Annotated in this window: 67 protein-coding genes; 25 read left to right on the forward strand and 42 right to left on the reverse strand. The window is 53.4% G+C overall.

The window, feature by feature from the left end; genetic code table 11:
- Nucleotides 1-23: 23 nt before the first annotated feature.
- Entirely contained in the window at nucleotides 24-5,507 is a 5,484-nt protein-coding gene (locus BLP45_RS12085; RefSeq protein WP_256327820.1) for a non-ribosomal peptide synthetase, read from the forward strand.
- Nucleotides 5,508-5,568: 61 nt separating this feature from the next.
- Here the strand turns inward: BLP45_RS12085 and BLP45_RS12090 are convergent, their stop codons facing one another.
- The 4 genes from BLP45_RS12090 to BLP45_RS12105 form a co-directional block, all read right to left on the reverse strand.
- Nucleotides 5,569-6,531: an alpha/beta hydrolase gene (locus tag BLP45_RS12090; RefSeq protein ID WP_090372745.1), complete on the reverse strand. Its 963-nt coding sequence runs from the start codon at nucleotides 6,529-6,531 to the stop codon at nucleotides 5,569-5,571.
- A 47-nt stretch (nucleotides 6,532-6,578) separates the two neighbouring features.
- On the reverse strand, nucleotides 6,579-8,645 hold the full coding sequence (locus BLP45_RS12095; protein WP_256327821.1) for a TonB-dependent siderophore receptor: 2,067 nt from the start codon (nucleotides 8,643-8,645) through the stop codon (nucleotides 6,579-6,581).
- 397 nt (nucleotides 8,646-9,042) lie between these two features.
- Nucleotides 9,043-10,347, reverse strand: a complete 1,305-nt coding sequence (locus BLP45_RS12100) for a lysine N(6)-hydroxylase/L-ornithine N(5)-oxygenase family protein (protein WP_090372747.1) — start codon at nucleotides 10,345-10,347, stop codon at nucleotides 9,043-9,045.
- A 10-nt stretch (nucleotides 10,348-10,357) separates the two neighbouring features.
- Complete coding sequence (locus BLP45_RS12105; RefSeq protein ID WP_090372748.1) at nucleotides 10,358-11,452, reverse strand: GNAT family N-acetyltransferase; 1,095 nt, start codon at nucleotides 11,450-11,452, stop codon at nucleotides 10,358-10,360.
- Between the two features lie 196 nt (nucleotides 11,453-11,648).
- Here BLP45_RS12105 and BLP45_RS12110 point away from each other — a divergent pair, with 196 nt between their 5' ends.
- The 13 genes from BLP45_RS12110 to BLP45_RS12170 all read left to right on the forward strand — a co-directional run bounded on the left by BLP45_RS12110 (nucleotide 11,649) and on the right by BLP45_RS12170 (nucleotide 25,384).
- Nucleotides 11,649-13,307: a cyclic peptide export ABC transporter gene (locus tag BLP45_RS12110; protein ID WP_090372749.1), complete on the forward strand. Its 1,659-nt coding sequence runs from the start codon at nucleotides 11,649-11,651 to the stop codon at nucleotides 13,305-13,307.
- 212 nt (nucleotides 13,308-13,519) lie between these two features.
- The gene (locus BLP45_RS12115) at nucleotides 13,520-14,851 is read left to right on the forward strand and encodes a PepSY-associated TM helix domain-containing protein (RefSeq protein ID WP_090372750.1); all 1,332 of its coding nucleotides are present in this window, start codon (nucleotides 13,520-13,522) and stop codon (nucleotides 14,849-14,851) included.
- Between the two features lie 471 nt (nucleotides 14,852-15,322).
- Nucleotides 15,323-16,510 carry an ADP-forming succinate--CoA ligase subunit beta gene (sucC, locus tag BLP45_RS12120; RefSeq protein WP_090372751.1) on the forward strand — a complete coding sequence of 396 codons (1,188 nt, stop codon included), beginning with the start codon at nucleotides 15,323-15,325 and terminating at the stop codon, nucleotides 16,508-16,510.
- A gap of 2 nt (nucleotides 16,511-16,512) precedes the next feature.
- A complete protein-coding gene (gene sucD, locus BLP45_RS12125) occupies nucleotides 16,513-17,391 on the forward strand; it encodes a succinate--CoA ligase subunit alpha (protein ID WP_090372752.1) in 879 nt (292 codons plus the stop codon).
- A 53-nt stretch (nucleotides 17,392-17,444) separates the two neighbouring features.
- Nucleotides 17,445-18,368 (forward strand): CobD/CbiB family protein, encoded by a 924-nt coding sequence (locus BLP45_RS12130; RefSeq protein WP_090372753.1) that lies wholly within the window; start codon nucleotides 17,445-17,447, stop codon nucleotides 18,366-18,368.
- Nucleotides 18,369-18,449: 81 nt separating this feature from the next.
- The gene (locus tag BLP45_RS12135; protein WP_090372754.1) at nucleotides 18,450-19,976 is read left to right on the forward strand and encodes a helicase HerA-like C-terminal domain-containing protein; all 1,527 of its coding nucleotides are present in this window, start codon (nucleotides 18,450-18,452) and stop codon (nucleotides 19,974-19,976) included.
- A gap of 42 nt (nucleotides 19,977-20,018) precedes the next feature.
- Entirely contained in the window at nucleotides 20,019-20,363 is a 345-nt protein-coding gene (locus BLP45_RS12140) for a hypothetical protein (protein ID WP_256327813.1), read from the forward strand.
- A 161-nt stretch (nucleotides 20,364-20,524) separates the two neighbouring features.
- Complete coding sequence (locus BLP45_RS12145; RefSeq protein WP_090372755.1) at nucleotides 20,525-21,664, forward strand: D-alanyl-D-alanine carboxypeptidase family protein; 1,140 nt, start codon at nucleotides 20,525-20,527, stop codon at nucleotides 21,662-21,664.
- 50 nt (nucleotides 21,665-21,714) lie between these two features.
- A complete protein-coding gene (locus tag BLP45_RS12150; RefSeq protein WP_090372756.1) occupies nucleotides 21,715-22,575 on the forward strand; it encodes a D-amino acid aminotransferase in 861 nt (286 codons plus the stop codon).
- A gap of 79 nt (nucleotides 22,576-22,654) precedes the next feature.
- Entirely contained in the window at nucleotides 22,655-22,963 is a 309-nt protein-coding gene (locus BLP45_RS12155) for a YbeD family protein (RefSeq protein WP_371128754.1), read from the forward strand.
- A gap of 37 nt (nucleotides 22,964-23,000) precedes the next feature.
- On the forward strand, nucleotides 23,001-23,711 hold the full coding sequence (gene lipB / locus BLP45_RS12160) for a lipoyl(octanoyl) transferase LipB (RefSeq protein ID WP_090372758.1): 711 nt from the start codon (nucleotides 23,001-23,003) through the stop codon (nucleotides 23,709-23,711).
- Nucleotides 23,701-24,645 carry a lipoyl synthase gene (gene lipA, locus BLP45_RS12165; RefSeq protein WP_090372759.1) on the forward strand — a complete coding sequence of 315 codons (945 nt, stop codon included), beginning with the start codon at nucleotides 23,701-23,703 and terminating at the stop codon, nucleotides 24,643-24,645. Before lipB ends, lipA begins: the two co-directional genes overlap by 11 nt.
- A 64-nt stretch (nucleotides 24,646-24,709) precedes the next feature.
- Nucleotides 24,710-25,384: a DUF4197 domain-containing protein gene (locus tag BLP45_RS12170; protein ID WP_090372760.1), complete on the forward strand. Its 675-nt coding sequence runs from the start codon at nucleotides 24,710-24,712 to the stop codon at nucleotides 25,382-25,384.
- Nucleotides 25,385-25,434: 50 nt separating this feature from the next.
- On the opposite strand, the gene BLP45_RS12175 is transcribed toward BLP45_RS12170, so the two are convergent.
- The 9 genes from BLP45_RS12175 to rluD form a co-directional block, all read right to left on the reverse strand.
- Entirely contained in the window at nucleotides 25,435-26,082 is a 648-nt protein-coding gene (locus BLP45_RS12175) for an ABC-type transport auxiliary lipoprotein family protein (RefSeq protein ID WP_090372761.1), read from the reverse strand.
- On the reverse strand, nucleotides 26,079-26,999 hold the full coding sequence (locus BLP45_RS12180) for an MlaD family protein (protein WP_090372762.1): 921 nt from the start codon (nucleotides 26,997-26,999) through the stop codon (nucleotides 26,079-26,081). The genes BLP45_RS12175 and BLP45_RS12180 overlap by 4 nt, the downstream gene beginning before the upstream one ends.
- Before the next feature lie 9 nt (nucleotides 27,000-27,008).
- Nucleotides 27,009-27,806, reverse strand: a complete 798-nt coding sequence (locus BLP45_RS12185; RefSeq protein WP_090372763.1) for an ABC transporter ATP-binding protein — start codon at nucleotides 27,804-27,806, stop codon at nucleotides 27,009-27,011.
- Between the two features lie 126 nt (nucleotides 27,807-27,932).
- Nucleotides 27,933-29,072 carry an MlaE family ABC transporter permease gene (locus BLP45_RS12190; RefSeq protein ID WP_090372764.1) on the reverse strand — a complete coding sequence of 380 codons (1,140 nt, stop codon included), beginning with the start codon at nucleotides 29,070-29,072 and terminating at the stop codon, nucleotides 27,933-27,935.
- Nucleotides 29,073-30,037: 965 nt separating this feature from the next.
- Nucleotides 30,038-30,526 (reverse strand): hypothetical protein, encoded by a 489-nt coding sequence (locus BLP45_RS12200; protein ID WP_256327814.1) that lies wholly within the window; start codon nucleotides 30,524-30,526, stop codon nucleotides 30,038-30,040.
- 367 nt (nucleotides 30,527-30,893) lie between these two features.
- Nucleotides 30,894-32,231: a 30S ribosomal protein S12 methylthiotransferase RimO gene (rimO, locus tag BLP45_RS12205; protein WP_090372766.1), complete on the reverse strand. Its 1,338-nt coding sequence runs from the start codon at nucleotides 32,229-32,231 to the stop codon at nucleotides 30,894-30,896.
- A gap of 105 nt (nucleotides 32,232-32,336) precedes the next feature.
- Nucleotides 32,337-33,143 (reverse strand): ZIP family metal transporter, encoded by an 807-nt coding sequence (locus BLP45_RS12210; RefSeq protein ID WP_090372767.1) that lies wholly within the window; start codon nucleotides 33,141-33,143, stop codon nucleotides 32,337-32,339.
- 282 nt (nucleotides 33,144-33,425) lie between these two features.
- Complete coding sequence (pgeF, locus tag BLP45_RS12215; RefSeq protein WP_090372768.1) at nucleotides 33,426-34,193, reverse strand: peptidoglycan editing factor PgeF; 768 nt, start codon at nucleotides 34,191-34,193, stop codon at nucleotides 33,426-33,428.
- The gene (gene rluD, locus BLP45_RS12220; RefSeq protein ID WP_090372769.1) at nucleotides 34,190-35,227 is read right to left on the reverse strand and encodes a 23S rRNA pseudouridine(1911/1915/1917) synthase RluD; all 1,038 of its coding nucleotides are present in this window, start codon (nucleotides 35,225-35,227) and stop codon (nucleotides 34,190-34,192) included. Before rluD ends, pgeF begins: the two co-directional genes overlap by 4 nt.
- A gap of 1 nt (nucleotide 35,228) precedes the next feature.
- On the opposite strand from rluD, the gene BLP45_RS12225 reads away from it, so the two are divergent.
- Nucleotides 35,229-36,032 (forward strand): outer membrane protein assembly factor BamD, encoded by an 804-nt coding sequence (locus tag BLP45_RS12225; protein ID WP_090372770.1) that lies wholly within the window; start codon nucleotides 35,229-35,231, stop codon nucleotides 36,030-36,032.
- 79 nt (nucleotides 36,033-36,111) lie between these two features.
- On the opposite strand, the gene BLP45_RS12230 is transcribed toward BLP45_RS12225, so the two are convergent.
- The gene (locus BLP45_RS12230; protein ID WP_090372804.1) at nucleotides 36,112-36,624 is read right to left on the reverse strand and encodes a universal stress protein; all 513 of its coding nucleotides are present in this window, start codon (nucleotides 36,622-36,624) and stop codon (nucleotides 36,112-36,114) included.
- 175 nt (nucleotides 36,625-36,799) lie between these two features.
- On the reverse strand, nucleotides 36,800-37,471 hold the full coding sequence (locus BLP45_RS12235; RefSeq protein WP_090372771.1) for an arylesterase: 672 nt from the start codon (nucleotides 37,469-37,471) through the stop codon (nucleotides 36,800-36,802).
- Between BLP45_RS12235 and BLP45_RS12240 the strand changes: the two genes are divergently transcribed.
- The 3 genes from BLP45_RS12240 (at nucleotide 37,470) to BLP45_RS12250 (ending at nucleotide 42,570) form a co-directional block, all read left to right on the forward strand.
- Nucleotides 37,470-38,156 (forward strand): ABC transporter ATP-binding protein, encoded by a 687-nt coding sequence (locus tag BLP45_RS12240; protein ID WP_090372772.1) that lies wholly within the window; start codon nucleotides 37,470-37,472, stop codon nucleotides 38,154-38,156. The genes BLP45_RS12235 and BLP45_RS12240 overlap by 2 nt on opposite strands.
- Before the next feature lie 182 nt (nucleotides 38,157-38,338).
- Complete coding sequence (locus tag BLP45_RS12245) at nucleotides 38,339-39,490, forward strand: efflux RND transporter periplasmic adaptor subunit (protein ID WP_256327815.1); 1,152 nt, start codon at nucleotides 38,339-38,341, stop codon at nucleotides 39,488-39,490.
- Complete coding sequence (locus BLP45_RS12250) at nucleotides 39,487-42,570, forward strand: efflux RND transporter permease subunit (RefSeq protein WP_090372774.1); 3,084 nt, start codon at nucleotides 39,487-39,489, stop codon at nucleotides 42,568-42,570. The genes BLP45_RS12245 and BLP45_RS12250 overlap by 4 nt, the downstream gene beginning before the upstream one ends.
- Nucleotides 42,571-42,795: 225 nt before the next feature.
- On the opposite strand, the gene BLP45_RS12255 is transcribed toward BLP45_RS12250, so the two are convergent.
- The 3 genes from BLP45_RS12255 to BLP45_RS12265 form a co-directional block, all read right to left on the reverse strand.
- Nucleotides 42,796-44,058, reverse strand: coding sequence for an amidohydrolase family protein (locus BLP45_RS12255; RefSeq protein ID WP_090372775.1), 1,263 nt, complete (start codon nucleotides 44,056-44,058; stop codon nucleotides 42,796-42,798).
- A 66-nt stretch (nucleotides 44,059-44,124) separates the two neighbouring features.
- Entirely contained in the window at nucleotides 44,125-45,270 is a 1,146-nt protein-coding gene (locus tag BLP45_RS12260) for a glucuronyl hydrolase (RefSeq protein WP_090372776.1), read from the reverse strand.
- Between the two features lie 13 nt (nucleotides 45,271-45,283).
- Complete coding sequence (locus tag BLP45_RS12265; RefSeq protein ID WP_256327816.1) at nucleotides 45,284-46,735, reverse strand: alginate export family protein; 1,452 nt, start codon at nucleotides 46,733-46,735, stop codon at nucleotides 45,284-45,286.
- Nucleotides 46,736-46,882: 147 nt separating this feature from the next.
- Here BLP45_RS12265 and BLP45_RS12270 point away from each other — a divergent pair, with 147 nt between their 5' ends.
- Nucleotides 46,883-47,701, forward strand: coding sequence for an alpha/beta fold hydrolase (locus BLP45_RS12270; RefSeq protein WP_090372806.1), 819 nt, complete (start codon nucleotides 46,883-46,885; stop codon nucleotides 47,699-47,701).
- Here the strand turns inward: BLP45_RS12270 and BLP45_RS12275 are convergent.
- From BLP45_RS12275 to BLP45_RS12315, 9 genes are all read right to left on the reverse strand, one after another.
- Complete coding sequence (locus BLP45_RS12275; protein ID WP_090372777.1) at nucleotides 47,654-48,889, reverse strand: MFS transporter; 1,236 nt, start codon at nucleotides 48,887-48,889, stop codon at nucleotides 47,654-47,656. The genes BLP45_RS12270 and BLP45_RS12275 overlap by 48 nt on opposite strands.
- Nucleotides 48,890-49,024: 135 nt before the next feature.
- Nucleotides 49,025-50,239, reverse strand: coding sequence for an acyl-CoA dehydrogenase family protein (locus BLP45_RS12280; protein ID WP_256327817.1), 1,215 nt, complete (start codon nucleotides 50,237-50,239; stop codon nucleotides 49,025-49,027).
- Entirely contained in the window at nucleotides 50,227-51,891 is a 1,665-nt protein-coding gene (locus tag BLP45_RS12285; protein WP_090372778.1) for a class I adenylate-forming enzyme family protein, read from the reverse strand. The genes BLP45_RS12280 and BLP45_RS12285 overlap by 13 nt, the downstream gene beginning before the upstream one ends.
- The gene (locus tag BLP45_RS12290; protein WP_090372808.1) at nucleotides 51,888-53,786 is read right to left on the reverse strand and encodes a CoA transferase; all 1,899 of its coding nucleotides are present in this window, start codon (nucleotides 53,784-53,786) and stop codon (nucleotides 51,888-51,890) included. The genes BLP45_RS12285 and BLP45_RS12290 overlap by 4 nt, the downstream gene beginning before the upstream one ends.
- Nucleotides 53,787-53,820: 34 nt before the next feature.
- The gene (locus BLP45_RS12295) at nucleotides 53,821-54,093 is read right to left on the reverse strand and encodes a MoaD family protein (protein WP_090372779.1); all 273 of its coding nucleotides are present in this window, start codon (nucleotides 54,091-54,093) and stop codon (nucleotides 53,821-53,823) included.
- Between the two features lie 112 nt (nucleotides 54,094-54,205).
- Nucleotides 54,206-54,697 carry a hypothetical protein gene (locus tag BLP45_RS12300; RefSeq protein ID WP_090372780.1) on the reverse strand — a complete coding sequence of 164 codons (492 nt, stop codon included), beginning with the start codon at nucleotides 54,695-54,697 and terminating at the stop codon, nucleotides 54,206-54,208.
- Nucleotides 54,698-54,755: 58 nt separating this feature from the next.
- Nucleotides 54,756-55,199, reverse strand: a complete 444-nt coding sequence (locus BLP45_RS12305; RefSeq protein ID WP_090372781.1) for a M67 family metallopeptidase — start codon at nucleotides 55,197-55,199, stop codon at nucleotides 54,756-54,758.
- Nucleotides 55,200-55,331: 132 nt separating this feature from the next.
- Nucleotides 55,332-56,504, reverse strand: coding sequence for a molybdopterin-synthase adenylyltransferase MoeB (moeB, locus tag BLP45_RS12310; RefSeq protein ID WP_090372782.1), 1,173 nt, complete (start codon nucleotides 56,502-56,504; stop codon nucleotides 55,332-55,334).
- Between the two features lie 109 nt (nucleotides 56,505-56,613).
- On the reverse strand, nucleotides 56,614-58,488 hold the full coding sequence (locus BLP45_RS12315) for a TonB-dependent receptor (protein WP_256327818.1): 1,875 nt from the start codon (nucleotides 58,486-58,488) through the stop codon (nucleotides 56,614-56,616).
- A 770-nt stretch (nucleotides 58,489-59,258) separates the two neighbouring features.
- Between BLP45_RS12315 and BLP45_RS12320 the strand changes: the two genes are divergently transcribed.
- Together BLP45_RS12320 and dinB are read left to right on the forward strand one after the other, a co-directional pair.
- Nucleotides 59,259-61,763 (forward strand): ABC transporter permease, encoded by a 2,505-nt coding sequence (locus tag BLP45_RS12320; RefSeq protein WP_090372784.1) that lies wholly within the window; start codon nucleotides 59,259-59,261, stop codon nucleotides 61,761-61,763.
- A gap of 45 nt (nucleotides 61,764-61,808) precedes the next feature.
- Entirely contained in the window at nucleotides 61,809-63,005 is a 1,197-nt protein-coding gene (gene dinB, locus BLP45_RS12325) for a DNA polymerase IV (RefSeq protein ID WP_090372785.1), read from the forward strand.
- A gap of 140 nt (nucleotides 63,006-63,145) precedes the next feature.
- Here the strand turns inward: dinB and BLP45_RS12330 are convergent, their stop codons facing one another.
- From BLP45_RS12330 to BLP45_RS12365, 8 genes are all read right to left on the reverse strand, one after another.
- Nucleotides 63,146-63,439: a hypothetical protein gene (locus BLP45_RS12330; protein WP_090372786.1), complete on the reverse strand. Its 294-nt coding sequence runs from the start codon at nucleotides 63,437-63,439 to the stop codon at nucleotides 63,146-63,148.
- A 194-nt stretch (nucleotides 63,440-63,633) separates the two neighbouring features.
- Nucleotides 63,634-65,283, reverse strand: coding sequence for an MFS transporter (locus BLP45_RS12335; protein ID WP_090372787.1), 1,650 nt, complete (start codon nucleotides 65,281-65,283; stop codon nucleotides 63,634-63,636).
- Between the two features lie 136 nt (nucleotides 65,284-65,419).
- Nucleotides 65,420-66,478 (reverse strand): phytoene/squalene synthase family protein, encoded by a 1,059-nt coding sequence (locus BLP45_RS12340; RefSeq protein WP_090372788.1) that lies wholly within the window; start codon nucleotides 66,476-66,478, stop codon nucleotides 65,420-65,422.
- A 302-nt stretch (nucleotides 66,479-66,780) separates the two neighbouring features.
- Nucleotides 66,781-68,052 (reverse strand): PQQ-dependent sugar dehydrogenase, encoded by a 1,272-nt coding sequence (locus tag BLP45_RS12345; protein ID WP_090372809.1) that lies wholly within the window; start codon nucleotides 68,050-68,052, stop codon nucleotides 66,781-66,783.
- Between the two features lie 406 nt (nucleotides 68,053-68,458).
- Entirely contained in the window at nucleotides 68,459-70,864 is a 2,406-nt protein-coding gene (locus tag BLP45_RS12350; RefSeq protein ID WP_090372789.1) for a penicillin acylase family protein, read from the reverse strand.
- An 88-nt stretch (nucleotides 70,865-70,952) separates the two neighbouring features.
- Nucleotides 70,953-71,441 (reverse strand): DUF1499 domain-containing protein, encoded by a 489-nt coding sequence (locus BLP45_RS12355; RefSeq protein ID WP_090372790.1) that lies wholly within the window; start codon nucleotides 71,439-71,441, stop codon nucleotides 70,953-70,955.
- Between the two features lie 143 nt (nucleotides 71,442-71,584).
- Nucleotides 71,585-71,893 carry a c-type cytochrome gene (locus BLP45_RS12360; protein ID WP_090372791.1) on the reverse strand — a complete coding sequence of 103 codons (309 nt, stop codon included), beginning with the start codon at nucleotides 71,891-71,893 and terminating at the stop codon, nucleotides 71,585-71,587.
- A 244-nt stretch (nucleotides 71,894-72,137) separates the two neighbouring features.
- Nucleotides 72,138-72,956 carry a carotenoid biosynthesis protein gene (locus BLP45_RS12365; RefSeq protein ID WP_090372792.1) on the reverse strand — a complete coding sequence of 273 codons (819 nt, stop codon included), beginning with the start codon at nucleotides 72,954-72,956 and terminating at the stop codon, nucleotides 72,138-72,140.
- A 680-nt stretch (nucleotides 72,957-73,636) separates the two neighbouring features.
- On the opposite strand from BLP45_RS12365, the gene BLP45_RS12370 reads away from it, so the two are divergent.
- Nucleotides 73,637-76,717 (forward strand): transglycosylase domain-containing protein, encoded by a 3,081-nt coding sequence (locus BLP45_RS12370; protein WP_090372793.1) that lies wholly within the window; start codon nucleotides 73,637-73,639, stop codon nucleotides 76,715-76,717.
- Between the two features lie 238 nt (nucleotides 76,718-76,955).
- On the opposite strand, the gene BLP45_RS12375 is transcribed toward BLP45_RS12370, so the two are convergent.
- Nucleotides 76,956-77,159: a DUF2905 domain-containing protein gene (locus BLP45_RS12375; protein ID WP_090372794.1), complete on the reverse strand. Its 204-nt coding sequence runs from the start codon at nucleotides 77,157-77,159 to the stop codon at nucleotides 76,956-76,958.
- Nucleotides 77,160-77,356: 197 nt separating this feature from the next.
- Between BLP45_RS12375 and BLP45_RS12380 the strand changes: the two genes are divergently transcribed.
- From BLP45_RS12380 to BLP45_RS12390, 3 genes are all read left to right on the forward strand, one after another.
- Nucleotides 77,357-77,977, forward strand: coding sequence for a pentapeptide repeat-containing protein (locus BLP45_RS12380; protein WP_090372795.1), 621 nt, complete (start codon nucleotides 77,357-77,359; stop codon nucleotides 77,975-77,977).
- A gap of 123 nt (nucleotides 77,978-78,100) precedes the next feature.
- Nucleotides 78,101-79,561, forward strand: coding sequence for a GH39 family glycosyl hydrolase (locus BLP45_RS12385; protein WP_090372796.1), 1,461 nt, complete (start codon nucleotides 78,101-78,103; stop codon nucleotides 79,559-79,561).
- Nucleotides 79,562-79,996: 435 nt separating this feature from the next.
- Nucleotides 79,997-80,491, forward strand: a complete 495-nt coding sequence (locus tag BLP45_RS12390) for a beta/gamma crystallin domain-containing protein (protein WP_090372797.1) — start codon at nucleotides 79,997-79,999, stop codon at nucleotides 80,489-80,491.
- Between the two features lie 136 nt (nucleotides 80,492-80,627).
- Here BLP45_RS12390 and BLP45_RS12395 read toward each other — a convergent pair whose 3' ends face one another.
- From BLP45_RS12395 to BLP45_RS12420, 6 genes are all read right to left on the reverse strand, one after another.
- Nucleotides 80,628-81,305, reverse strand: a complete 678-nt coding sequence (locus BLP45_RS12395; RefSeq protein WP_256327819.1) for an alpha/beta hydrolase — start codon at nucleotides 81,303-81,305, stop codon at nucleotides 80,628-80,630.
- Between the two features lie 30 nt (nucleotides 81,306-81,335).
- On the reverse strand, nucleotides 81,336-81,647 hold the full coding sequence (locus BLP45_RS12400; RefSeq protein ID WP_090372798.1) for a (2Fe-2S) ferredoxin domain-containing protein: 312 nt from the start codon (nucleotides 81,645-81,647) through the stop codon (nucleotides 81,336-81,338).
- A 110-nt stretch (nucleotides 81,648-81,757) separates the two neighbouring features.
- Nucleotides 81,758-82,885 (reverse strand): ABC transporter substrate-binding protein, encoded by a 1,128-nt coding sequence (locus tag BLP45_RS12405; protein ID WP_090372799.1) that lies wholly within the window; start codon nucleotides 82,883-82,885, stop codon nucleotides 81,758-81,760.
- On the reverse strand, nucleotides 82,882-83,688 hold the full coding sequence (locus tag BLP45_RS12410) for an ABC transporter permease (RefSeq protein ID WP_090372800.1): 807 nt from the start codon (nucleotides 83,686-83,688) through the stop codon (nucleotides 82,882-82,884). The genes BLP45_RS12405 and BLP45_RS12410 overlap by 4 nt, the downstream gene beginning before the upstream one ends.
- Entirely contained in the window at nucleotides 83,685-84,614 is a 930-nt protein-coding gene (locus BLP45_RS12415) for an ABC transporter permease (RefSeq protein WP_090372801.1), read from the reverse strand. Before BLP45_RS12415 ends, BLP45_RS12410 begins: the two co-directional genes overlap by 4 nt.
- A complete protein-coding gene (locus tag BLP45_RS12420) occupies nucleotides 84,607-85,692 on the reverse strand; it encodes an ABC transporter ATP-binding protein (protein ID WP_090372811.1) in 1,086 nt (361 codons plus the stop codon). The genes BLP45_RS12415 and BLP45_RS12420 overlap by 8 nt, the downstream gene beginning before the upstream one ends.
- Between the last annotated feature and the right edge of the window lie 381 nt (nucleotides 85,693-86,073).

The raw sequence follows: 86,073 nt of genomic DNA on the forward strand, positions 1-86,073 counted from the left end.
ATGAGCCCGAGCACAACCCTGCGGTGTCCCTGCATGGCGATAACCTTGCCTATGTCATCTATACCTCCGGTTCTACCGGGAAACCAAAGGGGGTAACTGTTCGTCATCAAGCGCTCAGCCACTTTCTGATCAGCATGCGCCAGCTTCCAGGCATAGATGCCGACGACACCCTCGTTTCCGTAACGGCGCTGTCATTCGACATCGCGGCACTCGAACTGTACGTACCTCTGATCGCAGGCGCTCGGGTGGTGCTTACGCCGCAAACGGCGACTCGTGATGGATTAATTTTGGCGCAACTACTTGCGACCCATCAGCCGAACCTCCTGCAGTCCACTCCTGCTGGCTGGCGGATGTTGCTGGCTGCTGGATGGAAGGGTCCGCAAGGAGAAGGGAAAAAGTCGTTCAAAGCACTATGCGGCGGGGAGACCCTGCAGATCGATCTTGCCAATCAGTTGCGTGAACTGGGCGTCGAATTATGGAACATGTATGGTCCTACGGAGACAACCATCTGGTCTGTAGCTGGAAGTGTAGACAAGGATACCGATACACCATCCCTGGGCACGCCCGTTGCCGGCACGAACGCATACATACTCGACGCTTATCTCAACCCCGTGCCCCAAGGTGTGGCTGGAGAGTTGTACCTTGGAGGTATCGGACTGGCGCGCGGTTATCTGAATCGTGGCGGGTTGAGCGCGGAGCGTTTCATAGCCGATCCTTTCGATGATCAGGGAGGGCGGCTGTACCGGACGGGTGATGTGGCAAGGTGGCGAGCGGACGGACAGATTGAATATCTGGGAAGGCTGGACCATCAGGTCAAGGTACGGGGATTCCGGATTGAGCTGGGGGAAATCGAAGCGCAGCTGCTTGCGCAGGCAGGAGTGAGGGAAGCTGTAGCCATTGCCCGGGAGGGGGCAAGCGGAACGAGGCTGATTGCCTACGTATCGCTGCACGCGGGAGCCGAAGTGGAAGCGGGTGCTTTGCGTGAGGGGATTGCGAAGGTTTTGCCGGACTACATGCTGCCATCTGCGATAATAGTGCTGGAGGCTCTGCCGCTCAATCCGAACGGCAAGGTGGACCGCAAGGCATTGCCCGAGCCGGAACTGGCCCACCGTGACAACCATGAGCCGCCCCAGGGGGAGGTGGAAGAGGCGCTGGCGGGCATCTGGGCGGCGGTGCTCGGCATCGGACAGGTGGGGCGGAACGACAACTTCTTTGAAATGGGGGGAGATTCCATACTCAGTCTCCAGATCGTCACCAAAGCGCGCCGCGCGGGCTGGAAGATCACGCCGCGGCAATTGTTCGAACGGCAGAACATCGCGGCGTTGGCGGAGCTGGTTGAAACAATCCAGGAATCGAATGCGGTCGCCTCGGAGCGTGGCTACCTCCACGATTACGTAAGTGCTGAAGTCGTTGCTTCGTTGGTATTTACCGATGATGACATCGACGACGTCTATCCTCTGTCGCCCACACAGGAAGGAATGCTGTTCCATACGCTGGAATCTGCGGAAGAAGGTACGGGACTTTATGTGAACCAGCTCAGCGTTGAAGTGGAGGGCCTTGACCCGGAAAGGTTAGCGAGCGCATGGCAGGCGATGGTCAGGCGTCATCCGGTCCTGCGTACAGGTTTTCTGTGGCAAGCTGGCTTGGCTCGTCCGCTCCAGATTGTATTCAGGCAGGCTAGCGTCCCTATTGTCCCCGTTGTTCACCTGGATTGGAGCGGTCTGGATCAGCTCGAATCAAGGATTGCCGCTTATGCGGATGAAGATCTGAAGCGCGAGTTTGATTTCCTCAACCCGCCCCTGGTCCGACTCAGCCTGATCCGGATAGCGGAGAACCGCCACCGACTGATATGGACGAGACATCATATCCTGCTGGATGGGTGGAGCGATACGAGGCTGATTAGCGAGTGGCTGCGTAGCTACGATAATGAAATTCTCGAGCCACGGGGACCCGACTATGGTAATTATGTGCGTTGGCTCGCACGACAGAACGTCGAGGCTACCAGGGACTTCTGGCAAACTGAACTTCTTGGTCTTGAAGGTCCGACTTTGCTCGCAAAGCCGGCAACCAAAGCAACAGCAAAAGAAGGACGATCAGGCTTCGCTCAGATCTATACCCGACTGACCCCGGAGGAAACCCGCCAATTGCAAGCGTTTGCGCAACGCCAGAGGGTGACGGTCAATACTATCGTGCAGGCGGCATGGGGACTGCTTTTGCAGCGTCATACGGGCAGGGAAACCGTCGTCTTCGGGGCGACAGTAGCAGGTCGGCCTCCCAGCCTCCCAAATTCCGAAGAAATTCTGGGACTGTTTATCAACACGATTCCCGTTCCCATAGGGCGCCGGAGCAATTTGTCGGTGGCAGAACATCTCGGCCTGCTGCAACAGACAAATGCCAGGCTGCGCGAACACGAGCATGCCTCGCTCGCCGATGTACAGCGCTGGGCAGGTTCTCCGGGACAGCCTCTCTTTGATAGTATTGTCGTGTTCGAGAATTATCCCGTCGATGAGGCACTGCGGGGCAACGAATTCTATGGGCTTCGTTTTGGAGAGGTCGAAGGTAAGGGACTCACCGGTTACGCCATGGATTTGCAAGTCGTGATTGGTGACACTCTCGAAATCGAGTATGCCTATGGGCGAAAGGATTTCGCAGACGAGTTTGTGCTTGAATTGCGCGATCATATGGAACTCGTGATACGGGAAATGATGGCTCATCCGCAGCGTGCCATGGGGGAGTTGGGGTGGATGGGATGGGCCGGTCTCGACAGCGTGTTTTCTCTGGGGCGGAACCAGCATGTTGATCGCAGCGTGGGGAACGTACCGCGCCACGCAGTTCACCATGCAATTGAACAAAATGCGCTCTCACGGCCTGGAGCTATCGCGCTGCTCATGGATGAGCAGGAACTTTGTTACTCCGAACTGAACTTACGGGCGAACCGGCTTGCGCACCATCTTATTTCACTGGGCGCTCGAACGGAAATCCGAATCGGCGTCGCAATGGAGCGCTCGCTCGATGTGATTGTGGCACTGCTTGCGGTACTCAAGGCGGGCGCCGCCTACGTGCCCCTGGATCCGGAATATCCGGTTGAGCGGCTTTCATTCATGATGGAAGACAGCGCATTATCGATTCTGATAACGCAAAGCAAGGTCCTGCCAAAGCTTGGGGCCATCAAAGCGGCGCGAACGGTGGTATTGGATACGGTCGATCTTGGGGATGGGCCGGATTCGAATCCCCAGGTTTCGATCAACGAGCACAACCTTGCCTATGTCATCTACACTTCGGGATCGACGGGCATTCCAAAAGGCGTAGCAGTCACGCATGGTCCGTTGGCGATGCATTGCAGGGCGACCGCCGAGATTTATGGCATGAGTCCGCGCTCGTGCGAGCTGCTTTTCATGTCCTTTTCGTTCGATGGCGCCCATGAGCGCTGGCTTACCGCGCTGACGGTCGGCGCCGGATTGGCAGTGCGAGACCAGGAGCTGTGGACCGCTGAACAGACCTACCGTGCCCTGCACGATTATGGCATCACCAATGCCGCATTTCCACCGGCCTATTTGGGACAGGTTGCCGAATGGGCGGCGCCCCGCAGCGATCCACCCCCTGTCGAGCTTTACGTGTTCGGGGGGGAAGCCATGCCCAAGGCGTCGTATGACCTCGTCCGTCGGACGCTAAGGCCGCGCATTCTGATCAATGGGTATGGACCGACGGAGACTGTCGTCACGCCGTTGATCTGGAGGACTGAGGCAAGTTCCAGTTTTGATTGCGCATATGCGCCGATAGGGCGTCCAGTGGGGGAGCGGGCTGCGTATGTGCTTGATGTTGACATGCAGCCCGTGCCCAAGGGCGTAGTGGGCGAGCTATATATCGGCGGCTACGGGTTGGCGCGAGGGTATCTTGGACGAGCCGGCTTGACAGCGGAACGCTTCGTGGCAGACCCGTTCGATGAGAAGGGGGGGGGGCGGCTCTATCGCACGGGGGACCTCGTACGCTGGCTGGATGACGGCAACATCGAATACATCGGCCGAAACGATCACCAGGTGAAAATTCGCGGCTTTCGCATCGAGCTGGGAGAAATCGAGGCGCGCATACGTGAAGTAACCGGAGTGGCAGAAGCAGCGGTTGTCGTTCACGCGGGCGCGGCAGGCCATCAACTGACTGCTTACGTGGTTCCGGCACCCGGTGCACAATCTCCGGTTCTCACAGCCCGCCTTAAGCAGGAGCTTGCAGGACGGCTGCCTGAATACATGATTCCTGCGCATATTATCGCCGTGGCAGCCCTGCCGCGACTGACGAGCGGCAAACTGGACCGGCAAGCATTACCGGAGCCGGGCGTTACGGACGCCGCCGCCTCGGACACGTATTGCGCACCCTCCACACGTGAAGCGAGATTATTGGCCGGCATCTGGCAAGAAGTGCTGGGTGTGGAACGAGTGGGTGAAACCGACAACTTTTTTGCCCTTGGCGGAGATTCGTTATCGAGCCTGAAGGTGATGGCACGCATGCGCAATCTGAGCGAAGCGAAATTTGATCTCAAGCTGCGGGATTTGATGCAGCGGCCCACGATTGCTGGATTGCTCGGGCTGGATCTGCAGGCGCAGCAGAGGACACAGGCACTGCTCGCGTTGAACCTTGCTGCAGGAAAAGGGCATGCCCAACCGTTGTTCTGTATTCATGCCGGGCTGGGGACAGTATTCGATTACCAGCCTCTCGCGCGTCAGCTCCAGGCTAAGCGAACGGTCTATGGACTTCCCTGCCGGATGCTCGCGGATCATACATACAACGACGTGTCCCTCGATCAGATGGCGAAGGACTATAGCGGGATAATCCGGTCCATGCAGCCGGAAGGTACGTACCACCTGCTGGGCTGGTCCCTTGGAGGCACGCTGGCAGCCATGATTGCCGCGCGTCTGGAGGCAGAGGGACAAACGGTGGCATTCCTCGGGCTGATTGATTCTTTTATTCCCGGTGACGAGCAATCGGAGTCCGATGACTGGCGATGCGATTTTTCTGATTTTGTTTCCTTAGTCGTTCCTGGCGCGAAGCCTGGCGATGTAATACAGGATGACTTACCGGATGGTGAATGTGCGACAGAATCAGAACAGCCATCTGAGCAGGCAATCACCGGTTTACTGGAAGATCTCATTTCGGCCGAACAGATCCGGGTGCGCACAGGAGAAGAGGGCAATACGGAGGCCGGAGGCTACGCTGACATGGGAGCCGAAGAGCTGGCACGTATCTTTATCGTGGCGCGCCAGTTGAAAGCACTGTCGCTGCAGGCATCCGCACTGAGTCCCTTGCAAGTACAGGCAACCTGCTGGTGGGCGGCGACACGTCCGCTATCTGACCGGCTGGCGCTTGCCCTGCAAATCGAGCAAGAGACATTACAGTCAATCGAACTTGATGCCGATCATTTCGCAATCGTACGAACGGAATCTTTGCTGCTGGGAGTGGAATCCACGCTCGCGGCTACCTCGGATTGTGTAACGAAGGCCGAGGAGGTTGATTAATGCCGGAGGGTAACTGCTAACAAACGTGGCTTTAAACCGGGATCAAGTTGCTTGTGCGCAACTATGGCTGAAATGCTTCAGCGAGCGTCTGCGCGATATCCTGGCGCACCAGACCGGCGTCTCGTACAATATTCCCGAGACGGGCGAAATCATGGGTCATTCCTCCGTAGACCTTGAGATGGCTATGAACGCCTGACGCTTTAAGCCTGTTTGCATATGCGATACCTTCATCCACCAAGGGGTCGTATTCGGCCAAAGCAAGGAATGCCGGTGCGAGGCCGTCCAGATAGGCCGCTTCAAGGGGCGCAAAACGCCAATCCATCCGATCCTCACTGTTACGCAGGTAATGGTTGAACATCCATTGCAGCGTCGTGGCTTCAAGCAGATGACCGTGAGCAAAACGATTGTGCGACCTGGTGTTTTGCCAGGCGCTCGTGCACGGATAAAGGAGCACCTGCAGCACTGGCTGCGGCCATCCAGTGTCACGTGCCGCGATCGTTAACCCGGTTGCCAGCGTTCCTCCCGCGCTATCGCCGCCCACCGCGATGCGGTGTGTATCGACACCGTAGGCGGGTCCGTTTGATAACAGCCATTGATAGGCATCTTGCGCATCATGAACGGCAGTCGGGAATTTGTGCTCGGGCGCGAGCCGGTATGCAACGCTCAGGACACAACATGGCGTAAGCGCAGCCAGTGCGCGGCAAAGCGAATCGTGAGAATCAAGGCTGCCGACGCAGTATCCACCGCCATGAAAATACAGTAGCGCCGGCAAGGAAACCCCATCGAGTGGTTCGCCCGATGCGGGCGCATAAAGCCGCGTATTGATCTGATCGCCATCACGGCAGGGGATGTTGATTGAATTGATGCTTACGGCCTTCGTACCCGGAGAATCCAGCGTCAGGGTTGAAGCATCGTATGCCGCACGCGCTTTTGGTGGCGTCAATTCATGCAACGGTTGCGCACCATTGGCGATGCCGGCTTCGACAAGCTCAAGAAATGCGGCAAGATCGGGGTCAAGCGCCACTGCGAGTGCTCAGGCTACAGTGTAGTAAGGATTTTTGTACGGACATGTTAAAACCTGAATTTTAATGTCCCGACAACAGTACGTTGCGTGCCCATGAAAAAGCTTCCGCCGGAGCCTGGGACGACAGAACTTGCAGAGAAGTATTTTTCATTAAATATGTTATTGGCATTTATGAGAAATTGCCAGGGGCCGTGATCGTATCGAACAACTGCGTCGAACAGGGTGAACGACGGTGTGATGCTTGTGTTTGCATCATCATTAAATACCTTACCCACATAGCGCACGCCGCCCCCGATGAAGAATCCCCTCAACCAGTCGACATTCAACGTGCCGAGGTTATAATCGAGCCAGCCAGAAGTGCTTGTGTTGGGAACCAGGATGGGCATTTTACCTTCAAAACCTTGCGCACTTTCGGTTACCTTGACGTCGTTATAGGTGAAGGCACCAATCAAATTCAGTCCTCGAAAAACCTCTGTCCTTGCTTCTAATTCCGCGCCCCGGGAGCGGATCTCGCCTGTTTGCGACAAGCCAAGCGGTGTGCGAGGATCAGGAATCAAAACGTTGGTTTTGGTCAACTCGAACAACGCCGCGGTAAACAAACTCCTAGTGCCTGGAGGCTGATACTTGATGCCTACCTCGTATTGAGATGCTCGCGTAGGTTCGAAGGGAGTGTTATTAAAAAAATTGAGCCCATATTGAGGCAGAAACGACTGCGAATAGCTCACATAAGGCGCGACGCCGCTGGAGAAAAGGTAGGTCAGGCCTGCCCTGCCGGTGTATGCTGCATCCTTGCTCGGGGAATGCTGCGGGTCGAAGATATTAACGTTAGTAACGCTCGACACCCTGTCGTGGCGCCCGCTCAGAGTTAAAACCCAGCGCTGGTCAAACTTGATTTGATCCTGTACGTAAAAGCCAACCTGGTCTACCTTTTGGGCGCCATTGATGAACAGCGAATTCGGGGTGGGCATCGGTTGGTTATATCTGGGGTTGAAAATATCAATGGAGGGGGTTGGAGCAGAGGGTGTAAAATATTGAAGGGTGGACTCAACGCGGTTCCAGTCGATTCCAACCAAGACGGTGTGACGCAGAGGGCCTGTGTGAGCACGAGCTTCCACATGTGTATCCAGCACGGTTTGGTCCACTTGCTCTCTGGTACTGAATGCTGAGCGACGCAGGGTTCGCCCATCCCCAGCAAATCGAGTTCCTGTATCAGGATCAAAACCGGGATCGATGTCCCTGTACCTGCCGTCAAGCCGCATGAAACGGAAGTTTTGTCGCGCCGTGAAGGTTTCATTGATATGGTGCTCAAGTTTGTAGCTGAAGGAGGCCTGGTCGGTTGAATACCGCGTAAAATTGGGTTCGGCCAGAATCGTATTGGTAGGGCTACCATCTGGCGCAGCCTGTAAAAAGGCGGACCCTTCACTACGGTTGTTCAGGATGTCACCAAAAAGAGTAATGGATGTCCTGTCGGTTGGACGCCAGGTCAGCGATGGCGAGATGTAAAAGCGCCTGATCTGTGCCCGGTCTCCCCCTGTATTGGCAAAGCGTACCTGGGTATCCGTATCCAGCGCGGAAGTAACGAGGCGGAACATCAGCGTGCCGTCGGCATTCACCAAACCGAAGTCCGTGGCGATCCGCTTGCGATCGAAGTTACCGTACTGGAGTTCAATTTCACGGATGGGGGTGGCGCTGGGAAGTTTGGTGACGCGATTCACAATACCTCCCGCGTCGCCACGGCCAAAAGTGACTGAGCTGGGACCGCGCAATACATCTACCCGCTCAAGAGAATAGGGATCGGTGATGAAGTCGGCGAAAAAAAGCCCTCTCCCCTGCTGGCTTAAATTATCCCGGAAATTAGCAGTGCTCAGGGAGTTGAAGCCGCGCATACTTACATACTCGAAACCCCGCCCCTCAAACCCGAACTGATCGACCACCACGCCCGGTACATAACGCAGTGCTTCGGTGAAATGGAGGTTCACGCCGCGCATATCCATCTCACGGCGGGTAACAACCGAAATTGATTGGGGTATTTCTATAATCGGCGTGCTGGTCTTGGTCGCTGTCATGCTGCTCTTGGTAACATAGCTGTCTTCCCCTTTATCCTTGACGACCATTGTCGGCAAGACAGTTTCTGCCGGCTTCGATGTTTCCGCAGCCTGTTGCGTATCGCCAGCAACCGGGGCGGCTTTCTCTTTCGAGCCGGTTGATTCAGCAGCAGCCGGCCGCTGTGTATCGTCTACGGCTGGCGGGGCTTTCTTCTCCGTTTTCGCGGGTTCCGGCCCAGTCTGCTGCGCGTGGGCGTAACCGGCCATTGATAAGCCGAGAAGCGCGTACCCTACTGCGCTACAGAGTCTGGTAAGTGGTAGAGATTTAAGTGGATTAAGCCCTTTAATAGTTTTTGTGTAGGCCTTCATGGTAGTTGCTCAGTGGTTAAAAAGTCGGTATGTTATAGAGAAGTTGGGTGGCCAGTGGGTGTTTTTGGCAACAAAAGTCGAAAAGATAAAATGATTTTCAACCGCTGGCAACCGCGCGTATCGGGTTACCCGTTTGTTTGGCTACTGGTTGATTTACCGCGCCCAGCAATGCTCGCCCTATCTCGTCGGTGCGAATGGCGGTTATCGAAAGCAAGGTGTCGCTCAGGCCATGGCTCGACTCGCAGGCACCTTGAAGGAAGACTGCCGGCCGAAAATTCGGCGTACTCTGCAAACGGTATTGACGATCGACGGTGAAGTCGCCCATGTAGGGTGAAAGTGGTTCCAGCAGCGATTTATGATAATCGCGGCTGTAGCCTGTCGCAAGCACGATTGCATCGTAAGTGACACGATATTCGCGGCCGGCGTTAAGATCTTTCAGAACTAACTGAATGCCTTCCGGCCCAGCATTGGCGCCGATGGCCTCGTGGCGGCGCAGAAAGCGGTGACACGTATTGCCGGTGACGCGCTGCTGGTAGAACACATTGAAAATCTGCTCGATCAAAACGAGATCGGGTGCCGCATAATTGGTGTGCCAGAACTCATCGAGTAGCGCGGTGCGATCCTGATCGGAGCGGCTGAAAACGAAATCAGTGAAATCGGCATTAAAAATTTCATTGACGAAGGGGCTGTCATCCGAGGGCTTGATTGCGCGAGCCCGCATGATGAGATCGACTTGTGGGCTGCCCGGACGATTGTGTAAATCCATAAAAATTTCAGCCGCGCTCTGACCCGCGCCTAGGACGGCCACCTTTTTGGCGCCCTCGTGCCGTGCGATCTCGCGAAGGTATCCGCTCGAATGAAACACCCGTGCATCGTTTTTCAACGGCAGGAAACATTCGGGAATGCTGGGCATCCCTCCGACGCTGACGATAAGATTGCGCGCAAGCCGTTCATGAATGACATTGTGCGCGTCGCGCGAGCGTATGCGCAGCAGCGTGACTTCGTCATTACGCTTCTCGGGCAGCACTTCGAAAACTTCTTCTCCATAAGCACAGCGGCTATCGAAATGCGCCGCGGCCCAGGCAAGGTAATCGTTGAACTCGTGGCGGCTCGGGAAAAAGGTTTTCAAGTTGATAAAGTCCTGGAGCCTCTGCTTCTGATGCAGGTAATTGATAAATGTAAAATAACTTGACGGGTTCCGCATGGTTGCCAGATCTTTCAGGAAGGAAATCTGCATATGTGTGTTGTCGAGCATCATGTTGGCATGCCAGGCGAAACTTGGCTGTTTCTCGATGAAAAATGCGTCAACGTTGAATCCGTGCTGCTTTTTTTCCTCAAGAGTAATGGCAAGCGCAATATTGGAGGGGCCGAAGCCGATGCCGATCAAGTCGTGAATTTGCATGGCGATATCCTTAGAACGGAGTTGCGGAAAGTGACGTTACGATGGCATCGCGCGGGATCCATAGCCGTTCAGCAAAGAAGCGTTCCCGCAACAACATTCCGAGCATGGCGCGCTTGTGAGGGAAATCGAACTCCTTGAGATTCGCGTAACCACACTTGGCAAGACTGCGGATCATTTTGTGATTATCCGCACGAGGTTCGATGACGATGTGCCGTGTTCTGCAATCGTCGAGAAACAGATAATGCGAGATGGATGGCATCCACGCGGTAACGAAGGGTTTGCCCCGGAAGCGGGGTTCCCCGATCAGTACATGCCAGCCGCGGTCGAAATCGTCCGCGTGATAGAAGGGGGCAATACGGTCTTCTTTCGCCCAGTACACTTCAAAATAACCGAATGCTTCGTCGTTAAAACAGCCGACAAGTCCGATGACATGCGGATCGGCTGCGATGCCTTCGAGGTACGTCTTATGCTTGACAAGGTCGCCGTCTTCCCGCCATGCCTGCGCGACCACCGGATCATTCATCCAGCGGCTGAAGCGCTCCAGATCATGCCCGATGTTTATCGCCCGGAACGAAAGTGTCTGGTCTAGCCACGGGATGTACCGCCGATAGACAGTGCCGATCGGTTTGGGCCGGCGCAATGGGTGGCGCCGGCCATGGCTGAGGACATAGGATGGGGGAAAAGCGTATGGCTGAGGTGAAGCAAGCCAGATTCTGGACTGCTGCCAGAAAAGCTCAGCGTAGACGGTCAGCTGATCGTTCTCGCCCCTGAGCAGAACCCCTGACTGGAGCAGTTCGTCCGCCTGCCCCACCGGGGCCACGAGGTTCAGCTTATGGTGATTTGGGCAACTGGTAAAGGATGCTTCGAGCGCTGCCAGCAGTTCGGACGTGTCCGGCATGCCAGAGCGGGAATCGGTCCATTCCAGCTTTAATTGGCCTGATTGCTGGTACAGCTTCCATCCGGCCGAGCTTTCCTCTCCGTCGGCAGGCTGCAACAGCAGCGTATTGCCATAATACGTCGCCAGATAAACCGCCCCATCGGGGAAGGACATCAACGGCACCGCACGAGCAGGCAGCTCCTGGATTTGCTCGTGTTGCGTACCCATCAACGGACTCCGTAAGAATTCAGTTTGAGGATGAATGTTCCTATAGAAGAGAAAGACGAATGAGAAACGTTATTGTTTAATGATCTTTTCGAGCGTACGCCAGGTGGAATTGCGTTAGTCATATGTATTGGATTTCCACAGTAAATATTTATAATGATCGTTCGTCTCCTTCATATCATCTTAGTTAGAGACAGCCGTGCTTAAGTATCTCGTCAGTCAATCGAAAGCATTATTAGTGGGCGCTTCATTAATCACCGTGATCCATGGTGTCTGCAGTGTGTTTTTGGTGGCGCAGATCAGTTCCGCGCTCACTACAGCCGAACCGGAAATCGGGTCAAGAGCGCTCGCTTTTGCCGTAACCGCGGTCGGCGTAATGTTGACTTATGTGGTTGCAGCCATTCTCTTCGAGCGGTTGGGCCAGCGCGCCCATGCGGAATTACGCAGCTTTATTGCGAGACGTGTGCTGGCTGCCGATTACAGGCAGCTTGAATCAATCGGCGCTGCACGCGTGCAATCCGCACTCGCCGAGCATTCTAGTCACGTTGCAGAATTTTTCGTAAGCTTTCCGGTAATACTGATGAATGCAGTTATCGTCGCGGGATGCCTCGCTTATATGGCGTGGCTCTCCTGGCACGTGTTCCTGCTTGCCATCGTGGTGGTTGGCTTGGGCTCTCTGGGATATCACCTTGCGCATTTACGGGCCATAAAGCATTTGAATATTGCCGCTGACGAGCAGGACCGGCTGTTTGCCTACTTTCGTTCCCTTACCGATGGGGCGAAGGAACTTCGTCTGAATCGCCAAAAAGGGATCGCGTTTTATGAGGAGGTACTCGGAAGGTCGATTGAAACCGTGCGCCGCGAAAGAACCTTGGGAATGTCAGTCTTTGTCGCCTCAGGCGGTTGGGCCCAATTCCTGCTCTACGCGTTTATTGGAATGGTATTATTCGCACTGGTGAATAATGTTCCCGACAAGGCCCTCATCATGACGGGTTATGCGCTTGTGTTTGTTTACATGGTGGGGCCTCTCGAGGCGCTCCTGTTGAACATTCCGCGGGCTAATCTGGCGCGGGCTTCCGCTGAGCGGATTGAGGAAATAACACGCGCAATGTCTACTTCAGAAACGCAGACGGACGGTTCCTCTTCGCCTACATTGCAATCCATTGCCCTCCAGGGCGTATTGCACCGTTATTATCACGAACAGAGCGACGAATTCTTTACCCTGGGCCCTATAGACCTGGAGTTTCGTCCAGGGACGATTACCTTTCTGGTTGGCGGCAACGGCAGCGGCAAGACTACCTTGGCTAAAGTGCTGGTAGGGCTTTACCCGCCGGAAGAGGGCCAAGTAATCCTCAATGGCAGGGTGGTGGATGAGACGAATCGTGATCATTATCGACAGCTGTTTTCCACAATTTTTTCCGATTTTCACCTTTTCGATCGCCTGCTCGAGACGAGTAGCGTCCAACTGGATAGCGAAGGCAACCGCCTCCTGACAAAACTGCATTTGCAGAACAAAGTTAAAGTGCAGGATGGCGCGTTCACTACACTTGCTTTATCTCAAGGGCAGCGCAAGCGTCTTGCTTTGGTGGTAGCCTACCTGGAGAACCGGCCGTTTTTCATGTTTGACGAATGGGCGGCAGACCAGGACCCGGTGTTCAAAGAAGTATTTTATCGGGAGATCCTTCCTGAATTACGGGCCATGGGCAAAGCGGTACTGGTGATATCACACGATGATCGATACTTTCATCTTGCCGACCGCCTAATACGCATGGAGAGCGGCGCGCTGATTTTCAACAGCCGCCCACCAATGAAAGAAAGCACAGCAATACCATCGCTGGCACTTAATAGCGCAGTCTAATCCAGATCCTGCATTAAATCGCTCGCCTTGCAATTCAGTGCTATGATCACAATGGCTTTTCGCACCACTCAGATTTTCACCCTCCCTTTTATTATGAATTCGCTACAGGGGAGCGTGCATGATTTGCGATATAGGGCTGCATTGCGTCTTACCCTGCATTCCAAAAACCGCCCGCTCTGCCCCATGCAACTGCAGGATTCAGGTTTAACGCAATGAAACGAGTTATCACGCCGGCGACATCCCCCACAATCGAAACGCCAGAAAACCAACGTGTTGGCAAACGTTGGATCGAGCGCAATTTTTTTGTGCTGATGCACCGGTGGACTGGTCTTTTCCTGGCGGTGTTTTTGTTCATCTCTGGGCTCACGGGTGCAATAATCTCCTGGGATCATGAACTGGACGAGTGGCTCAACCCGCAATTATTTGAAGCGCAGGGGGGAGAGGGAGTTCCTCAATCTCCGTTGGCGCTAGCCGAACAATTGGAAGCAGCCGATCCCCGATTGCTGATTACGTGGGTTCCGTTAGAGATCGAGCCCGGGCATAACCTTGCCCTGGGCGTGAGTCCACGTCTCGACCCGAGTACCGGAAGGGCTTTTGACCTGGGTTTCAACCAGGTTGCGCTTGATCCTGTGGACGGTGAGGTTCGGGGGAAGCGCATGTGGGGGGAAATTTCACTCAGCCGTGAAAATTTGCTGCCCTTCCTGTACAAGCTACATTTCAGCATGCACATTCCCGATGGGTTCGGTATCGAGCTTGGCATCCTGTTCATGGGTATTCTTGCAATTGTCTGGACGCTTGACTGCTTCATTGCATTATGGATTTCGTTTCCCAACGCCAGCGCGTGGCGTAAGTCGTTCACTTTCCGCTGGAGGCAGGGTAATTCCAAGCTCAACTTTGACTTGCATCGTTCAGGCGGGGTTTGGGTGTGGGGATTTTTGCTGATTCTCGCGGTTACTGCGGTATCGCAGAATCTCAGGGAAGAGGTAATGAGGCCGCTGGTATCGCTATTCTCGACGCTGACGCCGAGTCCCTTCTCGGGCACACCCAATCCACCTGATCAGCCAATCGAACCGGCTATTAACCGGGATGCAGTGCTCCAGCTCGCCACTGTGGAAGCTAAAAAGCTTGGCTGGAGTAAACCGCCGGGCGGAATATTTTATGTGCCTGAGTTCGGTATCTATGGTGTGACTTTTTTCGAGCCAGGGAACGACCATGGCGATATCGGACTGGGCAATCCGTCCTTATATTTCGACAAGAATGGGTCCCCTGCCGGAGCCAACGTACCAGGCACCGGTAGTGCGGGAGATATTTTTATGCAGGCCCAGTTCCCCTTGCATTCCGGCCGTATCCTCGGCCTACCGGGGCGTATTTTTATTTCCGCAATGGGACTACTGGTGGCGATGCTCTCGGTTACGGGGGTGATTCTGTGGCAGAAGAAACGCTGGGCACGAAAGAAAATGCTTGTGGGTTATCAAAGACAGAGGGGGGATGAGCCGGTGACGTCCCGAGCGACAGGTACGATAATGAATGACATGGATGCATGAGTGTAATTGTGCGTTAATGTATTGAAGATTTTGAGCGATATCACCCGATACTTCCGTCCAATAGGAAATGCGCCGGCAGGTTGCGTTTGCAGAACATTTACATCCTCCTATAAGGCATAGGCGCTCCAGCCCGCCATCAGTTGACCTGCTTCATAAACACTAGTCAAGTATTCCTCTCGGACTGGTGGCTGCGGTTCTTGATCGAATTCCAACATCGTATATGTTCGCCCATTGTCGCAGGAGTCTCCACGCCTCTGTCGTGGTTCAGAAAGCCATGCTTAGGCTTCTCAAATAAATGCTGTGTAAAATCGAAGATCAAGTAGCTAAACTCAGCTCAACTCATTCTCAATTAGGTTGCTGCCGTGCTTATCCGATTTAACAGGGCAACTATGCAACGACAACCACATTTCTGCCCATAACGCCAGTAAAGTTATTACGTTATACTTCATTTTCCGAATCGTTGGAGAGGCCATGAAAATCCACGAATACCAGGCTAAAAAGATTTTGCGCGGGTTTGGCATTGCCACGCCGTCGGGAATCCCTTGCTTCAGCGCTGATGAAGCAGTGGAGGCAGCCAGAAAGTTGAATGGCGGCAGCTGGGTGGTTAAAGCACAGATTCACGCCGGCGGGCGCGGCAAAGGAGGTGGCGTAAAAGTAGCGAAGTCGCTCGACGAGGTGAAACAATTTGCCGGGAAAATACTGGGTATGACGCTCGTTACGCATCAGACCGGCCCGCAGGGTCAAGTTGTGCGGCGGCTTCTCATCGAGCGGGCCGCCGATATCGGAACGGAGCTTTACGCAGGGTTGGTAGTGGATCGCGGCAGCCGGAGCGTGTGCCTGATGGCAAGTTCCGAAGGGGGGATGGATATCGAGGAGGTTGCCACGAGGACGCCGGAAAAAATTCACAAGGCATTCATCGACCCCCTGACCGGATTAGCTGAACAAGATGCCGCTGGCATTGCTCGCAAGATCGGCATTCCGGAACCCGCCATTGCGGAAGCAGCCGCCTTGTTGCAGGGTTTATACCAGGCGTTTGACGATACTGATGCCTCCCTGGTCGAAATCAATCCGCTGATACTTACCGCTGATGATCATATCGTCGCACTCGACGCGAAAATGAGTTTTGACGACAACGCACTATTCCGTCATCCCGAGATTGCCGCTTTGCGCGATCTCGACGAGGAAGACCCGGCGGAGATCGAGGCATCCGAACATGATCTTTCCTATGTCTCGCTGGACGGAAACATCGGCTGCCTGGTCAACGGCGCGGGTCTGGCGATGGCGACAATGGACATTATCAAGCTTTATGGCGGGAATCCTGCCAACTTCCTTGATGTGGGAGGCGGCGCTACCGCCGCGAAGGTGGCGGAGGCGTTCAAGCTGATGCTGCGTAATCCAAGGCTGGAAGCCATACTGGTAAATATTTTCGGCGGCATCATGAAATGCGACGTGATCGCCGAAGGCGTGGTTGCAGCGGCGCGGGAAGTGAAGCTAAACGTCCCGCTGGTGGTGCGCCTTGAAGGCACCAATGTGGATCTGGGCAAGAGAATTCTCGCCGAATCCGCGCTGCCGATTATTTCAGCAACCAATATGGCGGACGCCGCGGAAAAGGCTGTGAGGGCGGCCGGTTCGGCATCCACATCCGTGGGAGGAGTATAGTCATGGCTATCCTGGTTAACCGGAATACCCGGGTCATGACGCAGGGTATCACCGGCAAGACGGGGCAATTCCACACCCGGCTGTGCCGCGATTATGCCAATGGAAAGAATTGCTTTGTGGCCGGGGTAAATCCGAAGAAAGCGGGTGAGGTTTTCGAGGGTATTCCGGTTTACGCTACCGTTAGAGAAGCGAAACAGGCAACCGGGGCGACAGTTTCAGTCATCTACGTGCCGCCTCCATTTGCCGCTGCCGCGATTGACGAGGCGGTGGATGCGGAACTGGATCTGGTAGTTTGCATTACAGAGGGTATTCCGGTTCGCGACATGCTGCGCACCTGTCACAAGATGCGGGGACGAAAAACCCGGTTGATCGGCCCCAATTGCCCCGGCATTATCACACCCGATGAAATCAAGATTGGCATCATGCCCGGTTATATTCACGAGAAGGGCCGGATCGGCGTGGTATCGCGCTCCGGCACCCTGACATATGAAGCGGTCGCGCAGTTGATGGAGCGGGGGCTCGGTCAATCCACCTGTATAGGCATTGGCGGTGACCCGGTAAATGGATTGAAGCACCTGGACGTGATGAAACTGTTCAACGACGATGATGACACCGACGCTGTATTGATGGTGGGTGAAATCGGTGGTTCCGACGAGGAGGATTGCGCCCGCTGGGTGAGGGACAATATGAAGAAGCCAGTGGTGGGGTTCATTGCAGGCGTCACTGCGCCGCCAGGCAGACGCATGGGACATGCGGGTGCCGTGATCTCCGGCGGGAAGGGCACGGCGCGGGAAAAGCTTGCCGTGATGGAGGAGTGCGGCATTCAAGTCACCCGCAATCCGGCGGAAATGGGCAAGTTGCTAAAGTCGGCGTTGCGATGATATTGCCGAGCTTATAAAAGCGGGTTGACAACGCGCATCATGGCCTTTTTCCAATGACCTTATTCTCGCTGATTTCCGCTCTCCTGCTGGAGCAATGGCGTCCCGCTGGCGATCGCAATCGTATCATCCTGCTATTTCTGGCCTATGCCGACGCGCTGGAGCGCTATTTCAACACCGGTGTGCGCCGCCATGACATTGCGGCATGGTTCGCCGCAGTCGTTCCGGTACTGATACTCACAGGCTGGATCTATTATTTATTGCATCACCTCAGCCCGTTGCTGGCGTGGGTATGGAATGTGATCGTACTCTATTTCGCCATGGGTTTTCGCCAGTTCAGTTACACGTTCACGGAAATCAAGGATGCTCTTAGAAATGGTGATTTGCTTCTGGCCCGCAAGCTGCTGAGGGAATGGCGCGGCGTCCCGGCAGATGAACTCAGCAGCCAGGAAATTGCGCGGATTACCATTGAACTGGCGTTGATTCATTCGCATCGCTATGTATTTGGCATAATAGTCTGCTTTGTCGTGCTGCCGGGGCCGCTGGGTCCCGTGCTGTACCGGCTTGCGGAATTATTGAGTGAGCGTTGGAGCGACCCCAGGCAGCAGGAATCGGACGCGTTTGGCCATTTCGCCGCGAGAGCATTCCAGGTCATAGATTGGCTTCCCGCAAGAACGACCGCTGTAAGTTTTGCTATCGCCGGCAATTTCGAGGATGCAATTTATTGCTGGCGTGCACAAGCCGCGTCGTGGGTTGACCAAGCGCAGGGCATCATTCTGGCAAGTGGCGCCGGAGCGCTGGGAGTTCGCTTGGGAGACTCATTGCGAGAGGCCGGCCGCAGATACTATCGCCCTGAATTGGGAGTGGGCGAAGAAGCGGACATGGATTTCCTGCAAAGTACCGTTGGCTTGATTTGGCGTACCCTGGTGTTGTGGCTTCTACTGCTTCTGCTGCTCGAGATTGCAAGTTGGGCGGGATGACAATACCTGTTAAATTAGCCATGCTGATGCAATTGCGGAGTTCCTCGCCCTTTCCCTTTATATACACCTGAGAAACTCTCTATGCCAGAGCCGTTACCGATCGCACGCTCCAGCCATGAAATCGCTCTGCTCCCCGGATTCGCCAATCGGCATGGATTGATCACCGGAGCGACTGGAACGGGCAAGACCGTTACGCTGCAGGTATTGGCCGAACAATTCTCGTCGATTGGCGTGCCGGTATTCATGGCCGACATCAAGGGCGACTTGTCAGGCCTTGCTGCGCCAGGCGCGAGTTCACCGAAAATAAAAGAACGGCTTGCACAGCTCAAACTTGGCGCGCCGGAATGGGCGGCATGCCCGGTCACGTTCTGGGACATCTACGGAAAATCCGGGCATCCGGTGCGCGCAACAGTCTCGGATATGGGACCGCTGCTGCTCGGGCGATTATTCAATCTGAACGACACGCAACAGGGTGTGCTGGCGCTGGTATTCAAGATCGCGGACGATAACGGCTTGCTACTGCTCGACATGAAAGACCTGCGCGCGATGTTGCAGTTTGTCGGCGATAACGCGAAGAATTTCACTATTCAATATGGCAACATTTCAGTTGCCTCGATCGGCGCAATCCAGCGCTCGCTGCTCGAGATCGAGCAACAGGGGGGGCGAAACTTCTTTGGCGAACCGATGCTCGACATCAACGATCTGATGCAGACCGACAGCAAGCGCCGGGGCGTAGTCAATATTCTCGTCGCCGAGAAACTGATGAATTCACCCAAGCTGTATTCGACGTTCCTGCTTTGGATATTGTCTGAACTGTTCGAGCATCTGCCGGAAGTCGGCGACCTGGAGAAACCGAAGCTGGTATTCTTCTTTGACGAAGCCCACCTGCTGTTCAACGAAGCGCCCAGGCAGCTGCTTGAGAAAATCGAGCAGGTGGTGCGATTGATACGTTCCAGGGGAGTCGGCGTGTATTTCGTGACACAAAATCCACTCGACGTTCCCGAGCGTGTTTTAGGCCAGCTTGGCAACCGCGTGCAGCACGCGCTACGCGCGTTTACGCCCCGTGACCAGAAAGCGGTCAGGGCCGCCGCCCAAACCATGCGCGCCAACCCGGATTTCGATGCCGAGGAAGCAATCACGGAACTTTCCGTCGGCGAAGCGCTTGTGTCGTTGCTGGATGAGAATGGTCGTCCAGGCATTGTTGAGCGGGCGTTCATCTTGCCGCCTGCATCAAGAATAGGCCCGGTCACCGATGCGGAACGGGCGGCAATCATCAAATCGTCCATTATTTTTGGTCACTACGAACAACTCGTGGATCGCGAATCGGCATATGAAATAATCAAAAGCCGAACCGCGGTCAAGCAGGGACTGGAGGACCAAGCAGCGCCGCAGGCGGGAGGCGTCCCAGCGGGGGCCTCCGGTGGAGGAGGCATGATGGACATGCTGGGCGATATGCTGTTCAGCAAAACTGGCCCGCGCGGGGGGCACCACCCTGGTATTCTCGATACGGCTGCCAGAAGTGCGGCGCGTTCGATTGGCTCTCGGGTCGGCCGCGAGATCTTCCGTGGTATTTTAGGAGGCATCTTCGGTAGCGGACGCGGCCGTTGACAATTCATACACAGCAATTTGTTCGCAAATGCAGCAAAATAAGTGCAGCTGCCTATCAGCGCCGATAGACGGCAGCGCAAGCGGATTCCAATCAGGCAGGGGGAGACAGCGATGCGTTTGAGTGCGGTACTTTTTTTGATTTTTTTCGTTGCCGGCTGTACAACAATCGGGCAGGATCAGCGCCCTTCAGGACCGCTACCGACAAGCACACGGCCTGCCTATAATCTTACCGGCTACTCGCCCGCTTTCAAGGACGGCTATATTGACGGCTGCGAAACTGCCAAGAAAACTTCCTATGGACTAAAGAATGAACGCCGTTTTGCTGCCGACAATCAATATCGGATGGGCTGGAACGACGGATTTAGCCTGTGCCGGGGCAAACCGTAGCAGCAATAGCTTGCAATCATGCTGGATATCGGCTGCAGGCGACCGGCCGTTTTTGTTCTTACCACTCGGCATAATGCTTCTGACCTGCCGCCATGGAAGGAAGACCCGGGGCAACGTGTTCCACGCGTCTGAGATATAATAGCGTTTTTTTGCACCTTCCCATGAAGCGTTTACTCCCGCTATTGCTTTATTTCCTGGCGTTCCCCGCCGTCGCCCAGCAACCCAAGTATGTGGCGCCGCAACCCGCATTGTCCATAGCCGCAAAGTCTTACATTCTCGCCGATGTTCAAAGTGGGCAGACACTGGCCAGCGAAAATATTCACGAGCGTGTTGAACCCGCGTCGCTTACCAAATTGATGACAGCGCATATTGTCTTCTCGGCCCTCCGGCAGAAAAGCATTACCTTGACGCAAGTCGTGCCCGTGTCGGAGCGCGCGTGGCGCACGCAAGGATCGCGCATGTTCATAGAGCCCAACAAACTGGTGACGGTTGACGAGTTAATGCGCGGCATGATCGTGCAGTCCGGCAATGATGCATGCATCGCATTGGCGGAAGTTGTTGCCGGCTCGGAGGCTGTTTTCGTGGCAATGATGAACAAGGAGGCGGGACGCCTGGGCATGAAGAACACTCGTTTCGTCAATTCCACTGGCTTGCCGCATCCTGATCATTACACCACCGCATATGACCTCTCTTTGCTGGCGGCGGCCATGATCCGTGATTTTCCGGAATACTACCCGCTTTATTCGTTGCGGGAGTATACCTACAATAAGATCACGCAACCTAATCGGAATCGCTTGCTGTGGCTCGACCCCAATGTGGACGGCCTCAAGACAGGTCATACCGAAGCAGCTGGCTATTGCCTGATTACTTCGGCCAAACGCGGCGAGCGGAGGTTGATTTCCGTGGTGATGGGAACATCCTCCGAAAACGCGCGCGCCATCGAAAGCCAGCGCCTATTGAATCATGGTTTCCAATTCTACGATACCGTACATCTGTATCGAAAGGAGCATGAGGTGGTCGCTATCCAGCTATGGAAAGGTGCACAGAACAAACTCAAGACAGGGTTCGGTCATGATATTTATTTTTCTCTCCCCAAGGGCCAGTCCGATAAACTGAAAGCCAGGGTGGAGTATAAGCAGCCTTTGATTGCTCCTGTCAATGCGGGACAAAAAGTGGGCAGGGTGAAGTTTACCCTCGACGGCAAGCCGATGGCGGAATATCCGCTGGTAGCGCTGGAAACGGTGGGTGTAGCAAATATCTTTGGCCGTGCCTGGGATAGTATGCAATTGTTATTTAATTAGAGCGAGTTAGTACGTAAATCCGGCGTGGATCTTTTTTTTCAATTTAGCCTATGATTTATCTCAACGGTGATTTCATGCCTATCGAGGAAGCCCGTATTCCAGTACTGGACAGGGGCTTCATTTTTGGCGACGGTGTATACGAAGTCATCCCTGTATACTCCCGCAAGCCTTTTCGCCTGGCGGAACACCTGCTCCGCCTGCAGAATAGCCTCGACGGTATCCGGCTGTTGAATCCACATTCGGACAAGGAATGGAGCAGCTTGGTGGAGCAAATCGTTGCCGGTAACGAAAGTGACGATCAGTATCTTTACCTGCACGTCACCCGCGGTGTGGCTAGGCGCGACCATGCTTTTCCCAAGGATGTGGTTCCCACGGTATTCATTATGAGCAACCCCCTGCTGGCGCCGCCGAGAGAGCTGCTTGCCACAGGCGTTGCCGCTATTACAACCAGTGACAACCGATGGTTACGCTGCGATATCAAGGCAATTTCGTTGTTACCCAATGTATTGTTACGACAAATGGCAATTGATGCGGGCGCGGTGGAAGCAGTATTGCTGCGCGAAGGCTTCATGACCGAGGGTGCAGCGAGCAATATCTTTGTGGTAAAAAACGAGATTTTGCTGGCTCCGCCCAAAAATAATTTGATGTTGCCCGGCATCACCTACGATATTGTGCTGGAACTGGCGGCCACAAATAGAATCCCGCATGAAGTGAGATCGGTTTCCGAGTATGAAGTGCGTACTGCGCAGGAACTCTTGCTGACATCCTCAACGAAAGAGATCATGCCAATCACCCGTCTTGACAGCAAACCGGTTGGCGACGGCAAACCGGGATCGATGTTCGCCCTGCTGTACCAGCTCTACCAGGATTACAAGATGACTGTCATGCGAGGCAGCGCCGCGAAATTTTAAGACTGGGAGTCCCGAGCCCATGAATAATTCTACCCAACCCTCCTTGATCGAGTATCCATGCGATTTTCCCATTAAAATCATGGGGCGCGTGGATGGTTTACCGGTCAGACCGATTACTGGCCGGAAACGGGACACGTTTTCGCCCCCTGCCTGGGGTACTTCCATTACTGCGTCAACAGAGCACTATCGGCAGGTATTTATCCAGGGGGTGCTTATGATCGTGAAACGCCATGCCCCGGATTTTGAGGAGGCCAGCCTGGAAGTCAGGATCAGCAAGAAAAATACTTATCTGAGTCTCACCTGCACTATTCGCGCGATTTCCCGTGAGCAACTGGATGCGCTATATCAGGAGCTGGGCGAGCATCCAATGGTCGTGATGGTGCTATGACTGTTCTGAATTTCGAATAATTCCAGGTACCCTTAACATGGACATCTCGTTCCTGGAATCAAGCCTTGGGCGCGCTGCTGAAAGTTCGAATATCAAGATCAGATATACTGGCTTGGCAGACTATCTTTCCACTTGGCGGATGATGAAAGATTTCACGGCATCACGCACGGAGAATACGCCTGATGAAATCTGGCTGTTGCAGCATCGGCCTGTTTATACCCAAGGCGTTGCAGGCAAACCGGAACACTTGCTTCACAACGACGGCATTATCGTCATCCGGACAGATCGCGGCGGACAAATTACGTATCATGGTCCCGGCCAGATTATTGCCTACCTGCTGCTGGACATGCGGCGCCGCAAACTGGGGGTGCGCGAGCTGGTCAGAAAAATGGAAGGTGCCGTGATAGACTTACTGCGGGAGTACCGCATTCATGCCGAAGGGCGGGTGGATGCGCCGGGCGTCTATGTGGAGGGCGCTAAAATTGCAGCATTGGGCCTGAAAATAAAAAACGGCTATTGCTACCATGGCCTTGCTCTCAACGCGGACATGGACCTCAGTCCATTTGACGCAATTAATCCCTGCGGCTATTCGGGTTTGCGGATAACGCAAACCAGAGATCTCGGGATATCCGACAGGCTGGAAACGCTGAGCAGTAAACTTGTCGATAAATTGCAGGCAAGACTTTTGGGAACCGAAAACCGAGCTGTGACCTTATCAAGGACTGAATCTTTTTGTCATGACAACTGAAACTCGCCAGAAAGGCGCGGCTAAAACCGCGCGTAATCCAATTAAAATTGTGCCGCAACCCCCCAGCGAGGTGCTGCGTAAACCGTCGTGGATCCGTGTACGCTCTTCCAACAGCCAGGAATTCTACGAAGTCAAACGAATTTTGCGGGAACAGAAACTGCATACGGTTTGTGAAGAAGCTTCCTGCCCTAATATCGGCGAGTGTTTCGGCAAGGGTACCGCTACCTTCATGATCCTGGGCGACCTTTGTACTCGCCGATGTCCTTTCTGCGACGTCGCACATGGCAAACCGTTGCCACCGGATGCGAAGGAGCCGCTGCATCTGGCGGAATCCATTGCCGCCATGAAGCTGAAATATGTGGTCATCACCAGCGTTGACCGCGATGATCTGCGTGACGGCGGCGCCCAGCATTTCGTGGATTGCATACGTCAGGTGCGGGCTCATTCCCCACGGACAAAAATAGAAATTCTTGTGCCGGATTTTCGTGGAAGATTGGAAGTCGCGCTGGAAAAATTGTTCGCCTGTCCGCCCGATGTGTTGAACCATAATCTTGAAACTGTGCCACGTCTCTACAAGCAGTGCCGTCCTGGCGCGGATTATGCACATTCACTCAAATTGCTGAAAGAATTCAAGGCGCGTTTCCCGGAGATTCCCACAAAATCTGGATTAATGCTGGGCCTGGGAGAAACCGACGATGAAATTCTTGAAGTGCTGCGCGATCTGCGCAAACATAATGTCGAAATGCTTACAATCGGCCAATATCTGCAACCCAGTGGCGGACATTTACCCGTGTTGCGTTATGTGCCACCGGACGGTTTCAAGGAATTCGAACGTGCCGCGATCGAAATGGGTTTCAGCAACGCTGCCTGCGGTCCGATGGTGCGCTCCAGTTATCATGCCGATCAGCAGGCTCATGAAGCAGGCATAGCATGACCGCTAATTCATAATGAAGGATTTCCGGATAATGAAGTAGACACCCCAATAGGAGTTTTCTCCGATGCGTACCATTGCTGCTTTTTTTGTTCTCCTTTCCATGCCGGCCTTTGCTACGGGAATCAGTGTCCTTTCCGATGAAGATGCGACCGCGGGCCTGAAGCAAGCGCTCGGGCAAAGTATCAATGCAGCAGTAGATAAATTGGCGGTGAAAAACGGATTTCTTGAGAACCCCAAAGTCAGAATTCCGCTGCCCGGAGCGCTACAGAAAGTGGAGAAGCCCATGCGCTCTTTGGGCATGAGCAAGTACGCGGAAGGGTTGATCGTGGTCATGAATCGCGCAGCGGAGACAGCATCAGCGGAAGCCGCGCCGCTGATGATGGATGCATTGAAGAAGATGTCGATAGAGGACGCTAAAAAGATACTTGCGGGTGATGATGATGCGGCCACCGAGTATTTCCGCAACAACACTTCGGAGGAGATGACTCAAAAATTCCTGCCAATCGTAAAGAATGCGACAGATCAGGTGGGTCTGCTCAAGAAATATAACGAGTTTGCCGGCAAGGGTGCGAAATTTGGTCTCGTGCCGGAAAAACACGCCAACATCGAAAGCTACGTTACACAAAAAACGCTGGATGGTCTTTACACCATGATGGCGGAAGAAGAAAGCCTCATTCGTAATAACCCGATGGATCAGGGCAGCAAGCTGCTGCAAGAAGTGTTTGGTTCATTGAAATGACGAATGGGAAATCACAGTGCTTACCGCCAATCGCTGTTCTTTTATATCAATCAGGAATTCCGCCGTTCTTTCGTTTCTTCCGGTAGCTTCTCGGCAAGCCAGTCAATCAGGTTGCCGATCAGTTTGTCGCTCGCTTCGGTCAAGGCGTGTACCGCGCCCGCGGCGTTGGCTGCAGGCGCCGCTTGCTCCATGCTGAAGCTGCGCTGAGCGAGCAACAGACGCGTGCTTCTCTCGATGAGGCTAGCGCGCAACCTGACCACAGCACGACTTTGGTCGACTGTATCAAATACCTGAGTGAATTCTTCCAGCTCGAGGCGTACTGCATAATCTGTCTGTGTGCCGTCGCTGGCGCTTACCACGCCGTCATTGCTGGCGGCGGCAACACGCGCTTTAATCCGCTGCGTGAGCAAGGCTGCGGGTGCTGCAGCCCATCGGTTGCTGGCATAGATATACGATCGTGCGAGATCGTGATAGGCCAGACGGTATTGAATTGCCGTACTGTCCAGCCATGCAGGCGAAGTCACTGCAACCGAAAGGCTTGCCGATAACCGCGGCTGGGGGGGCGTATCCGGCGCGTTCGGTGAAGCGGATAGTCCCTGCAGACCGAAGTCATATATTGCCACTGGTGCCTGGGTCCTGGTTGCCGCGCATCCGGCAAGCAGCATCATTGCAAGAATCGGAAATAGAAATTTTCTCATTGGGGAATTCCCTGCGGTGCGTTGGGCGGTACAAAACCATTTTCTCCCGGTCCCGGGAGCGGCGGCGATCTGCCAAACAGCAAACTTCGGGGCTGCTCTTCAAGTTGCAAAAGAAAGCGATCCACACTGCGAGTGTTGCGCGTGATGCCTTCAGTTGCCTCACGGAGTTTATGCATGGTATCGGCAAGCTCTCCGGCGGTTTGGGAGAGGCTGTCAATAGGCCCTCCCTGCTGGTTAATTTTTGCCGTAACCTGGTTAAGATCGATGACCAGTTGATCGGCGTGTTTCAGCACCGAACTTGCGTCGGCCGCCAGCACGGGTAAGGATTTGAGTCCAGGCTCCAACTGGCTGACCGCACCGCGCAAACGGCCCGTCACGGTCTCCGTATTTTCCAGTATGTGCGAAAACCTTGTCTGGTTTTGTTCATTAAGGAGTGAGTTCAATCGCTCTATCAAAACGTTTGCATTACTGAGCAGGCGCTGTCCGGAGTTGGTTATGCTATCCAGGGCCGAGGGGCGAAAGGGGATCTGTGCAGGGTTGCTCGGGTCGGTCTGTAATCTTTCAGCTTTGCCATCTTCGTCATTCAGCTGTACAAACGCAAGGCCCGTCAAGCCCTGGTAGCCAAGCTGAGCGTATGCATTTTTTGTCAACCGCAGGTCCCGATCGACAGCAATGCGGATGAGAATGGAATGCGGATCTTCCGGATCCAGACGGATATTCTCTACTTTTCCCACGCTCACCCCACGATAGCGTACCACGGCCTGGGGATTCAACCCCGTAATAGGGAATTCCGATACCAGCAGATATTTGTCGCGTGTCGCGGTTCCTCCGGTGAACCACATCGCAACGGCCGCTACGGCCGCACTCAGAAAAATTACGAACAAACCCGCTGCAAGGGCGTGGGCACGGTTTTCCATAATAGCTCCTTATAAAACATCGCCAGCCATGACATACCCCGTCTGTCCCAGTGCTTTCTGGCCACGTTCACCGCGGAAAAATTTTGTGATAAACGGATGATCCACTCCTACCACTTCCCGCAGGCTGCCAAGCGCCACGATACGCTGATCCGCCAGGACAGCAACGCGGTCGGAAAGCGCTACCAGCGTATCCAGATCATGCGTCGCCATGACGATGGTGAGCGTCAATTCGGTGCGCATCGTCTGGATCAGCTCAACGAATCCCTCGCTGAGTTCCGGATCGAGTCCGGCGGTGGGCTCGTCGAGAAACAGCAGTTCGGGATCCAGCGCCATGGCGCGCGCCAAGGCAATGCGTTTGATCATGCCTCCGGAAAGCTCGGCCGGCATCTTGCTTGCATGCCGTGCTTCGATATCCACCATTTTAAGTTTAAGCATGACCAGATCGCGTATCATGCCTTCGTCCAGCGTGCGCAACTCGCGCATAGGCAGCGCGATATTGTCGTATACCGATAGCGCGCTGAATAGTGCGCCTTTTTGAAACAACACTCCACAGCGGTTGCGCATGGATTGCAATTTTTTGCGGTCGTGGCCATGCAAGGGTTCGCCGAAAACCCTAACCGTGCCTTGTGCCGGTACCTCCAGGCCCAGCATCTGCCGCATCAGCGCGGTCTTGCCGCTACCGGAACCACCGACCAGCGCGATTACTTCCCCACGGCGTACGCAAAGATTAATGTCTTCGTGCACGACATGCCGGCCGAAGCGGGTATGCAGTCCTTCAAGCCTGATAACGCACTCTCCGTTGGTCATGGGATTATCTTACTCCGGCAGTTGTAGCAAACTCACCATAAGGGTGAAGATCAAGTAACGCAAGAAGTCTTTCTGGATCATAGCGTAAACCGAAGAATGAGCGGTCGACTGCCGGATTCAGAGTAATCACCTTAGCCCAACGTTGGAAAAAACGATGGCGAAAATCGCGTCGATAATAATCACGACGGTGATTGCAGTCACGACCGAGTTTGTGGTGCCTTCACCCAGGCTCTCGGTATTGGATTTGATTCTCAAGCCAAAATGGCAGGAAATTAGCGCTATTACCATGCCGCACACCGCGCCCTTCCCCAACCCTAGCCACAAATTGGCAACAGGTACAACGTCCGGAAGCTTGTTCAAGAAAAATTGATAACTTAACCCTAACTGAATTTCGGCAACAACCATTCCTCCCAGTAATGCGACGGCGCTGGTCCATAGCACCACCAGCGGCATCGCTATCCCCAGCGCAATAACTTTTGGCAGGATCAACCGTTGACTATGCGGTATTCCCATCACGGTCAGCGCATCCAGTTCCTCGGTTACCCGCATCACTCCCAATTGCGCAGTCATGGAAGAACCCGACCGTCCTGCCACCAGTATTGCGGCGAGCATCGGCCCGAGTTCACGAATGATGCTGACGCCAAGGATATTGATGATAAATATGTCGGCGCCAAACATCTGTAGCTGCCTGGAGGAGAGAAAACTCAGCACCACGCCAATGAGAAATCCCACCAGCGCAGTGATACCCAGCGCTTGCGCGCCCGTACGGTACAGGTTTGCGGAAATCTCCCGCCACGGAATGTACGCCGGATGACCGACCAGATATTTTACATCCAGCAACATCTGGCCAATTAATATCACCAGGCCGGTTAAATGTTCCCACAATAGAAAAACAGCCTTTCCCAGCACGGCTACCGGCCATAGCATGTCACGTGGAATGGGGGCGGGGGGGACGGGCGCCTCCTTCATGCGATCAAACAGTCTCTCCTGCTCCGGCCGCAACAACAAATTCGGAGGGCGACGCGAACCCCAGGCTCGCCATAGCAGCACCGCACCGGCATCATCCATTTGGGCAATGCCAGTCAAATCCCACTGTAGTTCAGGATCCGCGGCATAGGCAACAAGTTCTGCGGACAATGCATGGAGCCGTCGTCCCAAGGCAGTCATCGTGCAATTGCCGCTGAGCATTAAACGAGGCGTGCCGCTATCGCCGGTTACACGACGTAATACCATCGACGAATTGTTGTTTTGATTCTCCGGAATCATGATTGGGTCCGGGTAATATTAACCATATGCTAAATATGATAAATACGGTAAATCGAGCGTTCGTAGCCCTTCACCGTTTTCTGCTCTATAGCTTTGTAAAAGTGTCCCGTTCATTTGGACAAGATCCTTTTGAGCCTTTCGCACGCAGCGATTTCCCGCTAGTAGAACTCATTCAATGTTTTCAGGTCAACTTTTCGGCTTGCAGTGTCCGGTTCAACCAGCAGAGAACCAGTGAGTTCCCATCTTGAGTGGAGACGTTTCAGGTATCGGAACACCATTTTCGCGCCATCTGTTTTAATTTCCGCCGCCATTATCCCTTGTGGATTATGCCTAACACTGAGCATGGTGCTGCCGGTGCCGGAAATACTTACACTATGGAATTTCCTGTTCAAATAATCTCGATAACCGTCTGTTCCTACATTTCTAAAAAATATGGCATGGTACTTGCTTTACTTGGTTGGAAAGCTCTACAGGGACATGGAGAACAAAAATGAAAAAGTTGATTGCGGGAGGACGGAACGGTTAGCGATGGAACTCTGTCAGCGCCGCCCTCAGATTAGGGAACAAAAAATCGAAGGGTAGTGAAAGGACAACAATAATGCAGGGACAATAACAATAATAAAAACAATAATAATAACAATAGTAGAATCAGGGTCAGGGTAATATTCTCAGACATGAAATGTTACTCCGATCCTGATTATTTTTTCCGTAACCTGAATCACGCTGGCTATAGCTTTCTGGCCAATGCATTGCTGACATGCTCTACGATTGCACCCGCATTCCAGCCTCCCGTCCATGAAATTTCCGCACTTCCGCGGCCAAGGCGCCCTGGCGGTTGACCTGGCCTCTTCATGGCAACAACGCAAGTGTTTAGCCCGCTATCCCCGTCATAATTTCTTCGCCTGGACGATACCAATCAAGTTGAATTTGGTCTGGATTGCGCGCCTTCGAAGCGATTTGCGTTATTAATGCTGATGCTGATGCTGATGTTGGTTATGTGAGGGCTGAGCGCCGCCTAGCCTGGCAGGCCGCTCCTTGATGCGAATCTGATAATCGGCGTGACACGCAACGCACTTTTTCATGGATTCGCTCAATTGCCGTAGTGTATGCTTGGGATCTTTCAAAGACTCCGCATCAGCAGCTATTTGATCGAAATCCTTATGTACCGACATGCCAAGATGCATGAATTCCTTCGACAGAACCTCCTTGAGATGATCCTCACCTTTATGCGCCATGCTCATGCCAAGCGGACGTGCGTGCTTGGCTACCGCCGCCATATCTTCCCTTAAGAGCGCGTCCAGGATACCCTGCGTTCCTGCCAGAAAGGCACGCATTTCCGTGAGTACGTGGTTTCGCTGGATCTCGGTGATGGATAGAACCTGACGTTTATCAATCTCATTCGCCGTCGCAGTCATGGTGATAAAGCTGAGAACTATGGCAAGAATCTTTTTCAAATTAATCTCCCGGGCAAGGTTTTAAAGGTTGGAACTCAGTCTCTCTATCAACACGGGCCATTCAGAGATCTCTCAATGCCCACGCCCACGCTCAGCAATAGTCAAGTTTGACCCCACTCACCGTGAATTGATTCAAACGAATAGAATCCAAGCGTCAAACTGATAACGTCACAACCCACAACTGTCCTAAACTACAACTGGTCATCCTCGAGCCATAATATGTGGGCCATTTCTACCCTTGCTGATCGCTTTATCGGTTTTATTTCACGCCCGCCCTGGCTGTTTATATTTCAGAAAAGTGGGAGCTGCTACGATCGTGTGCAGGACGCGGCGAAATCCATGAATGCAGGCACTTGAGTGGTAAAGGTTATGCAACCACTATTTTCGACCATAAATCATGGGCGTCGGCACCGGTAATTTCGACTTCGACAAACTCACCGGACTTCAGATTTTTCGCGTGGCTGATATGCACCACGCCATCAATCTCGGGGGCGTCGGCAGTGCTCCGGGCGATGGCTTTGTTTTTTTCTATTTCATCCACCAGCACCGTCATGCGCTTGCCGATTTTTCGAGTAAGGCGTGCGGTGCTGATTCTTTCCTGCACCGCCATGAAGCGGGCACGGCGTTCCTCTTTCACTTCTTCCGCAACGTGATCGGATAGAGTGTTCGCTGCCGCTCCTGCCACTGGTGAGTAGGCAAAGCAGCCGACGCGGTCCAGTTGCGCTTCCTGGAGAAATTCCAGGAGTTGTTCAAACTCTGCTTCAGTCTCGCCGGGAAAACCGACGATGAAGGTACTGCGCAGCGTGATATCCGGGCAAATTTCACGCCATTGCTTGATGCGCACCAGATTATTCTCCGAACTGGCGGGGCGCTTCATCGCTTTTAAAATGCTCGGGCTTGCGTGCTGAAACGGCACGTCCAGATACGGCAGAATTCTTCCCTCCGCCATTAGCGGTATCACTTCATCAACATGCGGGTACGGATAGACGTAGTGCAGCCGTACCCAAACGCCGAATTCACCCAACGCGCGTACCAGTTCGGTCATACGGGTTTTGAGCGGTCTGCCTTGCCAGAAACCGGTGCGATATTTCACATCGACGCCATAGGCGCTAGTGTCTTGCGAAATGATGAGCAATTCCCTGACACCGGCGTTGACCAGGTTTTCCGCTTCCTGCATGACCTGATTGACCGGGCGGCTGATCAGGTCGCCGCGCATGGAGGGGATAATGCAGAAGGTGCAACGGTGATTGCAGCCCTCCGAGATCTTGATATAAGCATAGTGCCTGGGTGTCAGCCGTATTCCCTGCGGAGGGATCAGGCTGGTAAAGGGGTCATGCGGCTGCGGCAGATGCATGTGTACCGCGGCCATGACTTCCGGCAAAGCATGCGGACCGGTGACCGCGAGCACCTGGGGATGGGCTTGTTTGACTACGTTGCCGCCGTCCTTGGCGCCAAGGCAGCCGGTGACGATGACCTTGCCGTTTTCCGCCAATGCCTCGCCGATGGCATCCAGCGATTCTTCCACGGCGCTGTCAATGAAGCCGCAAGTATTGACGACTACCAGGTCGGCGTCCTCATAAGAGGGGGAAATGTCGTAGCCTTCGGCACGCAACTGAGTAAGAATTTGCTCGGAATCCACGAGTGCCTTGGGGCAACCGAGCGAGACAAAACCGACTTTGGATGATGGGTGTTTGAGAACGGGCATGGGATATGAAAATATGGTTAGGGGATGAAAAAATAAATCGGAAGGGAGATACCTTCCGCATATGAAAACCGGCTTGGGTTTAACGATTTTGTGCCATCTGAAAACTCACGCCGGGTGTGCGAACAGGCTGCCAGCCAGCCAGATGGAGCTGATGCCCAGGGTGATCAGCGCGACTTGCTGAATCGTCGCGCCGATTTCAGGGCGCTTGTGGAGGCCCGGAATCAGGTCGGACATTGCCACATAAATCATGCTGGCGGCAGCCAGTCCCAGCAGTGAGGGGATGAGGTGGTTCATGTCTTGCAACATGAAGTAGGTCAGCAGGCCACCAATCAGCGTTGCAATACTGGACAAGAGATTAAAAAGCAATGCCTGCCGGCGCGTATAGCCGGAGTTGAGCAGAATCAGAAAATCACCGGCTTCCTGCGGAATTTCATGGGCGATTATAGCGATGGAAGTGACGATGCCCAGTTGCACATCCGCCATGAATGCCGCGGCAATGAGTATGCCATCGACAAAGTTGTGAAATGTGTCACCCAGCATGATCATCAAGCCGCTGCGGCCATTATCGTGACTGCTTGGAGCTGCGGCCTCAACCACGGCGACACCATGCAGGGGATCGTGCGCCTCACATTCTTCAACGTGGCAGTGGCGCCACAGAACCAGTTTTTCCAGGATGAAGAATAACAGGATGCCGAACAGCACTGTGCCGGTCATTTGTGCCGGATTTTTCGAAAGCTCGAGCGCTTCCGGCAGCGCGTTGAGAAAAGCGGCTCCCAGAAGCGCGCCGATAGCATATGAAATCAGCATTTGTACCCACGAAACACGCGTGTTGAGGGTCAGCGCGGCCGCAAACAGCACGCTTAATGTGCCGCCAAACAAGGTGGTGACAATGATCCAGCCGAGAATAGACATTAACCCGGATACGGCAATTGGACGCGCTGTAGCGGACTCGCCAAAGAGCTGAAAATCAGGCGGCGAAAAGAATGGTTTCGGATCACGATGTCAAATTGAAAAATGGGCGGTCAACCACCGGTTTAGGTTTAAACGCGTTTAGAAGAAAATGCGGGATTATACGCTCTTGCAGGATGCAAAAAACCAGGTGACAGCGATAAGGCGCTGATAGCGTATATTATAAGATTCTCTCTGGAGGAACTGTGAAACTCAGGATACCTCCTATCGGAAGCGTGCCGGATTCTACGACAGCTCGTCAGTCAGCCAGATCAATCCTGCCATCCGCCCGGTATTGCCGTCACGGCGGTAGGAAAAAAACCGTGCTGGATCACTGAAGGTACACTCGCCCCCACCGTAAATCTCGGCCACGCCGGCTTTCGTCAACCGCTGTCGCGCAAGCAGAAATAGATCGGCGAACCATTTGCCGCGATGCGCCTGGTGCGGCATGAAGGCGATAGCGGACTCCTTGTCGCATTCGACAAAGGCCTGCCGCACCTCCTCTCCGACCTCAAAATGGTGAGGACCGATGGCCGGCCCGAGCCATGCCATGATATGGGTCTTTATATCACCCCGACAGTCTATCTGGCCTATCTCCGATACCGTGCGTTCGATTACTCCCCCCGCCAATCCGCGCCAGCCCGCATGGATTACGCCGACTATGGTGCCCCCATGGTCGCACAATAGTATCGGCAGGCAGTCGGCGACAAGTACCGCGCAGACATTTCCAGCACGTTGGGTGAATGCGGCGTCGGCGTTGCATGGAGCCGTGCAATCATCCCCATCGATTCGGACTGACAGCGTGCCGTGTACCTGTTTCAGCCATCGAGGCTCGCCTGGCAAGATGCGGCGCAACAGCGCCCGGTTTTGTTTGACGGTTGATGGCTCGTCGCCAACATGGTCGCCCAAATTGAGGCTGGCGTAAGGCCCGCTGCTGATTCCGCCCTGACGCGTGGTAAACACGGCTTTAACATTGCTGGGTGCGGGCCAGCCGGGAGTGATCCAGTCGTTCATGCTGGCAAATTGATGGGTAAGTTGCTTTGGTCCCGATGTTGCCGCAGACTTAACAGGAGCCTGTTCATATCCTCGGGCAGCGCCGCTTCCCACATCATTCGCTTCCCATGTTGTGGATGAGATAATTCCAGTCTTTGTGCATGCAGTGCTTGCCTTGAGAAGCCGGCAATCAGCGGTTCGCTTCCTTTCGAGGCCTTTTTCGGCTTGCCTCCATAGACTGGATCGCCTACCAGCGGATGCCCAATGGAGTGCATGTGCACACGAATCTGGTGGGTACGCCCTGTTTCCAGGCTGCATCGGAGCAAGGTGCACCCATCAAATTTTTCCAGTACCTGGTAGTGGGTACGTGCCTCCTTGCCGCCTACGGTTACCGCCATTTTTGTACGCTGTACCGGGTGCCGCCCAACCGGTGCATTCACCCATCCACCAGCCGAAACATCGCCTAGCACCAGCGCCAGATAATCGCGCTTCACACTATGTTTTTGCAGTTGCCGCACCAGGCTGGTTTGTGCTTCCAGGGTTTTCGCTACGACCAGCAGACCGCTGGTATTTTTATCCAGCCGGTGAACAATGCCCGCGCGAGGGACTCCGCTCAATTGCGGGGCGTAATGGAGCAGCGCATTCAGCATGGTGCCCTGCCAGTTGCCGCTACCGGGGTGCACAACCAGTCCGGCGGGCTTATTGATGACTATGATCAAATGATCTTCATAGACGATATTGAGTGAGATGGCTTCGGGGGCATAAGCGGTCTCGACAGGTTGGCTTTGTGGCCGCCTGACCTGTATCCTTTCCCCACCCCGCAATTTCTGTTTTGGAATGGCCTCTCCGTTGTCCAGACTTATCCGTTTTTCCAGAATCCATGCTTGCAAGCGGCTTCGGGACCAATCCGGCAGCAGCCACGCAAGAGCCTGGTCAAGCCGCATGCCAGCGTAGTCCGGGGGAATTGTCAGTTCGATGACGATTTCGGCCGGTTCAGGCAATATAAGCTTTGCGCTATAATGGGAACGTTCGTTCTTATTTTCCTGTGAATTCATTATGTCGCGTAGTTTAGCTTTATTTCTGACGTTGTTGCTATCGGCCTGCGGTCTGCTATCGACCAAGGACGCGGGAGACCAGAAGAGTTGGTCTGCCAGCAAGTTTTATTCCGAAGCAAAAACGGAGATGAACAGTGGAAATTACTCGGCGGCTATTAAATTATTCGAAGCCCTCGAAGCGCGTTATCCTTATGGGCGCTATGCGCAGCAGGCGCAGCTTGAAATTGGCTACGCCCATTACAAAGATGGCGAGCAGGCCACGGCTATAGCCGCTGCCGACCGTTTCATCAAGCTGCATCCGAATCATGCGAACGTGGATTATGCTTATTATCTTAAAGGATTGGCGAATTTTAACGATGACTTGGGGCTGATGGGTATCGTATCGGAAAAAATTCTCAATCAGGATATGAGCGAGCGCGATCCGAAGGCGTCGCGCGAGTCGTTTGAGAATTTCAGAGAACTGGTCACGCGTTTTCCCAATAGCAAATACACACCGGATGCGGTGCAGCGCATGAAGCACCTGGTTAATGTGGTCGCGCTGGGCGAGGTGCAGGTAGCGCGCTATTACATGAGGCGAGGTGGCTATGTCGCGGCCGCCAATCGTGCGCAATATTGCCTGAAGGAATATCCGCAGACCCCGGCTACGGAAGAAGCGCTATTCATCATGATAAAAGCTTACGACGCACTGGGAATGACCGATTTGCGTGACGATGCCGAACGTGTGATGAGAAAGAATTTCCCCAACAGCCGATTTTTTCCCGACTCGACCGCGGCGACAGGCGACTCCTGGTGGAAGTTCTGGTAGCACAGTCCTTCCAACTCTCAAAGTCTGCGCTTAGCCAGTCATGCTTCACTTTCGATTCTTCAAGACCAGCCTGTCCGCATCAGGCAATTTCAGGATTTAGATTCGTGATTGAGCGTTCGCCGTTTTCCCTGATGGATTGCTCGCGCCCCGTTTCTTCCCGCAAGCGGATTGCCATCACATCGCATTTGGCATGATGCAGCACGCTATTTGCTGTGGATCCCAGCAATAAAGCGAGACCGTGACGTCCATGTGAGCCAACAATAATTAAATCGATATGCTCCCGCTCGGCAATCCGGACGATTTCCTCTTCAGGCACTCCCCAGACCATCCATCGGCAAGATGCGTCGACGCCCAACCGATTACCGATTTGCATGAAGCTGGATTTCTCTTTCTCCAGCAATTCATATGATGAAACTTCATGAAGGGGAATGATCGTGCCATAGGCTGTATCCGGCATCGGGATATCGTCCAGCACGTGGATAATGCTCAATTTTGCATGAAAAATGTCTGCCAGATGCTTTGCTTTTCGTATGACCTGATCGTCATGTTCCGAAACATCAACGGCCAGTAAAATATGTTGATAGCTATCCATGATTTCTTTCTTCCCGATGATAAGTATCCTCAGGCGGCAGGGAATCAGGACGGCCGCTGGCATCCTGTCCGGATTGAAAGGAAATAGGAAATAAGAAATCGACGCTAAAGCGCGCAGTCACTTTTTCGCTTTGATTCTTTAGGTTCGAAGACCCGAGTACGATTAATGTAGCGTTTCAGGTGCCCCCATGAGCGACTTCCTGCTGGGATTTGAGCATTGTGCGTAATACTTTCCATACATTTTCCACGATTCTTTGCTGGGCGTCTGCATTCGGATGTATCCCGTCGGATTGGAAAAATTCGCGTTTGTCGCCAAAACCGTCCAGCAGGAATGGCACCAGTTTGAGCCGGTGACGTTTCGCAAGTTGCGGATAAATATCCTGAAACTTTTGCGTGTATGCTATGCCATAATTGGGTGGAAGCTGCATTCCGGCTAACAGCACCGTGGCTTTGTTTCGCTGGCAGGCTTCAATGATGGCTTCGAGGTTGTCACGAATCGATTCGATGGATGCACCGCGCAACCCGTCATTTCCACCAAGTTCGATAATGACAATGTCAGGGCGGTGGATTTTAAGTGCTTCCTCGATGCGATTACGTCCGCCCACCGCGGTTTCGCCACTGATGCTGTTATTGATCAGGTGGACCGGTGATTGCGTTTGCAGCCGTTTTTTCAGCAGGCTGACCCATCCTGCATCCTGCGATAGGCCATAGCCGGCAGACAGGCTATCGCCAAATACCATGATAGTAGTCGTTGCGGGTGTGGCCGCGGACGCGGGCACGGCTGCCGTCCCCGAGTGGACGGCCGAGACACTTGATAATATATACAGAATAATCAGGAAATTTTTCATGACAGATAACCTTGTTGGATGGCCTATTGTGCAGACAACTGCCTTGACCAAGCAAGTCAGCACCGGTGACGAGCAGCTTACCATTTTGGAGGACATTAATCTGGAAGTAAATGCCGGCGACTCCGTTGCGATAGTGGGAGCGTCGGGGTCGGGAAAATCGACATTGCTGGGACTGCTAGCAGGGTTAGATACGCCCTCCAGCGGGAAGGTTCATCTTGGCGGAGAGGATATTTTCTTGCTGGACGAAGACGCACGCGCCGCGTTGCGAGGACGCATGCTGGGTTTCGTATTCCAGTCATTTCAGTTGCTGCCCGCATTGACTGCGATTGAGAATGTAATGTTGCCGCTGGAGCTTGCCGGTTCAAATAAGGCAGGCATCGCTGCATTGGAGCTGCTTGAACGCGTCGGGCTGGGAATGCGTCTGAAGCATTATCCAAGGCAACTTTCCGGCGGCGAGCAACAGCGTGTCGCCATTGCGCGCGCATTTGTCACGCAACCGCAATTGCTGCTGGCCGATGAGCCTACCGGCAACCTGGATTCCATCACAGGCGCGCAAATTATAGAGCTCATGTTTGAGCTGAACCGAGAGCGCGGCACCACCCTGGTTCTGGTGACACATGACGAAGCCATCTCCAGTCGCTGCTCATGGCGGATACGGTTGGCTGGGGGAAAGATTGTAAGTTGATGGATGCAACAATCCTGCTGGAAGCGGATGCGGAGAAATGGAACGGAATGCTTCCCCTTTCGGGGGATAACGCTTCATTTTTTTGCCCACAATTCAAATAGATTTGGGTAAAGCGCCCTTTGATGGAAGTTATCTCTCAAACGAGCCCTCCGGGGCGTTCCAAACGCCGCCTGAGGATCACAATGGTTGGCATTGTGCTCATTGCATTGGTTGCCGTTGCCTGGGCGTGGCGCAGCCAAAGTGGCGCGACAGATACCAGAAGCAAGAGCGCGGAGACAGTACCGGTAGTAACCGCCAAGGTTGCCCGAAACGATGTATCGGTCAGGCTCACGGCCAACGGCCAGGTGTCTGCGCAGCAGATGGTCGCGGTGCGGCCGCAGCTTAGCGCGGTGATCAGGTCAGTGGATATCAAAGAAGGGCAATACGTGCAGAAGGGCGAGAGATTGTTTACGCTCGATGCGCGGACCGAGGACGCCAATCTCAGCAGAACTGAAGGGCAACTCGCCAAGTCCAGAGCTGATCTCAGGAATGCCGAGCGTAACCTCGAACGCCAACGCGAGCTTTTTCGCCAGAATTTTATTTCACAGGCTGCGCTCGAGGTGGCGGAGAATCAGGTGGAGGGATTGCGCGCCCAGCTTCTGATTGATCAGGCAACAGTGCAAGCAAATCGCGTCGCTCGCGGTTTCAGCGAGATCACAGCGCCCATTGCCGGACGCACGGGCGCTATTCCCGTGTATCAAGGCAGTCTGGTGCAGCCGAACGATATCCTGGTTACCATCACGCAGATCGATCCGATCAATGTCAGCTTTACCTTGCCGGAACGCGAGTTTGGGCCTTTGCAGCAAGCGCTTGCCAAAGGCGAGGTGCCTGTCAATGTAGTGCTGGACGCAGCGGGAAAGCAAACGCGGAAGGGGCGACTGATATTTGTCGATAATGTGGTCGATACCGCGAGCGGCACAATTGCCCTCAAAGCGGAATTTCCCAATGCAGATAGGCGTCTTTGGCCGGGCATGTTTGTCAACGTGACCCTTGCGCCACGCACATTGGCGGACGCGCTCACCGTGCCGGTGCAAGCGGTGCAGCACGGCCCGGAAAGAACATTTGTTTACGTAATCGGGGAAGATGGCAAAGCAAGCCCTCTGCCTGTGGACGTACGTTTGATCCAGGAGGGAATTGCAGTAATAGAGGGAGAGGGCGCGGCGCCGGGTATGCGCATTGTTGTGGAAGGCGCGCAGAATCTCAGGCCGGGCAGCAGGGTGACAGAGGCCAAGCCCAGGGGCGGTGAGGTGGGAGAATCAGCGGATCGAAACGCCTCCGATAAGAGTGCGGCATGAATCTCTCCGAGCTGTGTATCCGCCGTCCGGTGATGACGGTACTGCTATCGGCCTCTGCCGTAATCGCCGGCATCATTGCTTATGACGGCTTGCCGATCGCCGCGCTGCCGAGCTACGACTCACCCACCATCACCGTCAGCGCGGCGCTCCCCGGTGCGAGTCCGGAGATCATGGCTTCCTCGGTCGCCACCCCGCTCGAAAGGCAATTTTCCACGATCTCCGGTCTCTCGGTTATCAGTTCAAAAAGCACGCTGGGCAATACCGTAATTACGCTGGAATTCGATCAGGATCGGGACATCGACAGCGCGTCCATTGATGTGCAGGCGGCATTGCTGCGCGCGGAGCGATCGCTTCCGATCGAAATGACTTCGCCGCCGTCATACCGCAAGCTCAATCCGGCTGATGCCCCTATCATTTTTCTTGCGCTGACATCGCCGTCAATGTCGCTGTCGGATTTGAACAGCTTTGCCGAAGACCTCATTGCGCCAACGCTATCGACGCTTCCCGGTGTGGCGCAAGTACAAATCAACGGGCAGAAAAAATATGCAGTACGTATACACGCGAACCCCGAAGCGCTTGCTGTGCGTAACCTGACTCTTGACGATATCGCCACCGCGTTGCGTACTGCCAACGCTAACACTCCGGTCGGCACGCTCGAAGGCCCCCGCCAAACACTGACCATCGAGGCCAATCGCCAGCTCAATAATGCCAAGGCATTCGCCGATCTAATCGTGGCGACGGCTCCCAGTGGCAGCGCGGTGCGGTTATCCGAGGTGGCGCAAGTTGAGGACAGCGTGGAATCTGTCAAAACCGCAAGCTGGATTAATGGCGAACGGGCGATAACCCTTTCAGTGCAGCGCCAGCCCGGCGCGAATACTGTTGCCACGGTCGATGGCATCAAGAGAGCAATGCCGGGTTTGGTCGCCCAGATGCCTTCGTCTGTTCAACTGAAGCTGACCAGCGACCGCTCAATCTCGATCCGCGATGCCATCCACGATGTGCAGATTACGCTGACGATAACCATTGTGCTCGTTGTGCTGGTGATTTTCCTGTTCCTGCGCAAGGCCTCGGCTACGCTGATCCCGGCGCTATCATTGCCGATCTCGCTGTTGGGAACCGTTGCCCTGATGCGCGTCCTTGATTACAGCCTGGACAACATTTCGTTGCTGGCGATTACTCTCGCGGTCGGATTGGTGGTGGATGACGCCATTGTGGTGCTCGAGAACATTGCGCGCCATATAGAGAGAGGCATGCCGCCATTGCAGGCGGCCCTGCAGGGATCGAGGGAAGTGAGTTTTACTATTATTTCAATTTCGGTGTCGCTGGTTGCCGTGTTTATTCCAATATTTTTTATGCCCGGCGTAATCGGACTGTTGTTTCACGAGTTTGCGGCCGTAGTGGGGATTGCCGTTCTGATGTCAGCCGTCGTGTCGCTCACGCTGGTACCGGTGATGGCCAGCCGTTATCTGACACCGCATGAGACCGAAAAGCGCAGCCTGAAATGGACCGCCTGGTTCGAGCACGGATTCTCGGGGCTGTTAACATCATATGAACGTTTACTCGATTGGGCGCTGCGCCATCGCCGCACAGTGCTCGGTATTGCGATTGGCACCTTCATCGCCACGGGCGTGCTGTTCGTGGTTTTGCCCAAAGGCTTTTTTCCCAGCGAGGATATCGGCCAGGCACTGATCACGGTGGAAGCTGTCGAGGACATCTCTTTCCCTGCCATGACGACACTATTGCAGCGTACAGGCGATGTGATTCGCAGTCATCCAGCAGTCGACACGCTTATTATTTATGCGAGCGAAAGCCATAGTGCCCGTTTGTTCATGACTCTTAAACCGCGCGATGAACGTCCACCTATCGACACGGTAGTCGAAGATTTGCGCCGTGACGTGCGCGCCATCCCAGGCATTAATGTTTTTATCAATCCCATTCAGAACCTCAGGCTTGGCGGTCGTACCAGCAAGAGCCGCTATCAGTATGTCATGCGCAGTGTAAGCGCCGGAGACCTGCGCGCGGCAGCCGAAAGCCTTATATCGCGCATGCGCGAAGAGGAGGCCATTTTTCGCGATGTAACCAGCGATGCGCAATTGAAGGGCCTGCAGGTGCGGCTCAATATCAACCGCGACAAGGCTAATCTGCTGGGTATACAAATGGCGGACATTCGCTCGGCGCTTTTCAGCGCTTTCGGCGAGCGCCAGGTGTCAACGATTTATACATCAAGCAACAGCTACCAAGTTATCATGCAAGTAGGAGACGAGCATCGGATCGACGAAAGCGCCTTCGGAAAAATACATCTTCGCTCCAAGAATGGCACACTGGTTCCGCTATCGAGCGTTGCGTCAGTGGAGCGTGAAGTGGGGCCTATCGCCATCAATCATGCCGGGCAGCTTGAGGCAACGACGATCTCGTTCAACCTTGCACCCGGTGCCGCACTGGGCGAAGCCTCCGCCCGTATCGATCAGTTCAAGCACGAGCTGAATCTGCCTGGCAGCATTTTAACCAGCTATGCCGGCGACGCCGCCGCGTTCCAGTCTTCTCAAGCGAGCCAGGTGGTATTGATTGTCGCCGCGTTGCTGGTAATCTACGTGCTGCTTGGCGTGTTATACGAGAGCTATATCCATCCTCTCACAATCCTGTCCGGACTTCCCTCGGCGGCGGTCGGTGCATTGGCGATGCTGTGGTTGTTCAATATGGAGTTATCAATCATCGCCATGATCGGTATCTTGATGCTGATCGGTATCGTCAAGAAGAACGCTATCATGATGATCGATTTTGCGCTCGACGCACAACGCAGCGAGGCGCTGGCACCGTATGAAGCTATCCGCACTGCGTGTCTCCTGCGTTTTCGGCCGATCATGATGACAACACTGGCAGCCCTGATGGGTGCGCTTCCCATCGCTCTCGGATTGGGCGCGGGCGCCGAGTTGCGTCAGCCGCTGGGCCTCGCGGTCGTCGGGGGACTGTTGTTCTCGCAAGTAATCACGCTTTTTATTACGCCAGTGATCTATCTTTACCTGGATCGCTTTTCCGGCAAGGGCCCGCTTAAGCTCGAAATGGATCCAGAATCTGATTGAATCATTATATGGCCTGTGTATGTCATGGTGAAACTGGCAGGTGGTTTAAACCCAGATAATGCATTAGGCGGCTCTCCGAGCCTACGCGACTGCTGGCGGCTAGTTTTGCGCCCATTTTTGCCGCTTGCTCGGCGTCCATAGACCAGGCTATGAACTTCTCCCAATCGACAAAACTGTCTCGCAACCTGCCTCGCCATCATCTCGCGTCCTAATGGATTATCTGGGTTAAAAATTGTTTACGACAATCTTGCCTCCTGAAATAACAAGATCGGGGTATTCTAAAGTTTTCAGGTTATGCGTGGGGTCGCCTTTCACGGCAATAATATCGGCAGGCGCGTCGCGTTGTAAGGTGCCCAGCAGCGGCAAATCCAGATGCTGACCTGCTTTTGACGTCGCTGCACGCAAGACATCGATCAGTTCCATTTTTGCCAATTGCCTCATGTACATGAGCTCCTGAGCATCAATGCCCTGGGGAATATCTGGATGCGCAATCTCAGCCCCATATAAGAATTCACCCCCCTGCGCCGTCCAGGTTCGAGCATTGTGAGCAACACCTGAACATCTGGATAGGGTATCCATGGTAGTGACTATTTTTACATTCTGTGCGACCGCCTTTTTTAATAACGATTCAGGAATAATGTCACAGGGCACATGAGCCCACTCGTCTACGCCTGCATTGATGGCAATCTGTGCACCTTTTGCTTCGGCAATATGCGCTGTTACCTTACGATTATTTCTATGGGCCTCATCCACAATCGCTTTTACAATATTTTCCGGCAGTAATGGCCATGCCTGCTTCGACACATGATGGGCTGGCTTGTGATGGGCATTCGCATGTTCCGCACCCGGTTGATCATCATGCCCATGGCCGGAATCGTGGCCATGTCCGGATGACCAGGGTGCACCTGCTTCGCCACCCGGCTCCAGTGCAACCTTGATCACAACCGCACCTCCCTTAATGAGATTGCGGACAGTTTCCCGTGCTTCTTTTTCTGTGGATACAGCCGTTGCGACACTGGTATCCCCCAGGATTGAGATGGGATAACCATTTGGGGCAGTAATAATCGGTCCGGAGGTAAGTACACGCAAACTTCCGTCTCCACCATATGGTTTGTGTATCGGTCCACCTACATCCCGAACCGTCGTAATACCATGCTTCAGAACGGTATCAGCTGGAATATTTTGAAACGAGAGATGGGCATGCAATTCGATAAAGCCGGGAAGTATGGTTGCGTCACCCAGATCGATGACTTTCGCCTTGCTGGATTGGAATGATTCACGGGAGCCGATTTGCGCTATTTTCCCGTTTCTCACCAGTATCGAAGTATTTGTTCGGATGTTATTGCCGTCGAAAACCCGCGCGGCATGCAGAAGAATAGCTGCGTGCTCTGTTTCCTGGGCGATAGCCAGAGGTGAAGCAAAGACCGTCAGGATCAAACATAAACAGGAAATAACTTGGGCGAATCCGAAGAGCATGCGTTTCATCATTTCATATCCTTAATTGACAAACGTTTCAGAATTTATTCGTCATTCGTCATGACATAATAAATAGCATTAACAGTGGTGTGGTTCGATGGCATCAACGAGAATACAGAGTGCGGCCATGAGAAAAAAACTGCCCCATGCCGACTCGACCAATTCATCCTTCCCCTGACTGGTTTTATAACAGCAGCCCCAAAATATTCCCGAATCGGTTCCATTCTTGTTTTTTTGATGGCTGCTATTTTCCTGAAACCCGGTGAAGTATTGACTGAGGACAATCGTGGTAATCTGCCGATGGGCATAGGCGCGCCATTGATTACCTCCAGACATACGATCAACCAGGGAGAGCATTGCAAGAGATGCGATGACGGAGGAAGAAGGATCACAAAGCCCCGATGGATGGCTCAGTCGATTTGGCGGCAGAGGTTCCGGACGTGAGCGTCTCCAATATTCACAAGCGGAATGAGCATAGGTTAGATAAGGTTCTCCCCATTGTACTGCCGCCCGGCTCAATCCCAACATGGCCCAGGCTTGGCCGCGAGACCATATACCTGCCTGATCCGTGGGTCGAAAACGCCCCTGGCTAAAATGTGCCCCGGTGTGAAACGCGCCATTATCACTACCGCATGCGGCTAACAGGGTATCTGCATGACAACGCGAGATATTGTGATAAACGCTATGCTCACTGCAGTTCAGAAGTTGGATCAGGGAAGCAAGGGTATCTATCGTAATGAATTCGCTCCCGTCTTTTCCACCGCCCATCGCTGTACCAAGGGGAATGCAATTCATTTCAGGATCGTAGGAAGCTGCAATCGCGACAATAGATTCCTTTACAAGCTTCCGTGCATTTGCATCGCCAAACCAGAGATCTCCCAAGGATGCCCCGTACCAAAAAATGAGGCTCCGGTTAATGGAATCACCGCCGGTTTTCCGGGACAAGCGTTGACAGATTTCTGATGCTTTGCGTTGATCCGATGTTGATCCGGTAATTCGTGATCGCAGCCACCACCACCCGCTCCAGAATCCCCCAACCCAGGAGCCACCTGAAGAGACAACCCACTGATCAGAAGATCCTGGCGAATAGAGAGGGAAGGCACTCGCGCAGTTGGAATCGACGACCTCCATGCGATGAATCATTAGCTCCAGTGCGTGCATCATTTCTTCACGGCTTAATAGCTGTTCATTGGTGTTATCAGACTTCCTTTCCAATATATGCATAAACAGTGTCTCCTCAGAAAATCAGGTTGAAATCCACATAGACCATATCGGCATCTTTCTTGCCCTGATAAACGTTTTCGATGACACTGCCGCCGAATGCATGCCCGTAATAGAATCTCCAGGACAATTTCTTGGTGAGAGTATGTGTGAAGCTTATGTCCACCAATTGACCCACATCACCCTTGCCATCCGAAGGTCGTCCCGAATAACCGAATGCTCCCGAGCTCGCCGTCGGTCCCAACCCTCCATAGAACAGATCGCCTGAGTTGGTGAGCGACAAATGATGCAGGTCAATCGTCACCTTGGTCGCCGGAGTGGGTGATACCGTCATCTGTAGAAACGCATCTTGCAAATTCATCAGATTGTAGAACGGCAATTTGGCATAAGCGCGCCCGCTGGGGAGCATTGAAAAGAAAGTGTTATGCATACCGTCTTTTGCGTTGTCATCCCCCGAGCTCAGAAAGTAGATTGCACGCAGCCATGGTTTAACGGGAAGCTGGGTCCATTGATAACCGGCCTCGGCGGCTATGGCCCAGGCTTGATGGTCCTGGTTGGTCCAATTTCCAAACTGATACGCTCCCCACAATAAAGCATCGATGCTGCCCGAATCCCATTGATGAAGGGTCAGCAGATGGGCGCCTATTGTCTGTATATTCAGGTCCTGGCTATTAAGCTGAGGTCGATCGTTGATCGGCCGGTTATCTACCACCTGTGTATTGCGCTTGTCATCGTAATTCAGGTAGAAGAGTCGACCTTCCGTCCCTGGCAACAATGCATCCTTCTTGCTGGTTAGCGCTGCGTAAAACAGGTTGATATCGCCGATTTCATCTTGCCCCTGGACAGTAAATCCACCCTGGGTTGGATGCATGCCGGTCGCCGTTATATTGAAAGCTGGTTGATCATAAACAGCGTTAAAGCCATCGAAGCTTCGCCCTACATGGACAACGTTCGATGCCACGAGGCGTTGCGCGACACGCGTCCTTTTGAGACCATCGAACTTGTCAATGCCAGTTCCGTATTCCATACCATCCATAAATTCGAAACGGCCGATTTTCAGGAATGCACCTGGCGCTCCCACCGAGTTGAATTTGAGGTTAAGGTAAGCCTGTTTCAAAAAAACGTTACTGGCATTCGTGGACTGATTCGCCAAGAAATAAGCTCCCCCCAATCCTAAAGGACCGGCGGGAGATGCAACTGCATCATCGGGAAGGCCGTATAAACCAACATATTGCGCTTGCGCATAGGCATCGACATAAGAAGTGGTGAGCAGAGCACCGAACCTGGCGCGTAGCGCCCACAAATCGTAAGCGTTACTATCGTTTATTGCCGGGCTAGGCCGGAAATAGTTCCATGTCTCATAGCTGCCGTACAGCTCACCAGTGATGCGCATGTATTGGTTGATCTGACCCAACGGCTTGAGTTCTTCAGCTCCCAGGGTGCCGCTGATTTGCAATATGGATCCCATAATCATCCACAGAATTAAATGGTTCAATCGCATGCCGCATGGATTGGCTTGTTTATTTACATGCACGAGCTAAAATTCTTCCGCTCGCCCATTCTCGCTTCTGGTTTGGAATATACAGAAACCAGAGAACTCGGAATCCGAAAAATCATGGAATCAATCTCCTCTAAAGATGGCGCACCCATCGCTTGCTGGAATAGCGGCGTAGGGGAGCCTCTGTTACTCGTGCATGGGACCTCTGGGGATCATTTTGCATGGGCATCGGTATTGCCCGCCCTTGAACGTCAGTTCAGCGTATGGACCATTGATCGACGGGGACGTGGTCACAGCGGCGATACCGACAGCTATACACTCGAACGCGAATGCGAAGATGTCGCTACTGTCATTGATGCTATCGGGAGTACCGTGCATCTTCTCGGACACTCCTTTGGAGGCCTGTGTGCCCTGGAAGCCGCACTCCTGACTCCAAACATCGGCAGTCTCATCCTCTATGAACCGTCCATCTCGCTGGCTGGCAGTGGCTGGTCTGTGGAGCTCGAAGAGAACATGCAATCCCTGTTAGGTGCAAGTAACCGGGAAGAGGCTTTGCTGCTCTTTTTCCGTGATATTGTCAAAACGCCACCCCATGAGATTGCTGCCATGCAAACTGGATCGAGCTGGCCAGGGCGGATAGCTGCAGCTCACACGATTCATCGCGAATTGTGCAGTATCAACCAGTACATTTTCGATTTCCGGCGGTTTCGCGCCTTTCAAGTTCCCACATTGATTCTGCTTGGCGGCGAGAGTCCACCGCGCCGCCACCTTGTTGCCGAGACGCTTCATCGGTCCCTGCCCGACAGTCAGCTTGCGATGCTTCAAGGGCAGCAACACAGCGCGATGAGAACTGCGCCTGACTTGTTCGTCCATGAAGTTGTAAAGTTCTTAAATATCCACGGCAGTGACGCGTTGGGCGGCACGGACCGTCTTTAGCGACTGCGCCAAGCGCCGGCGAGCGGACGCCAGCGCCCATGACATGACACCAGCACATAAAAGCACACCAACCAACGTGCTCCAGCCAAGCAGCAAGCCACCGGAATAATTTGACATGGCACCATAGAGCGGTGGACCCAGCGCGAAGCCGCCGAAGAAAGCTACTGAAACAAAGCCGGATGCCGTAGTCACCTGACCAAAAGCCGGGTCTCTTATCAACATACTCATCGCTATTGCATTAGTGCCCACCGCCGTAAGTCCCATACCCACGGCACCCACCCATAGCCTCCAGTGGCTTTCCGGACTTGCTTGCATCGTTATCGCCATCGCACACGCTGCAATTGCAATCAATACAAGCAGAAGCAGCGATTCGTCTTTAAGTTTTGCTCCCATGGGCGTCAGCATTATTCTGGAAAGCATTCCCATTACACCGAAGACGGCAATCAAGGTACCGGCCATAGATAGTGGCATGCCTTGCTGGTTAGCGAAGGTCGGCAGGAACGTGACGAAAGCGGAGAGTGATATGCCAACGCAGAATTGCACGCCCATCAGCCGCAGCAACAGCGAGTTCGGCGGTGAAAAGGTGAAGGCCTTACCTGTCCTGCTGTGTTTCTTCGGCGTGACGAAAAGTGTCATTATTGCGAATAAGGCTGCCACTGGGACAACCATGCCAAACGCAACACGCCAGTCATGCTGAAATGCGATAGCGGGAAGTATCAGTCCAGCGAATAGCGCTGCGAGCTGAACGCCGGACTGCTTGAGGCCGACAATCCTTGCCTTTTTCTCCGGCGGAACCTGTTGCGCGATGAGTAAATTTGTGACTGGATTTGCGAGTGCCTGGGCGATTCCGCAAATGGCGGCCGCCACGACCAAACCATAAAAATTTTCAACCGTTGCAATCAGCGTGAATGCAAGTGCGATAGCAGAGAAAAGCAGCATCAGCGTATAACGTGAGCCAATGCGGTCTACGAAAGCGCCCGCCCAGAGGGATAAAACAGCCGCCAGGCCAAATGAACTCATTACCAGGTAACCCAGTAATGCGGGCTTGAAGTGCAAGTCACGGGTAAGGAGTGGCCCAAGCGTGCCAATGGCGTATAAAACCAGCATGGGCAAAGCCATCGCAAATACCAGGACAACTCCGAACCATATATTCACACTGGTCGTGTGCCGGTTGGTGATTGTTACCATCTCCGCGTCCCCCGCCGACAATCCGGCAGCGCAAATAGCGCGGCACACGCAACTAAGGGCAGGAGCACGCCAATCAGCGTGCCGCGACCGGACAGTAAGTCACCAAAAAGATGCGGGAGGTTTGCAAACACTGGATCAGCCAAAGTGATATGCGTCCTCTTCCTTAAAGAAGTTGATGAGCCGGCGGCCGACTGAGCTGATAAGCGACTCATCCGAACCATCAAGGATGCGTGATGTGCGCGCTATTCTATAGATGCCGGAAAGCGGGGTAAGATCACTGATGCCTTCGGCGCCATATAGCTGTATTGCCGAGTCCGAGGCAACGCATAAAGCTTGTGATGCGGCTACCTTGGCGACATTGATCTCGACATCGCTTGAACGCTGGGCATCAACCCCTCTCGCCGCTACCCGAATTAATTCACGCGCGCTCGCAATAGCCTGATATGCGTTGACGACGTGTTGCCGCACTAGTTGCTTTTCCGGCAATCGAGCAGACCGGCCACGTTCAGAATTAATTCGGGCGCCCATTAGATCGAAACATCGTTGCGCCAGCCCCACCCAATTCATCGAACGAAGCAGTCGGCCAATGCCAAGCCGCTGGCGCATTAAATCAATGCCGCTGCCGCTCGTGCCCAAGAGATTATGGTTGGGGACCTTTACACCCCTAAAAGATATTTCGCCCTGACCAAGGAAGCGGCCCATCATGGTGATCTGACGTTCAACCTTGAACCCAGGCGAATCGGTGGGGACGATAATCATGGAAAGCGCCTTGCCAAGAGCAGTGTCTTCTCCGGCGGTACGCACCAGGACAGTGACAAAAGTCGCCCGGTCCGTGTTGCCGACGAACCATTTTCTGCCATTGATAGCCCAACTTCCGTTTGACAGGTGGGCGGACGCTGTTATCAAGCCAGGAAATGATCCGCCATGCCCCGGTTCTGTCATACCGTAACTTGGGGTGGCTGTCCCGGCTACCATGGGTTCCAGAAAGTTTTTATGAATTTCATCGGTGCCAAATTTGAGGAACATATGCGCATCAAGCGCGGAGTGGCTGCCAAAAATTGTCTGAGAGAATTCCGTGCGCCCCTCCTGCTCCGCAACAATCAGGTAGTCTTCGAGAGAAGCTACCTTTCCACCATGGGAGAGCGGATAAAATAGGCCCCATAGTCCGGCACGCCGAGCCTCTTCGGCCAGTTTTGATTGAAGCCGAAATGATGAATCTCCGTCTTGAGCCATTTGTGGTTCGCTTGGGATGACCATTTCATCAACAAACTTTCTCACCTCGCGCGCGAGCGATCTGGCTAGCTCTGTATGCGCTGATTCTCCATGTATTCCCAGCATTAATGCGCCCATTGGACCAGCCCTGGTTTAGTTGCCTGCTGGGTAAACTCAATCTCCGCAGTTAACTGCTTTTTATCAACTTTTCCTGCTGGGCTAAGTGGAAGTTGCCGGTAATAGCGTAAGTATTCCGGCAGCTTGTTGGTCTCTAAACCCTGTTCATGCAAATAGCTGGTAAACTGGGATAGCGAGGGACGTTCGACTCCATCTCGCAATACCAGACAGAGGCAAACTCGATGTCCCAGATCCGGATCGGCCACTGGTACACAGGCAGCGCTGACGACAGCCGGATGGGCAACGGCAATGTTTTCGATTTGAGCAGGACTGATATTGACACCACCCCGAATGATGATGTCTTTCTTGCGTCCGGACAGCACCAGATATCCGTCATTATCAATAAGGCCAAGATCTCCGGTATAAACCCAGCCATTATCGTCTCGGTATAGAGCATCGAGGTCGGAGGCATTGACATATTGCATCGGGCTTATTGGACCTCTGGCCGTAATTTCACCGACGCAGCCTTGCGGCACCTCGCGCTTCTGGTCATCGACTATCCGGATGGAACAAACATCTGGATTCGGTCGTCCCGCTTTTAAAAAAACGGTTTCCAAATTATCGTCAAGCATCGTGTGGCAGTTAACGCCATCCGCCGAGCCGTATAAGCTGATAAAACCACATCCAAATGCCTCAGTACACCGGCGGATGGTGGCTTCATCGATTTTCGCTCCACCGCTGATAATGGCGATCAGGCTGGAAGTATCGATCCTGGATAATGCAGGGTCCACGATGATGCGTTGAAACATGGTGGGAACCCCAAAGATATGGGTCGGTTTTAGCTCCGCGATAGTTTGAATGGCAGCCGCGACATCGAATTGCCGCAAGGTGATAATCGCGCCACCAAGCCAGGATAAAACACCAAACGTCGCGGTTGAACCGAATGCGGTGCCAAGCGGCATCAGGTAAAGCCCTTTAAAGGTACTTCCCTCAGGATGTATTCGTTGCAAAAAACGCCCTCGTCCGCCAGCTAGCGCGTTGTGAGAATAAGCCACCCATTTTGGCTCGGACTCTGTTCCGGAAGAGATGAGGAAACGAACGGGTGAATTGGGGCAAACTGTTGGGAGCTTATCAAGCTCAATTGGCTCGGCCTGAAACAGGTCATCCAGGGTGTGCCAGCAATCCAGGGCTTTTCCATCGACAATAAGAATACGGAGTGATAGCAAAGCAGGCCGTAACGATTCAATAAGTTCACACAGGTCAATTCCAGCATATTCCCGCTCGACAATAATCACCCGCGCATCACACCTTGTGAGTAAAGACTGCGTGTCAAGGCGGCCACGTCCCGGTGGGAAAGGCGCCACGATCGCGCCCAGTGCTGCAGTGGCGAGATCGATTGCGCAGCTATGCCAACTGTTGGGAAGCTGGTATGCAACAACATCTCCTGAAACAACCCCCAGCGCCTGAAAGCTGGCAGCCAGGCGGCGAACTTTGTCCAACAGCTCAATGTAAGTGATGGTTCGATCAAGAGATATAACCGCCGGGCTGTCAGGACGTTGCCATACATGCTCACAGAACAGCTCGTATACGGATTTATTTGGATAGGTTCCATTCTGAGCCCACTCGTGGCGAACTTCAGCAGGAACCATATCTATGATTCCGGAATGATTCATCTGAAACTCCAGGGAGAATTGACGCTTGTATAGGAGCCAGGGCTCAGGCTCGCCTTTAGATATGCTATGTTCTGCAGGTCAGCGAGGTTTTCGATAACCACAGCGCAAGGAACGCGTGCTTCTTCAAGAACTTCAGCCCATGCAGTAGCGGTTCTCGACAGGAATAAAACCTCCAGGTTGTCCTCAGAATCAGCCGTTTCAGTGCCAATCGCAATTTCAAGAACCTCGGCTAATCGTATTAATGTCGCTGTATCGCAACATTCAACGGCTATTTTTCCCTGCTTAGTGTCATAAATCTTATCAATAATACTTTTTGAGGTTTTGCGAGTGGTGGCCGGTAGGTTATATACGTCATGAAAATCATCTGCACATAAAAGTGTTGCCGCACCCATCAGAGATGAAGTGACCTTCGCACCGACGTTGTTCAGGCATCGATTGAGCAGCGCAATCGTGATTCCTTGTGCCGCAACAACGCCACCGAGTACGTCAAGCACCGTAAATAAGGAACCGCCGTGAGTACCAGAGGTTTCGGCGACCTTTTTAGCGATACCGGAGTAGGCTTGCGTCATGAAATCCGTGCCTGGCATTGAGCTCAAAGGGCAATGTGCTGCCCTGTCTGTTGCCCAACCAGCAGCATAGGCATAAATCAGGGAGCGATTAATTGAAGTCAGATCCTCGTCGTCGAGATTTAACAGCACCGCTTTACCGGGTGCCCAGTTATGCAGAAAAACGTCGGCATGGCGTACCAGCTCCTTGATTTCCGCTTGTCCGGCTGGAGACTTGATATCTACTTCACGAATCGTTTTAAGGTGGTTAAGCGCATCGAATCGTGCCGAGCAACCCTCGGCCATCGGCGGCATACCTCGCAGCGGGTCTCCGCCTGGCGGCTCTACCCTGATAACCGTTGCACCCAAGAGAGCGAGCAGGTGCCCTGCAAGAGGACCTTGAATCCGCCGGCAGGATTCGATGATGGTAAATCCGCTTAACGGCAAGTCACCGGTAACACGCGTCGACGCTCTGCTCGATGCCCTGCCGCCGGGACTTGTCTCGAAAACGAACTCCCATGGCCCCTGGTGCCACACATGTTGACAGTCGTCATCCTTGGCCCTGTCATCGACAGAACGAAGCGGACAAATGGACATGCCAGTGCGGGAACATATTTGTGAAATACAGTAGTAAGTGAGATTTGATATCGCACGGGACAATTCGCTAGGCAGAGGGGATATGGCTGTGGCGTATCTCAGCAGAAAAGCGGGCCACGCTTTTCCAGCCGCTGTTGAACTCACACCGATCTCGGTCCAGAACTTCTGCCAGGGACCGGCATTGAGTGTTTCGAGTTCAAAGAAGACACCATCCAGCGAAACAAAGGGAGGATGGTGCCCATGTGAGATAGTGCCCGGAAATAGTGCTTCGGGAGACTCTGAGGCTGTTGCTCCCGCTATATACTGTCCTAAGCTTAATAGGGCTGCGGATGCCATCGAAACGCTGCTGTGCCCGACGGAAAGACCCCGCAGTTGACCAATCGAAGCGGCTACTCCACCCAGAAGCGCCAATGCGGCGGTCAAGGTCGAGACGTAGTTCAACCCTAATGGCCGATATTTGCCGCTTGCTCGCCCATGCACCGACATGAGTCCACAAGCCGCCTGCATTATATTTTCAGTCGCAAGGGCTTGCCTGGAAGCATCGCTCCATTTACCCACATCGCATATGATTGGCGTGGTGTGCGGAGTCTTGAATTCAAAAGAAAGCGCTGCATTTTCGGAAGAGCTCTCGCTCGGCTCGATTTTGATGCCCAGTGCGGCAGATTGGTAAAGTAGGGAAGATGCTATAGCAAGCTCAGGAGCATGATGTTCAAATGGCCCTGTTATCACGCAACCGGTTAAGGCACGATTCATACTCATTTTCATATGGGATGCGAGTGAGTTCAGCTTACCCTCCCGCGACAGCGGGCAAAATGGTCAATGAATCGCCATCTCGCAGCTGTGTTGATAGCCCATTGCCAAAGCGAATGTCATCATCGTTTACGTAAATATTAATGAAGCTGTGTGACTCCCCTTCGGTAATCAGTTTCTCCTTAACGCCGGGATACTGGTGCTCCAATTGGTCGATGACTTCAAGAACATTGAAACCAGAAATTTCGATGCGCTTCTGATTATTGGTGAGCGGTCTAAGTATGGTTGGGATATTCACAGTGATAGGCATAGTTATTCCTTTTCGGTTTTATGATCAAAAAAACTAGAAATTGTGGGAGGAGGGGCGAAGCGTGGAGATCGACTTCAATTCAAGCTCCGGGCTCCCTTTACGACTGGCAATATCACCTATGGTGATGGTGATGATCTTCCTTGTTGCCCGCTTGCAGCTCAGAAACGTTCGCTTTCTGGATATTCTTGGACGTGGATTTGAGCGGAGTAAAGCGAGCAGTTGCGGCTTCCTGTCCTGGCAGTTCAACGAACACTGTCACCACCGTCTGGGGGGTAACAGCAAAATCTCCCGCTCCCTTAAACATATTTTCACCTGCCGGTTCCAGCTTGACCGAAGTTTTATCCTTGGCCTTGCCGACTTGAACGGTCGCTTTGCCGCCGCCGCCCAGGGTGCTCAAATTACGGTCGGCATGATCCATTACATAGAGCACAATCTCCTTATCCTTGGCGACAAGCTCGATGTGATAAGGACCGGCCATGCGTGTCTGCCCGCCATGGGCCGATTCTTTGGATTCGAAATATGCTTCGTTGTGCGCCCCGCCAGACATTGATGCTCCCGCCAGCGTAGCACCAATAAGCATGACGGCGATTCTTGATGTATTCACTTTAATCTCTCCCTAGATTGGTATAGTTCGCCTGGGTTTATGGGAAGGGTTATACAACTTAGGCCACCATTGACAATTCCCATTCTGCTTTATATGAATCCAGCATTCTGACTCGTTCTTCGGTCACCATGCCGTCCACAATGCGGAAGCTGCGGATCTCTTCCCTATAAACCGCATCTGTTGGAATGATGACGTAATGAGATCGCGGCTCTGTTGCATATTGGACATCGATACGGCTGGGGTAGGCTTGCGTATTGGTGTGCGAATGGTAGATAACGATGGGCTCCTCGCTTCGCATTTCCATTGTTCTCCAAACCTGAAGATGCTGCTGGGAATCGAATCTAAAAAAAGTTTCCGATTGGGCCACATTGCGCATTGGAATAAAACGTAGCGGAAGATTTGAACCCGCGGGTCCGGCGATGATTCCACAGGTTTCAATAGGATGATCTTTATGTGCTTGAGCAAGCATCGCTTCGACAAGTTTGGCGTGTATCGTCAGCATAATTCTTCAACTCCTGGGATAGTAGGTTGATTGAAATGAAAAACAGAATTCTCTGTTCTGCCAGAAGAAGCAGCTCTTTTAATCGTGGCAAATTAAGCAATTGCTTAATAATTAATAATCTCCCTAGCTCAACTAATAGCCTGGCAATGAGCGATCGACATCCCTTATCCACGCTAAGATTCCTCCGTCCAAGCTCTTTACATTTGTAAAACCATGTTTTTGCATTTCCATGAGAACATCCTTGGAGCGAATGCCCATCTTGCAGTGAAGGATGATGAGGTCTTCTTTGTTTAACCGGGATAAATTTTCTTCCGACATGATCTTGTTTTTAGGTATATGGCTTGCACCTTCAATACGGACAATGTTCCATTCTTCGATTCCTCTGACATCGATGAGCTGCATATCCATGCCGCTTTCCCGCAGTTGTTTCAACTCCAAGGCACTGATCACCGGAACATTTGTTTTGTTGTCGGTTGCCAATTTCCTTGATCCGCAAAATTCCTGATAATCGATCAGTGCCGTTATAGAAGTTCTTACCGGCGCTCGCCGTAACGGTATAAATCTATACGTCATATCCAGGGCATCATAGACAGCGAGGCGGCCGAGTAAGGTTTCGCCCAGGCCAGTGATTAATTTAATAGCCTCTGTCGCCATGATTGCACCGATCGATGCGCAAAGAATGCCTAATACCCCACCTTCCGCGCAGGAAGGTGCCATTTCTGATGGGGGCGGCTCAGGGTAAAGATCACGATAATTCAGACCGCGTCCGCCCGGCGCATCTTCCCAGAAGACGGAAGCTTGTCCTTCGAACCGGAAGATGGATCCCCAGACATAGGGTTTTCCCGCAAGCACGCAGGCATCATTGACAAGATATCGCGTAGCAAAATTATCCGTCCCATCGATAATCAGGTCATAGCCGGGAATTATCCCCATAGCATTATTTGCTTCCAAGCGTTCAGTATGGAGCTGAACATGAACATAAGGGTTCAGTTCGTTGATAGCGTCCTTCGCGCTCTTGGATTTGAATCTTCCGATATCCGATTGCCCATGAATGATTTGCCTTTGCAGGTTTGATTCATCGACGATATCGAAGTCGGTGATTCCCAACGTCCCAACTCCCGCCGCAGCGAGATACAGAAGTACCGGAGATCCTAGGCCCCCGGCGCCTATCACCAGGACTCTACTATTCTTGAGGCGCTTCTGTCCTTCCAAACCAACGTCAGGAATCAACAGATGACGGCTGTACCGTGAAATCTCATCATTGCTCAAGTCTTTCGAAGGGTGTACTAGCGGTAATAGTTGCATTAGAAACCTCCATGTTTAAATCAACCTTTAGTTTCCTTAACACTGGAATCGAAAATGAATCCGGAAGATAAGATTGAATGCGATGCCTTTATTTATGAATACTGAATATTCAGAAGCTCGCGGATAAGCCGATTTGACCCCAGCGCCCCGGCATGGGATACCCTGGCCGATAAGCGTAGTTGGCATCCAGGAGGTTTTCCATGGCTACGAAAATTTCGCCTCTTTTGCCTAGCATCGGCAGCCGGTGAGAGACACGCGCATTCATGATCACAAATGCATCAACTTGCTCGGTGCTGGGGACTCCCGCTGCGCGCGGACGGCTAAGCGCCAATATGCTTGACTGATACTGGGTATCGATTGTCAAGCGGATAGGCCCTATCTGCCCATTTATACCCGCCGTAACAGCCCTCTTTGGTGTATAGGGCAAATTGTCGATGCTGGGATCAAGCAGGGTCAGGCCGCCAAATATCGTCCAATTCGGGGTAATATTTTGTCTGATTGCAATTTCGGCGCCACGCATCACATAGGTACCGAGATTCAAAAACTGAGGAGGCGGTGGAACAAGTGGCGGGAAACCAAAGATGTAGCGGTTTTTTACCTGGTCGACAAACACGCTGATATCGATTTGCGTTGTATCAGTAGGGGTCAGCTTCACACCGACTTCGGCGTGATGGAGTTCCTCCGCGGCAAGTTGTTTCCATGTTTGTCCCAGCGGAGGAATCAAGGAGGAGAGAACCGGAGCTTCCAAACCCGGATAGTTGATGCCGCGTGACACATTGCCGAATATCGTGACTCTCTCGGAAACCAGGGACAGGCCGGCATGTGGCGACGTTCTGGTTTGGAACACGCTATGGTCATATACTCGTATCCCGAGTGCCGGGACGAGCGACCAGCCTTTGCCTAGATCGATCTTCTGGCTCAGCGCGACGTAAGGTGAGGTGACGCGAAAAGTCGGTGAATTAAAGTTGCCCTGGGGTGCTGGGGCTATTCTGTTAAATCGCGTATTACCTGAAACCCAATCGCTATCCAATCCGGCAACAATAGCTCCACCCTTCCATAGAGAGAATTCTTCTTTCCAGCGCACGCCAGTCATCTGGAAATTATTGAACTGATCCCCTTCCAGTCCGGGTTGATGCAACCAATTGCCTTCGCCTCTATTGTGGTAAAAACGCAAATCCCCACGCCAGTCACCATGACGATGCGATAAAAAAAAAGAAACCATTCCCGCCTGAGTGTTGTATTGTGGCGCTACTGCAGGCATCGGCAGACGATTATCCCCCGGGTCACGCGCCTGGTTGTCGACATAAAGGAAGCTCGTGCCAACCGACCAATCGGCATTCAGCCGCACGCCGATGCGGCCCATGACGTTATTCAATTCGCCGCTCGCATTGGGCCGGTGACCATTCGACTGGGCGTGGCCTTGTGCCAGCATAAAATCGACGTTACCCCTGCGTCCCACCAGATCTGCTTGCTCAATAAAGGTGCTAAAGTATCCCCCGGATATTCTTCCATTGGCCTGCACGCCATCTTCGGTTGCACGCTTGGTTTCCAGATTGATCGAGGCAAAGTTGTTTCCGTTGATTTGCGGTTGTGGGCTCTTGTAAACAGTGATGGACTGCATGCCATTGACGGGCAACAAGTCGAGCAACGGGTGATTCCATACGCCCATGTAAAACGGAACGCCATCAATGTAAGTCTTGATTTCGCTGCCTGGACGGCTTACGCCCATTCCGCGAATATAAACGGCGCCGCCTTGATCGCCACCAAAGCCGCCCACCGGGTTGTAGCGTGATATTTGCACCCCGGGGGTACGGCGCAGTGCTGAAGCCAGATCGAACGCATTCTGATCGCGCAACTGGCTCTCGTTGACCACCGCGGATGTGCTTGAAAACGGGTCGATGCGAACGCGATCAATGATCGGATTAGCTGTTACAACAACCGGAGATAGTGGGGTACTCGGAGATGATGCGGTACTCTGTGCCATTGCAAACCCTGAGAAAATCATTGTTACAGCTGCGCATGTTACGGCTACTACGATTTTTCTTATTTTCATTTTTCTTATTTTTGTTTGAATTGCTTATACAGCGAGACAAAACCAGTTCGTGCCTTCATATATCATTTTCTAAATCATGGCCTGCGCGCATAATCAATGTTGCTTCTTATGCTTCTATATTCCCTATAAAGCTTTCTGTGGTTTTGATGGGTTATGCCACACTTACCCATCCTACATAAGTACAAATGCCTGGAGATTGCTTGTTACAAACGCTCTATGCTTGCTCAATGGGGAATGTAAAACAAATTGATGAGATTAGGAATGTGGCATATTGCCGCATGTGTCATATTGTCGCATGCGACATATTGCCGCACCTTTAATGGTCACTATGCGGAGTGAGTAGAGCCGTCAGACGATTTGGTATCAATAGAGAATGAGAGTTTCAATCAGCTCATTCTTATCACCAAAATATGCAAAATGCATTATACGATTTCATTAGATATAGGTTTCTGCTACGGGTGGTTGCTACGAGTCCCGCATGAAATATTGTCGTAAGCGCAATTTTTTGAATTAAAGAGGCGTAATGATCGGATTGTGGCAAATTTCTAATCTTAATCGGTAAAATAGAACCTTACGTGGCTGTGAGAAATTTGTGTTCTAAATGAGGTATGGTTTAAAAATATTAAGGCGTACGGTGGGTATATAACCGATAAGTTTTTGAATTTCCATTTCAACGAAACTCATATTTGTATAAGGTTCTTATGAACGCAATCAAGCTTTCCTTCCGGATGCTTCGCCGCGACTGGCGCGCGGGCGAGTTGCGTGTGCTGGCGTTTGCGCTGGTAATCGCGGTGGGTGGAATGACTACCGTGGGATTTTTCGCCGACCGGGTGCAGTTGGCGCTTTCCCGCCAAGGCAACCAGTTACTCGGTGCGGATTTGATAATTTTCGCTGATCACCCGCTGCCCCCGCATTATGCGGACGAAGCGAAACAGCTGGGGCTGACCGTTTCCACCGCGGTGAAATTTCCCAGCATGGCGGCAAAAGGGGAAAACACTTTATTGACGGAGATCAAGGCGGTTACCGCCGGTTATCCCTTGCGCGGCGAATTGCGTATCAGTGAGGACTTTCGCGATGTGCCATCGTCACGCGTTACCCGTATCGCCAATGCAATTCCGCCTCCCGGCTCTGCATGGGTCGATGAGAAGCTCATGATTCGCCTTGATCTCCAACGAGGCGACACAATTGAACTGGGTGCATCTAATTTCACCGTCAGCGCGCTGATAACACAGGAGCCGGATTATTCCATCGGATTCATTAACTTACGGCCGCGCGTGCTGATAAACGCAGCTGATTTGCCCGCGACCGGCCTAGTGCAGCATGGTAGCCGCATCGGTTATCGCCTGTTGGTTTCGGGGGAATCCGGCGAGGTGGAGAATTTCCGGAAATGGGCCCAATCGCATTTGACGCTTGGAGAAAGAATCGAAGGCATTCGCGATGCCCGACCTGAAATTAAAGCGGCCCTGGAGCGGGCGGAAAAGTTTCTCAGCCTGGCCGCCCTGGCAAGCGTGGTACTGGCGGCGGCTGCGGCGGCACTTGCCGTGCGCCGCTTTACCCAGCGCCATCTCGATGGCTGCGCGGTAATGCGTTGCCTGGGAGCAAGTCAGCCGGCGATGCTGCGCCTCTACCTGTGCCATTTCGCCGCTCTGGGATTGATTGCCAGCGGGGCCGGTTGTTTGCTCGGTTTTGTCGCGCAGGAGGCTCTCGCTTTTTGGCTCTCCGGGCTGGTGGATGCGGAATTGCCGTGGCCCAGCGTGTGGCCTGCCGTGCATGGATTGCTGACTGGCCTGGTGTTATTGCTTGGCTTTGCGTTGCCTCCCCTGCTTAATTTGCGAAGCGTACCTGCGTTGCGAGTATTACGCCGGGACATTGGCATGCAGAATCCTGATAGTCTTATCGGCTATGCACTGGGGCTGGCGGCGCTGTCAGTATTATTTTTGTGGAAAGCCGGCGACGTGCGGCTGGGTGCTTCTGTCATGGGTGGATTCGCGGCAGCGATAGCGGTTTTCGGCTTGCTTGGATTCATGTTGGTAAAAGCTTTAGCGCATATGCGCAGCCAAACTGGCGGTGCGTGGCGTTACGGATTGGCAAGCATCCGGCGGCGCGCAACTTCCAGCGTGGTTCAGGCGGTGGCGCTGGGGCTGGGGTTGATGGCGCTGCTGGCATTGACGTTGATTCGAGACGATTTGCTGCAAAACTGGCGCACCAGCCTGCCGTCTGATGCCCCTGACCATTTCCTGGTCAACATTCAAAAAGGGCAGTTGGAGCCTCTGGCCGCATTTTTTAAACAGCACCACTTCATGCAGCCGCCGATTTTTCCAATGGTTCGCGGGCGTCTGACCGCCATTAACGGCAATGCCATCGCAGCGGGGGATTACGCCGATATCCGCGCAAGGCGGCTGGTAGAGCGTGAGTTCAATCTGTCGTGGGCAGCGGAAATGCAGAGTGACAACCAGATTATCAAAGGCCGCTGGTGGAAAAGCGGAGATACCGGAAAAGCGGTGATGTCAATGGAGGAGGGCATCGCGAAAACGATGGGGTTCGGCCTGGGCGACACGCTGACTTTCGATGTGGCGGGCAGCACATTTTCCGCCACGATTACCAGCCTGAGGAAAGTAGACTGGGACTCCTTCCGCGTCAACTTTTTCATCGTCACCCCACCCGGCTTGCTGGAAAGTTATCCGGCAACCTACATTACCAGTTTTCACCTGCCGCCGGAACGTATGGAGGTGGCAAATCAACTGATCAAAGCGTTTCCCAATCTGCTTGTAATCGATGTGGCGACCATTATCAGTCAAGTCCATAAAATGATCGAACAAGTGACCAAAGCAGTTGAATTCGTTTTCCTGTTTACGTTACTGGCGGGGGTGGCAGTGTTATATGCCGCAATCGCCTCGACGCAGGACGAGCGCATTCACGAGGCTGCCATCTTCCGCACTTTGGGGGCAAAGCGCGGCCAATTGGCGCGCGCCTGGGCAGCCGAATTTGCCATACTTGGCGGGCTAGCCGGACTTTTTGCCGCGGCGGGAGCCAGCGCGCTAGGCTATGTCATTGGCGAATATACATTGAACCTGGCTTACACTTTCAACCCATGGATATGGCTGATCGGCTTACTTGTCGGAATTATCGGTGTAACCGTGGCCGGTCTGATGGGAACTCGCTCTGCGCTCTCAACACCGCCGCTCCTGACTTTACGGAGGATTTGATGAGGCATCGCAGGGACTCGCCGCGTTGATCAAATAGCTCAGTATATGCGCCGCCGCATTGCTCATCTTGATATGGATGCTTTCTACGCATCGGTCGAGTTATTGCGCTATCCGGATTTGCGCGGATTACCCGTTGTCATCGGCGGAGGCAGCGATAGGCAACCCATGCTCTGCAAAAACGGTAGGCGGATTTTCGCTCGGCTGGGTGCTTATGCGGGACGAGGTGTGGTGACGACGGCCACTTACGAAGCACGTGTTTTCGGCATCTTCTCGGGCATGGGCCTCATGAAAGCCGCACAACTGGCTCCTGATGCTATCCTGCTGCCTGCGGACTTCCAGGCCTACCGCCACTATTCGCAGCTGTTTAAAACTGCCGTGGCCGGCATTGCCCCTCGAATCGAAGATCATGGCATTGACGAGATCTACATTGATCTAAGCGAGCTACCCGATGACACAGTGATGCTTGCCACGCGCATTAAACATGCGGTACGTGAAGCCACCGGGCTTTCCTGTTCCATTGCCGTAACGCCCAACAAGCTGCTATCAAAAATCTGCTCTGACCTTGAAAAACCGGATGGTCTCACCATTCTGAGCCTGGCGGAGATACCTGATCGGATCTGGCCTCTATCTGTCGGAAAAATCAGTGGAATCGGCCCCAAAGCGGCCCAAAAGCTCGCCGCCCTAGGTATCATAACGATTGCCGAACTGGCGGCAGCAGATCCTTCTTTTTTGCAGGTGCATTTCGGCGGCAGTTATGGCCGCTGGCTGCATGAGGTTTCTCACGGAATCGACGAGCGGCCGGTAATCACGAATTCCGAGCCTAAGTCGATCAGCCGGGAAACGACTTTCGAACGAGATCTCCACTCCCGCCATGATCGTTCCACCTTGACAGAAATTTTCACGGCGCTATGCACAAACGTCGCACAGGATCTCCAGCGCAAGGGCTACGTTGCCCGCACCATTGGCATCAAGTTGCGGTATGAGGATTTTCGCACCGTTACCCGCGATATTACGCTATCCCTTCCTACGGCAGATCCCGCTACCATCCGGGGCGTGGCACAGGACTGTCTGCGGCGCGTACCGTTGAAGCAAAAGCTGCGTTTGCTGGGCGTGCGAGCCAGCGCCTTATCTTCAAGTAATAGTGTTCCGCACGATAATGGCAAATCGCGCCAAAGGGAATTACCGCTAACCGTATCACCTGTTGAACAGAAGTCTCCCGTGTCCAGCTCGGAATCGGCCTGAACCAGCTGCCATCAAAAATGTTTCGGAAGTGTCCAGGGATCTGGACTGCGACTTATAAAACGCGCCCTAATTGCGAAGGCCAGTTTGCGAAGCCCTGCTGCTTCGCCTCGCCATTTCCCTTTTACCATCGCTCGTTCAATTCAGGGATTCCGGTTCTTGCGTAGCCAGCGAAAAAAGAATACGTAAATAAAGGCCGGAACGAACGGGAGTATCCACGGAAACATCTGTGTCAGCCAAGCGGCATAAAAGCTATTCATATAGCGGGCCTTGGCGAGCGCACAGGCGTCCGCGCCGAGTTGACGACAGGTAAGCTCGATTTCCAGGGACACCTGAGCATGGGCGAGCCAGAGCCAGTACGCCATCGATGCCGCAAAAACAATCAGCAGTAGCGTAAATAGCGTTACGTGGCCCTTTTGCCGCAATACTGGTTGCATTTCTTCGCCGCTCCTGCAAGGAAGGTAGGAGGGTAGGTTGACGAACAGGAAATCCGTCGCTCTGGCAGCGAGGAATCCGGTGGAGCTAATACCCTTTGCTCCCGAAGAATGATGGACCGCGGGTGAAATGGTGTCAAGTAATGAAGTGGGAACCAGGAGTCTTAGACTTGAATCCGTCAGTAGCAATAACCGGCTCATGCATTGCGAAAGCGCGTTCTTTTGACTAACAGGATAGCAAATAGCGGAAACGTAAAGCCGATTACAGTCACTGTGATCAGCAACAGGCCGAGCTCGCTATAATCGGCCGGCGTTGTAATGTGGCTGGTAACGGGGTCTATCACTTCGCGAGTGACTACAAACCACTGGTTCAGATACTTGGTTCCAAGCTGTGAAGCGGACAGGGCAAGGTTGGTGAATGAGGCCATCACAGCGAAGAACGTCGCCTTGAGCTTTTCCGGTGCCGAATTTGCGATCCACGCCAGCATCGGAATCATGGCAATCTGGCCGAGAGGCGATTCCAGCGCGGTATCGATAAGGGCGATAAACCGCGCATCCACAACGCCGCCGGTGAGCGAGGCGGTCCACTCGTGCAGACCGAAGTACATGCCGACGATCGGCAGGGATAGCAGGGTTCCGGCGACGGTTAGAAAACCGATAATGTAGGCAATCGAACGCTCGGCCATGAAACGGCGGAAAATGAACATTCCGGCAAGCGTCAGTATCGCGCCGACCAGCGATAATGTAGCGAGAAATTGTTGATCGAAGCCCAGCTTATCGATCATCCACCATGTCGAACCCGCGCCCGGCCCTGGTACGGCGCGGAACACGAATATCAGAATCGCTGTGCCGACCAGGACGTTGCGCGCATGGGGTTCAAGCTCCCCAGTCAATCTCCACATCAGAAATAGTACGATTGCCATGGAAACGCAGAAGACGATTTCTTCTCCACCCGGAACGCGGCTAAGACCAACGCTCAGGGATACGACGGTAAAGGCGAGCCCGCCACCGAGAATCCACCAGTTCACCGCTGGCGCTTCAACGGAAGTGCCAAGCAGTGCTTCACATTCCTGGCGGCTATGCCCCTGTGCTACAAGCCGCGCCACATCCCGCCGTCTCAGCCAGGTTGCGAACAAAACACCGAAGACCGAAGCCAGGGGGATGATCAAGGCGAGTTGGTAGACGAACAAATAGGTGGCGCCTTTCTCCGCCTCGGGTAACTCACCCACGCCTTGCAACAGGAAGACGTTTGCCACCGAGACCAAGACTCCACCGCTGATGATGGCAACACGCCCGAGTGTCTGCATGGTGACGTGCATGGATTTACGAGCGTCGAGCGCCAGCGGTTCTCCATAGGCGTTCACCCGCGGCACGGCTTCGACCGTCATCGCATCGGCAACGACATCCTGAAGCACATAGCCGATTGGCGCGAGCAGTGCCGCGATGACGTACCAGGCTTCCACCGCGATTACGGCGCGCATCGCGTCGGTATGCCCGAGCAGCCCGATCATGATCAGCAGACTCAGCGTGATGAGACTTGCGCCAAGATACACCAGCAGGCTTTTCCAGCGCCATACCAGATCCACTAGATGGCCGAGCGGCATTTTCAATGCCCACGGCAGCATCATCCAGAACCCGAGCGCCGCCAGAAACTCGGCGGAAAGCCCCAGCCGTTCCTTGACATAAAATGTGCCAACGATTCCTGTCAGTCCCGAAATGCCGGCTGCGGCATAAACCATGAGCGGCGGCAGATAGGACAATCGCATTTCTCGTCCAAGTGCAAAAATATTGGCATCAAGCCAGCGGGCCACAGCCGAGAAAAATCCGGTCGCCGGTGCGGTTGTCATGACATCGGGTTTTTCATGATATGTATTTGTTTGGGCATATTAAAGCCTTTTGCGAATAGCGCTTGGCAGAGCGCCTGCTTTTACCCCCGCCGAATTTGAAGGGGGTTCATCCGCTGAATTGTCGGATAAGGCTACGCTAGCGCGACATGCGAGCTGCGGCAACCTGTTTTCTGAGGTGGTTCCAGTAGCCTGTTCCCACGTATCCACTGGCCCCGGTAAATACCGTCAGCATCATCACGCGGTAAACAACACTGCGGGGCGCCTTGATATTGACGGCCGGATCAAGCAAGTCAGGAGCGGCTGCGATCCGTTTGAGGGTCTCCCCGGCCAATAAAATTGGCCACATGCAGGCCAACCGCTGACGAATCTCGGAGCGAGGTATCGCTGTGGCATAAATCCAGCCTTGGTCCAGGTGTTCCATGGCGAGTCTGACGAGCTGGTCCAGGATTGGCCTGAATTTCGGCAGACTGCCTTCATTCAGCAAATCCGCTGGTTTCAATCCGGCTTCCTTCAGGAGCGATTCCGGGACATAGCAGCGTCCATTGTGCAGATCACGGGCAATATCCTTTACGATGTTCGTAAGTTGCAGCCCTTTCCCGAATCTTACCCCGATAGCGGACATTTCAGCGATATTCCACCGTGCCATTGCCGGACAATGCGCATAGACCATTCTGGTCCAGAATTCTCCGACACAACCAGCGACATAGTAAGTATACGTATCCAATTCGTCCAGCGTGGACAATGCGGTAAGCCGCCCGCTTGACTCGCCGGGAAAACGGACCAGATCCATTTCCATCCCGTCGGGCAGTATCTCCATCAGCCATCGGATTCGCTCCCGATCGCCGGTAGAGAAGGTTTCGTATAATTTCAGGCAATCTTCCAATCGCTGGAGAAGAATGCTTTCCGCAGAGTCTTTCTGGTGAGGAATGAGTGCGGTTTGAATCTCCTGGACAGCCTTCCAGTCAATTTCAGAAGTTCGGAATTGCGCACGGAACTGATTAAGGTATTTCAGCCGCCGCTCACGGTCGATGAGATCTGTATCGGCGATGGTATCGGCCGCGCGCGCAAAAAGATACGACAGCCCCATCTGGTCGCGAACGTCTGCCGGCAGTACGTTAAGCGTGAGATAAAACGAACGGGAGACCTGCTTGAGGATGCCGTGAAGAAGTTCGTGTGTGGCGGGATCAGTACTCAAGGATAGAAATTCCGAAGCCACTCAATCAACAGGAGCGAACATTACATGCTGCCGAACCTGAAGGTCAAGATATTGCTTCGAGCTGCTATTTTCGGGAGGAGAAGCTTCTGATTTTAGCGGACAGTATTAACGAAACTAAAAAACCATGATTTGGAGTTCGAGTAAAATCAGGGCGGCGTTATTATTTATGCTATTTGCGTAGGATGGGTGGGGCGCAGCGCAACCCATCAATCGAATGAATAATACAATACTGCGACGCTGCATTTAAAGCGCCCCGGCAATGCCGCATATTTTGCGACAGGCTAAATGTGCATAGACGCCGCCGCTTTCTCTCTGCGCCTGACACATAGGGCAACCAGAGCCATTCCCGCCAGCATCATCGCGTAGCTCTCCGGCTCTGGTATGGCCGTGATCATTCCCACTTGTCCGTTGAGGCTCACCAAATACAGATTGCCGAAGCCGTCCTCGCCAAATGAAGAAATGCTTCCGGAAATGCCGGTTGGAGACAACAGTTCGGCGGTTCGGTCGGTGACTCCAGCGTCGGTAATGGGGGAACCGGTGAAGCGGAAAGACATCACTTTATCGGTAACGAAGTCGGCGAAAAAGTAGGTGCCTTCCAGTCCATCGATCAGCGATCCACGGTACACATAGCCGCCGGTGATTGAAGCTCCCTCGTCACCATGACTATAATCGTAGATCGGTGGCGTGTGGTTTGCAATCTGTGGATCATCAGGAAAGTTCAACAAGTTTCCCTCAAATTTGCGCCAGCCATAGTTGGTCCCAGCCGCGCCAATATTGATTTCTTCGCGATTGTTCTGGCCGACATCGGCGATATAGAGGGTGCCCGTTTCCCGGTCGAAACTGTCGCGGTATGGATTACGCAGTCCGTAAGCATAGATTTCAGGGTTGATTTGAGGATTCCCATCCGCTAGATTGCCGGCGGGAATGGCGTAGCCATATTGCGTGGTGTCGCCGGGCAACTGGTCGGCCGATACATTGACACGCAGCATTTTACCAAGATTGTCAGTGAGGTTCTGCGCGCGATTCTGCGGGTCGTTGGCGGATCCGCCGTCGCCGGTGGCGATGTAAAGATTGTCAGCCTCGCCAGGACGGAAACCGATCCACCCCGCCTTGTGATTGGCGAACTCGGGTTGATCGATTGTGATTATGGTTTGCTTACTGGCGGTGTCCGCCATGTTCGGCTGTCCGCTGGCTACCTGGTAGGTGGCAACCACCGTATCGAGGGTGGTGCTGTCTATGTAGTTGACATAGAAACGCCCATTGTCCGCGAAATCCGGATCGAACGCCATCCCAAGTAGGCCGCGCTCGCTAACCGTGTTGACCGAATCGGATAGATCGAGAAAAGGAGTGGGTAGCACTGTCCCGTTTTGAAGAATCTTGATCAAGCCACCTTGCTCGACAATGAACAACCGTGAATCCCCCTCGGGTGCGGTGGCGAACAAAGGACGGTCAAGGCCGGTGGCGACGATCTGGGTTTGGAGTGGCGGAACAGGTGATGCCCAAGTGGTAGCGGCAAATACCACAGCGAACAGGGCGGAAAATGACTTGATCATTATAGTTCCTTAAGACCGGGTTTTACGGATGGGCATCAATCTCCGGTTGGTCTTTAACCGGGTTTCTGCCGGTAACACGTGAATCGTACGAAGAACTTTACCTTCTGTATATAGGACAACCTTCCTATATGGTCAATGAAATGAACTCCTCTTCTGTTGACTATTTGATGGAAATTGCCGCCTGGCACCCTTCGATGCCATTGGGAGGAGAAGCCCGTATGGACAATAGGGCGCACGGCAAGGCTGTGGTCTACATCTATACTCGCTACGAGAAAGGAGTTCAGGCCGCGTGGCCGAGGTCGAGATGATCTTCCACAACGGGAAAAGCGGTCGCTATGCTTGTCCTTTCGCCGACTCACATGACGCATGTTTCTATCATATGGGCCGATGGCTCGAGCGGGAGTGCTTATGGTATGTTCGTAACCGGGCGCAAGTGCAGTATCTGCCCGGGTGGTCCGGGCAGGAACGGCGTTGGTTTGCCAGTCACCCAATCGGTATGCCCGCTACCATAATACGGTGAGAGCGGATGCCCGCTCTGCCCGCCGGGCATTTCGAAATAGCCATGCTCTTCATCGCCCGGGGCGACCGCGAAACGTTCCGAAGCGCCAAAGGCCGATGACTGTACGCGCGGCATATTATTGTCGCCAGGCAGTGCGTCCTTTGGCATGTCCAGCCAGCTTGCGATAAATTCCGGCAGAGCATGGCTGAACGGATGCCGGATGCGCGCGGTATTTCGCTCACCCCAGCTGCGTGCCGCGATGCCGCCCGGCCGGTTCTGCATGCGCTCGGCCACACGCCTGGCAGATGTGGCGAGCAAATCCTCCCAATCGGTGTAACTTGGCGATAACAGGTGTTGCGGCCGGCTCTCGATCAATGTCCACACCGCATGTTCGGCCTGATTTAACTTCGGCAGCACAAAGCCAGGGTCGCTGCTTCGGACAACGGCGGCAAAACCGTCGAGTACATTATCAATGACCTCCTGGCGGAAGGCGCGTACCACCCGGTAAGCAACCGATGCTGTTGCGGCATGCCCATTCCAGTCGCCGAGCGCCTGCTTCATCCCGATATGCCACGGGGCTGCTTCCGTCCGATCCAAAGTCAATTCGAGAAGTTGTTGCCAGCGCGTCAGGAACAATGCGCGGTCATCAAGCTGTATGGCGAGCATACTGGCCGGGGAGAAGTGCTCCTGTTCGCGCAAGCTGTCACGGATCTGCTTTGCGCGCGCACCAAGTTCGTAGCCGCCATCGCCGAGCCGGTCGAGCATGAGGCCGTCGACGGGACGGGCATTGGCGCTCCACAGACGCCGCTCCGCCGGATTCACGATCAGCGGGTATTGTTTGGGCATGAGCCACCCGTTCCATCCCGTGCCGGGCGCGCTCCAGTCCGCCGGAAGTATCGGATCATAGTCGCCGACCCGCGCCGGAATGCGCCCTGCAATGGTCCAGCCTATTCTGCCTTCTCGATCGCCGACGATAAAGTTCTGCGCGGGAATGCCGGAATTTTGCGCAATCGCGATTGCTTCGTCCACGGTTTCCGCCTGTTCCAGGAGGGCAAGTTCCATATTTATCGCGCCTGGCCGATGGGCCGTCCAGGCCAGCGCGAGTGGCGTCCCATCGTGGTCGGCGGCCAGGATTGGGCCCCATTCCGTTTCTTGAACATCCAGTGTCTCGTCCGGTGCCCCCAGCGCATGCAGGATTTCCCGGTGAACTGCGATGGATTTCCATCCCGTCGCGCTACGATATAGCAAGGCATCCGCAGGATGCCGTGTAATACGGACCCAATCCAGGAAATCCCCATAACTGTTTGTAAAACTCCAGGCGATTTGCCGGTTGGAACCGACAGCAATGGCCGGAGTGCCGGGCAGGCTGGCACCGATAACGTCATTCATTCGTCCGGCGCGGCGGGAATTCGGATAGATCAGACGTGTGCGGAACCATATGTTCGGCACACGCAGATTAAGATGCATGTCGTTCGCAACCAGCGCGGCGCCGGACGTCAATGCGCCGGAAACGGCGAAGCTGTTGCTGCCGGGCAGATTGTCGTCATGCTCATCCAGGTAACGCTCCTCGGGGCGGTGTATGAGGCTGGGATCAAGCTTGCGTAGATCGAGCTCGTCGGCGGAGGGAAGCGGGGGCCAATGAAATGCAGCGCCGACGAGCGGTGCATCCCACATTCCGCCGCCGGCTGTCAGGAACCGATAAGCGGCCTGCGGTAATGCCGCGTGCATTGCGGAGAAAGCGAGTTCGCGGCGATTAGCGGCATCATTCAGTGTGAAATACATCGCTTTCACGACCAGCAGGCTGTCCTCGCTGCGCCAGGCGCGAGGACGCGTACGTGTCAGAAGATAGGGAAATTGGGGCGTGGTAAGCGCATCGAGCCCATTATTCACGCCGTCCCGATATGCGTCGAGCAACTGCCGCTGGGACGCCGGCAATCGTTCCAATGTTGCCGATGCACGAGCACGCATGCGGTGCAATCTGGCTTTACGGTCAGACGGCAGAGCGGTTGGCCCGAATAATTCGGCGAGTTCGCCGGCTGCGCTGCGCCGCATCAGGTCCATCTCGAAAAAGCGTTCCTGCGCGTGGACGTAGCCGAGTCCTCGGACCAAATCATGATGATCTTTTGCGCGCAGCGTCACGCTGCCGAGTGCGTCGCGCTCAACAGCGACCGGCGCAGTCAGATCGATCATGTCCACCGTTCCTGCATATTGTGGCAGGCTGCCACGCAGTACCCGCCAGATACCGCCCGTCAGCAGCAGCGCGAGTATAAGAAATGCGAGCAAGGACCAGCGGATAAGGCGGAGCGCAGTCATAAGAGGAAGTGGGTGATGGGCAACCGGCATTGATATGCTGCGCCCTTGGCTCAAGCGGAGTTGGTATTATTCGATACGACTGAAAAGCTCAGGAAGAACCGAGCTCCTGGCGAATAAACTCGATGCGCTTGCGATTAACGCCCAAATCGCCGCTTCCCAGGCGTGAGGATGAGCGAACCTGGATTACCTTTGCGGCCGGGTCAAACCAGAATTCAGTGTCGTCCACGTACTTCATAATCCGGGTAGTAAACTGAGCATAAAGATAATCAGGTTCCCTTTTCACTATTTGTGCTCCGTCCATGGCTTTCACAATGCCGGCAATATGATCCAGCGTTTCCGCGGCATCGCCCTTCAATGGTAGTGGCGCGATGTTGGAGTATGCGCGCTGCGGATGATCGGGGTAGAGCAAGGTCTGGCTGGATACGCTATTGGGTGTGTTTGAAGGTGGCTTGAGTCTGCCCTCATGCACGCCCAGATCAGCAGGCTGGGTACCCTTGAGCAGCCCGAGTTGACCGGCAATCACCCCCGCGATAATGATGAAAGCAACGACGAGAAGCAGCCACTTAATAACGACCATGTATGGATCCTGTTCCGAAGTGATCCGGTAAAGAATGCCCCCTGAACGCGCGATGCTGGCGTCATCAGTTCGAGTGTTATCCGTTCCTCGCCGTTATCGTATTTCCTGGCCGATACCATATTAGGTACAGACTGACGGGCGGACTACTTGGTTCTGCTGTTTGCGAGTATAAATTCCGCCAGGCGTTGCGCTTGTTCACCTTTAATATTCGGGAAGGCAGGCATGGACATGCTTCCAGTATGTATTTTCTGGATAATGGCATCCTTGTTCGCCGTGGCGGAACTCAATGTCATCACGCTCCCGGCTGTTTCGGGCTTGTGACATTTGGTACAGTTTGCATAAAATATATCTTCCCCGCTGGCATTTTCGGGCGGTGTGTAATTATCACTCTTCGAGCAACCAACTACACTCGCCAATGCAGAAACCGCCAGCAACAAAGTTATTTTTTTCATTTTTTGCACTCCAATTTTTTCTGAGGGATGGGAATTCAGGGTTTACTTCAAATCGCGTGGACGGCGTTGTTGGCATTATATCTTTCTCCCTGGCGGCTAAGGTATTAGTTGTGGTATTAACCAGGTATTTATGGAGAGGGTAGACGCTTGCACTTCGCAATTAACTATCTGGATTCCATGAAACGGGGCCTTGCGACCTGAAGTAGCGGGAAGTCAAAAGTTTGGCTGTTCATTCCTTTAACCGTTAATCTTCCTTAACCTGCAGGGGCAGGCAACCAAGGACTCGAAGAGCGAGCAACACCGTGAGCGGAAGATAAATGAGTAATCCTGTCATTCCAAGTAGAGATTCGCCGATCCAGAAGGTCACTGTGAGGTTAAAGATCAATACGCCATAATAGAGGCCGCAACCAAGGAGTACACGTCCGGTCACCGACCCGGGGGGGGTATCCGTCTGCTGAAGCTTGCGATCCAACGGCAGATAGGCCCGGAGCGAGAGGAAACCAACGATGGCCCAGCCAATGTAGTTAGCGACCGGTACACCGAAATGTGTACCGGGCTCTGGGTAGTAGTAGATTTGCCCGAGGAACCAGCGCTCCCCGCGGAGCGCGACCGGGTCAATAATGATATCAATAAATGCGAAAAAGAGGATCGTGAGTACCGCCACAGGCCAGCTCGTTCTGGCAGCGAGGGGGAACTGCATCCGAATGATGCCAATACCGAACCTGGTGTTTCCAGCGCCACTGGCGGGCAGGAGAAAAGCCATGGCCATGCAATAACTTGCATACAGAAGGAAAGGAAACGAGAGGGAGTCCATAAACGGGATATCTGAGATATATAGTTCCTGGCCGACTGTTGAACCGGTATAGTGGTACCAGCCGAAAGGGATGCCGGTACGGGTGGAAGAAAATTCGCACAGCAGGGCCACAAGCCAGGTGATCCCCAGGAAGTACCCTGTTCTCCGCCACCCGATAAGGCGGGCTGCGGAAAGCAGAAAGGCAGTGAGAAATACGAATACGTAGGGGCGAAGGGCAATCGTTTTAAGGAGAAGGCTGAAAATTTCCATGCATATTCCATCTGTTCAGTGGGTCAAGCATAATTCCGACTTGTCAGTACATTAGTCCATATGACCCTGGTACGAATTCAGCATTTGACGTTTCGCGGACTCCGGCTTATATCGTTCAAGTCGTATAATCGGTGGGAAATCGGGGAGAGAAAAGGGGTACGCTTACGCTCAGCGCGACATAGCTTCTTTGACGGACTGGCGTAATGAAGTCATATCATCGCCATGGAGGCGATCGCTGCCAGATGCCTCATGCAGCCCTTCCCGGAACAGGAAGCACTCCCTTTTTTGCTATTGTTGGGGTACCTATTATATCTATATCCTGCCGGGCACAGTGGCCAACATTCCGGCTATTCCGGCCAGCAGGGTGGCAGCCGCCAGTAATAACAATACTGCATATGCTATAGCGCAAACGGAAGAATTTACGATGTGTCATTGCGGATACCCGTCTATGTTGTTTATTATGCGATCCACAATTCCTTTGCTGAAAATCAATACCGTCCAGAATATGCATGATCAGCGGGACAGACTCCGGTTTTACGGTAGCTGATGCAGCGAGCATCAACGATTTTAATAAATACCGCACTTTTCCAAACCCGTCATACAATTGGCGTAATGCTGAATCCATATAATGGATTTTCGATAACATATAAACATCAAAATATCATTTTGATCACACCATCGTGAGGCGCGCGCTCAAGTTTGTTGCCCTTGTTGTTCTGATCCTGCTTCTCACCGCGCTGACCATTGCTGCCTTCCTTATCTATCGGGAAACTGAAACTTCCGCATATCAGGCACATCGTCTGGCGAAATTGGCCGATGAATTGGGCTGGGAGGTAAAAAGCGGACCGAATAGCGATTCGCATTTTCCGCAGTCGGGACCGTACGACATGCGCATGGGCTATAGCCAGCTGCCGGAATTAATTCATAATCTGGTGCTGCATGGTTTCCATGTGCATGCACAGGCAAGAGTTTCTCCACGCATGAAAGAACTCATCGCACAGGGTTTGTTCGTTCCCTATCGCGAGAAATCCCAGGCTGGACTGGAAATTACCGGGGATGGGGGGCAGCTATTGTATCGCGCGACGTTCCCGGGCCGCATCTACGAAAACTTCGAAGAGGTCCCGTCACTGGTGAGGGACAGCCTTCTGTTTATCGAAAATCGCGAGTTGCTGGATGCAACCCACCCAAAAAAGAATCCCGCTATCGAATGGGACCGGCTTGGCAGGGCGGTGCTGGATAAGATAATTCAACTCTTCCGTGCTGATCATGATGTAGTAGGGGGCAGTACGCTGGCCACCCAGATCGAAAAATACCGCCATTCTTCCAATGGAATGACGATTACCCCGAAAGACAAGATTCAACAAGTCGCGTCCGCGTCTGTACGTGCTTACCTGGATGGCGAGGAAACATTGCACGCCCGCAAGCGTATCGTTGTGGATTACCTTAATACGGTCCCACTCGCCGCTGCACCGGGTTTCGGAGAGGCGAACGGACTGGGAGATGGCCTGTGGGCTTGGTACGGGCTGGATTTCGATGAGACCAACCATATCCTGAATTCGCGATTTGTCGAAGGTGATGCCCTTGTTGAGACGGCCCGCCTCTATAAACATGTGCTGAGCCTGATGATCGCCCAGCGCAGGCCTTCTTACTACCTTCTTGCCGGACGTGAAGCGCTTGACGAGCTCACGAATCGTCATCTGAGGGTATTAACGCAGGCTGGCGTAATCCCGCCTGGCCTGAGGGACGAGGCGCTGAAAGTAGCACTCAGTTTTCGTGGTATCGCCGCGCCAGAAGAAATCAGGAATTTTCCCGCCCAGAAGGCCGTCAATGCGGTACGCGCGCGTCTCGCATCCCAGCTTGGATTACAGCGCATGTATGATCTGGACCGTATGGATGTATCGGTGCAAAGCACTCTCGACGGAGAATTACAAAAAAAGACCACCGATATGCTTCGCCGGCTCAAAGAGCCGGAATATGCGCTTGCAGCGGGCCTCTATGGTCATCGCCTGCTGAGCACCGAGGATCTGGGCAAGATCATCTACAGCTTCACGCTTTCAGAGTTGACCCCGGAAGGAGCCAAGTTCAGAATCCAGGCGGATAATTTCGAGCAACCGCTGGATATCAACAAGGGTACTAAACTGGATTTGGGTTCTACCGCAAAATTGAGAACGCTGGTGACTTATCTCGAAATTGTCGAAGCGCTGCATAAGAAATATGCAACCTTGCAACCGAAAACGCTACGTCAGCAGCAGATTGACCCCAGCGATATTCTCAGCCGATGGGCAATCGGCTATCTTCTGCAAAGCCCGGACAAAGGGCTCGCGGCCATGCTGGACGCCGCTTTGGAACGCAAGTATTCCGCTAGTCCGGACGAACGGTTCTTTACCGGCGGCGGAGTGCATGTTTTTCAAAATTTCAAGCGTGAAGACGATCGCAAGATTCTGAGTGTACGCGAAGCGACATTAAATTCGGTCAACCTTGTTTACATCCGGCTGATGCGGGATATCGTACGCTACTATATGTTCCAGATCGTAGGTTCGTCCGCCAGGATACTCAAGGATGCCGGAAATTCTGATCGCGAAGAATATCTCAAACGGTTCGCGGACAAGGAAGGGCGAGAATTCATCAACCGGTTTTATCTCAAATACAAGGGTAAATCCGCGGCGCCAGGCCAGATTGGCGAAGTGTTTTTTTCCAGTTTCCGGCACACCCCTCGCCGCCTTGCGGCCGCTTACCGCTATATTTATCCCGAGTCCACGCTCACAGACTTCGAGAAATTCATGGCATCGCATCGGCCCCGTTTTAAAGGCCTGGTTTCACCACCTCCCCGCGATCTGTATGAGAGCTATGCGCCCGGCAAATATTCGCTGGCCGACCAAGGCTACATCGTAACCGTGCACCCCTTGGAACTGTGGCTGGTGCGCTACTTGATTACCCACCCCGATGCGCAATACAGGGACGTAATTGAGGCCAGTGGAGACGAACGCGTGGCTGTCTACCACTGGCTGTTCAAGACCGTACACAAGAATTCGCAGGATATCCGCATCCGCGGTCTTCTGGAACTCGAAGCATTCCTTGAGGTTCACCGTAGCTGGAAACGGCTCGGCTATCCCTTTGATTCTCTGGTCCCGTCGCTCGCCACGGCCATTGGAAGTTCCGCTGATCACCCTGCGGCGCTTTCCGACCTGATGGGTGTCATCCTCAATAATGGAGTGCGCTTGCCAGCAGTACTGATCGAACGCTTGCGTTTCGCAGCCGATACTCCTTTTGAGACTGTTGTCGAACGGAATGCCGTCAAAGGCGAAAGAATCTTCTCCTCCGAACTGGCGGCAGCAGTGCGTGGCGTATTGACCGATGTGGTGGAGTCCGGGACAGCCTCACGACTTGCCCGCGCCATCACGGAAGAGGATGGAGCTGAAATTTTTATCGGGGGAAAGACCGGAACGGGTGACCATCGCCATGTTACTTTTTCCTCGCCTGGCGTCGTCAAGGAATCCCGCGTTGTCAATCGCTCCGCCACTTTTGTCTTCTTCATCGGGGACCGTTTCTTCGGAACGATGACCGCATTCGTGCCTGGCGCGGATGCGGCGAATTATAAATTCACCTCGGCGCTCTCTACGCAAGTGATGAAGCATCTCCTGCCCATATTAAAACCGCTTACCGACAAGGCTCAGCCCCTGCCCGAGCAGGTCTCAATAAAAAGAGCGGTCAAGCGAGATCTTCCAAAGGACGACGCAAAGGAGGCGGCTAATTCCAGCTAACGGGAAGCTGGCACGGTGTGCGCCGGGCAATGCCCCGAGCGTGTCCTTCCGACTTTTTTACTTCGATTCCTCGCACCCGAAAGGCTGCTAGTCTTCACTGTTAATCCACCATAAGAAGACGACAATCCCTAGAATCAATCCAAGGCCGAGAACCGCCTTGACAAATTCCTTGACGAACCAAAACAGCATAGATTCATATAAATCCAATTACTCGTCCTCTTCAAAACAAAAGCCGGGCTCACTTCCGGAACCACCACCACAGCAGTGCCGACAAGAATAATGACAACAGCAGACCGGTGGTTATTGGAAAGTAAAAACTGAAATTTTCCCGTTCGATGGTAATGTCACCCGGCAGTCGTCCGAAGGGTAATCTCGACAACCAGGGCCATGCGAGGCCCGCAAGCAGCAATAGCAGGCCGAGTAGGATGAGCAGGCGTTGCATAAAGGATTTTCTGGATTCCAAGAAGAAACCGGCAGGATTAGTGTAAACGTTTTTCCCGGAGCAGTTCAACTCGTCCGGGCTCGGTTATCTTCAATCACGGCTCGTCCGCTTCCCTTTTTATACGTGCGCTAGCACACGGAAAGCTGATGCAACCTTGTATACAGTTCTGTTTTGTATTTCAGTAAGGCTAAGAAAAAATGATCCATTTCTTAATTCCGCTCGTTGCCTTATTCGCGGTACACGCCACAGCAGCCGAGGAAATAAATGGCTGCCGTATCAGACCAGGAACCCTCTGTGTAGAGGTAGATCTTCGCAGCGCCAACCTACGCGGCGCCGATCTTGCTCGGGCTGGTTTTCGCCTAACGAATTTAAGTGGCGCCGATTTGCAGGATGCAAATTTATTCAATGCCAATATGGATATGGTTAATCTCACTGGCGCCAACCTCAGTGGAGCGGTGCTGGATTCGGCGGATATAAGCCGTGCTACCATGACTGACGCAAATCTCAATCGCGCGCGGCTGAATGGCGCTAATCTTAAAAGCGCCAATATGGCAGGCGCCAACCTTACGGGCGCGCAACTTCAGGGCGCTAACCTGAGCGGCGCGCATCTGATGAAGGCCCAGCTTCGCAATGCCCAACTTCAGCGGGCGGATTTATCGGGTACCGTTTTGACGCAGGCGGATTTCAGTGGTGCTGATTTGACCGGTGCACGACTGGACAATGCAACGGTAGAGGGTGCCGATTTCACAGGCGCGACCCTTGACCGCGTCGATTTTTCACAAGTGATAGGCTCTTGCAAGGGTTGCCCCGGGAAGTGATTTAAATCTCTTCGCGTCCCCGCTGCTTGCGGAGCGTCGTAAATTAATCAAACATTATCCGTAACACTCCGCCCGAAGTAATACTCCCTGCATATAACATGACAATGTTTGGTGAAGAGTGTTATGGCTACTGAATTCAAAAGCAGCCTCAGCCTTACGGCAGCTTCCATTCCTCTCAGGCATTCGTGGGAACATACCGTTGGCAGTGGACGCGCTTTGCTTGCATTGCGCGCCGATTGGCGTGAGCAGTTAATGCGCGCCCACGCGGAACTCGGATTTCGTCATGTACGCTTTCATGGGGTGCTCGATGACGAGATAGGTACATTGGTCCGCCATAACGAGCAGGCCCTTTATTCATTTTTTAATGCGGATCAAATTAACGACTACCTGTTGTCCATCGGAATGAAGCCGTTCGTCGAGCTTTCATTTATGCCGGCGATACTGGCTTCGGGCGATGCCACCGTATTTCAGTACCGGGCTAACATCACTCCACCCAAGGATTACCGGGAATGGGGAAAGCTTATCGACCGGTTGGTGCGGCATTGGGGCGCCCGCTATGGCCTGGACGAAATTCGTGAATGGTGCCTGGAGGTGTGGAACGAACCCAACCTGAAAGCATTCTGGACGGGTGGTAAAAAGGGTTATTACGAGCTTTATCGCACGACGGCGGAGACTATCAAAAACATAGATTCCGCGCTAAAGGTCGGCGGCCCGTCGAGCGCGCAGAACGCCTGGATTCCCGAATTCCTGGATTACTGCGATAAGCACAAACTGCCCGTCGATTTTATCAGCACGCATTATTATCCTACTGACGCCTTTGGCAAGATTGGGACCGACACGCTGACTCAACTCGAACACGCGCCGCGCGACGTAATGAAAAAGCGGGCAAAAATAGCCAATGCGCAAGCTCGTGGTTTGCCGCTCTATTACACCGAATGGAACGTAAGTTCGAATCCGCGTGATCCTTTGCATGACCAGTCCTTTGCCGCCGCATTTGCCGCCAATATCGCACTATCGGTCGACGCATTGGTGGCTGGCTACAGCTTCTGGACCTTTACCGATATTTTTGAGGAGAATTATTTTCCCAGCCAACCTTTTCACGGTGGCTTCGGCCTTTTGAATCTGCATGGTATTCCCAAGCCGATTTATCGGGCGTTCCAGTTGCTGCATGGTTTGGGAGATAAGCTTTGCCATGTGGAAGGCTCGCACGATACAGTCAACGTGTGGGTAAGCCGGGGAGCAGATGTTATTACCGTATTTCTCACCAATTATGCGATGCCACGTCATGAAATCTGCACGGTTGCCGTCCACGTGCAACTCACCGCAGCGCCGAAGCCACTGTCGGCGCATGTCATGCGCATCGATGAGAACAACGTAAATCCAGAGCGGGTTTGGCGGGAAATGGGAAAACCGGAATACCTCAGCCTGCACGATGTAGAAACGCTGCAAGCAGCATCGGTGCTAAATTCCGAGCCGTATCCGTTACGCATCCTGGAAGACCATATCGAGTTCGATATCTCGATGCCGCCACAATCGGTCGCCACGGTGAAGATTGAGTGCGCTCCAAGTTATGCAAGTACGTGAGCCGATCGCATCTCAACAAGATGAGCTGCTAAGGACTCTCCAGCATGACTCATTTCCCCATTTCGCTTATAAGATCAATCCGGTTAACGGGCTCGTCCTCAAAGTCACATCCCGGCTGGGCCAGCAAGTATTGGCGCGGTAAGTCTCACGCTCGCGGGCTACTCGGTCGGGTGGAACGCGGTTTGATGACCCGGAAGAGGATGTGAAACGCCCGCTCACTCCATCCAGTTACCGCATTCAGAATTCGGAAAATAATTATGTATGGCAGCGCACGGAACAGCTCATGGCCTGAATCTAAAATGAACCAACAATGCGATTAAGAATACGTCTTTACCGAATACCGCAACCGATCCCCCATTCCCATGCCGTCCCTGTCCCAACTCAAATGGGGCGGGACAATCTTTCCACCCTTCCCCATTTTTTAAGGAGCATGACATGAATATCCTGATAAAAAACACCCGTAATTTCGTGATTGCCACTGCGGTGTTGTTTGGTGTATGCGCCACCACTGGCGTGCAAGCGCAAGAATCGGGTAACAAGGACAAGCCATCTTCCCAAACGGGAACAAAGGACGGGCAAAAGACCGTTGAAGTGCCGGTAATAATAATGGTTCCAGTACAGGTTTCGAATGATCTGGCGGGGGACAAGGGTTGCTGGGTGAAGCTGTACAATGAGGAAGGTTTCCGAGGCGACAGCCTGATGCTGGTGGGCCCGATCAACCTGGCACAGATGATCGGTCCTTTCGGTTTCAACTGGGAAGATAAGGTTCGCAGCCTCGAAACCGGACCTAAGGCCAATCTCACCATCTACGACAATCGCAATTTCCGGGACCAGGACAACTTTATCACCGCGGGCAAAAAAGTCCCTGACATGTCAAAGAAAATGGGGTTTCTTGATAATTTCCGTTCAATGATGCTTAGCTGTACATAATCTGGCTAAATGACGGAGCGTTCACTGCTATCAGCACGCTCCTGCTTTGGCCCCAAACTCGGTTATAACTCAGTGTCCTGGGCTTGCCATTTAGCGCGAAGCAACGATCTGAATGTTTTCCAGGCGGATCAGGCGGTCAGGATCGGCATGAATCTTGCACGACGCGTTTGAGAATGTGCAATCGGCCATGAAAGAAATGCTCGGCACCCGGAACTACCACTACCGGTAGTTCTTGCGGAGCCGCCCAGTCCAGGACGGTTTTCAGGGGCACCACTTCGTCCTGGTCACCGTGTATGATCAGCACGTCCGGAATAGGGCCACTTTCGTGCTTGGTGCCGGGGTGGGTAAGAGGAGGGACGCTCAGGCGGTCAACCGACGGTGCTACCAGCACCAGTTTTTGCGGTGCGAGCTTGTGCGCGGCGTGGACCTGAATTGCGCCGCCGAAGGAGAATCCAGCCAGTAGCAAGGGTAGGGGAGCAGCACCGAATCGGACGTCAAATTGTTTTTTAATCGTTTCAGCTATCGCAATCACATCCCCAGTCTCGCCAGCACCATTGTCGTTACCTGAGTTACGCGTGCCTTCGCTTTGCCCCACGCCGCGAAAATTGAATTTGACGGTGATGAATCCCAGTTCAAGCAAAGCTTTAAAGAGAATGTGGACTACTTTGTTGTCCATCGTTCCGCCGAACAATGGATGAGGATGCGCAATGACGGCAATTCCACGCGGAGGATCGCGTTCCGGTTCGGCCAGAACCGTTTCCAGCTTTCCCGCCGGGCCATCAGTGAATTTCTTCTTGGGAATACGTGGGTTCAACAATGAACGCAAGCCCGCAATTCTACGGCTTCAAATTTTCAGCCGTTCGACTACACGGCCATTTTTTAGATGTTCTTCGATGATTTCGTCGATGTCCTCCTGATCCACATACGTGTACCAGACATCTTCCGGGTAGACCACAATGACTGGTCCTTCGTTGCAACGGTCAAGGCACCCTGCATTATTAATCCGCACTCTTTTGTTTTTGCTGTCGAGTCTGAGCGCCTTGATACGTTCCTTTGCGTAATCGCGCATTGCCTGGGCGCCATAATTGTTACAGCAAACTGCTCCCGCTTCGCGCTGATTGACGCAGAAAAATACATGCCGCTGGTAGTAGCTCATAGGAATGTTTAGAAGTGAGTGTGGAAAGATTATACCGGAACGAGTAGCTGTTTTTCTGGTGCTCCGGGGAAACTTTGAACCTAAACCGGCTAGTTGACTGCTCACACCATCTATCTCAATTTTATTTCTGTCCATAAACGGCTCAGCAGCCGCCGCTGCTTGCGATCGAGGTCCCGCAACATTTCCAGGCGAGTGAGCAATTCGGGGTCAGGAAATATGGCTTTATTATTGGCGATTTCGGGACGGATATATTGCATCGCATCCATGTTGGGATTGCCGGAACCTATGAGGTTGGTGAGTTCGGCGGAGTTCTTTCCGTCCAACATGAAATTAATGAATTGATGGGCTAAATCCGGGTGGGTTCCACTTCGATGCAGGACCATGCTATCGAGTGCGAGCACTGCTCCCTCCCTTGGGGTCGAATAGCCGATCGTGAATTTGCGGCCGGTATTTTTGGCATCAAGCGCCGCCTGGAACATGTCATTCGAGTATCCATGCGCTACCCATACATTGCCCGTTGCCAGCTCCCTGACATAACTCGCGTTGCTGAAAGCCGTCCAGTAAGGCTTGGCGCGCACGATCAGGTCCGCAGCCTGCTTCCAGTGTTCCTCATCGGCGTCGTTAACAGAATAGCCCAGGTATTTGAGTGCGGCAGCCATCAGTTCTCGCTGGCTATCGAGGACTGTCACCCGTCCCTTGATTTTTTCCAGGTACTTCGGCTCAAAAATAATCGCCCAGGTGTCGATAGGCAGACCGAGTTCCTGTATTTTTTCCTGGTTGAAGCCAAGCAGTGTGAGCGTGTAGGCGTAAGGAACAGAATATTCATTACCGGGATCGAACGCGGTATCGAGGTATGCCAGATTAATATTCTTGAGATTGGGCAATAACGATTTATCCAGCGGCTTCAGCGCGCCTTGACGAATAAGGGCATGCACGGCGTTGCCGGTGGGAACGATAAGATCATAGCCGGTGGCGCCGGCCGCCAGCTTCGCCAGCATTTCCTCGTTGTCGGAATAATAATCCTGCGAGAGCTCGCATTTGCAGGATTCCTCGAAGTGTCTGACCGTTTTCGGCGCGATATAGTTATTCCAGTTAAATATATGCAGGATGTTTTTTCCCTTACCGGAGAAAGCCGCATTCTCATCCTGCCTGGCGCAGCCTGCGATGGAGAGAACCAACCACCCCAGCACGATAATGAACGCTGCGAACGGCGTTGCTGGAAAACGTCCCAGCTTCATTTTCGCGATTTTTCGTGCAATATCTCAACCTCGCTTGACGGGGCACGCGACTCGAGCCTGGCGGCAATAATGATCATTACCAGCGTAAGCAGCATCAACAACGTGGAGATCGCATTAACTTCCGGCGTCACCGCGACCTTTATCATGGTATAGATCTGGATGGGAAGAATCGGCTCGCCCACGCCCTTGGTAAAGAAGGTGATGACGAAGTCATCGATGGACAAGGTAAAGGACATTAACGCGCCCGCGACCACTGCCGGCATGATAAGTGGCAATGTGACAAGACGAAAAGTCTGCCACGGAGACGCACCTAGATCACGCGCCGCTTCAAATATACTTTCGTCCATGCCTTGCAGCCGCGCCCGCACGATGATGGCAACGAAGCCGATACAGAATGTGGTGTGCGCTATGATGATGGAGATCATGCCGAGTGTTAAATTCAGCACTTGCAAAAAAAATAATAACAGGGATACGCCCAGCAGGATTTCGGGCATTGCCACCGGCGTGAATACCAATATTGGCAACACCTTGAGTTTGTACCGGTGTATCGCCAGGCCGGCCATGGTGCCGAGCACCGTGGCGCCGAAACTCGCGCTGACCGCGATAATCAATGAATTGCGCGCAGCGGTAAGCATTTCGTTGTTATTGAAGAGTGCCTGATACCAGAACAACGTAAAGCCTACCCATTCAGCATTCAGTTTGGAATCGTTGAACGAATACACCACCACGATAACGAGCGGTATATACAGAAACGCATAAACTACAGCCGCTGCAAACCACAGCCAGGCATTGCCAAGATTCATGACTCCGCTCGCTGCCTGATAGTGGAGCGAGCGAACCATGTAGCCATGCCGGCAATGGATAACACCGCGAGTGTTAGCATGATTGACAGCGCGGAGCCGAACGGCCAGTCGCGGGTGCCAAGGAATTGATCTTTGATCAGGTTACCAATGAGGATGTCGCCTGTGCCACCAAGTATATCCGGCACTGCGAACATGCCGAGCACCGGAATAAATACCAGTGCGGAACCTGAAAACACGCCTGGTAACGATAGTGGCCAGGTGACGCGCCAAAAACGTTGCCAGCGAGTGGCGCCCAGATCCTGTGCTGCATCCAGGAGCGAGGAATCGTGCTTTTCCAGGTTGGTATAGAGAGGCAGCACCATAAATGGCAGGTGCACATAAACCATGCCCACCAGCACCGCGAATGGCGAGAACAAAAGTGCTACCGGACCAATGCCGAATGCGCCCAGGACCGTATTGATAAAATAGCTAAGCCCTGACTCCGGGCCAAGAATAATCATCCACGCATAAATGCGGATGAGGAAATTGCTGGCAAATGGCAGCACCACCAGCAGCACCATAAGATTGCGAAAGCTTTTTTTGCTGCGCGCAATCAGCAATGCCAATGGATAAGCCATAATGAGACAGATCAGGGTAGTGGTCGCCGCAACCCCAAAGGACTTGAGGAAAATTCTGGCGTAAAGAATATCGCCGAAAAAGAACTGATAGGCTTCTGCCGTGAGCCCATATTCGCCAGGGGAAGCTCCCGCAGGTGCGGCAATTGGTGCAAGCCCACCGAATTCTCCGGGAAAGCGGAATGAGGTAAGGACCATAATCAGGCTGGGGGCAACGAAGAAAACCACCAGGAACAATAGTGGCGGTCCGCTTACCAGAAATTTCGCAGCGCGGTTTTCTCTGGCGTCTTGCTTGACGCTTCCTTTAATCATTCAGGAAAATGCCCGCATCATTTCGCCAGGAAACAGCCACTGGATCTCCCACTTCGAAAAACTTGGCTCGCCCCGGTGCGGAATTGGGCAACAGAGCCTCGACGTGGGCACCGTTGGAAAGCTCCACAATATAAGTGGTGACATCGCCCAGGTAGAGAAGATCCTTTACCTTTCCCAGGAAATGATTTCCCAGTTCTATCTCATCCGACGGAGCGGAAATCCGCACCTGTTCGGGGCGAATCGCCATCACACCTTTGTCGCCCACTTTCACGCCTTCCTTGCCGGCTGCTGTGACATCGCCCAACTCTCCAATATCAAGTTTCAAATGCGAGACAGAAGCTTCCAGCACATGTGCAGTCATCATGCTGATCTTACCGATAAAATCGGCGACAAAACGATTTCCGGGGGAGCTGTAGATTTTGGAGGGTTCGTCGATTTGTTCAACGTTTCCCTGATTCATCACGGCGATGCGATGCGACAACGCCAACGCCTCATTCTGTGCATGGGTAACGAACACGAATGTCACGCCGACATCTTTCTGAAGATTAATGAGTTCGATCTGCATCTCCTCGCGCAACTTCGCGTCCAGCGCACCCAGCGGTTCATCCAGCAACAGCAGTCGCGGGCGATTGACCAGCCCTCTGGCGAATGCCACGCGCTGTTTCTGCCCACCCGACAATTCGTGCGGAAAACGTCTGCCGAAATTCGACAGGCGTACAGTACTCAGGGCCTCTTCCACCCTTGATGTTATTTCCTGTGTTGGCTTGCCCGCCATCTTGAGAGGAAAAGCAACGTTATCTGCTACCGTCATATGCGGAAACAGCGCATAGGTTTGGAAGACGGTATGAACGGGCCGTTTTTCCGGAGGCGTGCCGACCATATCTTTCCCGTCCAGCAAAATCTGGCCGGAGTCGGGCAGATCGAATCCGGCTATCATGCGTAAAAGCGTCGTTTTGCCACAGCCGGAAGGCCCGAGCAGGGTGAAGAATTCGCCTGCCTCAATGCCAATGCTGACGTTATCGACTGCGGTGTAGCTGCCAAAGCGCCGTGTCACATTACGGATTTCCAGTAGCGCCATCGCGTTGTCGTGCCACTTAAAAACAGGGATTCTACCAAAATTCATTGAGGGATTAACTAGCTGTCCTCGCCTGGGATTGCTGCCACAAAGGAACAGCTGCCGGGATGAATAGATTGGACCGAATTATCGTGCGCCGAGCTATCTGTACTCGGGCGAGCACGGTCAAATTATTTGAAGAAGCGTAGCCCGGGTAGCTTTTCGTACCATGAAAGCCAAAGATTCCGGACTTCCGGGGGTAATTTCACCCATCGGATCGACTCAGTCCTATTCGGGATCATTTCTATTCCTAAGGGTTTCCCTTAGTATAAAACCAGGGTTTCCCCAATATACTGGTGGTATTGACTGAGTTAGGATAACGCTACTTTCATTCTATTTGCATTC

This window comes from Nitrosospira sp. Nl5 (assembly GCF_900102495.1).
Lineage (GTDB): Bacteria > Pseudomonadota > Gammaproteobacteria > Burkholderiales > Nitrosomonadaceae > Nitrosospira.

Bases quoted from the DNA above. Each gene is read 5' to 3' on its own strand.
- BLP45_RS12185 (WP_090372763.1), bottom strand. From the start codon at position 27,806: ATGACCAACGGAGAGTGCGTTATCAGGCTTGAAGGACTGCATACCCGC.
- BLP45_RS12150 (WP_090372756.1), top strand. From the start codon at position 21,715: ATGATTTATCTCAACGGTGATTTCATGCCTATCGAGGAAGCCCGTATT.
- BLP45_RS12230 (WP_090372804.1), bottom strand. From the start codon at position 36,624: ATGGATAGCTATCAACATATTTTACTGGCCGTTGATGTTTCGGAACAT.
- dinB (WP_090372785.1), top strand. From the start codon at position 61,809: ATGCGCCGCCGCATTGCTCATCTTGATATGGATGCTTTCTACGCATCG.
- BLP45_RS12320 (WP_090372784.1), top strand. From the start codon at position 59,259: ATGAACGCAATCAAGCTTTCCTTCCGGATGCTTCGCCGCGACTGGCGC.
- BLP45_RS12105 (WP_090372748.1), bottom strand. From the start codon at position 11,452: ATGGGTACGCAACACGAGCAAATCCAGGAGCTGCCTGCTCGTGCGGTG.
- BLP45_RS12245 (WP_256327815.1), top strand. From the start codon at position 38,339: ATGGTTGGCATTGTGCTCATTGCATTGGTTGCCGTTGCCTGGGCGTGG.
- BLP45_RS12255 (WP_090372775.1), bottom strand. From the start codon at position 44,058: ATGATGAAACGCATGCTCTTCGGATTCGCCCAAGTTATTTCCTGTTTA.
- BLP45_RS12345 (WP_090372809.1), bottom strand. From the start codon at position 68,052: ATGATCAAGTCATTTTCCGCCCTGTTCGCTGTGGTATTTGCCGCTACC.
- BLP45_RS12135 (WP_090372754.1), top strand. From the start codon at position 18,450: ATGCCAGAGCCGTTACCGATCGCACGCTCCAGCCATGAAATCGCTCTG.
- BLP45_RS12265 (WP_256327816.1), bottom strand. From the start codon at position 46,735: ATGGGATCCATATTGCAAATCAGCGGCACCCTGGGAGCTGAAGAACTC.
- BLP45_RS12335 (WP_090372787.1), bottom strand. From the start codon at position 65,283: ATGACAACCGCACCGGCGACCGGATTTTTCTCGGCTGTGGCCCGCTGG.
- lipB (WP_090372758.1), top strand. From the start codon at position 23,001: ATGGACATCTCGTTCCTGGAATCAAGCCTTGGGCGCGCTGCTGAAAGT.
- BLP45_RS12280 (WP_256327817.1), bottom strand. From the start codon at position 50,239: ATGGGCGCATTAATGCTGGGAATACATGGAGAATCAGCGCATACAGAG.
- BLP45_RS12290 (WP_090372808.1), bottom strand. From the start codon at position 53,786: ATGAATCGTGCCTTAACCGGTTGCGTGATAACAGGGCCATTTGAACAT.
- BLP45_RS12275 (WP_090372777.1), bottom strand. From the start codon at position 48,889: ATGGTAACAATCACCAACCGGCACACGACCAGTGTGAATATATGGTTC.
- BLP45_RS12375 (WP_090372794.1), bottom strand. From the start codon at position 77,159: ATGCAACGCCTGCTCATCCTACTCGGCCTGCTATTGCTGCTTGCGGGC.
- BLP45_RS12130 (WP_090372753.1), top strand. From the start codon at position 17,445: ATGACCTTATTCTCGCTGATTTCCGCTCTCCTGCTGGAGCAATGGCGT.
- BLP45_RS12225 (WP_090372770.1), top strand. From the start codon at position 35,229: ATGTCGCGTAGTTTAGCTTTATTTCTGACGTTGTTGCTATCGGCCTGC.
- BLP45_RS12250 (WP_090372774.1), top strand. From the start codon at position 39,487: ATGAATCTCTCCGAGCTGTGTATCCGCCGTCCGGTGATGACGGTACTG.
- BLP45_RS12400 (WP_090372798.1), bottom strand. From the start codon at position 81,647: ATGAGCTACTACCAGCGGCATGTATTTTTCTGCGTCAATCAGCGCGAA.
- BLP45_RS12170 (WP_090372760.1), top strand. From the start codon at position 24,710: ATGCGTACCATTGCTGCTTTTTTTGTTCTCCTTTCCATGCCGGCCTTT.
- BLP45_RS12385 (WP_090372796.1), top strand. From the start codon at position 78,101: ATGGCTACTGAATTCAAAAGCAGCCTCAGCCTTACGGCAGCTTCCATT.
- BLP45_RS12210 (WP_090372767.1), bottom strand. From the start codon at position 33,143: ATGTCTATTCTCGGCTGGATCATTGTCACCACCTTGTTTGGCGGCACA.
- BLP45_RS12305 (WP_090372781.1), bottom strand. From the start codon at position 55,199: ATGCTGACGATACACGCCAAACTTGTCGAAGCGATGCTTGCTCAAGCA.
- BLP45_RS12360 (WP_090372791.1), bottom strand. From the start codon at position 71,893: ATGAAAAAAATAACTTTGTTGCTGGCGGTTTCTGCATTGGCGAGTGTA.
- BLP45_RS12380 (WP_090372795.1), top strand. From the start codon at position 77,357: ATGATCCATTTCTTAATTCCGCTCGTTGCCTTATTCGCGGTACACGCC.
- BLP45_RS12420 (WP_090372811.1), bottom strand. From the start codon at position 85,692: ATGGCGCTACTGGAAATCCGTAATGTGACACGGCGCTTTGGCAGCTAC.
- BLP45_RS12350 (WP_090372789.1), bottom strand. From the start codon at position 70,864: ATGACTGCGCTCCGCCTTATCCGCTGGTCCTTGCTCGCATTTCTTATA.
- BLP45_RS12100 (WP_090372747.1), bottom strand. From the start codon at position 10,347: ATGCAAATTCACGACTTGATCGGCATCGGCTTCGGCCCCTCCAATATT.
- BLP45_RS12155 (WP_371128754.1), top strand. From the start codon at position 22,655: ATGGGGCGCGTGGATGGTTTACCGGTCAGACCGATTACTGGCCGGAAA.
- sucC (WP_090372751.1), top strand. From the start codon at position 15,323: ATGAAAATCCACGAATACCAGGCTAAAAAGATTTTGCGCGGGTTTGGC.
- BLP45_RS12390 (WP_090372797.1), top strand. From the start codon at position 79,997: ATGAATATCCTGATAAAAAACACCCGTAATTTCGTGATTGCCACTGCG.
- BLP45_RS12365 (WP_090372792.1), bottom strand. From the start codon at position 72,956: ATGGAAATTTTCAGCCTTCTCCTTAAAACGATTGCCCTTCGCCCCTAC.
- BLP45_RS12415 (WP_090372801.1), bottom strand. From the start codon at position 84,614: ATGATTAAAGGAAGCGTCAAGCAAGACGCCAGAGAAAACCGCGCTGCG.
- BLP45_RS12235 (WP_090372771.1), bottom strand. From the start codon at position 37,471: ATGAAAAATTTCCTGATTATTCTGTATATATTATCAAGTGTCTCGGCC.
- BLP45_RS12240 (WP_090372772.1), top strand. From the start codon at position 37,470: ATGACAGATAACCTTGTTGGATGGCCTATTGTGCAGACAACTGCCTTG.
- BLP45_RS12410 (WP_090372800.1), bottom strand. From the start codon at position 83,688: ATGAATCTTGGCAATGCCTGGCTGTGGTTTGCAGCGGCTGTAGTTTAT.
- BLP45_RS12175 (WP_090372761.1), bottom strand. From the start codon at position 26,082: ATGAGAAAATTTCTATTTCCGATTCTTGCAATGATGCTGCTTGCCGGA.
- BLP45_RS12115 (WP_090372750.1), top strand. From the start codon at position 13,520: ATGAAACGAGTTATCACGCCGGCGACATCCCCCACAATCGAAACGCCA.
- moeB (WP_090372782.1), bottom strand. From the start codon at position 56,504: ATGCAACTATTACCGCTAGTACACCCTTCGAAAGACTTGAGCAATGAT.
- BLP45_RS12260 (WP_090372776.1), bottom strand. From the start codon at position 45,270: ATGCATATATTGGAAAGGAAGTCTGATAACACCAATGAACAGCTATTA.
- BLP45_RS12190 (WP_090372764.1), bottom strand. From the start codon at position 29,072: ATGATTCCGGAGAATCAAAACAACAATTCGTCGATGGTATTACGTCGT.
- BLP45_RS12145 (WP_090372755.1), top strand. From the start codon at position 20,525: ATGAAGCGTTTACTCCCGCTATTGCTTTATTTCCTGGCGTTCCCCGCC.
- BLP45_RS12330 (WP_090372786.1), bottom strand. From the start codon at position 63,439: ATGCAACCAGTATTGCGGCAAAAGGGCCACGTAACGCTATTTACGCTA.
- BLP45_RS12285 (WP_090372778.1), bottom strand. From the start codon at position 51,891: ATGAATCATTCCGGAATCATAGATATGGTTCCTGCTGAAGTTCGCCAC.
- BLP45_RS12295 (WP_090372779.1), bottom strand. From the start codon at position 54,093: ATGCCTATCACTGTGAATATCCCAACCATACTTAGACCGCTCACCAAT.
- sucD (WP_090372752.1), top strand. From the start codon at position 16,513: ATGGCTATCCTGGTTAACCGGAATACCCGGGTCATGACGCAGGGTATC.
- BLP45_RS12315 (WP_256327818.1), bottom strand. From the start codon at position 58,488: ATGGCACAGAGTACCGCATCATCTCCGAGTACCCCACTATCTCCGGTT.
- BLP45_RS12405 (WP_090372799.1), bottom strand. From the start codon at position 82,885: ATGAAGCTGGGACGTTTTCCAGCAACGCCGTTCGCAGCGTTCATTATC.
- BLP45_RS12095 (WP_256327821.1), bottom strand. From the start codon at position 8,645: ATGGTCGTCAAGGATAAAGGGGAAGACAGCTATGTTACCAAGAGCAGC.
- pgeF (WP_090372768.1), bottom strand. From the start codon at position 34,193: ATGAACGACTGGATCACTCCCGGCTGGCCCGCACCCAGCAATGTTAAA.
- BLP45_RS12270 (WP_090372806.1), top strand. From the start codon at position 46,883: ATGGAATCAATCTCCTCTAAAGATGGCGCACCCATCGCTTGCTGGAAT.
- BLP45_RS12355 (WP_090372790.1), bottom strand. From the start codon at position 71,441: ATGGTCGTTATTAAGTGGCTGCTTCTCGTCGTTGCTTTCATCATTATC.
- rluD (WP_090372769.1), bottom strand. From the start codon at position 35,227: ATGAATTCACAGGAAAATAAGAACGAACGTTCCCATTATAGCGCAAAG.
- lipA (WP_090372759.1), top strand. From the start codon at position 23,701: ATGACAACTGAAACTCGCCAGAAAGGCGCGGCTAAAACCGCGCGTAAT.
- rimO (WP_090372766.1), bottom strand. From the start codon at position 32,231: ATGCCCGTTCTCAAACACCCATCATCCAAAGTCGGTTTTGTCTCGCTC.
- BLP45_RS12180 (WP_090372762.1), bottom strand. From the start codon at position 26,999: ATGGAAAACCGTGCCCACGCCCTTGCAGCGGGTTTGTTCGTAATTTTT.